This window comes from Polaribacter sp. ALD11 (assembly GCF_002831685.1).
Taxonomy (GTDB): domain Bacteria; phylum Bacteroidota; class Bacteroidia; order Flavobacteriales; family Flavobacteriaceae; genus Polaribacter.
The window spans coordinates 1,820,001-1,935,343 of record NZ_CP025119.1 but is presented as its reverse complement, the minus strand read 5'-3'; the positions used below and the strand labels follow the sequence as shown (position 1 = coordinate 1,935,343).

At 31.3% G+C, this 115,343-nt stretch carries 103 protein-coding genes, 2 tRNA genes, 1 rRNA gene and 1 riboswitch (2 of these 107 cut by a window edge); of the genes, 50 read left to right on the top strand and 56 right to left on the bottom strand.

Features of this window, described 5'->3' with window-relative positions:
• Together CW731_RS08640 and CW731_RS08635 are read left to right on the top strand one after the other, a co-directional pair.
• Positions 1–655 carry the 3' portion of a hypothetical protein gene (locus CW731_RS08640; RefSeq protein WP_100946341.1) on the top strand. Its footprint begins 626 nt before the window's first position, so only the last 655 of its 1,281 coding nucleotides appear in the window; its start codon lies beyond the left edge, outside the window; it ends in the stop codon at positions 653–655.
• Between the two features lie 25 nt (positions 656–680).
• Positions 681–1,517, top strand: a complete 837-nt coding sequence (locus tag CW731_RS08635; RefSeq protein ID WP_232734652.1) for a CPBP family intramembrane glutamic endopeptidase — start codon at positions 681–683, stop codon at positions 1,515–1,517.
• A gap of 113 nt (positions 1,518–1,630) precedes the next feature.
• On the opposite strand, the gene CW731_RS08630 is transcribed toward CW731_RS08635, so the two are convergent.
• Genes CW731_RS08630 through gpmI form a run of 5 tightly spaced genes read right to left on the bottom strand, consistent with a single transcriptional unit; the run spans position 1,631 to position 5,738 of the window.
• Positions 1,631–2,401 carry a class I SAM-dependent methyltransferase gene (locus CW731_RS08630; RefSeq protein ID WP_100946339.1) on the bottom strand — a complete coding sequence of 257 codons (771 nt, stop codon included), beginning with the start codon at positions 2,399–2,401 and terminating at the stop codon, positions 1,631–1,633.
• 10 nt (positions 2,402–2,411) lie between these two features.
• A complete protein-coding gene (gene map, locus CW731_RS08625; RefSeq protein WP_100946338.1) occupies positions 2,412–3,215 on the bottom strand; it encodes a type I methionyl aminopeptidase in 804 nt (267 codons plus the stop codon).
• A gap of 58 nt (positions 3,216–3,273) precedes the next feature.
• Positions 3,274–3,672 carry a BT0820 family HAD-type phosphatase gene (locus CW731_RS08620; RefSeq protein ID WP_100946337.1) on the bottom strand — a complete coding sequence of 133 codons (399 nt, stop codon included), beginning with the start codon at positions 3,670–3,672 and terminating at the stop codon, positions 3,274–3,276.
• On the bottom strand, positions 3,673–4,203 hold the full coding sequence (locus CW731_RS08615; RefSeq protein ID WP_100946336.1) for a thioredoxin family protein: 531 nt from the start codon (positions 4,201–4,203) through the stop codon (positions 3,673–3,675).
• 17 nt (positions 4,204–4,220) lie between these two features.
• The gene (gene gpmI / locus CW731_RS08610; protein WP_100946335.1) at positions 4,221–5,738 is read right to left on the bottom strand and encodes a 2,3-bisphosphoglycerate-independent phosphoglycerate mutase; all 1,518 of its coding nucleotides are present in this window, start codon (positions 5,736–5,738) and stop codon (positions 4,221–4,223) included.
• 499 nt (positions 5,739–6,237) lie between these two features.
• On the opposite strand from gpmI, the gene CW731_RS08605 reads away from it, so the two are divergent.
• Positions 6,238–7,998: an aromatic amino acid hydroxylase gene (locus CW731_RS08605; protein ID WP_198519798.1), complete on the top strand. Its 1,761-nt coding sequence runs from the start codon at positions 6,238–6,240 to the stop codon at positions 7,996–7,998.
• A 37-nt stretch (positions 7,999–8,035) separates the two neighbouring features.
• Positions 8,036–8,314 (top strand): rhodanese-like domain-containing protein, encoded by a 279-nt coding sequence (locus CW731_RS08600; protein WP_100947661.1) that lies wholly within the window; start codon positions 8,036–8,038, stop codon positions 8,312–8,314.
• Here CW731_RS08600 and CW731_RS08595 read toward each other — a convergent pair.
• The 3 genes from CW731_RS08595 to alaS all read right to left on the bottom strand — a co-directional run bounded on the left by CW731_RS08595 (position 8,311) and on the right by alaS (position 12,354).
• Positions 8,311–8,703, bottom strand: a complete 393-nt coding sequence (locus CW731_RS08595) for a hypothetical protein (RefSeq protein ID WP_100946334.1) — start codon at positions 8,701–8,703, stop codon at positions 8,311–8,313. The two genes, CW731_RS08600 and CW731_RS08595, sit on opposite strands and share 4 nt — an antisense overlap.
• Before the next feature lie 80 nt (positions 8,704–8,783).
• On the bottom strand, positions 8,784–9,734 hold the full coding sequence (locus CW731_RS08590; RefSeq protein WP_100946333.1) for a GSCFA domain-containing protein: 951 nt from the start codon (positions 9,732–9,734) through the stop codon (positions 8,784–8,786).
• Position 9,735: 1 nt separating this feature from the next.
• Positions 9,736–12,354 carry an alanine--tRNA ligase gene (alaS, locus tag CW731_RS08585; RefSeq protein WP_100947660.1) on the bottom strand — a complete coding sequence of 873 codons (2,619 nt, stop codon included), beginning with the start codon at positions 12,352–12,354 and terminating at the stop codon, positions 9,736–9,738.
• Between the two features lie 159 nt (positions 12,355–12,513).
• On the opposite strand from alaS, the gene CW731_RS08580 reads away from it, so the two are divergent.
• The 6 genes from CW731_RS08580 to CW731_RS08555 all read left to right on the top strand — a co-directional run bounded on the left by CW731_RS08580 (position 12,514) and on the right by CW731_RS08555 (position 16,805).
• On the top strand, positions 12,514–13,482 hold the full coding sequence (locus tag CW731_RS08580) for a M23 family metallopeptidase (protein ID WP_100946332.1): 969 nt from the start codon (positions 12,514–12,516) through the stop codon (positions 13,480–13,482).
• Between the two features lie 103 nt (positions 13,483–13,585).
• Complete coding sequence (locus CW731_RS08575; RefSeq protein WP_100946331.1) at positions 13,586–13,915, top strand: MerR family transcriptional regulator; 330 nt, start codon at positions 13,586–13,588, stop codon at positions 13,913–13,915.
• Positions 13,916–14,039: 124 nt separating this feature from the next.
• Positions 14,040–14,639, top strand: a complete 600-nt coding sequence (locus CW731_RS08570) for a LemA family protein (protein ID WP_100946330.1) — start codon at positions 14,040–14,042, stop codon at positions 14,637–14,639.
• Between the two features lie 3 nt (positions 14,640–14,642).
• Entirely contained in the window at positions 14,643–15,077 is a 435-nt protein-coding gene (locus CW731_RS08565) for a TPM domain-containing protein (RefSeq protein WP_100946329.1), read from the top strand.
• 17 nt (positions 15,078–15,094) lie between these two features.
• Positions 15,095–15,880, top strand: coding sequence for a YgcG family protein (locus tag CW731_RS08560; RefSeq protein ID WP_198519881.1), 786 nt, complete (start codon positions 15,095–15,097; stop codon positions 15,878–15,880).
• A 79-nt stretch (positions 15,881–15,959) separates the two neighbouring features.
• A complete protein-coding gene (locus CW731_RS08555) occupies positions 15,960–16,805 on the top strand; it encodes a hypothetical protein (RefSeq protein WP_100946327.1) in 846 nt (281 codons plus the stop codon).
• On the opposite strand, the gene CW731_RS08550 is transcribed toward CW731_RS08555, so the two are convergent.
• The 9 genes from CW731_RS08550 to msrB form a co-directional block, all read right to left on the bottom strand.
• Positions 16,798–17,187: a DUF423 domain-containing protein gene (locus tag CW731_RS08550; protein ID WP_100946326.1), complete on the bottom strand. Its 390-nt coding sequence runs from the start codon at positions 17,185–17,187 to the stop codon at positions 16,798–16,800. The genes CW731_RS08555 and CW731_RS08550 overlap by 8 nt on opposite strands.
• A gap of 4 nt (positions 17,188–17,191) precedes the next feature.
• Positions 17,192–20,890, bottom strand: a complete 3,699-nt coding sequence (locus tag CW731_RS08545) for a metallophosphoesterase (protein WP_100946325.1) — start codon at positions 20,888–20,890, stop codon at positions 17,192–17,194.
• Between the two features lie 13 nt (positions 20,891–20,903).
• The gene (locus CW731_RS08540) at positions 20,904–21,500 is read right to left on the bottom strand and encodes an NTP transferase domain-containing protein (RefSeq protein WP_100946324.1); all 597 of its coding nucleotides are present in this window, start codon (positions 21,498–21,500) and stop codon (positions 20,904–20,906) included.
• A 3-nt stretch (positions 21,501–21,503) separates the two neighbouring features.
• Complete coding sequence (locus tag CW731_RS08535; protein ID WP_100946323.1) at positions 21,504–22,523, bottom strand: XdhC family protein; 1,020 nt, start codon at positions 22,521–22,523, stop codon at positions 21,504–21,506.
• Between the two features lie 45 nt (positions 22,524–22,568).
• Entirely contained in the window at positions 22,569–23,066 is a 498-nt protein-coding gene (locus CW731_RS08530; RefSeq protein WP_100946322.1) for a peptide-methionine (S)-S-oxide reductase, read from the bottom strand.
• Positions 23,057–24,001: an aldo/keto reductase gene (locus tag CW731_RS08525; protein WP_100946321.1), complete on the bottom strand. Its 945-nt coding sequence runs from the start codon at positions 23,999–24,001 to the stop codon at positions 23,057–23,059. Before CW731_RS08525 ends, CW731_RS08530 begins: the two co-directional genes overlap by 10 nt.
• Positions 24,002–24,066: 65 nt before the next feature.
• Positions 24,067–25,623 (bottom strand): YdiU family protein, encoded by a 1,557-nt coding sequence (locus CW731_RS08520; protein ID WP_100946320.1) that lies wholly within the window; start codon positions 25,621–25,623, stop codon positions 24,067–24,069.
• A 65-nt stretch (positions 25,624–25,688) separates the two neighbouring features.
• A complete protein-coding gene (gene msrA, locus CW731_RS08515) occupies positions 25,689–26,225 on the bottom strand; it encodes a peptide-methionine (S)-S-oxide reductase MsrA (protein ID WP_100946319.1) in 537 nt (178 codons plus the stop codon).
• Position 26,226: 1 nt separating this feature from the next.
• A complete protein-coding gene (gene msrB / locus CW731_RS08510; protein ID WP_100947659.1) occupies positions 26,227–26,679 on the bottom strand; it encodes a peptide-methionine (R)-S-oxide reductase MsrB in 453 nt (150 codons plus the stop codon).
• A 173-nt stretch (positions 26,680–26,852) separates the two neighbouring features.
• On the opposite strand from msrB, the gene CW731_RS08505 reads away from it, so the two are divergent.
• Positions 26,853–28,055: a Pycsar system effector family protein gene (locus tag CW731_RS08505; RefSeq protein ID WP_100946318.1), complete on the top strand. Its 1,203-nt coding sequence runs from the start codon at positions 26,853–26,855 to the stop codon at positions 28,053–28,055.
• On the opposite strand, the gene CW731_RS08500 is transcribed toward CW731_RS08505, so the two are convergent.
• Together CW731_RS08500 and der are read right to left on the bottom strand one after the other, a co-directional pair.
• Positions 28,052–30,439 (bottom strand): GAF domain-containing protein, encoded by a 2,388-nt coding sequence (locus CW731_RS08500; protein ID WP_100946317.1) that lies wholly within the window; start codon positions 30,437–30,439, stop codon positions 28,052–28,054. The two genes, CW731_RS08505 and CW731_RS08500, sit on opposite strands and share 4 nt — an antisense overlap.
• Positions 30,440–30,574: 135 nt before the next feature.
• Positions 30,575–31,885, bottom strand: a complete 1,311-nt coding sequence (gene der / locus CW731_RS08495) for a ribosome biogenesis GTPase Der (RefSeq protein ID WP_100946316.1) — start codon at positions 31,883–31,885, stop codon at positions 30,575–30,577.
• A gap of 248 nt (positions 31,886–32,133) precedes the next feature.
• Here der and CW731_RS08490 point away from each other — a divergent pair, with 248 nt between their 5' ends.
• The gene (locus CW731_RS08490; RefSeq protein ID WP_100946315.1) at positions 32,134–32,637 is read left to right on the top strand and encodes a GTP-binding protein; all 504 of its coding nucleotides are present in this window, start codon (positions 32,134–32,136) and stop codon (positions 32,635–32,637) included.
• Positions 32,638–32,669: 32 nt separating this feature from the next.
• Here the strand turns inward: CW731_RS08490 and era are convergent, their stop codons facing one another.
• Positions 32,670–33,554: a GTPase Era gene (gene era, locus CW731_RS08485; RefSeq protein ID WP_100946314.1), complete on the bottom strand. Its 885-nt coding sequence runs from the start codon at positions 33,552–33,554 to the stop codon at positions 32,670–32,672.
• A 180-nt stretch (positions 33,555–33,734) separates the two neighbouring features.
• Between era and CW731_RS08480 the strand changes: the two genes are divergently transcribed.
• From CW731_RS08480 to CW731_RS08445, 8 genes are all read left to right on the top strand, one after another.
• Positions 33,735–33,807 (top strand) — tRNA-Met (locus CW731_RS08480).
• A 636-nt stretch (positions 33,808–34,443) separates the two neighbouring features.
• Entirely contained in the window at positions 34,444–36,294 is a 1,851-nt protein-coding gene (locus CW731_RS08475) for a tetratricopeptide repeat protein (RefSeq protein WP_100946313.1), read from the top strand.
• A complete protein-coding gene (locus tag CW731_RS08470) occupies positions 36,294–37,031 on the top strand; it encodes a LytTR family DNA-binding domain-containing protein (RefSeq protein WP_100946312.1) in 738 nt (245 codons plus the stop codon). The genes CW731_RS08475 and CW731_RS08470 overlap by 1 nt, the downstream gene beginning before the upstream one ends.
• 107 nt (positions 37,032–37,138) lie before the next feature.
• Positions 37,139–37,549 carry a hypothetical protein gene (locus tag CW731_RS08465; RefSeq protein WP_100946311.1) on the top strand — a complete coding sequence of 137 codons (411 nt, stop codon included), beginning with the start codon at positions 37,139–37,141 and terminating at the stop codon, positions 37,547–37,549.
• 42 nt (positions 37,550–37,591) lie between these two features.
• Complete coding sequence (locus tag CW731_RS08460) at positions 37,592–38,563, top strand: hypothetical protein (RefSeq protein WP_157812212.1); 972 nt, start codon at positions 37,592–37,594, stop codon at positions 38,561–38,563.
• A gap of 9 nt (positions 38,564–38,572) precedes the next feature.
• Positions 38,573–39,229, top strand: coding sequence for a hypothetical protein (locus CW731_RS08455; RefSeq protein WP_100946309.1), 657 nt, complete (start codon positions 38,573–38,575; stop codon positions 39,227–39,229).
• Positions 39,230–39,264: 35 nt separating this feature from the next.
• Positions 39,265–40,416, top strand: a complete 1,152-nt coding sequence (locus CW731_RS15670) for a DUF6882 domain-containing protein (protein ID WP_198519797.1) — start codon at positions 39,265–39,267, stop codon at positions 40,414–40,416.
• 13 nt (positions 40,417–40,429) lie between these two features.
• Complete coding sequence (locus CW731_RS08445) at positions 40,430–41,923, top strand: M48 family metallopeptidase (RefSeq protein WP_100946308.1); 1,494 nt, start codon at positions 40,430–40,432, stop codon at positions 41,921–41,923.
• Between the two features lie 84 nt (positions 41,924–42,007).
• Here the strand turns inward: CW731_RS08445 and CW731_RS08440 are convergent, their stop codons facing one another.
• Positions 42,008–42,616: a hypothetical protein gene (locus CW731_RS08440; protein ID WP_100946307.1), complete on the bottom strand. Its 609-nt coding sequence runs from the start codon at positions 42,614–42,616 to the stop codon at positions 42,008–42,010.
• A gap of 426 nt (positions 42,617–43,042) precedes the next feature.
• Positions 43,043–43,233: riboswitch (cobalamin riboswitch) on the top strand.
• A 116-nt stretch (positions 43,234–43,349) separates the two neighbouring features.
• Between CW731_RS08440 and CW731_RS08435 the strand changes: the two genes are divergently transcribed.
• The 3 genes from CW731_RS08435 to CW731_RS08425 are packed head-to-tail and all read left to right on the top strand — an operon-like array spanning position 43,350 to position 47,664.
• A complete protein-coding gene (locus tag CW731_RS08435; protein ID WP_100946306.1) occupies positions 43,350–45,359 on the top strand; it encodes a TonB-dependent siderophore receptor in 2,010 nt (669 codons plus the stop codon).
• Positions 45,356–46,495, top strand: coding sequence for a YncE family protein (locus CW731_RS08430; protein ID WP_100946305.1), 1,140 nt, complete (start codon positions 45,356–45,358; stop codon positions 46,493–46,495). Before CW731_RS08435 ends, CW731_RS08430 begins: the two co-directional genes overlap by 4 nt.
• 38 nt (positions 46,496–46,533) lie before the next feature.
• Positions 46,534–47,664 carry a PKD-like domain-containing protein gene (locus CW731_RS08425; protein ID WP_198519796.1) on the top strand — a complete coding sequence of 377 codons (1,131 nt, stop codon included), beginning with the start codon at positions 46,534–46,536 and terminating at the stop codon, positions 47,662–47,664.
• Between the two features lie 146 nt (positions 47,665–47,810).
• Here the strand turns inward: CW731_RS08425 and CW731_RS08420 are convergent, their stop codons facing one another.
• The 5 genes from CW731_RS08420 to CW731_RS08400 all read right to left on the bottom strand — a co-directional run bounded on the left by CW731_RS08420 (position 47,811) and on the right by CW731_RS08400 (position 56,967).
• Entirely contained in the window at positions 47,811–48,809 is a 999-nt protein-coding gene (locus tag CW731_RS08420; RefSeq protein ID WP_100946304.1) for a PorP/SprF family type IX secretion system membrane protein, read from the bottom strand.
• A 1-nt stretch (position 48,810) separates the two neighbouring features.
• Positions 48,811–54,939, bottom strand: coding sequence for a PKD domain-containing protein (locus tag CW731_RS08415; RefSeq protein ID WP_100946303.1), 6,129 nt, complete (start codon positions 54,937–54,939; stop codon positions 48,811–48,813).
• A 167-nt stretch (positions 54,940–55,106) separates the two neighbouring features.
• Positions 55,107–55,403, bottom strand: coding sequence for a TM2 domain-containing protein (locus tag CW731_RS08410; RefSeq protein ID WP_100946302.1), 297 nt, complete (start codon positions 55,401–55,403; stop codon positions 55,107–55,109).
• A gap of 332 nt (positions 55,404–55,735) precedes the next feature.
• Complete coding sequence (locus CW731_RS08405; RefSeq protein ID WP_100946301.1) at positions 55,736–56,305, bottom strand: TetR/AcrR family transcriptional regulator; 570 nt, start codon at positions 56,303–56,305, stop codon at positions 55,736–55,738.
• Positions 56,305–56,967 (bottom strand): transglutaminase family protein, encoded by a 663-nt coding sequence (locus CW731_RS08400; protein WP_100946300.1) that lies wholly within the window; start codon positions 56,965–56,967, stop codon positions 56,305–56,307. The genes CW731_RS08405 and CW731_RS08400 overlap by 1 nt, the downstream gene beginning before the upstream one ends.
• Positions 56,968–57,164: 197 nt before the next feature.
• Between CW731_RS08400 and CW731_RS08395 the strand changes: the two genes are divergently transcribed.
• The 5 genes from CW731_RS08395 (at position 57,165) to CW731_RS08375 (ending at position 64,663) form a co-directional block, all read left to right on the top strand.
• Positions 57,165–58,364 carry an acetyl-CoA C-acetyltransferase gene (locus tag CW731_RS08395; RefSeq protein ID WP_100946299.1) on the top strand — a complete coding sequence of 400 codons (1,200 nt, stop codon included), beginning with the start codon at positions 57,165–57,167 and terminating at the stop codon, positions 58,362–58,364.
• A 19-nt stretch (positions 58,365–58,383) separates the two neighbouring features.
• Positions 58,384–60,525 (top strand): 3-hydroxyacyl-CoA dehydrogenase NAD-binding domain-containing protein, encoded by a 2,142-nt coding sequence (locus CW731_RS08390; RefSeq protein WP_100946298.1) that lies wholly within the window; start codon positions 58,384–58,386, stop codon positions 60,523–60,525.
• Positions 60,526–60,554: 29 nt separating this feature from the next.
• Positions 60,555–61,760 (top strand): acyl-CoA dehydrogenase family protein, encoded by a 1,206-nt coding sequence (locus CW731_RS08385; protein WP_100946297.1) that lies wholly within the window; start codon positions 60,555–60,557, stop codon positions 61,758–61,760.
• Positions 61,761–61,833: 73 nt separating this feature from the next.
• Positions 61,834–62,892 carry a CaiB/BaiF CoA-transferase family protein gene (locus CW731_RS08380; RefSeq protein ID WP_100946296.1) on the top strand — a complete coding sequence of 353 codons (1,059 nt, stop codon included), beginning with the start codon at positions 61,834–61,836 and terminating at the stop codon, positions 62,890–62,892.
• Between the two features lie 16 nt (positions 62,893–62,908).
• Positions 62,909–64,663, top strand: coding sequence for a long-chain fatty acid--CoA ligase (locus CW731_RS08375; RefSeq protein ID WP_368356648.1), 1,755 nt, complete (start codon positions 62,909–62,911; stop codon positions 64,661–64,663).
• Between the two features lie 84 nt (positions 64,664–64,747).
• On the opposite strand, the gene mscL is transcribed toward CW731_RS08375, so the two are convergent.
• The 3 genes from mscL to CW731_RS08360 are packed head-to-tail and all read right to left on the bottom strand — an operon-like array spanning position 64,748 to position 66,961.
• On the bottom strand, positions 64,748–65,161 hold the full coding sequence (gene mscL, locus CW731_RS08370) for a large conductance mechanosensitive channel protein MscL (protein WP_100946295.1): 414 nt from the start codon (positions 65,159–65,161) through the stop codon (positions 64,748–64,750).
• A 49-nt stretch (positions 65,162–65,210) separates the two neighbouring features.
• The gene (alr, locus tag CW731_RS08365) at positions 65,211–66,311 is read right to left on the bottom strand and encodes an alanine racemase (RefSeq protein WP_100946294.1); all 1,101 of its coding nucleotides are present in this window, start codon (positions 66,309–66,311) and stop codon (positions 65,211–65,213) included.
• A 14-nt stretch (positions 66,312–66,325) separates the two neighbouring features.
• Positions 66,326–66,961 carry a thymidine kinase gene (locus CW731_RS08360; protein WP_100946293.1) on the bottom strand — a complete coding sequence of 212 codons (636 nt, stop codon included), beginning with the start codon at positions 66,959–66,961 and terminating at the stop codon, positions 66,326–66,328.
• A 100-nt stretch (positions 66,962–67,061) separates the two neighbouring features.
• Between CW731_RS08360 and CW731_RS08355 the strand changes: the two genes are divergently transcribed.
• Positions 67,062–67,958, top strand: a complete 897-nt coding sequence (locus CW731_RS08355; RefSeq protein WP_100946292.1) for a hypothetical protein — start codon at positions 67,062–67,064, stop codon at positions 67,956–67,958.
• Here CW731_RS08355 and CW731_RS08350 read toward each other — a convergent pair.
• Complete coding sequence (locus CW731_RS08350) at positions 67,955–68,926, bottom strand: glycosyltransferase family 9 protein (RefSeq protein WP_100946291.1); 972 nt, start codon at positions 68,924–68,926, stop codon at positions 67,955–67,957. The two genes, CW731_RS08355 and CW731_RS08350, sit on opposite strands and share 4 nt — an antisense overlap.
• A 51-nt stretch (positions 68,927–68,977) precedes the next feature.
• A complete protein-coding gene (locus CW731_RS08345) occupies positions 68,978–69,586 on the bottom strand; it encodes a DUF4254 domain-containing protein (protein WP_100946290.1) in 609 nt (202 codons plus the stop codon).
• A 224-nt stretch (positions 69,587–69,810) separates the two neighbouring features.
• Between CW731_RS08345 and CW731_RS08340 the strand changes: the two genes are divergently transcribed.
• A complete protein-coding gene (locus tag CW731_RS08340) occupies positions 69,811–70,287 on the top strand; it encodes a DUF4252 domain-containing protein (RefSeq protein WP_100946289.1) in 477 nt (158 codons plus the stop codon).
• Positions 70,288–70,306: 19 nt separating this feature from the next.
• On the opposite strand, the gene CW731_RS08335 is transcribed toward CW731_RS08340, so the two are convergent.
• Positions 70,307–70,654: an arsenate reductase family protein gene (locus tag CW731_RS08335; RefSeq protein WP_100946288.1), complete on the bottom strand. Its 348-nt coding sequence runs from the start codon at positions 70,652–70,654 to the stop codon at positions 70,307–70,309.
• A gap of 41 nt (positions 70,655–70,695) precedes the next feature.
• On the opposite strand from CW731_RS08335, the gene CW731_RS08330 reads away from it, so the two are divergent.
• From CW731_RS08330 to CW731_RS08320, 3 genes are read left to right on the top strand one after another with little or no spacing between them, the layout of a single operon-like run.
• On the top strand, positions 70,696–71,151 hold the full coding sequence (locus tag CW731_RS08330) for a DinB family protein (protein ID WP_100946287.1): 456 nt from the start codon (positions 70,696–70,698) through the stop codon (positions 71,149–71,151).
• Between the two features lie 6 nt (positions 71,152–71,157).
• Positions 71,158–72,393 (top strand): sodium:proton antiporter, encoded by a 1,236-nt coding sequence (locus CW731_RS08325; RefSeq protein ID WP_100946286.1) that lies wholly within the window; start codon positions 71,158–71,160, stop codon positions 72,391–72,393.
• 46 nt (positions 72,394–72,439) lie between these two features.
• Positions 72,440–73,588, top strand: coding sequence for a cystathionine gamma-synthase (locus tag CW731_RS08320; protein WP_100946285.1), 1,149 nt, complete (start codon positions 72,440–72,442; stop codon positions 73,586–73,588).
• Positions 73,589–73,747: 159 nt separating this feature from the next.
• Here the strand turns inward: CW731_RS08320 and CW731_RS08315 are convergent, their stop codons facing one another.
• Entirely contained in the window at positions 73,748–77,182 is a 3,435-nt protein-coding gene (locus CW731_RS08315; RefSeq protein ID WP_100946284.1) for a methylmalonyl-CoA mutase family protein, read from the bottom strand.
• Between the two features lie 74 nt (positions 77,183–77,256).
• Positions 77,257–78,051: a M15 family metallopeptidase gene (locus CW731_RS08310; RefSeq protein WP_157812211.1), complete on the bottom strand. Its 795-nt coding sequence runs from the start codon at positions 78,049–78,051 to the stop codon at positions 77,257–77,259.
• Positions 78,052–78,398: 347 nt separating this feature from the next.
• Between CW731_RS08310 and CW731_RS08305 the strand changes: the two genes are divergently transcribed.
• The 4 genes from CW731_RS08305 (at position 78,399) to CW731_RS08295 (ending at position 80,188) form a co-directional block, all read left to right on the top strand.
• Entirely contained in the window at positions 78,399–78,944 is a 546-nt protein-coding gene (locus CW731_RS08305) for a DUF4136 domain-containing protein (protein WP_100946282.1), read from the top strand.
• A 60-nt stretch (positions 78,945–79,004) separates the two neighbouring features.
• The gene (locus CW731_RS15665; RefSeq protein WP_198519795.1) at positions 79,005–79,169 is read left to right on the top strand and encodes a DUF5522 domain-containing protein; all 165 of its coding nucleotides are present in this window, start codon (positions 79,005–79,007) and stop codon (positions 79,167–79,169) included.
• Between the two features lie 52 nt (positions 79,170–79,221).
• On the top strand, positions 79,222–79,932 hold the full coding sequence (locus tag CW731_RS08300) for a DUF4197 domain-containing protein (RefSeq protein ID WP_100946281.1): 711 nt from the start codon (positions 79,222–79,224) through the stop codon (positions 79,930–79,932).
• 61 nt (positions 79,933–79,993) lie between these two features.
• A complete protein-coding gene (locus CW731_RS08295; protein WP_100946280.1) occupies positions 79,994–80,188 on the top strand; it encodes a Lacal_2735 family protein in 195 nt (64 codons plus the stop codon).
• Here the strand turns inward: CW731_RS08295 and CW731_RS08290 are convergent.
• Positions 80,171–80,920 (bottom strand): ABC transporter substrate-binding protein, encoded by a 750-nt coding sequence (locus CW731_RS08290; RefSeq protein ID WP_100946279.1) that lies wholly within the window; start codon positions 80,918–80,920, stop codon positions 80,171–80,173. The two genes, CW731_RS08295 and CW731_RS08290, sit on opposite strands and share 18 nt — an antisense overlap.
• A gap of 3 nt (positions 80,921–80,923) precedes the next feature.
• Entirely contained in the window at positions 80,924–81,733 is an 810-nt protein-coding gene (gene pyrF / locus CW731_RS08285) for an orotidine-5'-phosphate decarboxylase (RefSeq protein ID WP_100946278.1), read from the bottom strand.
• 99 nt (positions 81,734–81,832) lie between these two features.
• Between pyrF and CW731_RS08280 the strand changes: the two genes are divergently transcribed.
• The 5 genes from CW731_RS08280 (at position 81,833) to CW731_RS08260 (ending at position 84,688) form a co-directional block, all read left to right on the top strand.
• Positions 81,833–82,327, top strand: a complete 495-nt coding sequence (locus CW731_RS08280) for a TlpA disulfide reductase family protein (RefSeq protein WP_100946277.1) — start codon at positions 81,833–81,835, stop codon at positions 82,325–82,327.
• Between the two features lie 113 nt (positions 82,328–82,440).
• Entirely contained in the window at positions 82,441–83,199 is a 759-nt protein-coding gene (gene tpiA / locus CW731_RS08275; protein ID WP_100946276.1) for a triose-phosphate isomerase, read from the top strand.
• An 80-nt stretch (positions 83,200–83,279) separates the two neighbouring features.
• Positions 83,280–84,113: a 50S ribosomal protein L11 methyltransferase gene (prmA, locus tag CW731_RS08270; RefSeq protein ID WP_100946275.1), complete on the top strand. Its 834-nt coding sequence runs from the start codon at positions 83,280–83,282 to the stop codon at positions 84,111–84,113.
• A 24-nt stretch (positions 84,114–84,137) separates the two neighbouring features.
• Positions 84,138–84,413, top strand: a complete 276-nt coding sequence (locus CW731_RS08265; protein WP_100946274.1) for an ATP-dependent Clp protease adaptor ClpS — start codon at positions 84,138–84,140, stop codon at positions 84,411–84,413.
• Positions 84,414–84,415: 2 nt separating this feature from the next.
• Positions 84,416–84,688: a hypothetical protein gene (locus tag CW731_RS08260; protein WP_100946273.1), complete on the top strand. Its 273-nt coding sequence runs from the start codon at positions 84,416–84,418 to the stop codon at positions 84,686–84,688.
• A gap of 790 nt (positions 84,689–85,478) precedes the next feature.
• On the opposite strand, the gene CW731_RS08255 is transcribed toward CW731_RS08260, so the two are convergent.
• From CW731_RS08255 to CW731_RS08245, 3 genes are all read right to left on the bottom strand, one after another.
• Positions 85,479–85,552, bottom strand: a tRNA-Arg gene (locus CW731_RS08255).
• 58 nt (positions 85,553–85,610) lie between these two features.
• Positions 85,611–85,841: a DUF2007 domain-containing protein gene (locus tag CW731_RS08250; RefSeq protein ID WP_100946272.1), complete on the bottom strand. Its 231-nt coding sequence runs from the start codon at positions 85,839–85,841 to the stop codon at positions 85,611–85,613.
• Positions 85,842–85,853: 12 nt separating this feature from the next.
• A complete protein-coding gene (locus CW731_RS08245) occupies positions 85,854–86,006 on the bottom strand; it encodes an SsrA-binding protein (protein ID WP_198519794.1) in 153 nt (50 codons plus the stop codon).
• A 494-nt stretch (positions 86,007–86,500) separates the two neighbouring features.
• Here CW731_RS08245 and CW731_RS08240 point away from each other — a divergent pair, with 494 nt between their 5' ends.
• Positions 86,501–87,439 carry a calcium/sodium antiporter gene (locus CW731_RS08240; protein WP_100946270.1) on the top strand — a complete coding sequence of 313 codons (939 nt, stop codon included), beginning with the start codon at positions 86,501–86,503 and terminating at the stop codon, positions 87,437–87,439.
• A 77-nt stretch (positions 87,440–87,516) separates the two neighbouring features.
• On the opposite strand, the gene CW731_RS08235 is transcribed toward CW731_RS08240, so the two are convergent.
• The gene (locus tag CW731_RS08235; RefSeq protein ID WP_100946269.1) at positions 87,517–88,542 is read right to left on the bottom strand and encodes a glutamine synthetase beta-grasp domain-containing protein; all 1,026 of its coding nucleotides are present in this window, start codon (positions 88,540–88,542) and stop codon (positions 87,517–87,519) included.
• Positions 88,543–88,707: 165 nt separating this feature from the next.
• Here CW731_RS08235 and CW731_RS08230 point away from each other — a divergent pair, with 165 nt between their 5' ends.
• The gene (locus tag CW731_RS08230) at positions 88,708–90,891 is read left to right on the top strand and encodes a glutamine synthetase III (protein ID WP_100946268.1); all 2,184 of its coding nucleotides are present in this window, start codon (positions 88,708–88,710) and stop codon (positions 90,889–90,891) included.
• A gap of 303 nt (positions 90,892–91,194) precedes the next feature.
• Positions 91,195–92,373 (top strand): AIR synthase related protein, encoded by a 1,179-nt coding sequence (locus CW731_RS08225; protein WP_100946267.1) that lies wholly within the window; start codon positions 91,195–91,197, stop codon positions 92,371–92,373.
• 161 nt (positions 92,374–92,534) lie between these two features.
• Here CW731_RS08225 and CW731_RS08220 read toward each other — a convergent pair whose 3' ends face one another.
• The 3 genes from CW731_RS08220 to CW731_RS08215 all read right to left on the bottom strand — a co-directional run bounded on the left by CW731_RS08220 (position 92,535) and on the right by CW731_RS08215 (position 94,462).
• Positions 92,535–93,212, bottom strand: a complete 678-nt coding sequence (locus CW731_RS08220; protein ID WP_232734651.1) for a YiiX/YebB-like N1pC/P60 family cysteine hydrolase — start codon at positions 93,210–93,212, stop codon at positions 92,535–92,537.
• A 505-nt stretch (positions 93,213–93,717) separates the two neighbouring features.
• Positions 93,718–93,849: a hypothetical protein gene (locus tag CW731_RS15880; protein WP_302849625.1), complete on the bottom strand. Its 132-nt coding sequence runs from the start codon at positions 93,847–93,849 to the stop codon at positions 93,718–93,720.
• A 256-nt stretch (positions 93,850–94,105) separates the two neighbouring features.
• Positions 94,106–94,462 (bottom strand): DUF6567 family protein, encoded by a 357-nt coding sequence (locus tag CW731_RS08215; RefSeq protein ID WP_100946265.1) that lies wholly within the window; start codon positions 94,460–94,462, stop codon positions 94,106–94,108.
• A 587-nt stretch (positions 94,463–95,049) separates the two neighbouring features.
• Between CW731_RS08215 and CW731_RS08210 the strand changes: the two genes are divergently transcribed.
• The gene (locus CW731_RS08210; protein ID WP_100946264.1) at positions 95,050–97,599 is read left to right on the top strand and encodes an adenosylcobalamin-dependent ribonucleoside-diphosphate reductase; all 2,550 of its coding nucleotides are present in this window, start codon (positions 95,050–95,052) and stop codon (positions 97,597–97,599) included.
• Between the two features lie 141 nt (positions 97,600–97,740).
• On the opposite strand, the gene CW731_RS08205 is transcribed toward CW731_RS08210, so the two are convergent.
• The 3 genes from CW731_RS08205 to CW731_RS08195 form a co-directional block, all read right to left on the bottom strand.
• Entirely contained in the window at positions 97,741–98,127 is a 387-nt protein-coding gene (locus CW731_RS08205; RefSeq protein ID WP_100946263.1) for a carboxypeptidase-like regulatory domain-containing protein, read from the bottom strand.
• 230 nt (positions 98,128–98,357) lie between these two features.
• Positions 98,358–98,681: a phosphoribosylpyrophosphate synthetase gene (locus tag CW731_RS08200; RefSeq protein ID WP_100946262.1), complete on the bottom strand. Its 324-nt coding sequence runs from the start codon at positions 98,679–98,681 to the stop codon at positions 98,358–98,360.
• Positions 98,682–98,806: 125 nt separating this feature from the next.
• Positions 98,807–99,235 (bottom strand): Lrp/AsnC family transcriptional regulator, encoded by a 429-nt coding sequence (locus CW731_RS08195; protein ID WP_100946261.1) that lies wholly within the window; start codon positions 99,233–99,235, stop codon positions 98,807–98,809.
• Between the two features lie 131 nt (positions 99,236–99,366).
• On the opposite strand from CW731_RS08195, the gene CW731_RS08190 reads away from it, so the two are divergent.
• Complete coding sequence (locus CW731_RS08190) at positions 99,367–100,089, top strand: sulfite exporter TauE/SafE family protein (RefSeq protein ID WP_100946260.1); 723 nt, start codon at positions 99,367–99,369, stop codon at positions 100,087–100,089.
• A gap of 14 nt (positions 100,090–100,103) precedes the next feature.
• Here CW731_RS08190 and CW731_RS08185 read toward each other — a convergent pair whose 3' ends face one another.
• Complete coding sequence (locus tag CW731_RS08185; protein WP_100946259.1) at positions 100,104–100,538, bottom strand: hypothetical protein; 435 nt, start codon at positions 100,536–100,538, stop codon at positions 100,104–100,106.
• A 94-nt stretch (positions 100,539–100,632) separates the two neighbouring features.
• Between CW731_RS08185 and prfA the strand changes: the two genes are divergently transcribed.
• Both prfA and CW731_RS15580 read left to right on the top strand, forming a co-directional pair.
• Positions 100,633–101,709, top strand: coding sequence for a peptide chain release factor 1 (gene prfA / locus CW731_RS08180; protein WP_100946258.1), 1,077 nt, complete (start codon positions 100,633–100,635; stop codon positions 101,707–101,709).
• Between the two features lie 137 nt (positions 101,710–101,846).
• The gene (locus CW731_RS15580) at positions 101,847–102,005 is read left to right on the top strand and encodes a hypothetical protein (RefSeq protein ID WP_157812210.1); all 159 of its coding nucleotides are present in this window, start codon (positions 101,847–101,849) and stop codon (positions 102,003–102,005) included.
• 284 nt (positions 102,006–102,289) lie between these two features.
• Here the strand turns inward: CW731_RS15580 and CW731_RS08175 are convergent, their stop codons facing one another.
• The 9 genes from CW731_RS08175 to thrS form a co-directional block, all read right to left on the bottom strand.
• Complete coding sequence (locus CW731_RS08175) at positions 102,290–104,695, bottom strand: glycoside hydrolase family 31 protein (RefSeq protein WP_100946257.1); 2,406 nt, start codon at positions 104,693–104,695, stop codon at positions 102,290–102,292.
• Positions 104,696–104,970: 275 nt separating this feature from the next.
• Entirely contained in the window at positions 104,971–106,878 is a 1,908-nt protein-coding gene (gene glgB, locus CW731_RS08170) for a 1,4-alpha-glucan branching protein GlgB (RefSeq protein ID WP_100946256.1), read from the bottom strand.
• A gap of 32 nt (positions 106,879–106,910) precedes the next feature.
• Positions 106,911–108,173, bottom strand: a complete 1,263-nt coding sequence (locus CW731_RS08165) for a glucose-1-phosphate adenylyltransferase (protein ID WP_100946255.1) — start codon at positions 108,171–108,173, stop codon at positions 106,911–106,913.
• A 2-nt stretch (positions 108,174–108,175) separates the two neighbouring features.
• Positions 108,176–109,576 (bottom strand): glycogen synthase, encoded by a 1,401-nt coding sequence (locus CW731_RS08160; protein WP_100946254.1) that lies wholly within the window; start codon positions 109,574–109,576, stop codon positions 108,176–108,178.
• A gap of 145 nt (positions 109,577–109,721) precedes the next feature.
• A complete protein-coding gene (locus tag CW731_RS08155; protein WP_100946253.1) occupies positions 109,722–110,300 on the bottom strand; it encodes a hypothetical protein in 579 nt (192 codons plus the stop codon).
• Between the two features lie 85 nt (positions 110,301–110,385).
• Positions 110,386–110,730: a 50S ribosomal protein L20 gene (rplT, locus tag CW731_RS08150; protein WP_068450935.1), complete on the bottom strand. Its 345-nt coding sequence runs from the start codon at positions 110,728–110,730 to the stop codon at positions 110,386–110,388.
• 94 nt (positions 110,731–110,824) lie between these two features.
• The gene (gene rpmI, locus CW731_RS08145) at positions 110,825–111,022 is read right to left on the bottom strand and encodes a 50S ribosomal protein L35 (protein ID WP_100946252.1); all 198 of its coding nucleotides are present in this window, start codon (positions 111,020–111,022) and stop codon (positions 110,825–110,827) included.
• A 33-nt stretch (positions 111,023–111,055) separates the two neighbouring features.
• Complete coding sequence (gene infC / locus CW731_RS08140; RefSeq protein ID WP_100946251.1) at positions 111,056–111,574, bottom strand: translation initiation factor IF-3; 519 nt, start codon at positions 111,572–111,574, stop codon at positions 111,056–111,058.
• A 117-nt stretch (positions 111,575–111,691) separates the two neighbouring features.
• A complete protein-coding gene (gene thrS / locus CW731_RS08135; RefSeq protein WP_100946250.1) occupies positions 111,692–113,632 on the bottom strand; it encodes a threonine--tRNA ligase in 1,941 nt (646 codons plus the stop codon).
• 884 nt (positions 113,633–114,516) lie between these two features.
• Here thrS and CW731_RS08130 point away from each other — a divergent pair.
• Positions 114,517–115,343 (top strand): 16S ribosomal RNA (locus tag CW731_RS08130) (it continues 693 nt past the right edge of the window).

Here is a 115,343-nt window from a genome sequence, read left to right as displayed (position 1 = left end):
AAAGGAGCCTACAAAAGTTTATTATTTCAATACAAATAAAGGGGTTGGTGCTTTATTGCCAAATCCATCAGATTTTAATTCACTTTCTACAAATTACGGAAAGATATTGTTACCAAGATCAAATGGCAGATTGGTGACATATCCTAATAATTCGTACGAACCGATGGTTTATGATTTAAATCAAAATAAAATTGTAAAAGTTTCTAATAAGGAAGAAGTTCTTAAAGATTTAAAAAAGAACGATATTATTAGGAAATATAACAAAGATTTAGAAGTGAAAATAGAAAAAGAATGGTATGTCCTTGGAGGTCACTTAGGAGGAGGGATTCATCCTCTATATATTGAAAGTGACTATAAAGTATATGCCTTTTTATGTTCTATTGATGGTACACTGTTGTTTTCAAGTTCAAGTTATGATTATATAGGAGCTTTTCATGAAAATAAGGCACAAACTATCAAAGGAAATACCATTTCGTGGATAAATCAAAACGGAACAAAAGTTTCTGAAGCAAAGGATAAAATGGCAAAATATGCTGGAAATTCTAAAGTTATTAAATTAGAAGAAGGTGTTTATCAAATATCTAAAGATGGTGTTATTGTAAAAGGGAATGATATGTTAGAAAAGATGCCCGACTTTTTAAGAAAATTTCAATAAATAGATGTTCTGGTTAATTAATAAAATGAATACTATTGGTAGAATATTTTTATTCATAATTTCATATTTCATTATTGTTGGAATATTTCAATATGTTGGAGGTTTAATTGCTGGAGTTGATTTTACAGATTTAAAATTTAAAGAGACTTCAATTCAACAATTAATAATTAGTTGTTTTGATTTAGTTGGTACTTTTTTTGTAATATGGCTTTTTATGAAGTTTGTAGAAAAAAAGGACTTTATTAAACTTGGGTTTCAAACTGAAAATAGATTTAAAGAATTTATTTTCGGAATTATACTTGGCCTTATAATAATGGTAACAGGGTATTTATTCTTAATTTATTCTAAAGAAATATTTTTTTTAAAGGTAAATTTTAACTTTAGAGAATTGATAATGTCAATAATACTTTTTACAATTGTCGCAATTGTAGAGGAAACACTTTTACGTGGTTATATTTTAAGAACTCTAATGAGTTCATTTAATAAATATATTGCCCTGATTGTTTCTTCTATTTTATTTTCTTTAATGCACAGCTTTAACCCGAATGTTGACTTATTTTCGCTATTTAATTTATTTTTAGCTGGAATAGTCCTCGGTTTATCATATATACACACTAAAAACTTATGGTTTCCAATTGCTATGCATTTAAGCTGGAATTTATTTCAAACACTTCTTGGTTTTAATGTAAGTGGTCAAGACACTTATTCTATTATTGAATTTAAAATAAAAGAAATAAATTTAATTAATGGTGGAAATTTTGGGTTTGAAGGTTCTTATTTGTCAATTATTGCAGAAATTATAGCTATAATCGGAATTGGAATTTATTACAATAGAAAAATAACTAACCACAAGACCGTATAAGTTTTATTGTTGGTTTTTGCTCACTTTCGGAAGTTCCTAACAGGTTTTCTTGGGCGGTAATTATGTTTTGTAACTTACTGTAAAACCATCGTAAAAAAGCTTACACTAACACGCTATAATTTATAGCAAACAGGAAGAATTTCATTTTGCATTAAACAAAATCGTTCTCGTTTTTCTGAAGTAATTTTTTGTGTATAATCAACTTCATCAACTTTAAATCCGATAGCACGTAGCTTATCAAAATAATCTCGTCCATAAACTCTAACATGGTCGTATTGCCCGAATATTTTAGCGCGTTCTTTTCTGTCTACAATAGTGTCATCTTCAAAAGTTTTTTCTCTAGACAAGTCTTGCGGAATTTGAAAGATACCAAATCCGCCAGGTTTTAAAACTCTATATAATTCTAGCATTGCCTTTGTGTCATCTGTAATATGTTCTAAAACATGATTACAAAAAACTACATCAAATTCGTTTTCTTTAAAAGGTAAATCGCAAATGTCTGCTTTTACATCTGCAATAGGAGATTCTAAATCTGAAGTAATATAATCTAGATTTTTCTGTTTTCTAAAAATATCTAAGAAACATTGTTCTGGTGCAATGTGTAAAACTTTTAGTTTTTTTGTTGAAGTAAAAAAAATAGTTTCATCTTTTAAAAACAACCACATTAACCGGTGTCTTTCTAATGATAAAGTAGATGGAGAAAGTGCATTTTCTCTTTGATTACCATAACCATAAGGTAGAAATTTTTTAAAACTTCTACCATCTATGGGATCTGTAAAATTATCACCTTTTAAGTACCAAGAAATTGCTGGTTTAACCCAATAGCTTGCCTTAATTAATAAGGGTCTTGGTATGGTGTTTAATATGGTTTTAAATATAGACACGAATTATTAATTATTGTCTAAATTCATCTTCTTCATTCGTAACAATTCCTAAAGCCTCATGCACATATTTAAATGTAGAAAGCAATTCTGGTTTACCGTTTAATATAGCGATATCATGCTCAAAATGTGCAGAAGGTTTGTTATCTAACGTTGTAATTGTCCAACCGTCTGCATGTTGTTTTATTTTGTGAGTTCCTAGATTTGTCATTGGTTCTATAGCAACCACCATTCCCTCAACAAATTTCTTTCCTCTACCTCTTTTACCGTAATTTGGCATTTCAGGGTCTTCGTGCATTTCTCTACCCAAACCATGACCAACCAATTCTCTTACAACACCGTAACCACGATCTTCTGTAAATTTCTGAATTGCATAACCAACGTCTCCAACTCTATTACCTGCTTTAAATTCGCGAATACCAACGTATAAACTTTCTCTAGTTACGTCTAATAATTTTCTTGTTTCAATATCAATTTCACCAACAGCGAATGTGTAAGCATGATCGCCGTAAAAGCCGTTTTTCTTAGCACCACAATCTATAGAAATAATATCGCCTTCTTTTAAAGGTTCTTTATTCGGAATACCATGTACTACTTGAGCATTAGGGCTCATACATAACGTATTAGGGAAGTCGTACAAACCTAAGAAACCAGGAATTGCGCCTTCTGCTCTAATAAAATCTTCTGCTAATTTATCTAAATATAAAGTGGAAACTCCAGGTTTTACTTCTTTTGCAAGCATACCTAGTGTTTTAGAAACGATTAAAGCGCTTTCACGCATCAATTCTATTTCTTCTTTGGTCTTAATTTTGATCATGTTAAAAAAATTGAACCGCAAAGTTAGTATAATTTAAGGAAATAGTATGCTGAAATACTTATTTGAAGAAAGAGAAAAAGCCTTTCTTTTTTTTAGGCACAGCTTCGTAGTTAAAAATATGTTTGTAAACCTCTGTCCAGCCTATAAAACCACCAATGTTCCGATCGTCTATAAATAAATCTGCATTTATTTTCCTACTGTATTTTGGGTCAAATTTTTCTTCAGGGAAACTTTTGTTTACAGCATAAAATTCGACACCATTATCTTTACAAAAAGCAACAGCTTCATCTAGTCTAGAGCCACTTCTGTAGGTCCAAAGTATTAATCGATAACCTTCATTTTGAAGTTTCCTTAAAGTTTCGAAAGCAAAAATTTGTGTAGTACCAATTTTAGGATAACCATCTTCTACAATGGTACCATCAAAATCTACTGCTATAATTAAGTTGTTGGAATTCATTTATTTACTGCTGTCGTAAGAGTGTTTGTATGCTTTTCCAGAGACGATTTTTAACATATCTTTTTCTAGTGTTTCTCTAGCATACTCTACATAACGACCAATTTCTTTACCGCCTTTATAGAAAATAAATGTTGGTACTCTTTTAAGATCTAAACCTTCTTGTAAATTATCTGGAGTTTTCTTTGAACGATTTACAGTAACCATTTCTACATTTTTAAGGTTGAAATCTGCCAATTCTAAAACTTTATAAAAATGTGGAGTTTCTCTCTTACTGTCTCCGCACCAAGTACCCATAAATGCTTTAATTGTAACACCTTTAAGCTCTCTTTTTAGCGAAGAAATTGTTGTTGCATCTGGTTTGTAGGTGTCAAAATTTCTATGAAACCAAGAATTATATGGAGTTTGATCAAAAGATTCTTTATTCGCAAAACCAACTAGGTCTCCACTTTTATTTTTTGTAGCAGTTATTTCTTGCTGTGCGCTACAAGAAGCTATTGTAATTGTAAATATGAATAAAAAAAGGTGTCTCATTTTCTAATTTTTTGTTTTTATAATAGCGAATGTTGTGTCATTTCTTCTGGTTGCTCAACATTCATTAAATCTAGAATAGTTGGTGCAATATCGCCCAAGATACCACTTTTTATAGACTTTATTTTATTATCAATTAAAATGAACGGAACAGGGTTTGTGGTGTGGGCTGTATGAGGAGAACCATCTGGGTTCATCATTGTTTCGCAATTTCCATGATCTGCAATTAGTAAAGTAGAATATCCGTTTTTTAAACCCGTTTCAATTACCTTTTTAGCACAATTATCTACGGTTTCACATGCTTTAATAGCTGCTTCCATAATTCCTGTATGGCCAACCATATCTCCGTTTGCGAAATTTAAACAAACAAAATCGGCTTCTCCTTTTTCTAGATCTTCACACAAAGCGTCTGTTAATTCATAAGCACTCATTTCTGGTTGCAAATCATAAGTCGCCACTTTTGGTGAGTTTCTTAAAATTCTAGACTCTCCTTCAAACGGAGCCTCTTGTCCGCCAGAAAAGAAAAATGTAACATGTGGGTATTTTTCTGTTTCCGCAATTCTAATTTGCTTTTTACCCGCTTTAGAAAGCACTTCTCCTAAGGTGTTTTTAATATTATCGCTGTTGTAAATTACATTAATTCCTTTAAAACTTTCATCATACATGGTAATCGTTGTAAAGTATAAATCTAGTTTTTTCATTCCAAATTCTGGAAAATCATTTTGAGACAAGGCATTTGTTAATTCTCGTCCTCTATCTGTTCTATAATTGAAAAATAAAACAACATCTCCTTCTTTTATTTGTGCTTTAGGTGAACCATCTTCATTGGTTACAATCATCGATTTATGAAACTCATCTGTAATTCCTGCTTCATAATTTGCATTCATTTTTGCTAGTACATCCGTCGTTTTTGTACCAATACCATTTACAATACCATCATATGCTTCTTTTATGCGTTCCCATCTATTGTCTCGGTCCATTGCATAGTAACGCCCAGTAACAGAAGCCAATTCTCCTGTACTTTCTTTCATGTATTCTTGAATATCGTTGATGAAAAATGTTCCAGATTTAGGATCACAATCTCTACCATCTGTAAACGCGTGCAAGTACACGTTGTCTACTTCATTTTCTTTGGCAACATCTAAAATTCCTTTTATATGATTAATGTGAGCATGAATACCACCGTTAGAAACCAAACCTAATAAATGAACATCTTTGTTGTTTTCTTTGGCGTATTTTAAAGTATCTAACAATACTTTTTCTTTGCCTAAAGTTTTTCCTTTAACTGCTTTGTTAATTCTAGCTAAATTTTGATATACAATTCTACCAGCACCTAAATTCATGTGACCAACTTCCGAATTACCCATTTGACCTTCTGGCAAACCAACGTGTAAACCATCTGTTCTTAGTTCTGCATGAGGGTATTTGTCATACAAACCGTTTATAAAAGGTGTTTTTGCGTTGTAAATTGCAGATACTTTTGGGTCTTGCGTAATTCCCCAACCATCTAAAATCATTAAGATAACTTTCTTGTTCATTTTCTAAAATTGAACAGTAAAAATAAGAAAGTTTTTTGTCTTATTTTTAAATTTTCACGAAACCGATAGCGTAAAATTAAAAGATAAGCAGTTGTTACTTGTGGTTTTTTTAAATATTCTTATTTTAATAATTATCTATACTTATTATGTAGAATAGTAGTATTGTTAAGATGATAATAAGTCCAATGTTTTTTAAGAAACTACGATTGTTTTGTTTTTGAACTTTCTCAAGAACTTCTTTTAAATCGTTTTTTGTAGCTTTATTTGGGAAGAACAATTCACTTTTGTTACTTTTTTGGAAGAGAAATACGAGTTCTTTTATTCGCTTTTATACTTGCTATCATTGCCGCTACAGAACCACCAAAACTCATAATAATCCACTTTATAGTTAATTATTAGTAGCAGAAAACAACAAAATGTTACATCTGTTATTTAACAAATATAAAATGAATAATTATTGATTTAATACGTAATTTTGTAAGAATAATTCAATATTTAGATGAATATGCAGTTTCAATTGAATGATGTCACAAAAAAATTACCCAAACATTTACATAAGTTTGTTGTAAAACAGCCTTATGAAGAATATACAGCACAAAACCAAGCAGTTTGGCGTTATGTTATGAGAATTAATGTTGATTACCTAAGTAAGGTTGCACATAAATCTTACATAAAAGGACTCGCCAAAACGGGTATTTCAACAGAAGAAATTCCCTACATGGATGGGATGAATCGTATTTTGAAAGACATCGGTTGGGCAGCAGTTTCTGTAGATGGTTTTATTCCGCCAAATGCATTTATGGAGTTTCAAGCCTATAATGTTTTGGTAATTGCATCTGATATGAGAACTATAAATCATATAGAATATACGCCCGCGCCAGACATTATTCATGAAGCAGCGGGGCATGCGCCTATTATTGCAAACCCAGAATACGCAGAGTATTTAAGACGTTTTGGTGAGATTGGTTGTAAAGCTATTTCTTCTGCTAAAGATTATGAAATGTACGAAGCAATTCGTCTTTTATCAATCTTAAAAGAAGATCCAAACTCTTCAGACAAAGAAATAAATGCAGCACAAGAAGAAGTAGAATTTTTACAAGACAATATGGGCGAATTGTCTGAAATGGCACAAATAAGAAACTTGCACTGGTGGACTGTTGAATACGGTTTAATTGGTACTTTAGAAAACCCTAAAATTTACGGAGCAGGTTTGCTTTCTTCTATTGGTGAAAGTGCTTGGTGTATGAAAGATGAAGTTAAAAAAGCACCTTATTCTATTGAAACGGCAAATATAAATTTCGATATAACAAAACCACAACCACAATTATTTGTAACGCCAGATTTTGCACACTTAAGTTTGGTTCTAGAGCAATTCGCAAATAAAATGGCCATTAGAAAAGGTGGTTTAAAAGGAATACAGAAATTAATAAACTCTAAGAATTTAGGAACGATTGAATTGAGTACAGGAATACAAATTTCTGGAGTTTTTACCAACGTTATTGCAGATGAAAACAACAAACCAATTTATTTTCAAACTACTGGTTTAACAGCTTTGTCAAATAGAGATAAAGAATTAATTGGTCACGGTGTAGAGAATCATAAGGGTGGTTTTGGAAGTCCTGTTGGTAAGTTAAAAGGAATTAATATTCCTATCGAAAACATGAGCCCTAGAGATTTAGAAGCGTATCAAATTTATGAAGGAAAACGTATTTTTTTAGAATTTGAAGGCGGACTAAAAGTTGTTGGAGATGTAATTACAGGTACTAGAGATTTGCGCGGTAAAATATTAATAATTTCTTTTGAAAATTGTACGGTTACGCATAATGAAACAATCTTGTTTGAACCAGAATGGGGAACTTATGACATGGCAGTTGGTAAAGAAGTAATTTCTGCATATGGAGGCGCAGCAGATATCAATTCTTTTAAAGATGAAAGTGAAGTATCGAAAACAAAAACGCACAAAATAAAGTATTCAGAGAAAGAAAGGGCATTGTATTCTTTATATGAAGAAGTAAGGAGTATGCGTGAAGCAAACTCAGTTTCTGAAAAAAATCTAACAATTATTTTTAATCAGTTGAAAAAAGATTTTTCTAATGATTGGTTATTGAATTTAGAACTTTATGAAGTAGCTTTGCAGCATCATTTTTTGATACAAGAAGAAATACTTTCTTACTTGTTAGTTTTACAAAAAAATGAGACCTATAAGAAATTAATAGAAAACGGATTAAATTTATTAAACGTCGAGCAATCAGAAATATAGAATTATGGGGTTTTTTGACATTTTTAAAAGAAAAGATATGAGTACAGAAATAAAAGAATACATAGAAAAAGAGGCGGTAATTCTAGACGTTAGAACTTTAGCTGAATGGGATGAAGGACATATAGAAGGTTCTAAACATGTTGTTTTAAGTTTAATTCCATTAGAAATAGAACAAATTAAATCTTGGGGAAAACCTGTAATTGCAGTTTGTAAAAGTGGAGGTAGAAGCGGACAAGCAACTCAGTTTTTAGCTCAAAACGGCGTAGATGTTATCAATGGAGGGCCTTGGCAAAATGTTGCAAAAGAATTAAATTAACGGTAATTACCGAAACCTTTTCTTCTTCGTTTGTGCAGTCTAGTGTACACTTTGTAAGAATGTGTTGCTTTGCTAACAATAGCAAAAATACCACCTAACATTGCACCAACAAAAGCTCCCATAGTTAAGGCATCTAAATCTTGACCTGTTAATAGATATTTTATGTAGAAAATAATAATTCCTATAAGTATCGATATAAAAAACACTTGTAGTTTAGAATGTGACAATTTTGCGTAAATACCACATAGTATTCCTGTAATTACAGAGGTTGTTGTAATTTTTGTTAGTAACAACTCTAATAAGTTATGTGTTTTTGGCAGTACAATAGCTGTAACAAAGATGCCTACAAGTGTCCCAGAGATTATACCAATAAGAATTTTTTGAGCCATATTATTTAGTGAAATATTACTAAATTTAAAGGTACAAATAAAATTTTATGAGAAACTAATTTTCTTTTCTCACTTTTATTCTAAAAAGAAATAAAAGAATGTTTCTTTATTATTGCTTTCTTTTTAAGTGCTAAGGTTTCTAAAAATTGTTGATGTTGCGCAGAGTTTTCATTAAATGGTCTGTGAGAAATTCCTTTCTGAATTATTTCTATTTCTTGCATCGTAATTTGTGATGCTTCGGTAAACCAAGCTGCAACAAATTTTTCCCAAATGTAACTAATAGCTATTTTATTCGGGTGAATCATGTCTTCATTATAAAAACGATACTCTCTTAATTCATCCATTACAATTTCATAAGAAGGAAAATAATGTATGTTATCTTTTGGGTTTACAACGTTGTGGATTCCTGCAATTAGGTGTGCTTTGCTTCTTGTATTCTCTATAAAACCATCTTTTAAGTGACGAACAGGAGAAACTGTAAGTGTAACAGAAATATCTACGTTTAGCATTTTTAGAAGTGCAATACTGCGGTCTAAAATTTCTGAGACTTCATCAACAGATAATACTTCTTTCAAAAATTTTTTCTGCGGAACTTTATGACAGTTTGCTACAATTGCATCTGTTTCTATAAATCTATAGACCCAAGAAGTACCTAAAGTTATTATAATATGTGTTGCTTCTTCGAGTTGTTTTTTAGTTTGAATTAATGCTGCATTTAAATTAACTAAAAGTTCGTTTTTATCAACAGAACTTAAGTTAGAATGTGCATCAAAAGAATGCCAGCGTTCATTGTTAAAAATTAAATCTTTTTCGGTATACCTTTCTTCATTAATTGCTTTTATTATTAAGGTTTCTATTGCTTTGGGATGAAATAGAATTCCAAACGGATTCTGATTCGACTGAAACTTAAAATAAGAAAGCTGATTACCAATATTTTCTGAAAAACAAGAACCCAACAAAAGTATCTTAGAAGAATAATTGATTAGGTTCTTTGGTGTTTTTTTAATTGATATATTGGTTTGTAATTTCATTTTAAACTAAATAATCTACCGCTCTTTCTAAAGCTTTAGGAATTCCTCCAGGATTTTTTCCACCAGCAGTTGCAAAGAAATTTTGTCCACCACCACCACCGTGAATTAGTTTTCCAAGCTCTCTAACTACTTTACCAGCGTCATAACCACGGTCATTTGCCAATTCCTTAGAAATATAGCACGTTAACATTGCTTTGTCGTTAGAAGGTGCAGTCGCAAATAATAAGAATAAGTTTTTATAATCCTTTCCCAAACTGAAAGCTAAGTTTTTAATTCCGTTTGCGTCTAAATCTACTTTGGTTGCTAAAAACTGAACACCATTAATTTCTTGTAATTGATTTTTGATTTCGCCCGATAAATTCTGTGCTTTCTCTTTTAAAAGTTGTTCTATTTGTTTTTGTAAAGAGGTATTTTCATCTTGTAATTTCTGAACCGCTTTTACAGGTTCTTTAGCATTGTTTAATAAATCTTTAATTTCAAATAATGTTTTATTATTGTCATAATAAAAACCTTTCACTGCGTCATTTGTAATTGCTTCAATTCTTCTAATACCAGATGCTACTGCACCTTCAGATTTAATTTTGAAGTGCCAAATATCTCCAGTATTTTTCACGTGTGTTCCGCCACATAATTCTACAGATTCTCCAAATTTAATCGCACGAACGGTATCTCCATATTTTTCACCAAACAACGCCATTGCGCCATCGTCAATTGCTTGTTGCATTGGTATATTTCTTTTTTCTACTAAAGGAAGTTTTCCAGAAATACGCGCATTTACAAAGTCTTCTACGTCACGCAGTTCATCAACTGTTAATTTAGAAAAGTGAGAAAAATCGAAACGTAAATATTTAGAATGAACCGCAGAACCTTTTTGCTCTACATGCGTTCCTAAAACTTCTCTTAAAGCTTGATGCAATAAATGTGTTGCTGTATGGTTACATTCTGTTCTATAACGTTGTTTTTTATCTACAACAGCTTTAAAGCTCTCGTTTAAATGCTTCGGAAGGTTTTTTGTAAAGTGAATAATTACGTTGTTTTCTTTCTTAGTATCTAGAATATAAACAACATCTCCATGAGTATCTTCTAAATATCCTTTGTCACCAACTTGTCCACCACCTTCAGGATAAAACGGAGTTAAGTTGAAAACTAATTGATACATTTCTCCGTCTTTTTTAGACGTTACCTTTCTGTATCTAGTTAGTTTTACATTTGCGTCTAAGGCATCATAACCAATAAATTCTTCAATAAGATCATCAACTAAAACTGTCCAATCTTCGGTAGAACTTTCACTAGCAGCTCTCGATCTGTTTTTTTGTTTTTGAAGTTCTTCTTGAAATCCTTTTTCATCTAGAGTATAACCTTTTTCAGATAAAATTAACGCGGTTAAATCAACAGGAAAACCAAAAGTGTCATACAATTCGAATACTTTTTCACCAGAAATTTCTTTAGAATCAGCAGCCGAAATAATTCCGTCTAACAAAATTAAACCTTTGTCTAAAGTTCTTAAAAAGGAAGCTTCTTCCTCTCTAATAACATTTTCTATTAATTGTTTTTGTGCTTTCAATTCAGGGAAAGCATCGCCCATTTTTTTACTTAAAACATCTACCAATTGGTAAATGAATGGTTCTTTTTTATCTAGAAATGTAAAGCCATATCTTATTGCTCTTCGTAAAATTCTACGAATTACATAACCAGCACCTGTATTACTAGGTAACTGACCATCGGCAATAGAAAAAGCGACTGCCCTTACGTGATCTGAAATTACACGCGTTGCAATGTCTTGTTGCTTATTTGCGCCATATTTAGTGTTGGTTATGGTGCCAATTTCACTAATAATTGGTTTAAAAATATCGGTATCATAATTAGATTGTACGTTTTGTAAAACCATACACAAACGCTCAAAACCCATTCCTGTGTCTATGTGTTTGTTTGGTAACTCCTCTAAAGTCCCGTTTGCTTTTCTATTGAATTGCATAAAAACCAAGTTCCAGATTTCTACCACATGTGGATGATCTTCATTAATTAAAGTTCTACCATCTACTTTCGCTTTTTCTTCCGCAGAACGAATATCTACATGAATTTCAGAACATGGCCCACAAGGTCCTTGTTCGCCCATTTCCCAGAAATTATCCTTTTTATTTCCCTTTAAAATTCGGTCTTCAGCAATAAATTCTTTCCATAAATCATATGCTTCGGTATCCATTTTTAGGTTGTCTGCATCATCAGAACCTTCAAAAACGGTAACATATAATATGTCTTTGTCTATTTTGTAGACTTCGGTTAACAATTCCCAAGCCCAAGCAATTGCTTCTTTTTTAAAGTAATCTCCAAAAGACCAGTTACCTAACATTTCGAATAATGTATGATGATAGGTGTCATACCCAACTTCTTCTAAATCGTTATGTTTACCAGAAACACGCAAGCATTTTTGCGAATCTGAAATTCTGTTATTCTTTGGAGTTCCGTTTCCTAAAAAATATTCTTTAAAAGGTGCCATACCAGAATTTACAAACATTAAAGTTGGGTCATCTTTAGTAACCATTGGCGCAGAAGGCACAATTAAATGCGATTTTTCTTTAAAAAAGTTTAAAAACGTAGCACGAATATCTTGAGATTTCATAATAAAAGAAGTTTCCAACAAGTTGGATTATGTTAATATATCTTTAAAAAACTACTTTTAAAAAGTAGTTGTAAAACATTTTGTAAATTAGCGAGTTATTAAAAACGAGATTTATACAAAAATCGATTTTAAGAAAACAAAAATAGTACATTTAGAATTATGGCAAAAGTAAAATATTATTACGATGCAGATACACTTTCTTACAGAAAAATTGCTGTAAGAAAAAGTGATTATTATAAGAAAACTATTTTCGGTTTTTTGGCAGTTTTATTGATTGCATTTATAGGTTTTATCGTTTTTAGTCAGTTTATAATGTCGCCAAATGAAAGAGCATTAAATAGAGAAAACGAAAATTTACAATTAAATTTAAATTTATTATCTAAAAGAATAGAAGAAAGTTCTACTGTCTTAACACAATTACAAGAAAGAGATAATAATATTTATAGAATGTACTTTGAGGCAAACCCAATACCAAATGAGCAAAGAAAAGCTGGTTTTGGAGGTGTAAATAGGTATAAGAGTTTAGAAGGTTATGATAATTCTAAAATGATAAAACAGTTAACCAAAGATGTAGATATTTTGTCTAAACAATTGGTAATACAGTCTAAGTCTTTAGATGAAATTGTAATTTTAGCAAAAGAAAAGGAGAAGATGTTAGCGTCAATTCCTGCAATATTACCTGTAAAATTAGTCGATTTAACAAGAATGGCTTCTGGTTATAAATGGAGAATGCATCCTATTTTAAAAATTAGAAAGTTTCATAAAGGAATGGATTTTACTGCACCTATAGGAACGCCAATTTATGCTTCTGGAAACGGAGAAGTAATTCGTTCAGAAAGAAGTGCCACCTTTGGTAACGTAATTTATATAGATCATGGTTATGGTTATAAAACGATCTATGCACACATGAGTAAAATAAAAGCAAGAAGTGGGCAAAAAGTAAAACGAGGCGATTTAATAGGTTATGTAGGGAACACAGGTAGATCTGTTTCTGCACATTTACACTACGAAGTGCATAAGAATGACAGAGCTTTAAACCCTATTAATTTTTATTATGGAGATTTAACACCAGAAGAATTTGCCGCAATGCAGAAAGCTTCTGAAGAAGAAGGACAGTCTTATGACTAATTTTTGAGTATAGAAATAAGAATAAATAAAAGGTTATCTTTAAAAAGAACGAACCTACATTCAATAATATTTTTTCGATTACTGAACACAGAACACTAAAAAAATGCATGTAGATTTACCAGAGAAAAGGTATTATAAAATAGGTGAAGTTGCTAAGGCGTTTAATGTAAATACCTCTTTAGTCCGTTTTTGGGAGAAGGAATTTGACATTATCAAACCTAAAAAAAACGCAAAAGGAAACCGTCTTTTTACTGCGGATGACATTGTAAACTTCAAACTTATTTTTAATTTAGTAAAAGAAAGAGGTTTTACTTTAGAAGGTGCAAAACAAAAGCTAAAAAAGAATCCAGATTCTACAATTTATAACCACGAAATTATTAGTAGGTTAGAAGCTGTAAAAGCAGAATTGAATAAAATTAAGAATCAACTGTAACACATTTCACTTTTGTGTGTCTAATCTATAGATAAAGCAAGTAACTACTTCATATTCTAAAGAATATTAGGTAAATTTGTTGCAATCAAAAAATAAATCAACTAAAATTTAAAAAATAGAAATTATGAAAAAATGGTTAATTCCTGTAATAGTTATTCTTGTAGTTATATTCGGATTCTATAATTGGGGAAAAGGGTTTAATAATACTGCAGTAGAATTAAATGAAAGCGTTTCTGAATCTTGGGCAAACGTAGAAACATCTTACCAAAGAAGAAATGATCTGATTGGTAATTTAGTAAATACAGTACAAGGAGCAGCCGATTTTGAAAGAGGTACTCTGGTAGAAGTAATTGAAGCAAGAGCAAAAGCAACTTCTGTAAACATAGATCCTTCTAATATTACACCAGAACAATTAGCGCAGTTTAATAAAGTACAAGGAGGTTTAAGTGGCGCTTTAAAAAGTTTATTGGTAACAGTAGAGAGATATCCTGAATTAAAAGCGAATCAGAATTTCTTGAAATTACAAGACGAGTTAGCAAGTACAGAAAACCAAATTCTTACTGCTAGAACCCGTTTTAATGAACAAATAAAGCCTTACAACAATCACGTTAAAAAATTCCCGAATTCTATTTTAGCAGGTTGGTTTAATTTTGAAGGAAAACCTTATTTCCAATCAGAAGCAGGAGCCGAAAAACCAGTAAAAGTAGATTTCAGTAAAAAATAATATATGTCTAAAGTAGAAGAGTTTCTTACGGAAGCAGAAGAAAAAGAAATTATTTCTGCAATTAGAACAGCAGAGACAAATACTTCTGGCGAAATACGAGTTCATATTGAAGCTTCTTCAGAGAAGGAACATTATGAACGTGCGCTAGAAGTATTTCATTTGCTAAAAATGGATAATACCAAAGACTCAAACGGAGTCTTAATATATGTTGCTGTAAAAGACCATAAATTTGTTATTTGCGGCGATAAAGGTATTAATGATGTAGTGCCAAAAAACTTTTGGGATGCTACAAAAGATATCATTCAAAATCAGTTTAAAAAAGGGAATTTCAAACAAGGAATTGTAGATGGAATCTTAAAAGCTGGTTTAGAATTACAGAGTCATTTTCCTTGGCAAACGGATGATGAAAACGAACTATCTAATGAAATTTCTAAATAATTAATTTCTTGAAATCAATTAAAATTTTAATTCTTTTACTCGGTTTTCTATCTACTCAATTAGCTTTTGGGCAATTTACAATACCAGAAATACCGAAAGAGCAGACAAGTGTTTACGACTATGTAAACCTACTAACTGCTACTCAAAAAACAAATTTAGAGAATAAACTAGTTCGCTATTCAGATTCTACATCCACGCAAATTGTAGTAATTGTAATAGAAACTACAAAAAATGAAAGTATTGGTATTCTAACTCCAAGATGGGCGCAGAAATGGGGAATTGGACAAGCAAAAGAAGATAATGGTATTCTTATTCTTTTGGCAAAAAAAGATAGAAAAATTTGGATTGCTCCAGGTTACGGAATTGAGCCAATCTTAACAGCTGGTATTGTAGGAGAAATAACAAGAAACGTTATTATTCCAGAATTTAAAAAAGGAGATTTTTACGCTGGTTTAGACAAAGGTTCGGATACTATTTTTCAATTGCTTAATGGAGAATATAAAGGAACTCGTAAAAAAGAAGCCAAAGGTTTTGATCCTGGAATTATTTTCTTTGTGATTATAATTATAATTTTCATAATTATAATCTCTAGAGGAAATAAAAACAACAAAGGAGGTGGCAAAGGTTTTAGAAGTGGTTCACTTGCAGATACGCTATTTACTGCCATAATTTTAAGTAACGCTGGTAGAGGTGGAAGCGGTTTTGGAGGTTCTTCAGGAGGAGGAAGTTTTGGCGGAGGCGGCTTTGGTGGCGGTTTTGGCGGTGGAGGTTTTAGTGGAGGTGGAGCTGGCGGAAGTTGGTAAACTTAAACAGAGCTTCACTTATCTTGAAGTTTTTTCGTAAAAAACAGTCTTAAAATTGTAATTATAAATTTTAGTATTGATGAAGAAAATAGCAATATTATTTAGTGTTTTATTCTTTTTTAGTTGTCAGAATTTCGGACAGTTAAAGTTGATTACAGATTTACCTAAAGTTTTAGAGGAAGTTTCTGGTACAGAAATAGTGCCAAAATCAGATTTAATCTGGATGGTAAATGATGGGGGAAATAAATCAATTTTATATGGTTTAAATCACGAAGGAGAAATTATTAAAGAGATATACGTTAAAGCTAAAAATCATGATTGGGAAGATTTAACTTCAGACGAAAAAGGAAATATTTATATTGGTGATTTTGGAAACAATTACAGCAAAAGAAAAAATTTATCTATTATCATTGTAGAACAAAATGAGTTGGATGAAAAAAATGCTGAGGTAGCTGAAATTGAATTTGAATATCCGAATCAGAATAAATTTCCGCCTAAAAAGAAAGACAGGTATTTTGATGCTGAATCTTTTTTCTATTTTAATAGTTCACTTTATATTTTTAGTAAAAGTCGTGTAAAAGGAAATTACGGAAAAACCACACTGTATAAAATACCTGCAATAAAAGGAAACTACACTGCTGAAATTATAGGGGAATTTGAAAACTGTAAGGATGTTAAATGTTGGATAACTTCTGCAGACATTTCTCCAAACGGAAAAAAAGTGGCGTTACTTTCTCAAAAAAGTGTACTAATTTTCACTGATTTTAAAGGTGATAAATTCCTCTCTGGAAAAGTAACCGAAATAGAATTAGCACACCGTTCTCAAAAAGAAAGCATCACTTTTAAAGATAACAATACCTTATTAATTACTGATGAAAAATCTGGTGGCACTGGTGGTAATTTGTATGAGTTGAAAATTAAATAAAATATAAGAAACTATATTTATAAATAATCAACGCCCAACCTAATGCTAAAAATAAACCTCCTAAAGGTGTAATTGGGCCTAAAAATTTTAGCTTTCTGTTATTTGCTGATGAAATTACCAACCCATATATTGAAAAGGAAAATAGAATTACTCCAATTATAAAGGAGCTAATTATATAGCTGTCAATTGTTATTTCTCTGTTTAATTGAAAACCCAAAACGAGCAAAACAATTGCATGATACATTTGGTATTTCACTCCTGTTTCAAAACTTTGTAATTGCTCTTGTGTTAGTTTTTTCTTCAATAAATGTGCGCCAAAAGCACCTAAAAGAATTGCTAAAAAACCAAAAATGGCACCAAATATAATTGCTGAATAATTCATAATTTTAAAAATCGAAACCTAAGTTAAACGTAATTCTTGCTCCTTCGTTACCGTTAAAAACCCCCAAACTTGTGGTTAACATGTTTGCAGCATTTAAAAAGATTCCACCACCATAAGATGTATTTGGTAGTGATGATTGTCTTGGTAACACTGTTAATGTTGTTGGTGTTCCCCAGACTTTACCATAGTCAAAACCACTATAAATACCAATATTAATAGGCAAAATAGCAGTTCTTAAATTACTAATGTTATAACGAAGGTCTGTTGTATGATAAAAAGCATTCTTTCCTGTAAAACGTTCATTTCTATAAGCACGTAAACCTTCATTTCCTCCAATAGTTGCTCCTTGATAAAATTCAAAATTATTACCAAACGTAAAATGTCCATCAATTTTAGAGGCTAAAACTAATTTTCCGCTTGGAATTAATTTATGTGTTATTCCTAATGAAGAAGTTGCGTAAGAAAAACTACTAGCTTCCTCTAAATTATTCGTGTGGCCGATGAGAGCATTAAATTCTACTCCTAAAGTAGGAAAGGCAGGATTGTCTGAATGTTGATAATAATAGTTTGCCTCGGTGTTAAAAAAGTTCTGTGCATTAAATATTTTATTTCCTGCGGCATACTGTGTTTCTAAAAACCGACCAGCAGTTCTTTCTATATCAAAACTTTGAAAATTTGCAGCAATGGTAAATTTCGCACCTAAATCTCCTCTCCATTTTAAAAATGTACCTGCTTGTATTTTTCTTATTTTAACTCTATTATAATTTTTATGTACGGTTTCATCTGCTTCTAGGTTTATAGAATTATTTCCAAAGCCAAAGAAGTTTTTCGCATAATTAGGACTGTTAAATTGTGCATTTAAACCTAGGTTCCAGCGATCTATAATATTTGCGAATTCGCCATTATATTTTATTTCATACCCATTTGTAGCAAAGAAATAATAGCCTTCAATAACATGTTTTCTTGTGAAAGGGTTTCTCTCGAAACCATTTACTAAACGTGTGTTCTTAACTCCTACTTTAACACCATCATCTGGGTTGTACCCAAATGCAGGAGAAATTAAATTACTACTACTTCTTAATTTTTTGTAATTATAGGTGTTTGTTTTATAATCATCTGTAATTTTCTTATTGAAATTTTTAGTGATAAAAGTGTTCTTTTTAGACTTATAATCATACACTTTTATAAATTTCGGAGCATTTATTTCATAGATATCGTTATTTAAACCACCAATCAATTTTATTTTAATAGGTGTTTTTCCGGGTGATCCATTCACTACAAATTGGTCATCATCATCTAGACCATAAATCCAAATATTCTGGGTAATATCTTTCTTATAGCGTCTTTTATGTACAATTTCTGCTTTTTCACCACCTTTAATTCTGTACGCTGTAATTTCTGTATCTCCATTTACAAAACGATCAATTTCAAACCAATCATCTTTATGAGTTCCTGTAATTACTTGAAATTTGTTTAAGTAATTAAAGTATTTATCAGAAATCTTTTGAAGGTTTTTTCTACGTCCTTTTAATTTTCTTTTAATATCATCTATGGCATCACCTCGAACTTCTTCAGGGAGTTTAGAAAAAGCACTTTCTATAACCTCATTTGTAATTTGATTTTGAATAACTTGTACTTGCTTGTCCCAGTTTTCTTTGTTAGATTCTCTAATCAATCTCATATCTAAAGGATATGCAGACAAGCTAAAATGTTCAGGATGTTTAATGTCTTCGGTATAAGAACGCATCCCTTTTAAAGCAGGAATTATGCTAGTAATCGTATTCATTAAAAAACCATCACTAAATATAGAAAAAGCTTGATCTCGATCTCTTGGAACGGGTCTGTAAATAACTTTTTCACCCTCATTAAACGTAGCCCATCTCCATTGATCCTGGTGTCTATCCCAATCTCCAATTAACATATCAAACAATCGTGCTCTTATATATGAAGCTTCATCTAAAACGTATTTTTCGTCTTTAGCTAAGTTTTTTCTTAAATCATCTGTACTAATTATTTCATCAGAAAAGCCAAAATATTTTTTATCTCCATGACCATCTGCAGTTCTTGCTTCAATCATATACAATTCGTCTCCAAAACCAGCATTAAACTCTTTTAAACCTGCTTGTTTAGGAACATAAAATAGTATTGGTTTTGTGTGGTAAACGTCTATGGCTTCTGCTAATTTATCGATTGCAAAAGGTGCATAAGGATGCGAACCTGTAAAAACGTCTAACAATAAATCTTCGGTATATGTTTTATTGAATTGCCCTTCTACATATTGATCTTTAAAAGCAACTGCTTGTAGATATTGAACCGCATTTTTTCGCAACGCTCGCATTACATATTCTTTACCGTCTTTATCTTCTAAGCGTAAAGACTTAGATTGATGTCCGCCACCTTTTCTAACCGGTTTTAAACCACCATACAAAGTATCTAAATTTACAGTTGGAGCTACAATTTTCTGACCAAAGTATTTACGATACCTTTTCCCCCAAAGGAAACTATAAAATTTCCCTTTTTTGGTTTCATCTTTGGTGTAAATTCCAGCCTTTTTTTCTGTAAGGCTAGCATTCGGAAAATCATTAAAAGCGACAATGCTATCTTTTTTGTATATATTGGCTTCAAAAATTATTTTACGTTCTTTAGCTGTATAAAAATGTACGGTAGAAGCACCGTCTTCATAAACATCTAGTCTCGCAAAACCTTGTGTTCCGTAAGAGAAAATACCTCCGTTTACATTTTTAGTTGCTGTAACTTTAGAACCAGAACCACTTACAATTTGCGGAATATTGTCTTGCACAATATATTGTAGACTATGTTCGTGGCCAGAAACAAAAATCACTTTTTCATTCTGTTGTGCTAAACTTATAATACGTTTTCTTAAATGATTGTATTTTTCATTTTGTTGATCTGTGTTTGTAACGCCAGAAGTTTTTCTTAGAATATTTAAAGCAGAACCAAATAAAGGTAAGGGTTTCATATGGCTTTTAAATGAATAATAACCACCATGAGGACCGTTGGTAAACATCGGGTGGTGCAACGCAATTAATGTAGTTTTTCCTTGAGATTTTTTTAAAAGCCCTTCAAATTCTTCAAAGAATTTTTCTCTTGTTTTTATCTCACAGGCATCATTAATTCCAGGATGTTTGTCCCAGTCTGTAACATACCAATGCGTATCTACAACAATAATATTTATAGCATCATTTACCTCAACCTTTTCTAAAGGGCAACCCTTTTCAGGTAAAAAAGTATTTTTACCCAACGCTTTTTCCACTAATTTCTCTTGTCTTTTTAATCCTTTTAGGCCGCTATACCAATCATGATTTCCTGGTATAAAAAATGTTTTACCTGGAAATTTCTTGCCAATATCTGTCTGAACTTTTAACCTGTGTTTTGCTAGTTCGTAGGTTTTAGAGTTTTCCTCGGGAATTCCTTTTTGATATACATTGTCTCCCAAAAAAATTAAGGTAGAATTTTTTTTTGCAGCTTTAATTTCTTGTTCTAAATATGAAAGAGCAGAATCTTTTTTACTTAAATTGGAATTACCAGCATCACCAATTAAATAAAAAGAATGAATAATTTTTGAAGAATCTTTTCTGGGAATGTATGAATGGTTTTCTGAAACTTGCATTTTAATAGTTGCACAAGCAGAAATTAGAATTAAAATAACAAGAATAGAGAGTGTTTTTTTTATGAAATTCATATTGTAAAAATAACTATTTTAAAATAGATTTTTTAAAGTCTTCTAAGTCTTTTTCTGTATCAATATCTATAAAATTTGTTTGTTCATTTAGAGCAATCACATCTTTATTTTCGTTTAAAATAGCTTTTGCTCCAAAATCTCCTAACATTTTCTTTAGTGTTGAAAAGTAACTTTTAGGAAAAATTGCCGGAACGCCTAATTTTTCACCATAATTAGAGGCTATTATTTTTGATTTATCTTTAGAAAACAAATCGACCATCGCATTCAAATATTCTTTCGCTATTGCTGGTTGATCTCCTAAAAGAATAAGAACTGCATCAAATTTTTTATTTTTCAATTCAAATTCAGTAATTCCTGCAACAATGCTAGCACTTAGGCCTTCGTTAAAATTAGAATTGTAAATAAAGTGAATATCGGGACATGAAATTTCTTTCCGAATTAAGGTGGCATTTGCTCCTAAAACACAATAAACAGAATGATGATTAATAGATTTTGCTTTTGATAGTACGGTTTCTAGCAAAAAGTTAGTTCCAATTTTAACCAATTGTTTGGGTGTCTTCATTCTAGAAGATGTACCTGCAGCTAAAACTAAAATAGCAATATTTTTCATCTTTTAATTATGAATTTTTCCTTGTAGATCTCTCAACGGGAATGATTTTTTTTCTCTAATTACAGATAAAATTTCTGCAATAATAGAAATTGCAATTTCTTCTGGTGTTTTTGCGCCAATATTTAAACCCGCAGGTGTGTAAATACAATCTAAAAATTCTTCTGTAGTTTCTGGTGAAAACTCAAAAAGTTCATCAAATAGCTTTTCTCTTCTGTTTGGCGCGCCTAAAATTCCGATATATTTTGGTTGATATTTAGATAGTTGTACCAAGTATTTTAAGTCTTGCACATAACTATGATTCATCAATACAATGGCAGTATTTTCTTCAATATCAGAAAATTGAATTGTTTCTGGAGTTTCACCAATTACAGCATGTGCTCCTGGGAAATTAGAGAGTGTTTTAGCGTCTTTTGCAGCTGTTATAACTTCTATTTGCCAACCTAAATTAGCTGCTATTTTAGATAATTTAACAGCATCGTGTTCGCCCCCAATAATTAATAATTTAAATAAAGGTTGTAAGTGCTGAGTAAAAATAGTTTCAGTTGTAGCTTTTTTCAAACTGAAAGAATCTGATACCGTAAATTGTTCGGTTTTTTTAAATGTAAGAGCAGAACCATAATTACCAATAGCTTCATCTTGTTTCTTGTAATAAGAATCAATTTTTATAGTTTCTCTATTTTCTAAAGCTAATAAAAATACTGCTAAAAATGCATCGGAAATAATAAAGGGTTCAATTAAAATATATAAGATGCCTTCGCAGCCTAATCGATATCTGCCATCATAAGTAATAATTTTAGCTTTTTTATCAGCAAAAACAGCTTGTGCACGCTTCATAATTTCTTTTTCAACGCAACCACCACTTACAGCACCTGTATAAGAATCATCATTAGAAATTAACATTCTAACACCTGGTTTTCTGTAAGAAGATCCATTTAAATCGACCACAGTTACCAAGACGTTTTTAAGGCCTTTTTTTTGATTGATAATTGCTTGCTGAATAATTTCTTTAAGTTCGTGCAACATTTAATAAAGTTCAATTTCTATTTATCCGACTAAGATAAAACTTTATCAGGAATTTGTTTGTTTAGAATATTCAGAAAAATTAGACAAAATAAATTTTAATTTTGGATCAATATATTTTTTACAAAAAGGTTTGCTAGGGTTCGATTGATAATACTTCTGAAATTCCTTTGTAGAAGGTTTAAAATCTTTAAACTCTAATACTTTTGTAATAATTTTATCTTTAAAATTTGGCTGTAATTTTTCAACTATCTTTAAGCTTTCTTCTTTTTGTTGATGCGTAAAATAATATACCGCAGAACGATATTTTGTTCTCATAGAATGATTACTTGTGCTTTTATGTGTTAATAAGTGGATTTGAATAAGTGTTTTTAAATCAATTTTTTCGAGATTAAAAAGAACAACAACCGCTTCAGAAAATGTATGATTTTTTTCTGTGGACGAAACCCAACCTTGTTCCACTTTTTCTACACCAATTAAAGATTGAAAAACAGCTTCTGTACACCAATGACAACCACCACCAAAAGCGATTTTAATCAATTCCATGCTAACCGTTTTCTTTCTGTCCAGTATGATTCTGGAGAAACTTTTAAAGAATTTAAGGTTTCAATTTCATCCGTAGACAACGTAAAAGAATTTATTTTTAAATTCTCTTTCAATTGTTTAGCAGTACTTGCTCCGCTTAAAACAATACTATTCGGAATTGTTTGCTCGCAATATTTTAGAGAAATTGCATCTACACCAACGATGTGTTTTTTTGCTAAGGTTTCTAATGTTGCATACATTTCTTTATAATGAGGATAGTTTTCGTTCTTAAAAACTCTTCCATTTGCCAAAGCTTCTTTAACTATAATCGATTTGTTTTGACGAATTAATTCCGCTGAAATTTCTAATAAACTTTGATCTAAAAAATTATAGGTCACCTGAAACAAATCAAAAACCGACTCTCCATCGACCAAAATATTTAAAGCTTTTTTAATCACTTCAACTTGGTTTGTGCCTGTTGTGGTCAATCCTATTTTTAGATTGTGTTCTTTTTTTAAAAAGACTAATTGTTCTAAAACTTCGGTGTTTTCTAAAACTCCCGTTTCTAAAGTTGCAGAATGAATCTGATATACTTTTAAATAGGGCAGAAGTTGTTTAGAAAAATTCCATTGTTCCTTTAATTTAGAGAAACTATGCTCTTTTACTTCGTGAACCGTGGCGTTTGCATTAAAATTTGCCGTGTATGTATATCCCCATTTTGTAGCGATTTCAATAGAACTGTCATTTTTAGTTTGCAACCATTCTAAAACTAATGCTTCTGCCAAACCATAACCAGGAGCAGTATCAAAATAACGAACACCTAAATTATACGCTTCTTCTAAAACAGTAAAACTTTGTTTTCTAAATTTAGCCAAATTTGAGTTATCACAATCTTCTTGACGAACATTAATGTATTGTGGTCTTCCTAAAGCTGCTGTTCCTAATCCTAATTTCATTTTTGTATTACTTTAAGAGACCTCACAGGTTTTTAAAACCTGTGAGGTCTTAATTGTAAATAGTTTTAAGAACTACAACTTAACATAGAACAACCTACTTTGTTCCTTGCCCACTCTGGTCTTCTTGCAAACCATTTTTCGTTTTCTGGTTGTTCTGAATATGGTTTTTTTAAGAGCTGAAATAATTCATCAATTAAAGTATAATTTCCTTTATCTGCTTCGTCAATTGCTAGTTGAGACATGTAGTTTCTAAGCACATATTTAGGATTCACTACATCCATTTTTTCTTTTCTTTCTTTGGATGAAACTCTCTCTATTTGAAGTCTTTCATCGTATTTTTTGAACCACAAATTCCAACTATTTAGAACTTCATCAGAAATGTTTTCAAAGTCATAAAAAGCTTCTTCTATCAATTTAAAAGCGGTTGTTGCATTAGAAAAACGACTTAAATTTCTAAAGAAAATAGTCATATCTGTTTCTACTAATTGTAAATTGTCTTCTAATTCTTGCATCAGTTTTACATCTTCTTCATCTGAAGTATATAATCCTAACTTACTTTTCATCATCTGTAAAGATTGCTTTTCAAAATCGATTTTGTATTGCTCTAAAATAGCATTTAAAGGTTCCACTTCTTCAATTATTGGATACAACGCATTCGCCAGCTGATACAAATTCCACAAACCAATATTTGGTTGATTTCCATATCTGTAACGTTTATGTTGACTGTCGGTTGTATTTGGTGTCCAACCAAAATCGAACCCTTCTAACCAACCATAAGGTCCGAAATCTATGGTTAAACCAAGAATTGACATATTATCGGTATTCATCACTCCGTGCACAAAACCAACACGTTGCCAATCGATAATCATCTTTAAAGTGCGTTCTGAAACCTCCTTAAAAAAGTGGATATAATTTTCTTTTGACGGCGCTCCTATCTGTGGGAAATGATGTTTGATGGTATAATCAACCAAATTCTTTAAATTTGTATAATCTTTTCTTGCTGCAAAAATTTCGAAACTACCAAAACGTAAGAACGAAGGAGAAACTCGAGAAACAATAGCGCCTTTTTCATAAGCAGCATTTCCGTCATATAAAACATCTCGCATTACAGCATCACCAGACAAACTTAAAGACAAAGCTCTGGTTGTTGGAACGCCTAAATGAAACATGGCTTCGCTGCACAAATACTCTCTAACAGATGAACGTAAAACCGCCAAACCATCTGCGGTTCTAGAATACGGAGTTTCGCCAGCACCTTTTAATTGTACTTTCCAATTTTTATTTTGATGCTCAACTTCGAATAAATTAATCGCTCTTCCGTCACCTAATTGTCCTGCCCAATTGCCAAATTGATGCCCCGCATAACACATGGCATACGGTTTTGTATTCGGATAAATTTCATTTCCGGTAACTACATTCTTAAACAATTCTGATTGTGTTTCTTCCTCAGAAATATCCAACTCAGCAGCCATTTCTTGTGAAACGTGTACTACTGTTGGTTTTGCTGTTTTCTTCGGATTCGCAAAAGAAAAAGCAGCGTTTTCCACTTGTCTTCTCGAATTTTCTAAATTAGAATCGGCAGGTAGTTCTGTAGTGAAAGTATTTTTTATGTTTAGATTCAAATTGTTTTATTTCTTTAACAAGTAGATTGATTTACTTGTCTAGTTTAGCAAAGAACGTTCGTTCTTTATTTCAGTTTATCAGCATGTAATTGTCTCAATTTTGCCAACTTGGGTTCTATTACAAAAGTACAATACCCTTGCCCGTTATTGTTTTTATAAAAATCTTGATGCTCTTGAGTCGCTATATAAAAAGTAGGCAGCCCACTTAATTCAGTAACAATCTTATCATCATAATACGCTTGAATTTGTTTTAAAACTTCTTCTGCTATTTTTTGCTGATTTTCATTATGGTAATAAATTACCGATCTGTATTGTGTTCCTCTATCTGCACCTTGTTGGTTTAATGTTGTAGGATCATGTGTAGTCATAAAAATAACTACAATGTCTTCATAAGAAATAATGTTTTCATCAAAATAAATTTGAATTACTTCTGCATGACCTGTTAAACCCGAGCAAATTTCTCTATAAGTTGGTGCACCAGGAACGTTGCCACCAGCATAACCAGAAATTACTTTTTCTACGCCTTTTACTTCTTGAAATACAGCTTCTGTACACCAAAAACATCCACCTCCTAAAGTGGCAATTTGTAAATTGTTATTCATTTTAAGAATTTTCTTTCTCTAACTGCATAGATTCAGAATTAATACAATAACGCAGTCCACTAGGTTCTGGTCCATCAGGAAAAATATGACCTAAATGTGCGTCGCAAGTGTTACACATAACTTCAACTCTAACCATGCCAAAAGAAACATCTTTATGATATTTAATAGCATTTTCTTTAATAGGTTGTGTAAAACTTGGCCATCCAGAGCTCGAATCGAATTTTATTGTCGAATCAAATAGAGGCGTATTGCAACAAATACAGTTGTATTGTCCTTCATCATAAATACTACACAAAGCACCAGAGTTTGGTCTTTCTGTACCTTTTTGTCTTGCAATTCTAAACTGTTCTGGTGTTAAAAGGTTTTTCCATTCATTCTCAGATTTTTCAACTCTTTTATCTGGTATTGGGTTTCCTTTTGCTGTAAAACTGATAATTTCTTTCCAAGTAAGCATATTAATTTCTTGTCTTTTTTTAATTGTTAACGATCTTTTATTAGACGAAAAACGTACCTTCAACTTACAAAAAAATAAATTTTGCAATTGCTGAAAGCAATACTTAAATTTACGACAAAATTCATACAAAAAGAAACCATTATTAATTGTTTATTTTTGTTTAAAATTATACTATGAGCGCACTAATTATTGAAGTAGAAAAATTTGTTTTTAGCTTTTTAAGTAAAAACATACATTCAAACTTTGTATACCACAATCTTGCGCACACGCAAAGGGTTGTAGAAAAAGCTAAGGAAATAGCAGAAAGTTTAGGGCTAGATGCAGCAGTTTTAGAAGATTTAGAAATAGCAGCATGGTTTCATGATACTGGTTACATTGATGGTTCTAAAAACCATGAAGAAAAAAGTGTGCAAATTGCTACAGAGTTTTTAGAAGCTAAAAAGATATCAAAAGAAAGAATTAAAATAATTACTGCTATAATTAAAGCAACAGAGGTAAATTATGTGCCAAAAAATATTTTAGAAGAAATTATTAGAGATGCAGATTGTGCACACTTAGCTTCTAAAAATTTTTTAGATTTTGCTTCTTTACTAAGAAAAGAGTGGGAGTTGTCTTTAGATAAAAGATATACGCAGTCTGAATGGATCGAGTTAAACTTGTCTTTCCTAACGCAGAAACATAGATATTATACAGATTTTGCTTTAAGAAATTGGAGCAAAGGGAAAGAGAAAAATTTAGCAAAACTTTTAAAAAATCAGAAGAAAATTAAAAATGAAGCTAAGAAATTCAATCAGAAAGAGGTTGCTTTAGATTTAAAGAAAAATAAAAGTGAAGTTCCAGAACGTGGTGTAGAAACAATGTTTAGAGTTGCACTTAGAAACCACATGACTTTAAGTGATATTGCAGATACTAAAGCAAATATTTTACTTTCTGTAAATGCAATTATTGTTTCTTTAGCGTTGTCTAATTTGTTGCCTAAATTAGACAATCCTTCAAATGCTCACTTATTAGTACCAACTATTATTTTTGTAGCCTTTACTGTTGCATCTATTGTTTTATCTATTTTAGCAACAAGACCTAATGTTACAGAGGGTAAGTTTACCAAAGAAGATGTTGCTAATAAAAAGGTGAATTTATTATTCTTCGGAAATTTTCATCAAATGAATTTAGATGATTTTGAATGGGGAATTACAGAAATGATGACAGATAGAGACTATTTATACGGTTCTCTAACGAAAGATTTATACTTTTTAGGGCTGGTTTTAAATAGAAAATACAAAATTTTAAGACTTACCTATACCGTTTTTATGATTGGTATTATTGTTAGTGTTTTAGCTTTTGCAGTTTCTTTTAACTATAAAGTTATGCCACTTTAAGCTTCAATTTGTTTTATTAAATCCTTTAAAGTAATTGTTTTCTTTTCGTCAAAATCTTTTTGATAAATAACTTCTACTCTTAATGCTTTTAAGCCAGAAACACCTTGTAAATCTTCTAATTCTAAGAACTCAATTTTACCTAATTGTTTTCTAGATTGTAAGAAGTTTATGTACTTTATGTATTCTAAAGCATCTTTGTCTTGAGAATAAATAATAGCAATTTTACCAGGTTGTGTTATTCTTTCTTGAGTTCCTTTAATATGTGCTTTGTCTATTCTTTTTTTAATTATTTCATAACGAATATTATAAGCTCCATCTACATCAAACTGTTTTTCATCCATTCTAAATTTAATAGCCATTGGGTTGCTATGTACTAAAATTAGAGAAGCAACTCTTAAGTTATCTGGCATTGTATCAACTAATGTATAGGCAATATTCTCCATTTCACACATGGTTTGTAATTGCCATAAGCGTAAATTATAAAGGTAAATATTATCAAAAGAATCTTTCTTTGTAATCGATTCACCTATGTACATATTAAACTCGACGCCATCCGTTTTATAGCGTTCAAAATAATGCGGGTACATTTTTTGGGCATCTTTTTGTTTATTATCTATATATTTAGAAAGTTTATCATTGATAAGATTCACACTTTCTTCATAATCTCTTCTTTTCTCATAAACTACGTTTAAATCTTTGTCTAAACGATTCATGTATATTTTTACCTTTTTAGAAAGGGTTGTATTAATGTCTTTAATGTGATTAAAAACAGGATAAATTTCTCGCTGTAAAAAGTCGACAATGTTAATTTCGTCTCCCGCATTTAAATCTTCTTTAACTTCTTTTAAATAGGTTGCAACACGATACATTAATTCATTGTAAATGGGTAATTCTTCTGTTTCACAAGCATCTTTTAAGACTGAAATAGCTAAATTTAACTGCGTTATCAAGTCTTCTTTTATAGCATTATTTCTAGCTTCCGAAGATCCTTTTATATCACTTTGACCAAATAAAGGATACACATCTTTAAATACAATTTCATCTAATTTTGCATTTTCATTGGTTTGAGATTCTGTAAAATATTTTTCTGCTGCTTCGTAAAAACGCCATTTTACAGAATTATGAATAGAAGTGTAGTTTTCTTGAATGGTTGCTTCTAAAACATTTTGTCTTTCTTCGGATGTTCTTTTAACAGCCGCTTCAAAAACAGGAATAATGTCTTTTAATTTGTTGATGTTAACAGAGTTTAAATCATACGCATTCGGAGACGCAATTTCTAACAGTGCCAAGTCTCCATTCTTAGAAGCCTTTATTGGTATTAAAATGATACTTTGAATTCCGCTATTATACAAGTTATGGTAAAAAAGATTCTTATCTGTTCTTTTACCATATTCCTCTAAGTCTGAAATAATAAAAGTCTGGTGGTCTTTAAAAACCTTTTGAATAATCTCTTCACAAAAATAATTTGAAGAACAATTTATTTCTTCTTTATTATTTAAAATGATACTATTAGATTTGTTTACGATAGTTTCGCAAAGTTTTTCATTAAGATTGTCAAAAATAGAATACCCTAATCTTAAGTTTTTAATCGCGTAAAAATCTCTTAAATTATTTTGAAGCTTAAATATTAAATTATCATCACTGGCTAATAAGTTCGCTTTTATAGAAGACAGCATTTCTTCTGAAGTAACATCGAATAGATTAATAATCCCAAATCCTTTAAAAATGTAACTATTTGGTGGAAATTTTTCTTTCCAAAGATCGATATTGTCGAAATTATTTAATAATTCTCTAAAATCTTCTTTTGTAATTTTAGGAGCATTTTCTGTTGGAATAATTTCAGAGAAATCAGCATTAAAAGCAGCTCTATAGTACTTCATTGTTCCTGTAGATTTATCTGGAATATCGAAGTAAAAAGGTCTTTTTATATCAATATTATAACCATAAACAAAATCTAAAATAAAAGTACATGCCATAATATACATACTTTCGTCTTCAAAATTTCTTACCATAAATTCATAATCATCGCCTGCATTATTTAAAATGTTTAGAAAACGATCTGTAAATTTAAAAGAAGTAAAAGAAAAAGGAACACTCGCTGCTTTTATCTCGTTTAGCTGCAACGGTTCTGGAAATAAAGGGCCTAATAGTAAGTTTATTTCTTCTTTGTATTTTTCAAGTAAAGAATAGTCTGAAAAACCATCATTCAATTCTGGATGTTGCTGAAACAACTTTACCATTTCTAAAGCAGAACTATGAAATGGATGTTGTTTGTATTCTTTTTGAGTGTACTTTTCAAAAAGATCAAAAACCTTTCGAAAAGAAATATTTAGTTGCAGCGGTAGCTCAACTTCGTTTACTAAACTCGATTCTAGAATTTTCATCTTTTTAACAATTATTTTACAAAATTACAAAATTGTAATTTGATAGTCGTTTTTAAGAATCGTTACTTTCATTTTTACACTTAAAAAAGTATAAAAATGAAAGTTTTCGAGTTTTATAAAAGAAGAAATTAATTCTTATTTCTGTCTAAAATAGATGGTAATTGGTACACCAGAAAAATCGTACATGTCTCTTAGTTTATTTTCTAAGAAACGTTTGTAAGGGTCTCTAACATACTGAGGTAAATTACAGAAGAACGCAAACTGAGGTGTTAGCGTAGGTAATTGCATACAGTATTTTATTTTTACAAATTTCCCTTTTGTAGCTGGTGGCGGGTAACTTTTTACGATGTCTAGCATTACATCATTTAATTTACTTGTAGATATTTTAAATTTTCTTCTTTCAAAAACTTCTACAGCAGTTTCAATAGCTTTATATAAACGTTGCTTTGTTAATACAGAAGTAAATACAATTGGCACATCTGTAAAAGGCTCAATTTGTTTTCTAACCATGGCTTCAAAATCGCGCATCGTATTGGTTTCTTTCTCTACTAAATCCCACTTATTTATTAAGATAACAACTCCTTTTCTGTTTTTTTCTGCCAACCAAAAGATACTTTGATCTTGGCCTTCAAAACCACGAGTTGCATCTACTACTAAAATAATAACATCTGCATATTCTATAGAACGTACAGCACGCATTACAGAATAAAATTCTAAATCTTCTTTTACTTTCGATTTTTTTCTTATTCCGGCAGTATCTACCAAATTAAAATCAAAACCAAAACGGTTGTATTTTGTGTCGATAGAATCTCTTGTTGTACCAGCAATATCGGTTACAATATTTCTATCTTTACCTATTAAAGCGTTTATAAAAGAAGATTTTCCTGCGTTTGGTCGTCCAACAACGGCAAACCTTGGTAAATCTACTTTCTCTAAATCTACTTCTTCTGGCGCAGGCATTTTTGCTACAATTACATCTAACAAGTCTCCAGTTCCACTTCCATTAATAGAAGAAATTGTATGGTAACCTCCTAAACCTAAATTATAAAATTCAACAGCATCTGCGTCTCGCATTGCATTGTCAACTTTATTAACGGTAACAAAAATTGGTTTTTTAACTTTGCGTAAAATTTTTGCAACTTCAGCATCCATCGGTGTAATACCTTCTTCAACATCTACAACAAATACAATAATATCTGCCTCTTCAATAGCTAAAGCAACTTGTTTTCTAATCTCTTCTTCAAAAATATCATCAGAACCAATACTATAACCACCTGTATCTATCACAGAAAATTCTTTTCCATTCCAGTCAGATTTCCCATAATGTCTATCTCTTGTAACTCCACTTACAGAGTCTACAATAGCGTCTCTTCTCTGTACCAGTCTATTAAAAAGCGTTGACTTTCCTACATTTGGTCTTCCTACAATGGCAACAATACTATTCATTTGAATTCAAATTTTTTGCAAAGATACAATTTAAGCTTGTAAGAAAGAGGCTAAAAATGAAGTCTTTAAAAAACAAAAACTAGCAATACTATTTACTAGTTTTAATTCTAAAAAAGTAGTTGTTTTTTTAGTGAATTTTAAAGCTATTATCTTTGCTTTTAAAAAGAAGAAAGAGCAATAATTTGCATCCTTTTTCTACATATCTAAAAAATTAAAGGACGTTTCTATTTTTTTAGTATATTTAAAATATGATTGTAAAAGAAAAAAGAAATAGCAAAATCTTTCTAAGACCAAGATTTTCTATTGATTTAGAAGAGAGCTCAGATATTATTTTAAGTCGTTTTTCTGAAGCATTTGTAAAAGAAGAAATACCTTTTAGAGGTAGTATTGTAGATGGGCATATTTTTATTTCGGTTTCTAAGGAAAAAGAACATTTTTGGTCGCCTCAATTACATTTAGAGATTATAGAAAAATCCGACAATAAATCTGAATTGAAAGGTCTTTTTGGTCCGAAACCTCAAGTTTGGACACTCTTTATGTTTGTCCATTTTGTAATAGGAGTTTCATTTTTAGGATTCTTTGTGTTATTGTACACCAGAGTCTCTTTAAAAGAACCTTTTGTTTTTCCATTAATAATGATGATCCTCTTACCTTTCATTTGGGTTTTGTTGTATTTTATTGGAAAAATAGGGAAAGACACAGGGAAATCTCAAATGCAAGATTTACATGATTTTATGACACAAAATATTTAAAATTCTTGTTTACGAGAATGAAATTTTTTAAATTATTTCTGATTATACCCAAAACGCTTTAATTGAATTCTATCACTACGCCAGTTTTTATTCACTTTTACATATAATTCTATAAAAACTTTTTTCTCGAAGAATTTTTCTAAATCTTTTCTAGCCTCTGCGCCAACTCTTTTAAGAGCAGCACCCTTATGACCAATAATAATTCCCTTTTGAGTTTCTCTTTCTACCATAATAATAGAACGAATTCTAACAATAGTTTCTTCTTCTGTAAACTCTTCTGTTTCTACTTCTACAGAATACGGAATTTCTTTTTTATAATGAATTAGAATTTTTTCTCTAATTTTTTCATTCACAAAAAAACGTTCTGGTTTGTCTGTTAATTGATCTTTCGGATAAAAGGCAGGCCCTTCTGGTAATAATTCTTTTATTTTATCTGAAACAGCAGCTACATTAAAACCTTCTAAAGCAGAAATTACAAACACTTCTGCATTAGGTACTTTTTCTCTCCAATATTCAATTTTTTCTTCAACTTCATCTTGAGTAGACTTGTCTATTTTATTTAAAAGTAGAAAAACAGGGATTTCACTATGGATTATCCTTTGGAAGAATGCCTCGTTTTTTAATTCTTTTTCGCCAACTTCTACCATATAGATTAGAATATCGGCATCTTCAAAGGCAGATTTTACAAAATCCATCATAGAAGATTGCAATTCATAAGCGGGTTTTATAATACCTGGCGTATCAGAAAATACAATTTGATAATCATCTTCGTTTACAATTCCTAAGATACGATGTCTGGTAGTCTGTGCTTTAGCTGTGATAATAGATAGCTTTTCACCTACTAATGCATTCATTAATGTTGATTTACCAACATTAGGATTTCCTATAATATTTACAAAACCTGCTTTATGTGTCATGTTGCAAAGGTAATTCCTTTTTATATTTGATTAGAATTTAGATGATTAAAAAATAATTAAAAAATAATTAAAAAAAGTTTGGTCAGTTGTTTAGTTTAGATGTATCTTTGCAGTCGGAAATAACGGATCGAGTTTATGAGTCGAAAGTTAAAAGCTAAGTCATTGTTTTCGAAATTACAACGCGGGATAGAGCAGTAGGTAGCTCGTCGGGCTCATAACCCGAAGGTCACTGGTTCGAGTCCAGTTCCCGCTACTAAGAAAGAGTAATCAGAAATGGTTACTCTTTTTTTTTTGTGCTAAATTCAGATATGCTTCACTTCAGTAAAAATGAGATTAAGTCAAAAAAATATGGAATAGAATTCTATAAATAAAAGGAAGTAGCTTAAATGGGTTTAGTTATAATTGGGAATGCAATGATAGGAAAATTCACAATTGATATAATAAAGAACTTTTTTACAAAAGAATAAAAGAAATCTTTAATCCTAGCGGATTAGAGCTGCAATGAAATTTTAATGAAGACAGATATTTATTTCCAATTTTGCAAGGTGAAATAAATAAAAATGAATGTTTTTTTTCAAAATATAAGGTATTGATATAAAAGAGGGATGCAATTGGTAAGGAATGATAATATTTTAAGTTAGTCTATGCAATTAAATATTTCTTGATTTCATTTTAAGAACAGCCAGTTATATGCGATATTATAAGGCTTTCTTTTAGGTTGTTTTTATTTAATAAAAGTGGAAGATACTCGTAATTTACACCTACACTACTGGCCTCAACTTTTAGTTATAAGCTGCTCGCTATTTATAGAGAATAATACTAAATTGTTTTATTAGACATTGATGATTGTCTATTTTAGCGCATTCAAATAATACCCAGTATTACTTTTATGATTTCAAAAAACAAAAGCTTGCCGCAATTGAGTTTTGCTATTTCTTTATTACTCCTATTTTTTGCTTGCTCGAAACAAGATGTTATCCGTCCAGATATAGAAAAAAGACTAGCTAGGTTAGATAGTCTAACTCAAACCCAACCAAAACAATCGCTTTTAGAATTAGACAGCGTATTACAAAATAGTAAAGATTTAACTTCTTTAGAACGGGGCATGTTGTTATTTAATAAAGGGGAAGCTTTATATTTAAACTTTAAATATGAAGAAGCACTTAACACGCATTTAAAAAGCTATCAATTATTTATTAAATTAAAAGACAAATATAATGAAGGTCGTTGTTTAATTACATTAAGCGGAGCGTCTCTGCACATGGGAGATGTAGAAGCAGCGCAAATTTATGCTTTAAAAGCTTTGCACTTAGGGCAGTTAATAGGAGATGAACGTATAGAAAGCAAAGCTTACAATGAATTATTTAAACTGCACTTTAAATTAAAAGATTACGATAAAGCATTGTCTTATATAAAAGCAACCGACAGTTTACATTCTAAAGGGACAGACACAATATCTATTATTGCTGTAAAAAGCAATAAAGCAAGTGTTTATTTACGCCTTAAGCAATACAATAAGGCACTAGCAAGTTATGCTGAGGCGATGACGTTAAGTCAGTCTAAACGAGATCCAAAAACATTGGTTAGTGTTCTAAACAATATAGGATATACCTATATAGAAGTCGGTGAATACGAAAGTGCAGAGAAGTTTCTTAGAGGTGCTGTTACTTTAAATAAAAATATAAAAGCTATAAATGCAGCACCATATAAAGGTTTAGGGAACCTGTTTTTATTGAGTTCAAAAAAGGACTCGGCAGAAGTTAATTATAATAAAGCATTAGATATCTATGTAGCTAATAATAGTGTAAAAGATGAAATAGAAGTAAGAGACAAGCTCGTAGCAATAGCTATTATGTCTGAAGATTATGTAAAAGCCCTAAATAACCAGATTATTAGAGATAGTTTACAGCTAGATGTAAGTCGTTTAGAAAAAAATAGGCTTTTAAATTTTGCGAATGTTAATTATGAAGTAAAACAAAAAGAAACAGAAATTAAGCATCAAAAAGAAATTAATACTAGAAACCAATGGCTTTTAATAAGTATTGTTCTATTATTTGTTTTGCTATCTGTTGTAGCAGCTTTTTACTTATATAACACGAAACTAAGAGCTGCCAATAAGGCATCAAAATTAGAGCAAAGTTTGCTACGTGTACAAATGAATCCTCATTTTATATTTAACACGTTGGCTGCTATTCAAAATATAACTTTAGAAGGAAACCCGATAAAATCGTCTAATTATATTGCGAAATTTTCTAAATTAATTCGACAAAATTTCGATTATGTTAGAAAAGAATCTATTCCACTAGATAAAGAAATTGCCATGATTTCTAACTATATAGAAACGCAACAATTACGCTTTAATAATGTCTTTAGGTATTCCGTAAAAATAGAAGACGCTATAGATGTTTCAAAAATACAAGTGCCACCAATGTTATTGCAACCTTTTGTAGAGAATGCGATAGAATATGGGTTAAAAGAGAAAAAAGAAGGCGGCGAACTTCAACTTCAAGTAAAAAAAGAACCAGAAGGTTTGTTATTTGTTATTTTAGATAATGGTGTAGGAAGATCTTCAAAAGCAAAGCAAGAAGAATTAACGGAAAATTTACATGCAACATCTATTTTTATAGAACGTTTAAAAATGAGAAAAAAGGGGGAAGAGAAATCATTTTCTATTGAAGATTTATTTGATGAAAACAAGAGTCCTTCCGGAACAAAAGTATCTTTTAAATTAAAAATTTAATGATAAAAGCAGTTATAATAGAAGACGAGTTTAATGCATTAAACACATTAGATAAATTGATTAGATATACTCAAAATGACATTGAGGTTATTGCTAAAATAGATAACGTTACAGATGCCATTTCGTTTTTAAAAGAGGAAACTCCAGATCTTGTTTTTTTGGATATTGAATTGATTGGCGGCAATGCCTTTCAAATTTTAGAAGCTTTAGATAGTATTGCTTTCAAAATAATTTTTACAACTGCTTACGACGAGTTTGCAATAAAAGCAATAAAGTTCGATACAATAGATTATTTACTAAAACCGATAGATTCCGAAGAATTATCGGAATGTATAGACCGATTTAGAATCGGTTTTAAGAAAGAACAAGTGTATAAAAATGCAATGGATACGGTTTCTGAAATTAATAAAAAGGAAATTCAGAAAACCTTATTAATTAAAACTGCAGATGCACAATATTTTCTTCAAACAAAAGATATTGTACGTTGTCAGTCAGATGGAGCTTATACTATTTTTCATACTGTTGATAAAAAAATTATGAGTGCCCGCAATCTAAAATACTACGAGAACATTTTAAGCGAACACACCTTTGTACGCGTACATCAATCGCATTTGGTAAATATAAAATACATAAAAACAATTAATGCAAACAATACCGTTTGCTTAACAAATGATGAAAAGATACCAGTTGCGACTCGTAAAAAATCGTACTTAAAACAGATTTTAGAGACCCTATAAACGCAAATACAAAACAAAAAACGGCAAATATAAAACGGTTTTAAAAACATCCTATTCAAATCTTAGTTTTGAGGTATATAAACATATAACCTTTAAATTAAGAGATCATGGGATTAAAAGAAAACAGATTTACAAAAACATTTCAAGAAGCACAATTTCCACAATTAAAAGCACAAATACTTGAAGCTGCGGGTTTCGATGTTGTTTTAAATATTGAGTGGAGTACTTTATTCGAAGATCGTTTTTTACACCTTTACAACGATTCGTACCCAAAAATTTACTTTTTACCACTTGTAGAAGCATTTAAGTCTATTGCTGCAGACGAAATGGGAAAAGAAGCTTTAGCAGAAAGCTTAAAAGAAATACACATTACAAATACCAAAGACCACCACAATCCTAAAAATGCATATGCATTTTCTAATGGAGTTTTAACAGTAGATCATAGCCCGATATTAAATGCAGATGATATTGAAGGTAGGACTAAAGTGCTTGTTAATTTATTAGAAAATAATTTATAAGTAAGCGTTTAATATTTAGTGTAATTGGTAAAAATTATTGGTATGTATAGAGTCATTTTTTATAGTGTTTTAATAGGGATTCTGTTGTTGTTTGTTGGTTGTGGAGTTTCTAATGCGAAAGCAAAAAAGGGATTTGTGACGTATTTAAAAATGCATCATAATAACAAATATAAGATTCTAACTTTTAAAAGAAACTTTAATGCAGCGAACATGAATCCTAATTTATTTTGGGTGGAATTAGAACTTAAAAGCAACCCAGATATTGTTATAAATTTTGAATGGAATGCTGAACATAAAGCCTTGTATGTTCCGTATCAATATAGTGAAAATCGAAGTATAGAAGCATTAACACATTATCAAGAACAAGAAATTGTACTAAGAGAAGCACTGTACGAAGCGCTAGATACTGATGTTTTAAGTATGGATGTAAATGTGTTTAATCTTACAATTAGTATTCATTTAGAAACGGAACCTACATTTAATGATTTTCAATATTTTTCAAAAAAAATTAGTGCAATTTTAGATGATTATCCAGATACTTGGACAAGAGAAGCACGTGTCGATTTTAAAATCAAAAAAGAAAAAAAGGGTTTTTACGAATTGATAGTAAAACCGACTACTTATAATGATTGTGACGAATCGTTTAGATACAAACCGAATGCTATTGTTGCAAATAATTATGGATCTGAAAAAGCGGAGAATATAGATCGCATTGTACAACAAAAATTTTCTAAACCAGATGCTCCTGTTTTTTTAAGCAATATATGGGTAAATCAAAAAGATTTAAATTCATTTTACATTGCTTTTGAAAAACATGAACCATTAAAAAGACCTGAAGGAAATCGCAATTTAACAGAAGGAGTAGGTATGTATTTAATAGAAATGAATTATCCTAATCTAGCGCTTAAGACCTTAACATATTACAATTACAAAACGACATCTCGAGACGGTATTTTTCTTTTCCTTATCGATCAATTACCAGAAGACTACCAATACCTTATAGAACATTTATAACAGCACATCATGGAAAAAACATCTTATTATAAAGCGTTTGTAGCCCAAACGCCAGAGGAAATATTACGGGCTGTTTTAAAAAAAAAGGAAGCCATTTTAATAGCTATTTCATTAAAAAATGGAGTTTATATAGAAGGCACCATTTTAGACCTTACAGAAGAGAGCAATCATCAGAAATCGGTTTGTATGCTTTCACAGGATGAGCAAGTATCTTTTTTTAACACACATAATATAGCACTTATAACGGTAAAACAACCCAAAAAAATGGTTGTAGAATTATCTAAAGGAGCAGTTAGCAGATCAATAACATCTGCAAACCAAGAGCTAACTGTTTTACAATTGAAACGTTGGTTGAATACTGAAAAAAGGTTATTTGGAAGTCAATTAAAAGAATTCAGCATAGATGGTATTCCTTTAGATCAATTAAATAATAGGTTGAATGTTCAAGATGTTTTTGCAGCATTAAAAAGTGCTGTAGATCAGATTACAAAAGACGCATTAGGTAAAGAAGTTTGGCAAGGTATAGAAACAATTGTCTTACAACAAGCAGATAAATTACAACTTAATCATCAGGCAAAAACACTAACAATAGCAATAACTATTGATAAAGCTTTACCTGAAAAATTATCTAATATTTTAGAAGAAAAATTACTTCAAATATTATAACACAAATAAAAAATCATTTTTAAAATTATAAAATTATGGGCCTTAAAGAAAAAAGAATTATTCAAGCATTTCAAAACGATTTATTTCCAGCATTAGAAACAGAAATTAATACTGCTGCAGGTTATACTGTTCCTTTAAGTATTTCTTGGAACACCTTAATGGAAGATCGTTTTTCTCATTTATATAATGATACATTTCCTAAAATATATTTTCTACCATTAGTAGAAGCTTTTAAAGCTATTTGTGTAGATGATATGGGGGTTCAACTTTTAAAAGCCGGATTAAAAAATGTAATTATTGTTAACGAAAATAACGAGCATAATTTAGAACGTGCAATTACTTTTGAAGAAGGCGTTTTAAAAATAGACCACAGTCCTATAATGAATGCTGATAATGTAGAAGGCAAAACAGCACGCATTACCTCTTTATTAGAAGATAAATTAGAAGAGTTTGCAGAAGGAACGGAAGAAGTTGCAACTTCTCAAACAGAAAACAAACAACAAGAAGCAAAAGAAACTACGAAAGTAGACATAGAAGAATTGTATAATCAATCGTTTGTAATCTCTAACGAAAAACAAGAAATTTTCAGCGAGATGGTAGAAGGTTTAGACTGGAGTTGCGATATGCTTGAAGGTAAATTAACGTACGGAGAAGACAAAGTTTTTGACATTCAGGTTCTTGGTACCTATTCTCAAAATGAAAAAAGTTGGTTATGGGCTTGGGCAAATACACAAAGTGGTATTCCAGAAAAATTTTTACAGACGGCTTTAGCTGTAAAAGCAATAGGAGAAGCTTACCAAATAGAAGATTTTACAACACCAAAGAAAGAGTTAGATTCAGATCCAGGGGTTTATTTTTCGACCATTGCTTCTGCAATGGCAAAAGAGAGCTGTTATGTTCCTTTAGTTTTTAAAGGTTTAGTTGTTTATGTTACTATTACTTCAGAAGAAGCAGACAGTAAAGCGAGAACTTCACCAGCATTAATATGTTCTCATTTTACTATGGTTGCAGCAAATTATACATTCCCTCATAAGTACAGTTTGTATTTTTATTTAAAAGGAAAAGGATATGAAGTAGAGTTACCAGGAAACAATATTGTGGCTAAAAAAGGAGATGATCAAATTCTAGGAATTTTCGATTTAAAGGGGAGATTAATGAAAATTTCTAATTCAAAAATAACAGTTTAAGCTTAAAAATATTATGTCATATACATCAGAAACACTTTTAGAATTAGAAAAAGAACATCAAGCAGCTTTAAATACAGCGCAAGAAAAGATGTTAACCGATTTAAATGATGCGCAAGCATCAGGAAATTTTGAAAAAATACAAGAAGCAAGTATTGTATTTCAAAATATAACAACAGAATTAGCAGAAAAATACACCAAACGCATTGAAGAATTAAATGCCCTAAACCATAAAGCAATAGTTGATAAAGAGCCCGAAATCTACACAAATAATAGAGCCGATATCGATTTAAATTTATTAGTGTATGATGGTGATAGGGATTATGTTATTGCTTTTCAACAAGACGATCTTATACAAAAGACTTTAGAAAAGATAAACAAAAATAGTGGCAAGTTTAAGTCTAGAAAACATTTATTAAAATCTAGTTTAAGGCTAACAAAAACCTTAGCACCAATGCTTCATGAAATAGGAGAGCATTGTAAAAATACCTTAAAACTTAAAGCAGATATTGAGTTTTTTGTGTACCAAGGAGATATGTTTAATGCTTCGTGCTATCCACCAGATGAAAACAAATTGTATATTATTTTATCTTCCGGAATCTTAGAACGTTTCTCTAAAGAAGAATTAACCTTTGTAGTTGGTCATGAAATAGGGCATGTACTTTTTGAGCACTTTGATTATCCTGTAAGACAAATTTTAGATACAGGCGAAAATGATTTAGCGCCAATTCATGCCATGAAGTTGTATGCTTGGAATAGAAATGCAGAAATAAGTGCCGATAGAGCTGGGTTGTTATGTTGCCAAAACTTTGAAGCTGTAGGGCGCACGTTCTTTAAATTATCGTCTGGGGTAACTACAGATTCTTTAGATTTTCAACTGAATGCTTACATCGAACAATTTGTAGATTTAGAAGAAGTTTTAAACGATTCTAATCTAGATCCTTCAGATTGGTATAGTAGCCATCCATTTAGTCCATTAAGAATTAAAGCTTTAGAACTTTTTAATAAAAGTGAAACCTATGCAGCTTTTAATGAAACCATTTCAGGTGAAATTACAGAGGAAGCTATGGAGGTTGAAATTAAGCGTATTATGTCTTTAATGGAGCCTGAAAATTTAGATGAAGAAGGAGAGCATTCAGAAAAGATACAACGTTTAATGTTTTTAGGCGGGTATCTAATTTCCAATGCAGATGGTGTTGTAGATGATTCTGAAATACAAGCATTAAGTAGTATTGTTGCTCCTAAAGTTTTTGCTAATTGTATGATGACAATTAAAGGGCTTACAGAATCTGAAATGATTAGCGAAGTACAACAACTTACCAAAGATTTAGACATTGTATTGTCTGTAATGCAAAAGCTAAATATATTAAGAGATTTATCTATTATATCTTATGCTGACGGAGAAATAGATGATAGTGAAGTGAACGTTTTATATAACTTAGCAAAGCTTTTATATATTAATACAGATTTTATAGATCGTGTTATTGGTGATGCACAAGGAATAGAATAAATAATTTACAAGTACTGTTTAAAGAATTGGGGGATTCTTATTGCAGTTAACGAGAAGGGTAGTAATTTTAAATTGCTACCTTTTTTAAAATCCTAATGCTTCTAAAACCTCTAGTTTTGGTAATTCTTTAGTCAATATACTATCAATAAAAATACCAGATTTATAAGTCCCATTTCGAAAATAGAGGATTCCATATCCGCTCCAGACACCATTTTTATACTCTCCAATATATTTTATAACATTTTTATAATTGTTATTATTAAATGGTTTATAATTAGACCATTTTGTAATTCCAAAACCATTTTTAGCTTTATTCTTATAAGTTCCCATAAAACTATAATCTGGACTTTGAGATAGCGTCATTCCATTGGGCTGTGTCTTTTTCCAGTTACTAAAAATGTAACTGTTCGTTTTTAATTTATACTGAATTCCATATCCCGTATAATTATCATTTTTTCCTAGGCCAGCATACCAACCACCCTCTTCTAATTCCCATGCTACCCTATTATTTACATCATTCGTAGCGCTACTATTTGAAGGGCCAAATAACCAATACCAAGTGTTGCTATATCTTTTTTCTGGTTGTTGATTTTGGTAATAGGCTTCAGCTTTTTGTTGTTGACTTACTGTTTGTGCTGATAGTGAATGCGTTGTTGTAAATATTAAGATAAGTACTAATAATTGATTATTCATTTTGATAATAGTAAAGAATTAAAATATAAAATTACGGTTTTAAAACCGTAATTTTTATGTTCTAGAATCAGTTTTTTTATATAAAAGCAATAAATAAGATACGTCTTAAGCTTGTCTTTTAAGATGCTTTGCATATAATAAGAAAGATTAAAAAGAGAGCAGTAAGGTTACTTTCTGTGGTGAAACATCTACTTGTCGATAACAATCATAATCCTTTCTCTCTTTTCTGCTAAAAATCATGTTCAGTTCTGTAGTACCTAGATTTCGTTTTCAGGTTGTTGTGAATAAAAGTAGCCTGTTCTTTCATAAAATATTTCTTATAAATAAATATACAGAAACTTTTGAGATCTACATTCGTATAAAATTGCTTAAAATAAACAATAGAAAGAGTATTGTTATTAAATAAATTGTAAATAGATTTGTACTTTATTTTTAACTAAAAATGGTTGTCGAATTTAATAATTTGACATTAAAATGGGAATTTAGTGTAACTCTAGAACTGTCCCGCAGCTGTAAGCTCAAAAACTGAAACTCAAAAGAGGTCACTTTTTCGAAAGAATGGGAAGACCGAGTGGAAGGAGCAAGTCAGAAGACCTGCCATTTTTTAATAATTCATTAAGCTTTCGAGGATTGAAGCTGGAATTAGGAACCTACCTATCTTACAATTTTTTAATTGTAATAGGATATGTGGTACTTTCTATTATTCTGTCCTCTTGTGCTATAAAAAATAAGTATGAGGACTTCTTCTTTACATTTTTTTTGGGCTATTTTTCTAATTTTTGGGCTTCACAGTTCTTATTCTTTGTATGCGCAGGAAAAAGACACAACAAAAACGGTTCAACTAAAAGAAATATTTTTAATAAGTAATAAAGAGAAGCTAAAAAAACATTCTTCACCGACACCTTTACAGTCTTTAACAGGTAAAGCATTAAGTCGCTTAGGTAATTATAGTGTGGCAGATGCTATTCGTTTTTTTAGTGGCGTTCAGCTAAAAGATTATGGAGGCATTGGTGGTATAAAAACCATTAATGTAAGAGGAATGGGCTCGCAACATACAGGCGTTTTTTATGATGGTGTACAATTAGGAAATGCTCAAAATGGTCAAATAGATTTGGGTAAATATTCTGTACAAAACATGGAGGCGGTGTCACTTTATCAAGGGCAGCGATCAGATTTAAATCAATCAGCCAAATCGTATGCCTCTTCCAATAGTATTTATTTAAAAAGTAAAACACCTCAATTTTCTCATGGAAAGAAGATCAATACAAATGCAAGTGTAAAAACGGGTTCGTTTGGGTTGATAAATCCATCTGTAAATTTAGATTTTAAAATTAATAAGTACTTAAGTGCTCGCCTTAGTACAGAATACCTTACCGCCCATGGAAGGTATAAATTTAGATATACCAACGGAAGTTATGATACCATAGCAACACGGAACAATGCAGATATAGTAGCCTTTAGAGTAGAAGCATCATTACATAGTAGACAAGGAAAAAATAATGATTTTAACATAAAACTGTATCACTACGATTCTGAACGAGGATTACCAGGCGCAATTGTTGCCAACCGTTTTAAACGTCCACAGCGTCTGTGGGATCGGAATAATTTTGTTCAAGGAGCATACACAAATCATGTAAATGACTATTATTTTTTTGTATTAAGAGGTAAATATGCCCATAATTATTCGCGCTATGTAGATCCAGAAATTATAAAAGTTGATGGCGAATTAGACAATAGATATACACAGGAAGAATATTATTTATCGATGGTACATACGTTTCAGGTTTTCCCCTTTTGGAAACTATCTTTAGCTACTGACGTACAAAAAAATACAATGGATGCTAATCTGTACCGGTTTTCATATCCTAAAAGAATTACGCTATTATCCGCTTTAGCTGCCGAATTTAGTTTTAATAAAATAAAAATACAAGCTAGTTTATTAAGTACAACAGTAGATGAAACGGTAGAGTATTATGAGGCTGCGGAAGATTTACAAAAATACACACCATCTCTAATGCTGAATTGGCAGCCTTTTAATTCTAATAAATTTAGAGTAAGAAGTTTTTATAAGAGGATTTTTAGAATGCCCACTTTTAATGATTTGTATTACACGTTTATTGGCAATACTTTTTTAGATCCAGAAGATGCTTCTCAAGTAAATTTTGGGTTTTCTTATCAACCAACATTCAAAAAAACAACATTTGATATACAAGCAGATGTTTATAAAATTTGGATAGGTAACAAAATTGTTGCAGTTCCTGGAGCTAATTTATTTCGCTGGTCTATGCTAAACTTAGGCAAAGTAGAAACTACCGGAATAGAAACAAATATGAAAGCTTCCGGAAGTTTAGGTGCAAAATTTCATTACACAACAAACCTTAGTTATACCTATCAAGAATCTATAGATGTTACTGCTAATGCTAGTAATTATGGAGATCAAATTCCGTATATACCACGTCATAGTGGTAGTGTAAGTGCAATGATAGATTATAAGAAATTAGAATTCAATTACAGTTTTATCTATACAGGAGAAAGGTATAGCCAGAAAGCAAATATTAATTCTAACTATTTGCAACCATGGTACACACACGATTTAAGTTTAGGGAAGACAATTTTTTTAAATGAAAATAAATTAAAAATTTTGGTAGAAGTAAACAACGTATTTAATCAACAATATGCGGTAGTAAAAAACTTTCCGATGCCGGGGAGGTCCTATCGTTTCACTTTAAATTTTATATTATGAAAAAAAGAAAATTAGGTTTACAGGTTGTATTAGCTTTAGCTGTAGTATTTTTTTTAAATGGATGTAGAACTGATGATGCTTTTGAAGACCCTACGGAACTAGAAATACCAATAGAACCTTCTTCGAAAATTGAAGGTTTTTACTTATTGAATGAAGGAAACATGTCGATGAATAAAGCAGCTTTGGATTATATGGATTTTGAGACAGGAATTTATGAAAAAGAAGTTTTTAGAACTGCAAACCCCGACGAAGTAGGAGGTTTGGGAGATGTTGGAAATGACATGGGAATCTATGGATCTAAATTATATGTAGTTGTAAATGCTTCTAATAAAGTAGAGGTTTTAGATGTGAAAACTCGAAAAAAAATCAAACAAATAAATATAGATAACTGTCGGTATATTACTTTTTACAAAGGGAAAGCATATTTAAGCACCTATTTAGGAAGTATTGGAGATCCTGATGCTGCAAAAGGAAAAATCATGGAAATTGATACGACAAGTCTTAGTGTTACTCGTTCTGTAAATGTGGGCAGACAACCCGAAGAATTAATTGCTTATAAAGATAAAATATATGTAGCCAATTCTGGTGGTTATAGTCCGCCAAATTATGAATCTACTGTTTCTGTAGTCGATATTAATAGTTTTGAAGAAACAAAACGTATAGAAGTAGCCATAAACCTTCATCGCATGCAAATTGATAGCGAAGGAGACTTATATGTTTCTTCTAGAGGAGATTATTATGAAACGCCTTCTAAACTTTTTGTTGTTGATACAGACATAGACGAGGTTAAAACATCGTTTGATTTGGCTGTGAGTAATATGACTATTTTTAATGATATTATTTATATCTACAGCACAGAGTTTAGTTATTTAACAGGAGAAAACACCATTTCTTATGATAGGCTAGATACTAAAACAGAAACCATTCTTGAAGATTCTTTTATTATGGATGAAGGTAAAGACCTTATAAAAATTCCGTATGGCATCAAGATCAATCCAGAAACAAAAGACATTTTAATTACGGATGCTAAAGATTATGTAACTCCAGGAACACTTTACTGTTTTTCATCTGAAGGAGTTTTAAAATGGTCTGTAGAAACAGGAGACATTCCGAACAAAGTAGTATTTAAATATTAACAATTATCATCTAATAATCAACTTTTAAATTAAAAATTATGAACAAATTTATTCAACTTTTAAAACCACGTGTAGTTTTTATTATTCCCTGTTTTTTAGCAATTATGGCTACTTCTTGTACTCCGGAAATAGACCTTTATAGTGTTTTCCCAGAAATTGAATTATCGCAAGAAGAAAATGACCTTCAAATTATAATGGGAGAAACCATTCATTTTTCTGCAACGACAATTAATGAAGCAGTGTATACCGAAGAATGGTATTTAGGTGATAAACTTGTGTCTTCTGAAGCGGCTTATGCTTTTATTCCTGAAAAATCTGGAACGTATGTTTTGTCTTATGCAGCTACTAATAACGCAGGAGCGTTTACAAATAAATATACTATTTTAGTGGATGCTAAAATTCGTCCAATTACAACTGAAAGTAATCTGTATGTTACCAGTTTAATCGATTATTTACCTGCTCCAGGTCAATTTATTAATACAACACTAGGTAGTGAAGAAGGAGCTAAAACTGTTGAAGGTAAAAAAGGGATGGTAAGTTTAGGTGGCTGGGGAGGCTCAGTTTCTTATGCTTTTGATCATACTGTAATTAATACAGCAGACAGCAATGATTTAATTGTTTATGGAAATGCGATGTCTAATTTTGCTGAACCTGGTATTGTTTGGGTAATGCAAGACGAAAATGCGAATGGTATTGCAGATGATACTTGGTATGAAATTAAAGGGAGTGCAGATGAGTTAGATGGAACTATAAAAAACTATAGTGTAACCTATACAAAACCAGAGCCTATTACTGCAGATGTACCATGGACAGATAGTGAAGGAAATAGTGGTGTTGTAGCAACCAATGTGTTTCATAAACAGGCATATTATCCAGCATCTGTTACAGAAGATTCTTACACAATAACAGGAACTATTTTGTCTAGTAGTAATATTGATATGAGCAATCCTAGGTTTATTACAAGTGCACCTTTTGATGCTGGTTATGCAGACAATACACCTGGTGGAGATAAAATAGATATTGCTATGGCAATAGATGAAGATGGAAATATGGTGAATTTAACAGGAATCGATTTTATTAAAGTTCAAACAGCTATTCAAGCAAACATGGGTTGGTTAGGAGAACTTTCTACAGAAGTTACAGGTATTGCAGATTTAAGTTTACTTTAATAAGTAAAAGCATTCCTTCTTATCTGTACAATAAAATATAAAAACCTCTTCTTAATTATTAAGAAGAGGTTTTTATATTTTCTATAAATAGTAAGTGTACTTTTTATCAACTTTAATTTTAGAGAGCATTTATTCTTGTTTTTAAATTAGAAAAAAGGGACACATTTATACCTGTCTAATGCTCTAATGTTAATGTCAAAATCGTAAGAAACAGAAAATTCGTGAATACCGCCTGTGTTTAAAAGTTCTGTTGTGTTAAAATCATAGGAATATCCAAAACGAAACCCTTGCCATCTAACGCCAGCAAAAGTACTAATCGAATTTATAAAGGAAGTATTAGCATTATTTTTTATTGGTGACGTAGCTACTGTAACTCCGAAAGAGAATGTATCATCAAAAACATATTGTGTACCTACATCTAATCTATTAAACTTGCCTTGCATCATAAAATTAGATAGTAGATACAATTTACTTTTGTTCGTAAACCATGTTCTATAATTTTCTAAAAAAGGCAAATAATACTTTGTATGAACAGACCAAAACACATCTAAAGGCACATTGCCATTTTCAGTTAAAGAAATATTGGGTTTATTTAAATGCTTTACTGTTAAACCAATCCAAGAATCTTCATTATTAAATAAGATTGATGAACTAAAATCAAAGAAATTCCGTTGTTCACTTAATAATAAAGGATCTATTGTCGCTGTATTTATAGTACTGTTATTTAGATTGATTTGATCTTCTAACAATAGATTTTGAAATCCGTAATTTTTCATTCCAAAACCCGCAGAAATACTGGGTCTAAAATACCAAGTATCACTAATTTGAAATGCCATCGCATAATTGAAGTTCACTTGATTAAAAGTATAGTTTGAAGCACTTTCTGTCTGATTTAAGAAACTAACACCAATTCCTGTTTTAAAGCCTTCGAACCAAGTATCAAAAAAAGCGAAATTAGAGTTGGTTTTAAAAGCAGTATTTCTCCATTGAGATCTATATACAGCACCAACCTTGGTGCTTCTAATTGCACCTGTAAACGATGTATTTAATGTTTCTGGAACCAGAAAGTTTTGCGAAAATATAACGTCTTGTGTATAGCCTTGTACGCTAGCCAAAACTAAAAATAGGAGTGTAATTTTCTTCATCTTATTTTAGCAGTGTTAAAGGTGTAGATGTTCTAATTTCTTTCTTGTAAAAGGTAATGCCTCTTACAACCATTACGTAGTTTCCACTCTCTGCAGGTTGCCCTTTTATAGTACCATTCCAGCCATTTAGATTTGTGTTCTTTTCAGAATAAATAGCTGTTCCCCAAGTATTATAAATTGTCATTTCTAACTCTATAAAGCCTCTATGAGAAGGTCTTATTGTTTCATTATAACCATCTCCATTTGGCGTAAAAGCTGTTGGGTTTACTAAAGAGTAACCTAAAGTTATATTAACAGTTCTTTCAAATTTGTAAATACAACCTGCATCATACTCTACCGTTAATATTATTTTAAAAGTTCCGGTTGTGTCGTATATATGAATCGGGTTTTCCTCGGATATAATTGGGCTGCCATCTCCGAAATTCCAAGTAACATTTGAATAATTTCCTGTAGAGAGGTTTGTAAATTGAATAGGATCTTTTATAGAAAGTAGATCATACTTTTCAATTGCAAAAGCATTGTATCTAAAATCTGTATCTCCAATTTTAGGCACATCAATTAAAAAAGAGTTACTTTTTGTACAACCTTTAGCGTCTGTAATTGTTAATGTATAAGAACCGTTTTGAGAGGTTGTCATAATACTGCTATCCAAAACAGAAACTGTTCCTGCAGACCAACTATACGTGTAAGGTAAAAAACCACCTGTTACTTTAGCTTCTGTTTTTCGATTCACAATTTTTAAATCACAGTCTGTTATTATTGTTTCTTTAAAATCTATTTGTATAGGTTTTTGTCTAAAGATGTTAAATTGTTTTGTTACCATACAATTATTTGCATCTTTAATTTCTACAGAATATTCTCCAGCAGAAATATTTATTAAATCTTGAGTTACTTCGCCATTACTCCAACTATAAGAATAAGGAGCAGTTCCTCCCAAAACAACTAAATCTATATTTCCGCTATTAACAATACTACAATCTATTGCATCTGTAACTGTACTAGAAACAGCTATTGCTGGTGGATTTGTTAAGACAAATGTTTGTTCTATGGGACATTGATACGTGTCGCTATCTAAAACAATAACAGTATACGTGCCAGCAGCAAGGTTATTTCTTTGTACGCCAGCACTAGCATCATCACTCCAAGTAACAGAAATAGGGGCTATTCCACCAGTTAAATTTAAGTCTATAGCTCCATTATTTTCTCCGTTACAAGAAATTGGTGTTACAACCGGATCTATAAAGAAGATAGGTTGCTCAATAGTTATAGATACTTGTTCAATACAATTATTAGCATCTGTAATTGTAGTAATATAGGTGTCTGCAGATAAATTAGATAATGAGAATCCATTTGCTAGATTGCTCCAAGATATTTTATAAGGTGCTTTACCACCAGTTACGGTTACATCAATAGAACCATCCGTTTTTCCGTAACAAGTAACATCTGTTTTTGTGTATTTTATTTCAATTTTTGAAGATTGATTTATAACAATAGAAGCATTCGTTGTACATCCTAAATTATCTGTAACAGCTACGGTGTAAGTCCCTGCAATTAATGTGTTGATATTTTTTAAGGAACTTGTAAACCCATTAGGACCAGACCAACTGTATAAGTAATCAAAAACACCAGGAGATATTTCTATAAGTGTTCCGCCAGAAAGATTAATTTCAATAGCACCAGTTGCATCACCAAAGCACAAAATATCTTGTTTAGAAACTGATTCTATTTTTAGACCGTCTGGTTCTGTAAGTATAAAGTTGGCAGCCTTTGTACAGTTGTTTTTATCAGTAATTTCTAATGTGTAATTTCCAGCTGTTAATGTATTTTGATTTTTTGTATTAAGAATAATTCCGCTACCATTTGTAGTTGTCCAATTGTAAGTATAGGGCAATGTTCCTCCAGAAATTGTGACTTCGATTGCTCCATCATTCCCTTCAAAACAAGAAATATTTTTCTCTATATCTTTAGAGATTGCTAAAACAGCAGGTTCTGTTACTGTTAACTCTTCGGTAATAGAAAATCCGTCTTTATCTTCAATTTTTAATATATATAAGCCAGCTTCTAAATTTGTAATAGTTGTATTTGTTGATGTAAATCCGTTAGGTCCAGTCCAATAAATTAAATAAGGATTTCCTGTTTCGAAAGGAATTCCTCCTGCAATAGTTGTTGAAATAGCACCATTATTAGATTGAAAGCATGTATTATTTACAATAATAGCATTAGAGTTTATGTTTGGGTTTACAGTAACTTGTAACGTAAAAGGAGTTCCTGTACATTTTGTAGTTGCAGGGGTAATGTTATAAATAACTTTTATAGGTGATGTTCCTGTGTTTTCTAAAGTTTGACTTATTTGATCTTGTGGCGTTATTTCTGCGGAAGCACCTAAAATTGAACCAATAGGATTAAAATTAGGGGCAGACCAAGTATATTTTGTTCCCATAGGAACCGTGTTTCCTAAAATAGAATTCGGATCAAAATTAAAAGTGTCTTCACTATAAACAGTAATTTCTGTAGCGTTAATTACAGGTATTTCATTTATAATAATACTAGCAGAATTAGATGTAATTTTATTACAACCACCACTAGAAAATAAAATTTCGGCATAATAGAAAATACTACCAACAGTATTTGTTGGCGGATTGTAAGTATCAGTAGTTTCATCTGTAATTTTAGTTCCTCCAGAATTTATATTTGTAGTATTCGAAAACCATTGATAGGTTGGCGTTCCTGTTCCGTTTGTGTATGCCACTTTTAAAGGAGTTGCAGTTCCACCCAAACAAATTTCAGAAGAAGTTGGTTGTGTGATAAATATTGGTGATTCATTTACTTTTAATTGTGAAATAGCACTTGTAACACTACAATCAGATTCCGTTTGCGAAACAATTGCATAATAATAAAAAGTTCCCCCAGTTAAAGTTGATGGTGTATAGGTACCTGATGTTTCACCTGAAATTGGAGTTGCATCAGCAATAGAATTTGTGCTAGTTTCATACCATTGATATGCTTTATCAGAAGTAGTTCCCCCAGAAACAGTTACGTTTAAATCTACTGGTGTTGCACTCTGACACAATTCTTGACTTGCAATTGGTTGCGTGTCAATAATTGGATCTGTCAGCACATTAATTTCAAAAACACCACTTGTGGCAGTATTACAACCATTTCCATTTAGAGAAATATCTGCATAATAATAGAAAGTACCATCTGTAGAAAAAGAATTTGGTGTAAATGTTGAATTTGTTGCGCTATCGATTTTACTTCCACCTGTATTTGAATTCGTAGTATTCGAAAACCACTGATACGTTGCGTTTCCATTTCCACCAGAAAAAGTAACCTCTAATTCATTTGCAGTTCCACCCACACAAATTGTTTGTGGAGTAGTAACAGGATCTACAGCTATTTGCGGAACAACATTTACGTTAGCTGTGTTTGATATAATTTTATCACAACCACCAGAAGCGAAAGAAAGTTCTACATAATAAAAGATTTCTCCAACAGTATTTGCTGGCGGAGTATAATTAGAATCTGTTTTACCAGTAATCTTAGTTCCAGTAGTATTATCATCATCAATATTTGAAAACCATTGATACTTTGGTGTTCCTGTTCCGTTTTCATAAGTTACTTTTAAAGGAGTTGCAGTTCCACCCAAACAAATTTCAGAAGAAATTGGTTGTGTAGTAAATATTGGAGCAGGATTTACTGTTACTATAAATTTTACTGAATCACCTTCACAAGTTCCCAATTTAGGAATAGCAGTATAGGTAACTGTACCTACGCTATTTTCTGAGTTGGTTAATATCTGAGCAGGTATGGTATTTGAGTTTCCGCTTGTTAGAAAACCTGATATACCAGAAGTAGCAATTGCAGTCCAAGAAAATGTTGTACTTGTATTATTTGTATTTAGAATGATTTCGGAAGTGCTTTCAGTTGAGCAAATTTCTTGTGTTGAGGCTGTATTTGTCATCACAGGTTTTTCAAACACTTCAAACACTTCGGTTGCTGTATTAGAAACACCACAATCATTAGTTACTTCTAGAGTTATTTTATAAACTCCTGGTGTATTATATTCAACATCTCCAGGGTTTAAATCAGTAGAATTTTCAGGTGTTCCTCCAGTAAAAGTCCAATTATAGCTTAATGAAGCTGTGTTAGTAGTACAGTTTTCTATAATTGCTTTTGGGTTAATTGTTGTATTCCCACAAGCATCAATAATTTTTTGAATATTAACTGTTGGTGGTTTTTTTACATCAATTATTTTTGTGGTAGATTTTATTCCGCATTCTGTAGTTATTTTTTGCTTTAGTGTGTATTTCCCTGGATTATTAAATATGAATTCTGGATTTTCTGAATTTTTATTTGTACCATTTGTAAAATCCCAATTTGAAATTGTTCCACAATTATCAGCAGTATATAAAACAGACCATTCATAAGTAGGGTCATTACATTTACCTGCTTCAGTTGTATTGTTCATAGTTAAAATAGAGAGAGGAATACAACCTTCTTCTTTATCGACAGAAAAAACAGGTGTGATTTCTGGTTCTATGCAGATTTCTTTTGTAATTGTTTTTTTATCTGGAGAACAAAAGCTTTGAATTGTTAAACTCACTGTATATGTACCAGATGATGTGTAGGTGTGGTTTTCATCTAATGCAGAGTCTACAGAAAATCTTTTCACAATTGTACCATCACCAAAATCCCATATAAAATCTACATTTTTGACACAATTAACTCCATCAGTAACAATCGTTTTGTTGTCAAAAAAAATACTTTTTTTGATACAACTTTTATTTACTACATCAAAATCAACTTCGGGTTTTTCTAAAACTATAATATTGTCTATTGTTATTTTTGTACTATCACAAGCATTTCTGATTGTTAATGTAGCGATAAACTCTCCATTAGTTTCTAGACAACTTCCAATACTATATGAGTGTGGTGTAGGAAATGTTGTTGAATTTTTAGGGTCTGAAGCATTATAATAAGTAGAAGCTACCAATTGAGATTGAGTATAAGTTTTTGTTATACCATCACCATAATCTACAATATATTCTGTTCCTATTGAATTTTCACCCCAACTTGTAATTCCAAAATTTAATTCATTTGTTTTTAATTCATTTTCGGGGATGCATAAATTACTTGTATTACCTGGACTTGCAAAACCTCCACCAGGATTTGTGACATTTTTTACTTGATAAGAAACTTTATTTTTACATCCATTAGTTCCATCTGCAGAGATTGTCATTGTAAAAACACCAATAGTTGCATAAGTATGATTTGCAGGGAAACTTGCAGAAGTTGTTGTTGTGCCATCTCCCCAATCTATAAATAAGGAGTCTATACAAGTATTACTAGAAATATTTTCTACTATTACATTATAATTTGGGTCTGTTGATGAAGCATTATCACAATTACTAAATTCATCTAAACCAGTAATTTGGTCTCTAAACCTAATACCGGGCTTTTCTTTTACAGTAATAGATTTAGATTCTGAAGAAAAGCATCCATTTTCATCAGTTACTGTTAATGTAACATTAAATGTTTTGGTTCCGCAACCAAGTGCATCAAAAACATGAGTAGGGTTTTCTTTTGTAGATATGGCAGTTCCATCACCAAAATTCCAGCTATAAGATAAAGAGCCTATTTCAGAGTTGTTATTATTGAATTGTATTGTTTCTCCCGAACAAGCATTATCATTATTAAAAGAGAATTTTGCAACTGGCGGTGCGTTTACTTTTATGGTTTTTTCTATGTTTAGACTTAGTTCAGTAGATGTAGCATCTTTAACTTTTATTAATTTATATTTATAATTTGCTAAAGAAGTACCAACTAAAGTTATGGTTTTAGAGTTTACATTATCTGATCTAACAGGAGTTTGCTCAATATCATTTAATTTGTAAGTAAAAGTATATGGAGCTGTGCCTCCAGAACCTTCAAAAGTAATAGAAACAGATTCATCTAAGCAAATATTGGTTTTACTTACAGAAGTAGTTGCAGATAAACCTTCCGAAAAATCAAATAATCTTGAATTACTTAAATCTGCGTAGGTGTTTAATAGAATGCCACAGATAAGAAAGAAAGTAATATAAGACGTCTTATTCTTAAAGTAGTCGGAGAAAGCTTTTTTAATTTTCATGCTTGTTTTGGAAGCTACTTTTACATCAAAATTTATAAATTTTGATACATAAAATAGATTAGATCTATTTCAAGCAGGTTTTAACTTTTTAGATTATTTTTTTTTCTTATTTCAAAAATAAATATAATAAATATAATTGTAAATCATTGGTTTATAGCTTTTTTACTTTAATTTCCTTTCACAGCAGAAATCATCGCTAATTGTCTTGCTTGATCGTCTTCTCTTTCTCTCTTCTCAATTTTCTCTATCTGTCTATATATTTCCGCATTATGTCTTTCAACTTTTCCTGAAATTGTAAAAAGATCTATGAATGCCCAAAACCCAAGGCCACCCAACGTAACCCAAAATAAAAATTGAACACCCCACTTTCCGAGATAAGCATAATGAGTACCAAAAAGAAATAGAAACAATAAATAAGCGGTTCCGGTTGATTTAATTTGAGATTGTAGTACGTGTTTATTCATGGTTTTTAAGTTTGATTGCAATTAATTTCAAAGTTACTTTCTATTCATAAAAAAAACCTACGGGTTTCCGTAAGGTTTCTGAATTGTCAAAATCAACTTGCGTTATTTTTTATAGCAAACTAAAGATTTTTATGTAAGAAAAGTTTTACCAATTTGAGATAAAATATTATATTTTATAGCTCATGGACGATAACATTATCAGATTTATGCGATTTTATCTTACTTCATTCTAACTGGTGACTTTATAATATGTTTTATTTTTTCAGGAAATCTGTTGCAATGCAGTTTACTTATGTTTTTCAATAAAAAAAAATATGAGCGACTCTTACAAATTATTTATTAAATAAATCAATTGTTTTTTCGATGGCTTTATCGAAGTTCTCCCAAGATTCCGGAGAAGTTAAATCTGTAGTAATAAAAGTTTTATTAAATTTAGACAAGAGCGTAAAATAAACATAACCACCAATCATTAATTGAAACGCATGGTTAAGAGAACTGTCTTTATTAGAAATTGAAAACACTTTATCTATTTGTTGATTGCTAAATTTAAATAAATCGTGTGTTGCCTCATTGTTCTCTAACAATTGCCAGCGTAAAATTTCTTGCGTTAGTTTATTTTCACGAAGTTCTTTTGTTCCCGCTTTTGCAAACTCTTTAACACCTTCAACTGTTTCTAAATCTTTATTTTGAAGAGATAACATCGATTTAAAAAAATCTCCTTTTTTTGCAAGTTGAAGTAGTAATCCTTGTAAGCCTCCAAAATAACGATAGATTAGTTCTTTAGAAACACCAGCTTTTTTAGCGATGGCATTAATACCAACTGCTTGCGGTCCTTTTTCTTCCAAAAGGCTCAAAAAACTCTCATATATTTTCGCTTCAGTAGCAGCTCTGTCTTTTTTCATTATAATTTAGCTAGGTTTAATACCATTCCTAATTCAAACTTGTTTTCTCTTAATGCAGGATAAGTTTCCTTCATTAAAGCTAACATATAAGGTAGTGGAACGTGGTCAAAGGTACCATAATCTTCTAAATATTCCATAAAGTCTCTTGTACCAGAATTATCATAAGATTGAAATAAAGAATCGTTTATTCCATCAAAATCTAACGGAGTTACCTGCAGTTTTTTACATAATGTTTTATTGAAAGCCGGAGTAGCCTTTACCCATTTATTGTTTAAGAATAATTCGACATAACCATGTGGTACCAAAACATCGTTACCAAATTTTTCTAAAATATCTTCAACAGCAATATGATTTTTTACTTTTGATAAACCTAAACGAGCAGGTATATTTTTTGCACGTAAAACAGTTATTAAAAGTATTGCTTTATCCAAACAATGACCTGAGGTGCGTTTGTAAATTTCAGATGCTTTCCAATCTTTTTCAATAAAACTAATGCGATATGGATTATATGGCCAAGTATCTCTAATATAATAATACGCTTTTAACGTAAAATCTAAAGGAGTGGCATCAGAATTACCATCATCTATTTTTTCAATTAAATTTTTAATGCCTTCAGAGGTATAATCAAAATTACTGTTTTCTTCTAAATAAGTAGGTTTCATAAATTTATTTTAGTAATATTATGCTGGTTATTAAAGTTTTAAATATGTTGTTTTTCTAGTGAAATTTATTGTTAATTATTTTTTAAATTATTTTATTTGACAAATATAAAACTTTAGTGTAAGTTTGTAACCATACGGTCACATATTTTTTTTATCTATTATGTTACCACTTAGTAACCTTAAAATAATTTGATAGAATGGATGCATACATTTATGATTCTGTAAGAACACCAAGAGGAATCGGAAAAAAAACAGGAGGCTTATCTCAAGTAAGTCCAGTACAATTAGTAACAACATTGCTTTCTGCAATAAAAGAGCGTAATAACCTAGATACTTCTTATGTAGAAGATTTGGTTTTGGGTTGTGTAACACAAGCAGGTGAGCAAGGTGGTAATATTGCCAAAGTAGCGGCACAAGTTGCTAATTACGGAGATCATTTAGCCGCAGTTTCTTTAAATAGATATTGTGCTTCTGGCTTAGAAGCTGTAAATCAAGCGGCAGCTCGTGTAAGATCTGGTTGGTCAGATTTAATTATTGCAGGTGGCGTAGAATCGATGTCTAGAGTACCAATGGGTATTGACGGTTCTGCTTGGGTTATGGAACCAGATGCTGCTTTTGGTAAGTTTGTACCACAAGGAATTTCTGCAGATTTAATTGCCACTAAATATGGGTATTCACGAAACGATGTGGATAATTTTGCGCTAGAATCTCAAAAAAGAGCAACAGCAGCTTGGTCTAAAAATGCATTCCATAAATCGATTATTCCGGTTAAAGATATCAACGGATTAACACATTTAGCAAAAGACGAATACATTCGTTCGAACACCACTTTAGAAGGTTTGGGTAAATTAAATCCTGCTTTCGAAAAAATGGGCGAGATGTTATTTAGCCAAACAGCGTTAGATAAATATGTAGAAATAGAACGTTTAAATCATGTACATCACGCAGGTAATTCTTCTGGTTTGGTAGATGGTGCTTCATTAATGCTAATTGGAACTAAAGAAATTGGAGAGAAATTAGGATTAACACCAAGAGCGAAAATTAAAATGGGAAGTATTATCGGTACAGAACCTTTAATTATGCTTGAAGGTCCAACTCCAGCGACTAAAAAAGCATTACGAAAAGCAGGAATGACAGCTTCAGATATTGATGTATGGGAAGTAAACGAGGCTTTTGCAGTAGTGCCTTTACGTTTAATGGAAAACATGAAAATAGACCATTCCATTATAAATGTAAATGGAGGTGCAATTGCAATGGGACATCCTTTAGGTGCAACAGGTTGTATGATTCTAGGAACCGCTTTAGATGAATTAGAACAGCAAGATAAAACTACTGCTTTAGCAACACTTTGCGTTGGTGGGGGAATGGGAATCGCTACAATAATCGAACGTGTATAATCGCTAAAAAAAAGATAAAATGGAACATATAAAATATTCAATAGACACAGACGGAATTGCTTTTATTACTTGGGATGTAGCTGATTCTCCTGTAAACATAATGAACGAAGCTACCATTGTAGAGTTCTTTTCTGCAGTAGATAAAGCAATTACAGATAACGCTGTTAAAGGAATTGTTATCAATTCAGCAAAAAGAGATTTTATTGCTGGTGGAGATTTAAAATGGTTTTTAAACTACGATAAATCGAAACAAGATTGCTTTGAGATGCTAATGAAAACGCATCACGCCATGCGGCAATTAGAAATTTCACCAAAACCAGTAGTAGCTGCAATGAGCGGATTAGCTTTAGGTGGTGGTTTAGAAATTGCATTGGCGTGTAATTATAGAATCATGACCAATCACCCAAAAAATAAAATAGGATTGGTAGAATGTTCTGTTGGTTTATTCCCTGGAGCGGGAGGAACGCAACGTTTTTTAAGAATGTTAGGTGCTAGAAAAACCATAGAATACATTACACAATCTAGAAAATTATCTGCAACACAAGCCTTAAAAGACAAATTAGTCAATCAGATTTGTAGCCCAGAAGAAGATATTAATGCTTTGGCAAAAGAATGGATTCTTAACAATCCGGAAGTAAAACAACCTTGGGACGACAAGCATTTTGTAGTTCCTGGAACGCCAAATGGTATCGGACAAGTATCTGGTATTACAGAATTTTACTCAGTTTCTAATGCAATGGCATACAAAACTACGCATGGTAATATGCCACATATTAAAAATGTGTTAAGTGCAATATATCATGGTGGTTCTACAGAAATTGATAATGCGTTAGAAGTAGAAGCGCGTTATTTTGTTGATACGTTATTTAGCAAAGAGACAAAAAATATTATAAGAGCATCTTTCATTTTTATTGGTGATGCAGCAAAAGGAAAGGCAAAACCCAAAGGCTTTGAGCCTGCAACATTCAAAAAAGTGGGTGTTTTAGGAGCAGGAATGATGGGCGCAGGAATTGCGTATGTTTCTGCGAAAGCAGGATTAGATGTGGTTCTAAAAGATGTTTCTATGGAAGGAGCCCAAAGAGGAAAAGGATATGCCGCAAGCATAGAGCAACATAAAATAGCGAAAGGAAGAACTACAGAAGAAAAATCTGCTGTAATTTTAGATCATATTATTCCTTCGGATACTGTTTCCGATTTAAAAGAATGTGATTTAATTATTGAAGCTGTTTTCGAAAATGAACAACTAAAAAATCGCGTTACAAAAGAAACAGAAGCAGTTATAAATCCTGCTGTTGTGTATGCAAGTAATACATCCACAATTCCTATTTCAACCTTAGCAAAAGCATCGTCTAGATCAGATAAATTTATAGGGTTGCATTTCTTTTCTCCGGTGGATAAAATGCCTTTAGTGGAGGTAATTGTAGGTAAAGAAACGTCTGATGAAACTTTAGCTGCAGCGATAGATTATGTAACTAAAATAAGAAAAGTACCAATTGTTGTGAATGATGGACGAGGATTTTTTACTTCGCGTGTCTTCGGAAAATTTGTAAACGAAGGTATTGCTATGTTAACAGAAGGAATTCCGCCAGCAGTTATAGAAAATGTAGCAAAGAAAATAGGAATGCCAGTTGGTCCTTTAGCAATTTCAGATGAAGTAAATCTGAAGTTAATGTTAGATATTATGGGAGAAGATCCTACGTTATCAGTCTTCGAGAAAGAGTTAGAAAAAACAATTGAAACAATTGTAACAACACATCAACGAACAGGAAAAAAAGAAGGCAAAGGATTTTATGAATACCCAAAAGGAGCCAAAAAATACCTTTGGAAAGAATGGAGTACTATTTATCCTGTTAAAGCAGCATATGACGAAGAAGAGGTAGGTAAACGTTTGTTATTCGCAATGGTAATCGATTCGTATAAATGTTTAGATAGTGGCGTTTTAACAGCGCCTAAAGATGCAGATATTGGCTCTATATTAGGCCTCGGTTTTCCAATTTATACAGGAGGCGTAATGTCTTACATAGATTATATAGGCGCGCAACAATTTAAAGAATACGCTGCTGGTTTAGCTGAAAAGCATGGAGAGCGTTTTCAATTGCCAGAATCACTTTTAGAGCGTATTAAAGAAGCAGGAACAGGTCGTGTATTTTATAAAAACTAAATGAGTCTTAATAACAAAATAAAGAAACCATGTTACAAAACGTATTATTAGAACGAAAAATATACGCATCAGAAGAACATAAAATGATGCAAGGAATGATTCAAGATTTTATTAAAAATGAGTTAGCACCTCAAATGGAAGCTTGGGAAAAAGAAGGAATGGTAAGCAGAGAAATCTGGAAAAGAGCTGGAGAACTAGGCTTACTTTGTATGGATATGCCAGAAGCTTATGGAGGTTCTGGATTAGATTTTAGCTTTAGCGCTTTGTTTATTGAAGAAATGGCTAAAAAAGGAATTAGTGGACCTGGTTTTTCATTGCATTCAGACATTGTTGCACCTTATATTTTAAAATGGGGAACAGCTGCTCAAAAAGAGCAATATTTACCAATTATGGCAACTGGAGAAATAATTACAGCTATTGGAATGACAGAACCTAATTGCGGATCCGATTTGCAAGCATTACGTACAACAGCGGTAGATAAAGGAGATCATTATTTGGTAAACGGGCAAAAAACATTTATTACAAATGGCTATTTATGTGATATGGCAATTATTGCTGTAAAAACAAATGTTGGTACGCCAGAAGAAGGTGTTTCATTATTAATCATGGAAAGCAAATGGGACGGTTTCGAAAAAGGTATTCCTTTTCAAAAAATAGGAATGAAAGCCCAAGATACTTGTGAGTTATTTTTTGACAATGTAAAAGTGCCTAAAGAAAATTTATTAGGTAAAGAAGGTCAGGGTTTTGTAATCATGATGACCGAGTTGGCTCGCGAGCGTTTGTCTGTAGCATTAGCATCAATTGGTGGAGCAGAAGGAGCAATTGAAGAAACAATTAATTACACCTCTACAAGAACTGCTTTTAAACAACCTATTGCAGGTTTTCAAAATACCCAGTTTAAGTTGGCCGAAGTTGCAGCACAATTACAAATTCACCAAGCATTTGTAGACCGTTGCACCGAAGATTTATCAGCACATACATTATCCGCAGAAAGCGCTTCTATGGCAAAGTTTTCGGCAACAGATATGCACGGAAAAGTGGTAGATGAATGTTTACAATTATTTGGAGGTTACGGTTATATGTGGGAATATCCTATAGCAAAAATGTATGCCGATAATCGGGTTGCAAGAATTTATGCAGGAACCAATGAAATTATGAAATTAGTGGTTGCTAGAGGTTTGTATAAAGAGTTGTTTGCTCAAATGAAGGCAATGCGTAAGCAAAAAAAGAAATAGTTAAGCAAGTGCAATAATCAAAAATAACAATGCCTCAAGAAATTATAGATTTTATACATCAAATAGAAAATTAATGCAAGAAACAAAACCACTACAAGGTGTTACCGTTGTTGATTTTACACGATTACTTCCAGGACCTTTAGGAACACATCTTTTAAGTCAGTTAGGTGCTAAAGTTATTAAAATTGAAAGTCCGAAACGATTAGATTACACTCGATTTTATGATCCTAAAATAGATGATAATTCTACTATTTTTCACACGCTGAATCATTCTAAAGAACAAGTTATTGTAGACTATGAAACAGAAGAAGGGTATCAAAAAGTATTGGATTTAATTGCATCTTCGGATGTTTTAATAGAACAGTTTCGTCCAGGAGCAATGACTAGTTTTAAGTTAGATTTTGAAACGATAAAGAAGATAAATCCCAATATTGTCTATGTCTCAGTAACTGGTTATGGACAAAATGGAGGCTTACATACAAAAGCGGGTCATGATATTAATTATTTAGCAACTGCAGGATTATTAGATTTAAACAGAGATGAAAAAGGGAAACCTGTTATTCCTGGTTTTCAGATTGCAGACATAGCAGGAGGTTCTTATATGTTACTTTCGGCATGTACTTCTGGCTTGTTAGCTCAGAAAACTCAGAAAAAACCTCAGTATATAGATCTTAGTTTATTGGATGCAACAATTCCTTTAAATGCTATTGCACACGGAATGTTACAAGGTGGAGCATCGTATAAAAAAGCACCTATGTTAAGCGGAATGCTTGTAAATTATAATGTGTATGAATGTTTAGATAAAAAGTGGATTGCTCTAGGTGCTCTAGAACTTAAATTTTGGAATGCCTTCTGTGAAATGGTTGAAAAACCAGCATGGAAAGCAAAAACAGAGAGAGAACTTATGAGTGGCATCTTTCCTCAGAAAGAGTTAGAGCAGCTTTTTAAATCTAAAACAAGAGACGAATGGGCTTGTTTAAGTAAAAATTATGATACCTGCTTATCACCAATTTTAGAAATAGAAGAAGTAAGCAACAATAAACACTTACAAGAACGTGCAGTTTTTAAAGAAACTACAATAAAAAACAAAACGATAAAAACGTATAATTCTCCCTTCAAAACCTTCAGTTAATTCCTAAACCTACTGTATGATGCCTAAAAACTTAACGCGCTTATTCGATTTACCAGCATATCAATTAAAACATACTCCGCAAGACAACGCATTTAATACAAAAATAGGAGGAAAGTGGGTTGCTTTGAGTACGCAAGAATATTGTAATCAAATTGCAATAATTAGCAATGCTTTAATAGAATTAGGAATTAAGCCAGATGATAAAATTGCCGTTGTAACGGAAAAAAATTGTGTAGAATGGCATATTTTAGACATGGCTATTTTTCAAGTAGGCGCTATTAGCGTGCCTTTATATGCTACATTGTCTTTAAGTGATTACGAATTTATATTGAATCATTCCGATTCCAAATTATGTTTTGTTTCCAATAAAGATTTATTTGATAAAGTAGCATCTGTTCAAGAAAAGACACAAGTAACTACTATTTTTAGTTTTGATACTTCCGTTTGCGATACAAATTGGGAAGCTTTATTAGCATCAGGAAAAAAGAATACTCATCAATTAGAAGTTGTCGAAAGAAAATCAAAAATAACAGCAAAAAATCTAGCAACTATTATTTATACTTCTGGTACAACAGGAGTGCCAAAGGGTGTTATGATAACGCACCAAGAGTTGGTGCACGCGGTTATAACTTGTAAGGAACTATTAGATTTAGACGAGCCATATCAGTCTGTTGTAAGTTATTTGCCTGTAAGTCATGTTTTTGAGCGCTTGGTTATGTATTACTATCATTATATGGGGTTTCAAGTTTATTTTGCGGAATCCCTAGATAAATTAGTCGATAATTTACAAGAAGTAAAACCCGTTTTTTTACCCATTGTACCGCGATTATTAGAAAAAATATTTGATAAAATTATAGCGAAAGGAAACGAACTTTCAGGTATAAAAAAGGGATTGTTCTTTTGGGCTGTTCGTGTAGCAGAAAACACAGAAATAGATCAAAAAAGAGGTTTGAAACATAAAATAGCAGATACATTCATCTTTAGTAAATGGCGCGCAATTTTTGGCGGAAATATAAAATTCTTAGTTTCAGGATCTGCACCATTACAAGATCGATTGATAAAAATATTTACAGCGGCAGGTTTGCCAATTTATGAAGGGTACGGAATGACCGAATCTTCGGGAGTAATCTCCTTAAACGGATATAAAAAAGGAGAAACGCGTTTAAAATCCGTAGGAAAGCCAATGCCAGGTTTAGAAGTCAAAATTGCTATAGATGGAGAAATTCTAATAAAAGGAAAAAATGTTTTAAAAGGATATTACAAAAATGAGGTAAAAACGACGGAAGCTATAAATGACGGATTTTTTCACACAGGAGATATTGGTGAAATCTGTAAAGACGGTTTTTTAACGATTACAGATCGTAAAAAAGAAATGTTTAAGACTTCTGGAGGTAAATATATTGCGCCCTCCATCATTGAGAATAAAATGAAACAGTCTAGTTTTATAGAACAGATTATGGTTATTGGGGAAGGTTATAAAATGCCTGCTGCACTAATCCAAATCAACTATGAGTTTGTTAAAGATTGGGCATTACAAAATAAGCATACAATTATAGATGTAACTTCAGATTTAAAACTTAGAACAAGAATTCAAGAAGATATCGATCTAAATAATGAAGGCTTAGGAAAGTGGGAAAGAATCAAGAAATTTGAGATTACACCAGACGAATGGACTATTGAAGCGGGACATTTAACACCTACATTAAAGCCTAAACGAAAAATTATCAAGGAAAAATACAAAGCCCTTTTTGAAAAAATTTATGCAGATTAAGCTTATTTCTATATTTCTTAAATATTGAAAAAGAAAAATCCTGAGTAATTACCCAGGATTTTAAATATTTTATAAAAAGGTCTTTTACTTTTTAGCCAACAAATCTCTAATTTGTGCTAACAATTCTTCTTGACTTGGTCCTGCAGGAGCTGCTGCTGGAGCTGGTTCTTCTTTTTTCTTCATGTTGTTTAAACCTTTTACAATCATAAACATTACAAAAGCCACAATAATAAAGTCGATTACGTTTGTTAAGAAATCTCCATATAAAATGGCAACTTCACCAACAACTTTTCCCGCTTCATCTACAACGCCTTCTTTAGCAATGTATTTTAAATCTTTAAGATCAGCATTAAATATTAAGCCAATTAACGGAGAAACAATTCCTCCTGTAAAAGAAGTAACAACTTGTTTAAAAGCTGCACCCATAACAAAACCTACTGCAATATCAACAAGGTTTCCCTTCATTGCAAAGTCTTTAAATTCTTTAAGCATTCCCATTCTAGTGTATTTTAATTAGTTAATTATGTTACAAAAGTAATAAAAAAATCTATTCCTTTAACATTTTGTTAACACGTGGAGAAATTGCCGTTAAAGTTTCATACACAATAGTTTCAGAAATATCTGCAATGTTTTGTATCATTTCCTGGTTGTTAAAGATAATCACTTCATCACCTTCTTTACAAGAAATCTTCGTTACATTCACCATAATCATATCCATACAAACATTACCAATAATTGGTGCTTTTTGATTGTTGATAAGCACAAAACCTTTCTTGTTGCCTAATTTTCTAGATAAACCATCTGCATGACCAATAGGTATTGTCGCTGTTTTTGTAATTCTTTTGGCTACAAATGCCCTGTTGTAACCAACTGTTTCTCCTGGTTTAATCACGTGAATTTGAGAAATAATTGATTTTAAATTATGGGTGTTTTTTAATTGATCCGTTTCTTTTTCATCATTCCCAAAACCATACAAACCAATACCAATTCGAACCATATCAAATTGTGCTTTTGGGTAATTAACAACACCAGAAGTATTTAAAATATGCAACATTGGTTCATATCCTAAATGTTTATAGAATTGCTGAACAATGTATGCGAAATTATTAATTTGATTGATGGTAAAGTCTTTCTCTTCTAAATCTTCACTTGCAGCCAAATGAGAAAACAGCGATTGTACTTTTATATGATTGGTTTCTTTTAATTCAGATAAAATTTTAGGAACATCTGTGTGCCAGAAACCCAACCTATTTAAACCTGTATTAAATTTTATATGAACAGGGTAATTCATTAACGGAGCTTCATCTGCTAGTTTTAAAAAAGCATTAAAAATATTAAAATTATATAAGCTTGGTTCTAGTCTATAATCGATTAGAGATTGTAAATTTTGAAGGTGAGGATGTAGAACTAAAATAGGCGTTTTTACACCAGCTTCACGTAAAGCGATCCCTTCATGTGTGTATGCAACAGCAAAATAAGCTACTTTGTCTTCTAAGAATTTTGCAATTTGAACGGCATCACTACCATAACCAAAAGCTTTTACAACAGCTAAAATTTTTGTTTCTGGTTGTAATTTTTGCTTGAAATAATTTAGATTGTGTATTAACGCATTTCCATCAATCTCTAAAACAGTAACGTGATTATTCATTGTTATGTTAATTGTTATTCAGTATCATTTAAATTAGGTTCAATATCTTTTACAGATAAAATAATTTCTTTTTGTTTTTGTAAAGCTTTGTAATATGCAGCCCTACTTAACGGCTCATATTCTTGCATTTCACCCAACATTACAATATTATCGTTTTTGGCTTTTCTAAAGCTATAATGTGCTAAATTACCAGTGTGTGTGCAAACAGCATGTACTTTGGTAACATATTCTGCAGTAGCCATTAAGGCTGGCATTGGCCCAAAAGGGTTTCCTTTAAAATCCATATCTAAACCAGCTACAATTACGCGAATACCTCTATTTGCTAAGTCATTGCAAACGGCTATAATTTCATCATCAAAAAATTGAGCTTCATCAATACCAACAACATCAATATTGTTTGCTAAAAGACGAATATTTGCAGCTGCAGGAACAGGTGTAGAGCGTATTCTATTGTCATTATGAGAAACAACTTCATCATTGTCATAACGAGTATCTACAGAAGGCTTAAAAATTTCTACACTTTGTTTTGCAAATTGTGCACGTTTTAAACGTCTAATAAGTTCTTCTGTTTTACCAGAAAACATCGAGCCGCAGATCACTTCAATCCAACCAAATTGTTCTGTATGATTTACTGTATTTTCAAGAAACATTTTGTAATTTTAGGCTTTAGAAATTTAAATTATTTGTTACTTTGGTGTTCAACAAATTTATGAATATTTACGAGTAAAACTCAACTTCAACTTACAACTTATGCACAAAAAATTAGAAGCCGATTTAATAAGTTTAGCGCACAGCATCTTACAGATGAAAAATAAAGAAAACGTGTTCTTATTAAAACAGAAATCGAAGGAGATTTACGAGAAATTATCTGTCCTAGCATTCGTTGAAGAGTATGTGAACTCCACTCCAAATTCAAAACAAACAAAAGAAGAACTAACTTCTATTGTTGAAAAAGGATACGAGAAGAAAAATTTAATTTCTAATGAAGTAGAAGATGTTAAAAAACCAGAACCTGTTAAGCGAACTTTAGTTACTGAATATTTAGATGTTGAAAATGAACATTTAGCCGCAGAAATAGGAGATGATTTTTCTGGTGAAGACTTTGCTGATGAGGATTTTAATACCGTAAAAATTGAGCAAAAGAAAGAAGAAACTGGAAAAGAAATTGAAGCAGAAGCAGAAGAAGAAACGAACGAATATTTAGAAGTTGAAAAAGAAGACGAAATAGAACAGCCTTTTGATGGTTTAGAAGGCCTTATTTTTGGAGATACAAAACCAACTAATTTTAAGGATGACCCTAAAGATGTTGGTGGTTTTAAAGCATTAACTTTAGAGGAAGAATTACAAGATACAATTCCTGTAGATGTAATGGCGAACCTGTTTGAACCTCTAAAACCAACTTCTTTAAATGATAAATTGCAAACCAATATTCAGATTGGGTTGAATGATAGAATTGCTTTTGTAAAGAATTTATTTGAAGGGAGTCAAGAAGATTTTAATAGAGTAATTTCTCAATTAAATACTTTTAAAACAGAAAAAGAGGCGAAAAAATTTATTACTAAAATGGTGAAACCAGATTATAATTGGTCTGAACAAGAAGAATTAGAAAATCGTTTAACAGCTATTATAGAACGTAGATTTGCTTAAAGCACGCTTTTAATTTTTTTAATTATTTTTTCTGGAGAAATACTATCTGCTGCTAATAAATAGTCATCAGGATATTTGTTTCCATAAATTGAAGTAGGAATTTTTGAGAATTTTTCTAAATCGGGAAGAATTGCATAATCTCTGGGTTGATTAAATGGAGCAAAACCAGCAAAAGGATGCGTTACGCCCCAAATAGTAATTACTTTTACGCCATACATTGCCGCCAAATGTGCATTTCCAGAATCCATAGAAAGCATGCAGTCTAAGTTAGAAATAGTGTCTAATTCTTCAGAAAAAGTTAGTTTTCCTGCAACAGATAAAACGTTGTTGTTACTTGCTAAATTATCTAGACTTTCAATATCATTTTTACCACCAAATAGTAGAATTAAATATTCTTTAGAAAGCTGTTCTACAACAGTTTTCATTTTTTTTAAACTGTACATTTTGCTTTTATGCGCTGCAAAAGGAGCAATACCAATAATTTTTTTATGCTGTGAAACTTCTATGTAGTCTTTAATTTTAGAAGGTAAAATTCCTTTTTCAGGAAATGTTGGGTGCGTTAAATCAATCTTAAAACCAAGTTTTCTAAAAACATCTGCATAACGTTCATGAGAAGTCTTCAGTTGTTTGAAATTTTTCTTAGAGATCAATTCTTTTTTTTCTTTTCTCCCTTTGTCTATTTGGATGAAATTCTTTCCAAAGAAAAAAAGTTTTAAAACACGACTTCGTAAAACATTGTGTACATCTGCTATTGCAGTATAATGATGTTTTTTAAGCTCTTTATATAATTTAAACAAACCTAAAAAACCTTTGTGTTTTCCTTTTTTTTCTACAGGAAATACAACTACGTTTTTTAGATTCTTAAAAATTGGCGTAAAAAAGGGCTGTGTTAAAACGGTGATTTTAAGAGAAGGGTTTTGTTTTAGTAAAGCCTCTAATACAGGAACCAAAATGGCGACATCTCCCATTGCAGAGAGACGAATAACCAGTATATGAGTTTTAATATCAGTCAAAAAAAACTATTTAGAAGCTCTTAAAACAGGATTTAATTCAGCATCATTATACATTTTCATTTGTTTGTAAACTTTCATGTATTTTTTTCCTTTTGAGATATCTACTAATAAGTCGTCTATAGCCGTAGATAAATCGTTACGTTGATCTAATAAAACATTTAATTTTTTAGTACAGTTTTGTTTGTGTACTTCAGAAGCGTCTTCTCTAACAGTTTCTAAATGCATGTGATAAATTTTTAACGCTAAAATAGACAATCTATCAATTGCCCAAGCCGGACTTTCAGAATTAATAGTCGCATCTTTTTCTAAAGCAATTGTTGCATACTTATCTAAAAAATAGCTATCAATATATTCTACCGTATCGGTTCTTACTTGATTAGAAGCATCAATTTTTCTCTTTAAAACTAAAGCATCTTCGGCGTTAATATTAGGGTCTCTAATAATGTCTTCATAAGCCCATTGTATCGCATCTATCCAACATTTTTCAAACAATAGAAAATCGATTAAATCTGTGTTTTTATCAAATGGATTTACACATTTTTGCTCTAACTCATTTTTACTTTTGTAAGTTTCAATAGCATCAATAAAAATAGCATTCGCTTTTTTAGAAAACATAAAATTATTATTTAGTTTGCGAAAATACAAAATTTAGATATTATTTTATAGAATTTGTGCAATTATCCTATCGATATAAATCGATTGAAAGTAATGTTTTTTATAGGTTTGAAAGCACCAAAGGAAACAGAAAACTTAATAGGAGTATACCTATCAAATTAATCATTAAAATAAGATTTGTAACAAACGTTGTTGGTAGTCGTCTTAAATTAAAACCGACTATTATGAAACAATTAGCAATAATTTTCTTTACACTTCTTATGACAACAATTTCTGCACAAGAGGTAGCGTTTGAGAAATTCTATAAAATAAATAAAGAGCAATCTACATTTTCAATCAATTTATCAGCATCATTGGCAGGTTCTTTTTTAGATGATGAAAATGACGGAGATTTAATGAATATCATTAAAAAATCGAGTGATTTTAAATTAATGATTTTTGATAATGAAGACAATACTATTTCAAAAGACTTTAGAAAATTCAGTAGAAAAAACAATTTTAAAACACTTGCTCGCGTAAAAGAAAATGGGAGTAAAGCAGCATTGTTTTTTATTGAAAAGACTAACTACATCAGAGAAATTATTATAAAAGCAAATAGTAATACTGATAAACTTGTTTTGTTTGGTTTGAAAACCAAAATTACAAAAGATGAATTAGCAGCGATGATTGCTTCTTCAGATATTAACGTTTCATCAAAATAAAAAAATTAACAGAGAAGGTTTAACCAATCTTCTCTTTTAATTCTGCGACAACTTTTTTACTATTTCCAATAAATATTTCTTTATCAACAATAAAAACCGGACGTTTTAAAAAAGTATACTCATTTAATAGGTATTGTCTGTAATCTGCCTCAGAAATATCTTGGTTTTTCAAATCCATCGCTTTATATAGTTTTGCTCGTTTGTTAAATAATGCTTCATAACTAGCAGAAAGTTGATGCATTTCTTCTAATTGAGCAACATTTATAGGATTACCTTTTATTTCTTGTTTCTCAAAACCATCTGTATTTACTTCTTTTAAGATGCGTTTGCAAGTATCACATGTTTGTAAAAAATAGACTTTCTTCATATTAATCAATTATATTTGTTCATTCAAAAATAAACATAAAAATGAAGACACAATTCGATGTTTTAAGAAAATCTCGCGATTTAGTTATAAAAGAATTAGAAGGTTTAACTTTAGACCAAATTCACACAATTCCAGCAGGTTTTAAGAATAATATTGCTTGGAATGTAGCGCATTTAGTCGTTACACAACAAGTTTTACAATACAAACTTTCTGGTTTGAATTGTCTATGTCCAGATGAGTTAATCGAAGAGTATAAAAAAGGAACTTTTCCAACAAAGAACTTTACAGAAGAAGAGTTTGAGGAAGTAAAAGAATTACTGTTAGGATTGCCAGATACGTTGCAAGAAGATTTTGAAGCAGGAATTTTTGAGAATTACACAGAATACCCAACAAGTACAGGTTTTGTTTTAAATTCTATAGAGAGTGCGATTGCGTTTAACAACTTTCACGAAGGTATTCATTATGGAGTGATACGATCTATAAAAAAATTTTTATAAATTAAGATGAATTATTTTTTAATTGCAACCGTTTTAATAGTGCTTTCAGCTGGGTTTGGCTATATAAACACAAGGTTTTTAAAATTGCCAAATTCTATTGGTTTAATGTTGATAACCATACTGTTTACGTTGGCTGTTTTTGTACTAAGTTATTTTGATGATACCTTGCTACTTAAAGAAAGAGAACTCATTACAAGTATCGATTTTAAAACGGTACTTTTAGATGTAATGTTAAGTTTTCTACTGTTTGCAGGCGCATTACATACGAACTTTCAGCAATTAAAAATTCAACGAAAACCAGTATTAATTTTTGCAACTCTTGGAACGCTAATTTCAACATTTTTGGTTGGAGTACTCGTTTTTTATGCACTTAAGGTATTAAATCTCGATGTAGATTTTATCTATTGCCTGCTTTTTGGAGCATTAATATCTCCAACAGATCCTATTGCAGTTTTAGGAATTATGAAAAAAGTAGGAGCTCCAAAAAACCTAGAAACAAAGATTGTTGGAGAATCTTTATTTAATGATGGAGTAGGTGTTGTCATTTTTCTAACAATATATCAAATTGCAAGTGGTGGTGCTGAAATCTCTTTTGGTAATATTGCTGAATTATTTTTAGTAGAGGTTGTTGGTGGAATTATTCTTGGATTGATTATAGGTTGGATTACCTACCGATTATTAAAAAGTATTGATGATTATGAAACGGAAGTAATTATAACGCTTGCTGCTGTTATGGGTGGAACTTTGTTTGCGCAACATTTTCATTTATCTGCACCTTTAGCAATGGTTACCGCAGGTTTAATTGTAGGTACAGATACTGTTAGAAGGTCTTCTATGGGTGAAATTACAGAAGCTTATGTAGATAAGTTTTGGGAACTTATAGACGTGCTTTTAAATACCATTCTTTTTGTTATGATTGGAATGGAGATTTTAGTCTTAACCTTTGAAGCGACTTATGTTTTAGCAGGGTTTATAATAATTCCGTTATTATTAATTGCAAGATACATTTCGCTGTTATTACCCATAAAAATTTATGCAAAGAAGTTAGAGTTTGTACCAAAAACAAACTTAATTATGACTTGGGGTGGTCTGCGTGGTGGAATTTCTATTGCCTTGGCTTTGAGTTTAACTCAGAACATGGAACGCGATTTGTTTCTAGTAATTACCTATATCGTTGTTGTTTTCTCTATTCTTGTGCAAGGATTAACTGTCGGAAAATTGATAAAGAAATTCACTAAATAAGCTACAGACTGTTTGTATCGTTTGTAAATAATTCTTGAAGAAAAAAATGAAATTCAATACCAAAACAATTCACGGAGGTCAAAAAGTAGAGAAATCAACCGGCGCAATTGTGCCACCAATTTTTCAAACTTCTACCTATGCACAAGCGGGTGCAGGTGTTGCTCAAGAATATAATTATTCAAGAGGAGCAAACCCAACCAGAACCGCGTTAGAAAACAGTCTAGCTTCCATAGAAAACGGAACACATGGTTTTGCATTTTCTTCTGGTTTGGCTGCAATAGATTGTGTCTTAAGAACGCTAAAACCTGGTGATGAAATTATTGCAGGAAACGATTTGTACGGAGGAACGTATAGAATGTTTACTAGATTGTTTGAAAAATACGGATTGGAATTTATATACGTAGATATTAATTCATCAGAAAATGTAGCGAAAGCAATTACAGAAAAAACGAAATTAGTTTGGTTAGAAACGCCAACAAATCCCTTAATGAAAATTGCAGATATTGAAGCAATTTGTACTGCAGTAAAAGAAGTGAATTCAGAAATTTTGATTGGAGTAGATAATACATTTGCAACACCATATTTACAACAACCTTTAGATTTAGGCGCAGACATTGTAATGCATTCTGTAACAAAATATTTAGCAGGACATTCAGATGTGTTAATGGGTGCTTTAATTGTAAAAGATGAAAAATTAGCTGAAGAAATCCATTTTATTCAGTTTGCTGCTGGCGCAGTTGCAGGTCCAATGGATTCTTTTTTAGCATTAAGAGGTATAAAAACATTGCATATTAGAATGCAACGTCATTGTGAAAACGGACGAGCAGTTGCTAATTTTTTAAATAAGCATCCAAAAGTTGGTGCGGTTTATTATCCTGGTTTAGAGGAACACCCTAATCATGAAATTGCCAAAAAACAAATGAAGGATTTTGGTGGGGTGGTTTCTTTCAGTTTAAAAGATGAAAGTAAAGAAGCAACGTTTAAATTTTTAGATAATATCGAGTTTTTTACGCTAGCAGAATCTTTGGGTGGTGTAGAAAGTATGGTAAATCATTCTGCAACCATGTCTCATGCATCCATGCCAGAAGAAGAACGTTTAAAAACAGGAATTACAGATAGCATAATTCGTTTGAGTGTTGGTATCGAAGATGAAGACGATTTGTTAGCAGATTTAGAGCGTGCTTTAAAATTATAGAAACCCTTTTGAGAAATACATAATTAAAAAATCCGCACAACTTGTGCGGATTTTTTTTTAGTTATAATTGAGACGAATGTCTTCTGATATTTTGAGATACCGCCCAAAAGCGGCATAAGCGATTCATTCAAAATTTTCAATAAAAAACTGGTTCTCTGCTTACATGTTTCTACGATATTGTCCACCAACTTTAAACAACGCTTCTGTAATTTGTCCTAAAGAACAAACTTTGGTTGCTTCCATTAATTTATCAAATAAATTTTCATTTTGAACAGCAGCTTCTTGTAAAATTGCAACTTGTTCTTTCACCTTTTTAAGGTTTGCGGTGTTTAATAAATCTTTCGTTTGAATTTGGAATTGCTTCTCTTCTTCGGTTGCACGAATCACTTCTTCGGGCACAACTGTAGGCGATCCTTTAGAGCTTAAGAAGGTATTTACACCAATAATAGGGAATTCTCCATTATGTTTTAATGTTTCATAATACATGCTTTCTTCCTGTATTTTAGAACGTTGATACATGGTTTCCATCGCCCCTAAAACGCCTCCACGTTCTGTAATTCTATCGAATTCTAATAAGACAGCTTCTTCTACCAAATCGGTTAATTCTTCAATAATAAAAGCGCCTTGAATCGGGTTTTCATTTTTAGTTAAACCTAATTCTTTGTTGATGATTAACTGAATCGCCATCGCTCTTCTTACAGATTCTTCCGTTGGTGTTGTAATTGCTTCATCATAGGCATTTGTATGTAAAGAATTACAGTTATCGTTAATTGCATACAACGCTTGCAATGTTGTTCTAATATCATTAAAATCGATTTCTTGCGCGTGTAAAGAACGACCAGAAGTCTGAATATGATATTTTAACATTTGTGCTCTCGGGTTTGCACCGTATTTAATTTTCATGGCTTTTGCCCAAATTTTACGAGCAACTCTACCAATTACTGAATATTCAGGGTCAATTCCGTTAGAGAAAAAGAAAGATAAGTTTGGTCCGAATTTATTAATGTCCATTCCGCGACTTAAATAATACTCAACGTATGTAAACCCGTTAGACAAGGTCAAAGCCAATTGTGTAATAGGATTTGCACCAGCTTCTGCTATATGATACCCAGAAATAGAAACAGAATAAAAGTTTCTCACCTGTTTTTCAATGAAATATTCTTGTACATCTCCCATTAAACGAAGTGCAAATTCCGTAGAAAAAATACAGGTATTCTGTGCCTGATCTTCTTTTAAAATATCTGCTTGTACTGTTCCTCTAACTTGTGCTAATGTGTCTTTTTTTATTTGTTGATAGACTTCCGAAGGTAAAATTAAATCTCCCGTTAAACCTAACAACATTAAACCTAAACCATTATTTCCTTCAGGTAATTTCCCTTGATATGTTGGTCTTTCTAATCCTTTAGACTCATAAATGTCATTGAATTTAGCGTCAACTTGTTTTTCTAATTTATTTTCTACAATATATTTCTCACAATTCTGATCAATGGCAGCATTCATAAAGAAACCTAACAACATGGGTGCGGGTCCATTTATGGTCATAGAAACAGAAGTCATGTGGTGACTTAAATCGAAACCAGAATATAATTTCTTAGCATCGTCTAAACAACAAATTGAAACCCCTGCGTTTCCAATTTTCCCATAAATATCTGGTCTTTTACCAGGATCATTTCCATATAAAGTAACAGAATCGAAAGCAGTAGAAAGGCGTTTTGCATCCATACCTAAACTCACATAATGAAAACGTCTGTTGGTTCTTTCTGGTCCACCTTCACCAGCAAACATTCTTGTTGGGTCTTCACCAGTTCTTTTAAACGGATACAAACCTGCTGTGTAAGGAAATTCTCCAGGAACATTTTCTTGCAAGTTCCAACGTAATAAATCTCCCCAAGCTTGGTATTTTGGTAAGGCTATTTTTGGTATCTGTGTATGAGAAAGCGATTCTGAGTGTGTTTCTATTTTAATTTCTTTGTCACGAACTTTAAACGTATAAATTGGATCTTTATATTTCTGAACCTTTTCTTGCCAGTTTAAAATGATTTCCCAGTTTAGTGGATCGAAGTTTAGTTTTACTTTTTCGAATTGCGCTATTAATAATTTTAAAAAGGCTTTATCGTCTTCAGAAATTTCAAGAGAAATAATTTCATCTTCATTTAAACCCGTTTTAATAATTTCTACGGATGAATTTGTGATAGACTCAATGGTTTGATGAATTCCGTATAATTTTTGAGCAACCACAACTTGGTCGTCAACTTTTTTGTCATAAGATCTATTGCTTTCTGCAATTTCAGACAAATAACGAACTCTTGCTGGCGGAATTACAAAGATTTTCTCAGACATTTCTTTGGTAATTTCCATTTTCGATTTTAAATCTACACCTGTTTTCTCCACCAACTTGTCCATAATACTTTTGTACAAAGTATTCATTCCTGGGTCATTAAACTGTGAGGCTATAGTACCATAAACAGGTAAATCATCTTGGTGAATGTGCCACAAATTATTGTTGCGCATGTATTGTTTTTTTACATCTCTAACAGCATCTAAAGCTCCACGTTTATCAAACTTATTAATGGCAACTAAATCTGCAAAATCTAGCATGTCAATTTTTTCTAACTGTGTTGCTGCACCAAATTCTGGTGTCATTACATACAATGAAGTATCTGAATGTTCTATAATTTCTGTATCCGATTGTCCAATACCCGAAGTTTCTAAAATAATTAAATCAAATTCAGCAGCCTTTAAAACTTGCACCGCTTCATTTACATATTTAGACAATGCTAAATTAGATTGTCTTGTTGCTAAAGAACGCATGTAAACACGAGAATTGTTAATAGAATTCATACGAATTCGATCTCCTAAAAGTGCGCCACCTGTTTTTCTTTTTGAAGGATCTACAGAAATTAAACCTACTGTTTTTTCTGGAAAATCAATTAAAAATCTTCGAACCAACTCGTCTACTAAAGAAGATTTTCCAGAACCACCGGTTCCTGTAATTCCTAAAACCGGAGTTTTAGAATCTTTATTTTTTATATGAATTTTATCTAGAGTTTCTTTTGCAACTTCAGGGAAGTTTTCTGCTGAAGAAATTACTCTCGCAATTTTTCTAGCTTCTTTATTCGATAAATCATTTACATCAACATCTAAATGATTACCAATAGCAAAATCAGAAGTTTTAACCAAGTCATTAATCATTCCTTGCAAACCTAATGCTCGTCCATCATCTGGTGAGTATATTCTGGTAATTCCATACTCCATCAATTCTTTAATTTCTTCAGGAAGAATTACGCCGCCTCCGCCGCCAAATATTTTAATATGTCCTGCACCTTTTTCTTGCAATAAATCGTGCATGTATTTAAAATACTCGTTGTGGCCTCCTTGGTAAGAGGTTATTGCAATTGCATTTACGTCTTCTTGAATGGCACAATTAACTACTTCTTCCACAGATCTGTCGTGGCCTAAGTGAATTACTTCAACGCCTGTAGACTGAATAATTCTACGCATAATATTTATGGCAGCATCATGACCATCAAACAGCGCAGCAGCAGTTACAATTCGTACTTTATAGGTAGGTTTATAGGTTGTAATTTGTTCCATTCGTAATAAATGTTTGATTTTAGACTTGCAATTTACGGAATTTTCAAAAAAGAAAGAATAATTTTATGAAAGTCTTAAGGTTTTAGTTTTAAGATTTTTTCATTAATTCCATTTACGTAATTTTTTATAATATTCAGTTTTGTAAAGAATTCCTGTCCTTCAAAATTAGTAATATCTTTCTGTGTAATGTGTGTATTGTAGTAGTTTAAATATATAGAAGAGAGTGGAAGGTAAGACCAATGCCATTTTTCTTCATTATACCCTTTTCTTCCTGTTTTTTTAGAGGTGTAAACTTGATAGAAGCCAAACTTTGATGCATTTTCTTGAAGCCAATTATAGGTTGCTTTACCTTTTCCGTTTAAAAAATAGGCATTATTTAAACTATTCAAATCTAAATCGGTGCCCCAATGGTGTCTAGAGGTGGATGGCATAGCACTATATTCTAGAATTTTTATAACTCGGTTTAACGGAGTAAGATAATTGTATTTTTCATTCCATTTATAATTCCAAATTCTTTTTTGATGCTTGAAGTTTCGAGTTCCAGAAATTATTTTCAGGACAATTTCATCTTTTGCAGCAGCATCTTTCATCAATAGGAAATTGACTAAAACTTCTTTTCTTAGATATATTTTTTTGGTTGAATTTTGTTTGGGTACGACTTTAAATCCTAAATTTTTTGTATAATCAAACTTACCTAAAACATATTCTTTTGTAAGGTAATTTGGATATTTTGGAATTGTATCTTTCTCTTCTTTAGAAGTAAAGATTAATTCGGATGATCTGTTTTTTTGTTTCGGTTTACAACTGGTGAAATTTCCGAAGAACAATGTGCTAAAAACAAATATTATAAATATTTTATAAATGCTCAAAATTTTATGTTGCAATAGAGTTGTTGTTTTATTTAAGTGTATCTTTCTTTTATAATAGGCAATATAACTTTTTTTATTTTTTAAAAGTTTATCGAATTATTTCAACTTGTAAAAAATATAATATTACTCTAGTTGAACTTTCAAGATAACATAAGTCTTGGTTTTCTTTTAAAGATAGGATTATTTTTGTAAAACCTTTTTAATGAGTAACTTTCGAAACTGAAAAGAGGATGTTGTTTAGGTTTTGGCATGTTTTTTGATAATTATTTAGTAAGCGTATCAATATAAATCGGTACCAGTTTAATTGAAAAGTATTATTGAATTCAGTAATTTTAAAATATAAACTTATGAAACTATTAAAACCCTTTATGTTGTTTTTAGCGATTGCGTTATCTTCTTGCAGTTCTGTTAAAGTAGCTACAGATTATGATACCAAAGTAGACTTCAATAAGTATAAAACGTATGCTTTTTATAAAACAGGTATTGATAAAGCTAAAATTTCTGATCTAGATAAAAAAAGAATTTTAAGAGCTATTGAAGCTGAACTTTCTATTTTGGGAATGACAAAATCTACTAATCCTGATATGTTAGTGAGCATTTTTACAAAATCAAGAGAAAAAGTAAACGTGAATCAGAATAATAATTTTGGTTACGGTTTTGGTTGGGGTTGGAACCCTTGGATGAATAATGGAATGAATAGAAATGTAAATGTTTCCCAATACACAGAAGGAACATTGTTCATAGATTTTATAGATAAAGAGAGAAAAGAGTTGGTTTGGCAAGGTGTTGGTACTGGTGCTTTAAAAACTCAGAATAGAGAAAAGAAGGAAGCTAGAATTAAAGAGTTTGTAAAAGAAATTGTTTCTAGATTTCCTCCTGGAAAAAATAAATAAATAAAAAATTAGCGTTCTTCTGAACGCTTTTTTTATGCCCTAATTTCTTATTTTTGCAAGATGTATAATAAGAGAGTACCTTTAGAGGAAGGAGATTACTATGTAAACGAGCAAGGTTATAAGGTTTTTACAGCCCAATTTCATTTAAAAAGAGGGTCTTGTTGTAAAAGTGGTTGTAAACATTGCCCTTATGGTTATGATAAAAAAACAGATACTTTTAAATAAATAGTGACTTTCAGAAGAAAAAAGTTTCATAAGAGTAGATAAATTTAGAAAAATGATAAAAAGAATTTTAGTTTTAGTAATTGCAATTCAGTTTGCAGGATGTGCAGAATTACAAAATGTAGTAAAGAATTTACCAACTGGTGGAGGCTTATCTCAAGATCAAATAGGTAATGGATTAAGGCAAGCATTAGATAATGGAATTAAAAATCAGGTTTCTAAGTTAACATCTAAAGATGGTTTTTATAAAAACCAACTAGTAAAAATTATTTTACCAGAAGAATTACAGGCAGTAGACAAAGGTTTGCGTAGTATTGGTTTAGGTAATTTAGCCGACGAAGGTATTAAGGTTTTAAATAGAGCTGCAGAGGATGCTGTAAAAACGGCGACGCCAATTTTTGTAAATGCTGTAAAAGAAATTACATTTAATGATGCTAAAAATATCCTTTTAGGAGAAAAAAATGCTGCAACAAGCTTTCTTCAAACAAAAACAGAGCAAAATTTATACGAAAGTTTTACACCAGTAATAGATAAATCTTTTGCTAAAGTAGGCGCAGATAAAGTTTGGAATAACTTAATCTCGAGGTATAATTCGATTCCCTTTGTGAAAAAAGTGAATCCAGATTTAACAAATTATGTTACAACAGAAGCTTTAAAAGGTGTTTTTACAATGATTGCTGTTGAAGAAAAAGGAATACGTGAAAAGGCAGGTTTAAGAAATACAGCTTTGTTAAAGCAAGTTTTTGCTTTACAAGATAATAAATAATTGAATTATAGTGGATTAGTCTTTAAATATTTATTATATTTAAAGACTAATCTATGATACTATGTCACGACTAAACCAACTTAAAACTTACAGACAACATTTAGAAGATAGGTATTGTCGTTTATTAGAAAAATCTAGTGACTACCGTTTTATAGATGAAAATAAAAGTGATTCAGCTGCATTTAAAGCGATGAAGATTCTAGGAAAAATTAATAGAGTTAGTTACTTAGATAGAGAATTACATTCTATTTCTTAGTTCCTTAAAATAATCAAACGCTTTTAGCAATCTGCTGCCATACCAAGAAAAGTACTCTCCATCTACCAGCACTATATTTGTGTTCTCTGTGTAATTATTGAAGTCTAAACTGTTTTTCTCCTTAAAAGGAAACGGTTCTGATGATAAAAAAACAGCATCAACCTCTTTCGTTTTTAAATCTTCTAAAGTTATTTCTGGGTATCGATTTAAGTTTTCATAACAATTTTCAAATTTGTTAAGTGTTAACAAATGATTTATAAACGTGTTATTGGCAGCAATCATCCATGGATTTTTCCAAATAAAATAAACGACTTTTAAAGTTGGTTTGTCTTTAATGAAAAGTTTAAAGTCTTTAAGCTTCATATTTAATTCATCAATAATTAGAATTGCTTTTTTTTCACAAGAAAAAATACGACCATAATATTGTATTAGTGCTATAACGTCTTCAATTGTAAAAAGGTCTGAAACATGCGTTGTTGCTATTTTTCTACAGTTTTCTACAATTTCTTTCGTGTTTTCCTCTTTATTACAAAGAATAAAATCAGGTTCTAGGGCTTTAACTTTTTCTAGGTGAATGGTTTTCGTTCCGCCAACAACAACCTTGTCTTTTATTAAGTTCTTAGGGTGAATGCAAAACTTAGTAATACCTACAATATTTTCCTCTAAACCTAAAGCTACCAATAACTCGGTTAAACTTGGTACTAACGATATTATTTTTAGCTTTTTTATCAAATTTTATAGGAATTTTGCCATTTTTAATTGCAACTCTTTTGCTTGTTCCTTTGCTTTTTCTGCGAAATCTTTACCATTAGAAGCATAAATAATTCCTCTAGAAGAATTAATTAGAAGGCCGATGTTTTTAGACAAACCATATTTACAAACATCCTCTAAGCTTCCGCCTTGTGCGCCAACACCAGGAACCAATAAGAAAGAATTAGGCACTATTTTTCTAATTTCTTTAAAGTATTCAGCCTTAGTGGCACCAACAACATACATTAAGTTTTCTGAGTTTTCCCAGTTCTTAGAAGTCTCTAAAACATGTTTATAAACTTCTTTCTCGTCAATTTTCTTCGTCTGAAAATCAAAAGCACCTTCATTAGAAGTTAAAGCTAACATAATGGTGTGTTTGTTTTTAAAAGCTAAAAAAGGTTCTACAGAATCTTTTCCCATATATGGGGCAACAGTAACAGAATCGAATGCTAAATCTTCAAAGAAAGCTTTGGCATACATGGTTGAGGTATTTCCAATATCGCCACGTTTTGCATCTGCAATGGTAAAAATTTCAGGATAGTTTTTATTTAGATATGTAATGGTTTTCTCTAAAGATTTCCATCCTTTTAAACCATACGCTTCATAAAAAGCGGTGTTTGGTTTGTAGGCAACACAAAGATGATGTGTTGCATCTATAATAGCTTTGTTAAATGCAAAAATAGGATCTTCTTCCTCTAATAAATGCGAAGGAATTTTGTCTAAATCGACATCCAATCCTATGCATAAAAACGATTTTTTCTTCTTAATTTGTGCTACTAATTGCTGTGTTGTCATAATCTTTATAAAGTTGTACAAAAATACTTAATTTAGAAGTTATTTTGTAAGTTTTAAGAAGTAAAGAAGACCTAAATTTGAAAGTATTCTAAATCAACAATGAAAAAAATAGTCCTAATCTTTATAATCGTATGCACAAGTTGCAATTTTGAGAAACCTACAGAATTCTCTGAATTGGCTTTAAATGAAAGTGTTTACAGTCTAAATGGTACCCAGTTTTCCATAAAAGAAGTTCTAAATACACATAAAGGAAATAAAATTTTGATTGATGTTTGGGCCTCTTGGTGTGGAGATTGTATCAAAGGTTTGGCAAGTGTTCGAAATCTTCAAAAAGACTATCTCGATGTTGTGTTTTTATTTTTATCTGTTGATAAAAGCAAAAATGCATGGAAAAAGGGAATCAATAGATTTCAAATTGAAGGAGAACATTACAATTTACCTAAAGGAATGAAAGATGGCGATTTTGTAGATTTTATAAATTTAGGATGGATTCCGAGATATATGGTGATTGATGAGCAAGGAAAAATCACGCTTTTCAAAGCCACTAGCGCTTCAGATTCTTCGATTGAAGATGCATTGAAGGTGGTTATATAAATCGTTTTAGTAACTATTTTTATTTCCAACTATAAATTACCATTCAATTTCTTAAATTTACATCAGAATTTAATGTTGAAAATATAGCTATAAAAAGCGCTAAAATTATAATTATGAGAACTAAGATTGTTGCAGGTAACTGGAAGTTGAATAACGATAAAGAAGAAAGCAAAAAGTTAATTAAGAGCTTAAAAAAAGCAATTAAAGAGAACAAATTAAAAAATACGCGTGTAATTGTTGCACCAACATTTGTTAATTTATCATCTTCTGTAAAAGCAGCAAAAAAATCTAAGATAGAGGTAGTTGCACAAAATATGCACCAAGCTTCAAATGGCGCTTTTACAGGTGAGGTTTCTGCAGATATGTTAAAAGCTGTTGGAGTTGAAACTGTAATTTTAGGACACTCAGAAAGAAGAACTTATTTTAATGAAACGGATGCGGCTTTAGCGGAAAAAGTAAACACTGTTTTAGAAAAAGGAATGGAGACAATTTTCTGTTTTGGAGAATTGTTAGAAGATAGAAAATCTGAGAACCATTTTACGGTTGTAGAAAGTCAATTAAAAAATGCCTTATTTCATTTAGAAGCAAAAGATTGGAAAAGTATTATTTTGGCTTATGAGCCAGTTTGGGCAATAGGTACAGGAGAAACTGCGAGCCCAGAACAAGCACAAGAAATGCATGCTTTTATTAGAGGTATTATAGAGAAGAAATACGATAAAAAAGTAGCTGATAAAGTTTCAATTTTATATGGAGGAAGTGTAAAACCCGCAAATGCAGAAGAAATTTTTTCTAAACCAGATGTAGATGGTGGCTTAATTGGTGGTGCAGCTTTAAACGTAAAAGATTTTACAGGAATTATTAATGCGATCTAATTAACGTACTTTCAAAGAAAACCAATAAATTTGCATCGAGATACTTTAATCTCGATGCATTTTTTTTTGATTTAATAATTATGGACAATATTTATATAGAATACAATTTTACAGTTTCACCAAAAGAACCAACAGTAGAAATTCTTATTGCAGAATTAGGAAATGTTGGCTTTGAAAGTTTTGTTGAAAACGAAAACGGAGTAACCGCATATATTCAGAAAACAGCTTGGAACGAATCGATCTTAGAAGGTATTTTTGTGTTAAATTCAGACGAGTTTTCTATTGAGTACAATAAAAATGAAGTTCCGCAAACAAATTGGAATGCAGAATGGGAAAAGAATTTTGAAGCAATTCAGGTAGACGATTTGGTAAGCATTCGTGCACCATTTCATGAGAATCCGAATTTAAAATACGAAATTGTAATCGAGCCAAAAATGAGTTTTGGAACAGGACATCATGAAACAACACACATGATGGTACAACATTTGCTACAATTAGATTTAGAAGATAAAAAAGTATTGGATATGGGGTGTGGAACTGGAATTTTAGCAATTTTTGCTGAAATGAAAGGCGCAAAACCATTAGACGCTATAGATATTGATAATTGGTGTTATGAAAATTCTTTAGAGAATGTAGAACGCAATAATTGTAAAAACATTTCCGTTTATGAAGGAGATGCATCACTTTTAATAGATAAAAAGTATGATGTTATTATTGCTAATATCAATAGAAATATACTTTTGATGGATATGAAAGTCTATGCAAACTGTTTGAATGAAAATGGCGTTTTATTATTAAGTGGTTTTTATGAACAAGACATTCCAGTAATAGATGCAGAAGTTTCTAAACATGGCTTAAAATTAGAGAAATTTATTCAAAGAAATAACTGGGTAGCATTAAAGTACAATAAATAAGAAATAATATTTTATTTTTAGAATATGAGCACAAAAGAGAAAATTCAAGAAGAGGTAGATGTATTAGAAAAAGAAGTTTTTCAGCATGAGATTGTTTTACATAATGATGATGTAAATACATTTGATCATGTAATTGGTTCTTTAATTGATGTTTGTGAGCATACATTAGAGCAGGCGGAACAATGTGCTACTTTAGTTCATTATAAAGGGAAGTGTACCGTAAAGTCTGGTGAGTATAAAGATTTAGAGCCTAAATGTTCTAAATTGTTACAATTAGGTTTATCTGCAGAATTAGTATAATTATGGAAAACGTATTTAAGTACTTTGAGTTTTCAGATTTTTTTAAAGATGAATCTGATGCTTTTTCAGGAAATGACATTTGTTTTACTGAATTAAATGAAACTCATTTTTTAATTTTTGAAACCAATAAGTTGAAATATAATTTGTTTGTTTCAAAATATCTTCATAAAAAAGACATAGGTATTAAACCTCCAGAAATATTAGAGCTGGTGGTTGAAGATTACGATAAAAGTCTTCCAGCGCATAGAATTGCATTAAGACAATATTTAGGCTAAACTTGAGAGAATTCTCAAGTTTTTTTTATTTTGTTAAAACTGTGTGACTTTTTTTTTCGTATGTGTCTTATTAAGTAGAAATAAGATAAATTAGAGTAAGAAAAGCAGTAATAATAGCAATCGTTTTGGTGTTACTTTTATTTGGTTACGTACAAATAGTTCCCCCATTAATACCACATCATAGGTTGCCATTAGATAGTTTTACAGTTTTATATTAATAATGTTATATCGGTCTAAAAAGATCTTTTAAAGATAGTAGTAGTTAGTATTATATTAAGTTTGGTTAGGTGAAAAGGCCTTAAACGAAAGTTTAAGGTCTTTTTTTATTTAATAAAAATAAAAAATACGACTCTAAGAGATGGGCACGCTTTAGCGTAGGAAAGGGTGGTGTTTTTTTAGGTAGAGTTTGTTTTTTTATAAATTAGGGAATCATAACTGATCGAAATGTTTTTATAAAAATAAAATTACTTCTTATTTTTTCTTCCAATAAACAATAATGTCTCTTGTCGAGGTTTAAAACTCGGGCATAGATAGGTGCATTATTGTTTGTTAGTTTAGGTGTTTTTTTAGGTTAAACCTTTTTGATTTCTGTTGTCTAACTAAATTAATTTTATGTTAAGTTGTAATAGAGATTTTAGTAAGTGGTTGTTTATAAGTTTTTTAAGGATACGTAAAAATGAAATAATCCCTTTTTAAGTATAATATAAAGGGGTGTTTTAGAGTGAAATTATAATCAATCTAAATTATAAGTATAAAAAAAGCTTCCAAGTTATTGGAAGCTTTTTTCTTGTGACCATGGCTGGATTCAAACCAGCAACCTCTTGAGCCGTAATCAAGTGCGCTATTCAGTTGCGCCACATGGCCGTTAAGCGGGTGCAAATATAATATTGTTTTTTCAAAAAAAGAAATCTTAATTGCTTTTTTATGAATTAATTTCTTCTTTGTAAATATCTACAATAGGTTGTGCTTTTTCTACATCAGATTTTAAGATCAATAATTCAACTGCATTTCTATCTGAGCCAAAGCCTGCGAGTCTTGCAGACTCTACTCTGTCTTTTGTTATAGAGCCAATGTTGTGGTCGTCTAATCTGTTTTGAAGTCCTTTTACTATAATAGAAGATCCTGAAAATACTGTTATGTGTTCTGTTTCCATAATATATTGTTTTTAGTTTAATGAGTTTTGAGTTACAAAAGCTCTCCAGCCAATAACTGCTAATTGAATTTTAGAAGCTTTAGAGATATCTAATCCTTTTTTTGTAAAAGAAGGTAGCATAAATTTATTCACTTTTGCAAGAAATTTAAAAACTTGTTTTTTCATTCGTATTTAATTCTAAATCAAATTTAATGAAAATAAACAACTCTTAATACTAAGAGTTGCTTTATATCTTGTGGTTAGAAGATAATTGAAAAAATAATGTCAGCAATATCTTTTACGGTTTTGGTAATAATAAGTATCATAATAATAGTTTTAAAGGTTAGTAAAATGGGGTAATTTCGAAATTGTTTTATCAATATATGTAGATTGAATCGTTATTACCAAAGGCTTTTATTACTATTATTTAGTTTGATTTTACTTATATAACTAAAAAGATATTATTTGTTTTAAAATGAAACATACATTCCTTTATATTAGTTACATATTGAAATAATATTTTATAAATATGTTTTAATATGATATAAACTAAAGGCTAAAAACTATTGTTTTTTCTTTCGCAAAGGAAAACTCGTTTTTTAAAATTTGTTTTTTTTGCTTTTCATCTTTTCTTTTTTTCTTAAAGTGATAAAAATGTATCTTCGTCGAAAATAATATTTATGAGTATTTTTTATGTAATTATAGGACTATTACTATTAGTTCTTGGGGGTGAGTTTTTGGTGAGATCTTCTATAGGCTTATCTTTTAAACTAAATATTTCTAAAATGGTTATTGGTATGACGGTAGTTTCTTTTGCTACTTCTGCACCAGAATTATTAGTTAGTTTACAGGCTGCGTTAGATGGTTCTCCTGCAATAGCAATAAACAATGTTATTGGTTCTAATATTGCGAATATTGGTTTGGTTTTAGGAATTACAGCTATAATAGGCCCAATTGTAGTAAATAAGGATTTTTATAAACTGAATTGGCCGGTAATGATGTTGTTTTCATTGGTGTTGTATTATTTCTTATGGAATGATAATGTTTTAACACAAATAGAAGGTATTATACTTTTGGTGGGGTTAGTAGTTTTTCTTTTTGTATTAATTAGAAATGCAAGAAAAGAAGAAGTTTCTTTAGATGAAGTAGATGATGCTTTGGCTTCAATTGGTTACGGAAAAATAGTTGTTTGGTTATTAATTGGTGGTATTGCATTGTATTTTGGTTCAGAACTTCTGGTTGACGGAGCAAAAGACATTGCAAATAATATGGGAGTTAGTGAAGGTGTTATCTCTATAACGATGATTGCGATTGGAACAAGTGTGCCAGAATTAGCAGCTTCTGTAATTGCAGCAATGAAAGGAGAAAAAGCGATTTCTTTAGGGAACCTAATAGGCTCTAATATATTTAATATAGCATCTGTATTAGGTTTAACATCATTAATTAAAGAGATTCCTGTTACTGAAGCTCAAATTTTGTCTAGAGATATTTTTTGGATGCTTGGTTTTGCAGCTATTTTACTACCGTTAGTGTTTATACCTAATAAGTTTGTGTTAAGTAGGTTTAAAGGTGTTTTCTTGTTTTTAGGATACGCCCTTTTTATCTATTTAGTTTTATAACATTGGCATATAGAAAAAATGACATAAAAAAAGCTCGCAAATATAATTTGCGAGCTTTTTATTTTAGTATATATGTTCTAGCTAATATTTGCAGACTTTACAGTCTTAATAATTCTACCAGCAATTTTGTAAGGATCTCCGTTTGAAGCAGGTCTTCTGTCTTCTAGCCAACCTTTCCAGCCTTTCTCTACAACGATAATCGGAATTCTAATAGAAGCGCCTCTATCTGAAACACCATAGCTAAAGTCATGCATAGCTGCTGTTTCATGATCGCCAGTTAAACGTTGGTCGTTAAACTCACCGTAAACTGCCATGTGCTCTTTTACTACAGGTCTAAACGCTTCACAAATTTTCTCATACGTTTCTTTAGAACCACAGGTTCTTAAAACAGTGTTAGAGAAGTTTGCATGCATACCAGAACCATTCCAGTCCATATCTTTTCCTAATGGTTTTGGATGGTACTCTATATAGTAACCATGTTGTTCTGTTAATCTATCTAATAAATAACGAGAAATCCAAATTTCATCACCAGCTTTCTTAGCTCCTTTTGCGAATAATTGATATTCCCATTGGCCAGAGGCAACTTCTTGATTTATTCCTTCAAAATTTAAGCCAGCATCAATACATAAATCAGCATGCTTTTCAACAATAAGTCTACCGTGTGTGTTTTTACCACCAACAGAACAGTAATACATTCCTTGCGGAGCAGGGTAACCACCAATAGGGAATCCTAAAGGCAATTGTGTTTTATTGTCCATAATAAAGTATTCTTGCTCAAAACCAAACCAGAAATCATTATCATCATCATCTATTGTTGCTCTTCCATTAGAAATATGTGGCGTTCCATCTGCATTTAAAACTTCAGTCATTACTAAATAACCATTAATCCTTGTAGGATCTTTATAAATTGCAACAGGTTTCAATAAGCAGTCAGATGAGCCACCAGAGGCTTGTTTAGTAGATGAGCCATCAAAAGACCACATATCTAGTTCTTCAACAGTACCTTTAAAGTTCTCGTGTTCTTCTACTTTGGTTTTACTTCTCATGTTCTGAGTTGGAAAATAACCATCTAACCAAATGTATTCTAACTTAATTTTTGCCATAATAATTGTTTGTGTGATGTTAACACTGCAAAAATGAAATAATTTAGCTACATATCAAAAAAAATGGGGGTAATTTTTTTTAAAATTGATAAGAATAATTTTATCCCTAATTTTTAAGGGGTATATTTGTTTTTAAAATAAAATACAGTAGCTAAAATTAATATTATGTCAATAGTTAGATTTAATGCATTACAAGAAACACTAAATAGAAGAACAATAAAGGTAGAAGAGAATGAAAAGAGGTCTGTTCTGTTTGGTAAAAATGTTTTTAACAAACATGCAATGCAGCAATATTTAACAAGGTCTGCTTACGAAAGTGTCATGAATGCGATCGAAAAAGGAACCAAAATAGATCGAAAGATAGCAGATCAGGTTGCCGTAAGTATGAAAGATTGGGCAATTGCGAAAGGGGCAACACATTATACACATTGGTTTCAACCATTAACAGGTGCAACAGCAGAAAAGCACGATGCTTTTTTCGAATCTATTAATGGTAGTTTGGCTATGGAAAAATTTGATGGAGAGCAATTGGTTCAGCAAGAGCCAGATGCCTCTAGTTTTCCGAATGGCGGAATTAGAAACACGTTTGAAGCAAGAGGTTTCACCGCCTGGGATCCAACATCACCAGCATTTGTATATGAAACTACTTTGTGTATTCCAACAATCTTTGTTGCCTATACAGGTGAGGCTTTAGATAATAAAACGCCATTATTAAGAGCTTTACAAGCAATTGATACACATGCAACTGCAGTTTGTAAATATTTTGATAAGAACGCATCTAGAGTAAATGCAACTTTAGGTTGGGAACAAGAATATTTTCTAATTGATGACGCTTTGGCATTATCTAGACCAGATATTTTATTAACGGGTAGAACGTTATTAGGGCATTCTTCAGCAAAAGGACAACAATTAGACGATCATTATTTTGGAAGCATTCCTGCAAGAGCCATGAGTTTTATGCAAGACTTAGAGCAAGAATGCATGTTGTTAGGTATTCCATTAAAAACAAGACATAATGAAGTTGCTCCGAATCAGTTTGAATTAGCACCAATTTTTGAAGAAGCGAATTTAGCGGTAGATCATAATTCTTTATTGATGGATGTTATGGAGAAAATTTCTCGTCGCCATCACTTTAAAGTATTATTTCACGAAAAACCTTTTTCAGGAATAAATGGTTCCGGTAAACATAACAACTGGTCTTTATCAACGTTTGATGGAACCAATTTGTTAAGCCCTGGAAAAACACCTATGAAAAATTTACAATTCTTAACCTTTTTTATAAATACTATAAAAGCAGTTTACGAAAACGAAGAATTGTTAAGAGCATCTATTGCATCTGCAAGTAATGACCATCGTTTAGGTGCAAATGAAGCACCGCCTGCAATTATTTCTGTGTTTATTGGTAGTCAGTTATCTAAAGTTTTAGACGAATTAGAAAATGTAACCAAAGGAAAATTATCTCCAGAAGAAAAAACAGATTTAAAGCTGAACATTATTGGTAAAATTCCAGCCATTTTATTAGACAATACAGATAGAAATAGAACCTCTCCATTTGCATTTACAGGGAACAAATTTGAGTTTAGAGCGGTAGGTTCTTCTGCTAATTGTGCATTACCAATGACGGTTTTAAACACTATTGTTGCCAAACAATTAAAGGAATTTAAAATAGAAGTAGATGCTTTAATAGAAAGTAAAAGCTTAAAGAAAGACGAAGCTGTTTTTAATGTTTTAAGAGAGTACATTAAATCGTGTAAAGATATTCGTTTTGAAGGCGATGGTTATGGAGAAGCGTGGGAAAAAGAAGCTAAAAAACGCGGATTAAGTAATAATAAAACAACGCCAGAGGCATTAAAAATTCAGATTTCTAAACAAGTTATCGATTTGTATGAAGAAATGGACGTGATGAATAGAGTAGAAGTAGAAGCACGTTATGAAATAGCTTTAGAAGAATACACCAAACATTTGCAAATTGAAAGTAGAGTTTTAGGCGATATTGCTAGAAATCACGTAATTCCAACAACTATTATTTATCAAAATACATTGTTAGAAAACACGAAGAATTTAAAAGAAATTTTCGGAGAAGAATATCAAAACATTGCAAAAGAGCAGATAGAATTGATTATGACAATCTCTAATCATATTACAGAAATAAACGCACTAACCATTAAAATGACAGAAGAGCGTAAGAAAGCAAATAAGTTTGTAGGCTTAAAATCTGCTGAAGCCTATTGTAAAAAAGTAAAACCATTTTTCGAACAAATTAGATATCATTGCGACAAGTTAGAAACCATGGTAGATGACAATCTTTGGCCATTAACTAAATATAGAGAACTGTTGTTTACTCGATAATTTTTGGGCGTTTTAACAGGCTTTCACTACTCGCTTTTTTGGTTTTCATTGCAATCAAACCAAAAAGAGCTCAAACAAGTCGTTCAATCCCTAACGCGTAAAGCAAGTCTAAAAAGGAAATTAATAAAAGCCATAAATAGAATTTTCAGAACCTTCAGGTTTCAAAACCCTGAAGGTTTTTTGTAAATAATTCTATGTTTTCTAACGTCTCTAAGTGGTTCGTAGTATTATCTGAAATTCATTTTATTTTCTATCGTTTTTTTTTAATCAAAAGACTAAATTTGCAGTTCACAACACAACAACATGAGTCAAGAAGTTTCTAAAAGATACGCGCAAAGAGGCGTTTCAGCATCAAAAGAAGATGTACACAATGCAATTAAGAATATAGACAAAGGTTTATTTCCGAAGGCATTCTGTAAAATTGTACCAGATTATTTAACAAATGATGCAGATTATTGTTTAATAATGCATGCAGATGGTGCAGGAACAAAGTCTTCTTTAGCATACATGTATTGGAAAGAAACAGGCGACATTTCTGTTTGGAAAGGCATTGCACAAGATGCGTTAATCATGAATATTGATGATCTTTTGTGTGTTGGTGCAACCGATAATATTATGTTATCTTCTACTATTGGTAGAAACAAAAGCAAAATTCCTGGTGAAGTTTTATCAGCAATTATAAATGGTACAGAAGAATTAATTGAAGACTTAAAAGGTTTTGGTGTAACCATTCATTCCACGGGAGGAGAAACTGCCGATGTTGGCGATTTAGTTAGAACCATAATTGTAGATTCTACTGTTACTGCAAGAATGAAACGTACAGATGTTATAGACAATGCAAATATAAAAGCTGGTGATGTAATTGTTGGTTTAGAGTCTTTCGGACAAGCAAGTTATGAAACTGAATATAATGGAGGAATGGGGTCTAACGGATTAACTTCTGCAAGACACGATGTTTTTCATAAATATTTAGCAGAAAAATATCCAGAAAGTTTTGATGCTGCTGTACCTGAAGATTTAGTGTATTCTGGTAATATAAAACTGACGGACAAAGTAGAGAACTCTCCTATAGATGCTGGTAAATTAGTGCTGTCTCCAACTAGAACGTATGCACCAATAATTAAGAAAATAGTATCTGAATTTAATTCAGAAACTGTGCACGGAATGATTCATTGTTCTGGTGGCGCGCAAACAAAAATTTTACATTTTATAGATAATTTACATATTGTAAAAGACAATATGTTCGAAGTTCCACCATTGTTTAAATTGATACAAGAACAATCGAATACAGATTGGAAAGAAATGTATCAGGTATTTAACTGTGGGCATAGAATGGAAATTTATGTTTCTCCAGAAATTGCAGAGGATATCATTGCTATTTCTAAATCTTTTAACGTGGATGCGAAAATTGTAGGCCGCGTAGAAGCTTCAGATACGAAGAAACTTACTATTAAAAGTGGGTTTGGTGTTTTTGAGTATTAAAATAGAATAGACTTCATTAAATAGAACGATTATAAGACTAAAAACTCCAAATGCTTTTAAAAGTATTTGGAGTTTTTTTATGTCTAATTTTGGTTTTTTTAAACTTCTTGACTATGGTTAGTACAGGATTAAATTAGCGAATTTTGTCAGTAGTTTGCCTTTTATTCATTTTCATAATCATGCACAAATTTAATATGAGGACTGCTGGCCATTAAGTTAGGATTTGTTCCTTCAATTCCCTCAGGAATTGGCTGGTTGCGTGTTTCGTAATAAGTTACCCAACTAGGCATTGGGTTTCCTGTGCTGTCGTTAAATGTCATTGGGTGCGTAAGAAAAGGAATAGAATCTGTAGGTAAATCTTGAGAAGAAAACATTTTATAAACTAATTCGGAGCAATAATAAGAAGCGTCATCCCATAAAAAAATATCATCATAAGGCGTATTTATTCTTTCGATTCCATACGCTATTGCTTTAGAAATATAAGGTTGGTAATAGCTATCTAATCTTGCAACCGTGGTTTGAGATTTGTTGAATTTATTCTTATTTCTGTTCAGAAACTCTATTAAAGGTGTTTGGCAAATTCCTTTTTTCGGAATCGCCTCTACTACAAACCATTTTCCATCTTTTTGCATTGCCATTCCAACATGCGAATAGTTTTTAGAAAATGAAGTTGCGGTTACATCTTTAATCGCATTATCTATTTCGCCTGTTCCAGTATTTTGAAACAGTAAATCTCCTTGTTTTATTTCAAAATCAGTATTCTTTTGATTACTATCACAACTGAATAGAACAAAGGAGAGTATAAGGAGGCTACAAGTTTTCTTTAGGGTTTTATTCATGATCTTTTTGTTGTTAATTTTAGGACGGGGCAGTCATTCATAAGAATAAGAAATCTATTTTTCAGGCTCACTTAGGTGTTTTTACCAACGTTATTGTGTATTGATAGTTGCGATTTTTATGATCGGCTATTTTCCGTAGGAAAAGTGAAGTGAGAAAAAATGCAACTGCTTTTCGTTAAGCACTAATTTAGCAATTTTTAATACACGATGTTGGCTTTTAGTGCTTTTCTGGTTGTTCCATTTTCCTTTTTTGTTGAATTATTAATTCAGAAATTATGTTTAATATTCTAATTTATTTGTAAAAGGAAATAATATTCCTGTTATGAAAGATGAACCAACTTCTGCAATGACAAGAATTAATGTTGTAATTATAAAGAATTTTTTCTTTGTTTGATTATTTTTAAATTCGGCGATATTTTTTAAATTCAGATTTTGAGTGAGCAATTCCGAAACTTGTTAAATTCAACTTTTAGTTCAATTCATTTATTTGAATTCAGAATTGTTCTTATTTTATTGCATTCGTTTTTTTATTGTAACGTTTTGCAATTAGAAAAGTTATAAATATAATTGCTATTCCTAACAATGCTCCAAGTATTAACATTGTTCTGTTTGATAATGTAATTTCTAAAAAGTTCATATTTTATTGTTTTTATGTTTCTGTTTTTCAAGCTTTATTTTTCTGGTTTAAAACTACGATTTTTTTTGTGCATTAAATACAATGTGTATGATTATTGGCGTATTTAAGCACCTAATTAAGCAAATAAAAACTGAATAGAAAATCCGCGAGGATTTTCGTAAGTAGGCAAGAACCAGCCATTAATTATACACGGTGTTAGCTTTTAGTGCTTGCTTATTTTATAAACAGGGTGATTTTAAAACCACCCTGCTATTTTTTACTTAAATTCAATTATTTCTGCTGTCATAGTTGCTGAAATTCTTTTTTTAGTTTCTATCAAATCAACAGATACATTAACAAGGGCTCTACTTCCAATTAATTCTATCCCAGCCGATTTTGCATTTTCAAGCATTTTTGCTTTAGCTTGAGAGATGATACCTTCTTTATTTGTTATGTTTCCAGTCAATATTTTTTCAGTAGCCGTCCCAGTAAAACTACCTAATACGTTAAAATTTGAACTTGATAAAACTGTTTGAGTTTGGTTTTGTTGTTGATAACCACCGCTATACAAGCTTGATGTTTTACAAGATGTGAATGCCGTAGCAACTAACATAACTAAAATAATTTTCTTCATTTATAAATATTGTAAAATTTTGCCTACTTCATTTTTATGTCTTTTTTCGGCTTGTTCAGACGTAATTTAAATTATTATATTTCTTATAATAAGTTGAAAATTTGTACAGAGATTGACTCTTTTTTATTTTTAAATAACTAATTCCGTAAACTTGCTCTTGCATTAAAGCACAACACCATATATCAGAATAAAAACTTTTCTTATCCTAATTCATATATCCTATAAAAATACAAAACAAAAAGCAATTATTATTACGGCTTCCCGCAGTTTAAAAGATGGTTTTGTGCAGTCTCATAGATAAGGTATTATTTACCTATGTTTTCTTAATTTAATGAGCTATTTAATTCGACTATAAACCTCATGAAATCAATTTTAAAATGCTGATAATAAGTAGTCTTATTTAATGGTTTATAATTCAAAAAAAAATAAATTATTTGTTAACTTCTCCGTGTTCATAAGTTTTAAGTAGTTGTAATTCAGTAGTTAAGTTGTTTTTGGGGAAAACTTAATGACAATTATCATTCTTTAGTTTGTATCTTTGTAGGATATTTATTTCTTCATAAATCATCTTAAATTACCTACATATAATGAAATTGCAAACAGGAAATATTCCCCGTAAAACATATTCTAGAGACGAGGCTTTAAAAGCTGCACTTAACTACTTTAAAGGTGATGAATTAGCCGCTAGTGTGTGGTTAAATAAATATGCTTTAAAAGATTCTAACGATACTATTTACGAAAGCACACCTGATGAAATGCATCAAAGAATTGCTTCCGAAATTGCAAGAGTAGAGCAGGTATATGAGAATCCTTTAACGGAGTCAGAAGTTTTTGAGGCTATTAAAGATTTCAAATATATTGTTCCCCAAGGAAGTCCGATGGCGGGAATTGGAAACCCTTTTCAAATTGCGTCTTTGTCTAATTGTTTTGTAATTGGTAATGATGGCGAATCGGATTCTTACGGAGGCATCATGAAAATTGACCAAGAACAAGTACAATTAATGAAACGTAGAGGAGGTGTTGGTCATGATTTATCCCACATTCGTCCAAAAGGTTCTCCTGTTAAAAATTCAGCATTAACATCTACAGGAATTGTTCCTTTTATGGAACGTTATTCAAATTCAACCAGAGAAGTTGCACAAGACGGAAGAAGAGGAGCGTTGATGTTGTCTGTTGCTATTAATCACCCAGATGCAGAAGATTTTATTGATGCAAAATTAGAACAAGGAAAAGTGACGGGAGCAAATGTTTCTGTGAGAATAGATGATGATTTTATGAAAGCTGTAAAAGCTGATGGAAAGTATACACAGAAATATCCTATTAATAGTGAAAACCCAGTATATACCAAAGAAATAGCAGCAACTAAAATTTGGGATAAAATTGTACACAACGCATGGAAATCTGCAGAACCAGGAATTTTATTCTGGGACACTATTATCAATGAATCAGTACCAGATTGTTACGCAGATTTAGGCTATAAAACAGTTTCTACAAATCCTTGTGGCGAGATTCCTTTATGTCCGTATGATTCTTGTCGCTTATTAGCCATAAACTTATTTTCTTATGTAGAAAATCCGTTTACAGACAAAGCAATATTCAATTTCGATTTGTTCAAAAAACACATTGTTATTGCACAAAGAATGATGGATGACATTATCGATTTAGAACTAGAAAAAATTGATGGAATTTTAGCAAAAATAGAAGCAGATCCAGAAGGAGAGGATGTAAAAGCTACAGAGAAAAATCTTTGGTTAAACATTAAACAAAAGGCTTTTGAAGGAAGAAGAACAGGAATAGGAATTACTGCGGAAGGAGATATGTTGGCTGCTTTAGGTATTCGTTACGGAAGCGAAGAAGGAAATACTTTTTCTACGGAAGTACATAAAGTTTTAGGAATAGAAACCTATAGAGCTTCGGTGAATTTGGCAAAAGAAAGAGGTGCATTTGCTATTTTTGATGCAGATAGAGAAAAAGACAATCCGTTTATTTTAAGAATTAAAGAAGCAGACAGCAAATTGTATGCTGAAATGTTAAAATATGGACGTAGAAATATAGCTTTGCTAACGATTGCGCCTACAGGAACAACTAGTTTAATGACACAAACGTCATCGGGAATTGAGCCCGTTTTTATGCCGGTGTACAAGCGTAGGAAAAAGGTGAACCCTAATGATAAAAATACCCGAGTAGATTTTGTAGATGAGGTAGGAGATTCTTGGGAGGAATATGTTGTTTTTCACCATCGTTTTAAACAATGGATGGATGTAAATAACATCGACTCTTCAAAGAATTTTACACAAGAAGAAATCAACGAATTAGTAAAAAAATCGCCATACTATAAAGCGACTTCTAATGATATTGATTGGGACAGTAAAGTAAGAATGCAGGGCGCAATTCAGAAATGGGTAGATCATTCTATTAGTGTTACCGTTAATTTACCGAATGATGCTACAGAAGAATTGGTAGGGAAATTGTATTTAAAAGCCTGGGAAGTTGGTTGTAAAGGCGTTACTGTTTATAGAGATGGTTCGCGTTCTGGCGTCTTAATTTCTGCGGAAGACAAGAAAGAAGAGAAAACAAAAGAGAATAGTTTTTCACAAAAACGTCCGCAATCGATAGCAGCAGATGTGGTTCGTTTTCAGAATCAGAAAGAAAAATGGATTGCTTTTGTAGGTTTGGTTGATGACAGGCCCTATGAAATTTTCACGGGATTGTTAGATGATGAAGATGGAATTTTAATTCCGCGTTGGGTAGAAAAAGGATTGATTATTAAAAATAGAAATGAAGACGGGTCTTCGCGTTACGATTTTCAATATAAAAATAAAAGAGGTTATAAAACAACGATAGAAGGATTGTCTCACAAGTTTAATCCTGAATTCTGGAATTATGCCAAACTAATTTCAGGAACCATACGTCATGGAATGCCAATTGATAAAATTGTAGAGTTGATACAAAGTTTACAATTTGATTCAGAATCTATAAGTACGTGGAAAAACGGAGTGCAACGTGCATTAAAACGTTATGTGGAAGATGGTACGGAAGTAAAAGGACATAGTTGTGAAAACTGCGATTCTACAAATTTAATTTATCAAGAAGGCTGTTTAACGTGTAAAGATTGTGGTTCTTCTAAATGTGGATAAACTTTTAATAGAGAAGTTAAAAATGCCAAAAGTTTTAAAAGTTTTTGGCATTTTTTTTGAAATTTTAATTATTGTGTTTTTGTATGGGAAGTTTGGTGTTTATTTAAGAAATAATTTTTTAGATACACTGCCATAGCAAGTTTATTTTCCCGTAGGACACTCAATCACTATGTTATTTTCTTTAAGTCGAATGTTTATTTCAAGCATATTATTCATCTTGAATAATTCTTTGTTAACCTTTCTTTTTTCAGTCTTGTATCCTAAAAAAGAAAACTTAAGGATTAATTCATTTTTTTTATTGAAAAGTTCAGTTACATTTATTTCATAGCTTCCTTTTTTACTTACTTTTATTTTCTGCTTTGAACTCTGAATTTCAACCTTTGCATATTTAAATGAATCACTAACATTATCTTTAATTTTTCCGTAAATTATTAAAGAATCTTTTTTTTGTTTTAAATCAACAAAATTTGGTTCAGACTTAATTTTATTATTTAAAGTATAAAATAGAAATAAAGAAGATAAAATCAATAAGTATATTTTTCATTTTGTATTCAGTTTTAATATGCTACATTTTTTACAATATGGCGATTTTTAACTAATTATGTCAGATGAAAACGAAGTTAATTACTTTTAGGTTTAGAAACAATCTTAACTAATTTACGCTATCAAAAGAAAATGAATACTAGAATCATCATTAGAACAATCAATATTTAATAAGTCATTTTTTACATAATGTCCCATTTTATACTGAAACTAACTTATTGTTTCGGATGCATATTTAACCTTTTTACGATTGCTGAAGATGCACTGTCTTCGTAAATTCCGTATGCGTTTACAACAATTCCCTTCAAATTATTTTTAATGGAAGAAATTGCGTAAACAATCATTTCATCTCCAGGATCGCTGTCTCCTTCAAACCTGTAAAAATGATCTATTTCAAAATCCTCTGGCGACAATTCAGTTGCTGTGAAACTACAAACAAGACATTCCTTGTCTGGTAAAATAGAAAAATCAATAGTATAACCAAGTTTTTTAAGATCAGACATTGCTTCAGTAACGGTATCGTAGCTTTTTGTTTTCATAATGGTAGGTTTTAAATTACAGAGTACTTTGTTGATATAGTGTATTTTAATTCATCTTATCAGACAATAACGAAGTTAACGTTTTCAAACTTAGAACGTTCAATTTTCAATTAATTTTAAATCCATCAAAGACTTTTGTCTTTTTTTATTTCTGATAAAATAAGATGTGTCATTGTGTCTCCGTAATTAATCAACGTATCTATAAATTGTTGCAAGTGAAGTTGATCTTTTAAAACGGCACGGATATGTATATTTTGAGAACCGGTAATTCTGTAAGCCTCTTTTATTTCTGAAAACTGATTCACATCTGCAATAAATAATTTTATTTTTCCGCTAAATAATTTGAGAATAATAATCACCTCTAATCCGAAACCTAGTTTAGAGTAATCTACATGTAATGAATATGCTTTAATAACTTGGGCATCTTCTAATTTTTGAACACGCTCTCTTACAGAAGAGGGTGAAAGGTGTATTTTTCTACCAATATCGGCAAAAGAAGTTCTAGAATTTAGTTTTAATTCATTGATTATTTTGTTGTCAATACTATCTATCATCGATTCAATTGTTTTATATGTAAAAATACATTTTATTATCAAAATGAATGTATTTTATTAGTTGAATCAATTTTACATATTGTGTATATATAGATAATTTTGAGCCTTTAATAATACAAATATTTTAAAGAATGAGTATTTCAATTTTACTGGTTGTTGGTTTAGGTATTTTTCTTGGTTTCTTTTTTCAAACATTAACAGGTTTTGCAGGAGCTTTAATTGCATTGCCTATTTTATTGCTGGTTCTTGGTTTGCAGGATGCCATTGCTTACATTTCTATATTTTATCTTTTTTCGAGTATTTATTTAATTTCTCAAGAGTGGAGAAATATCGATAGAAAAATTATTCTAAAGCTTAGTATTGCCACTATTTTAGGAGTTGGTCTAGGTGTCTGGGTTTTAACACAAGGAAAACCTTTTTTTCTAAAAAAGGCTTTAGGTATTTTTATCTTACTGTATGTGGTGTATACCATTTACGCAAAAGATAAAGTCTTTAAAAAACCAAAACTAGAATTTTTATTGGGACTTGCAGGTGGTTTTTTTTCCGGATTATTTTCAACAGGCGGTCCTTTATATGTTATTGTTGTTAAGAATTCATCTGTAACAATGAAAACTTTTAGAGCTACCATGTTTGGTGTTTTAGGTTTAATTACAGCCATTAGAATACCTACACTTTACACAACAGGTATTTTAAAAATGGAACAAGTGCATTATTCATTGTATTTAATGCCTTTTTTTATACTAGCAATCTACCTAGGGAAAAAGGCGTACGCTAAAATAAACGAAGTAGTGTTAAAGAACGGAGTTTTAGGGTTGTTGTTTTTATCGGGTATTATGTTGTTATTTAATTCTTAGTAGATAATATTTACTTAATTTAATCTCTCAAAAACAAAATCAATTTTAAAATCTGAATTAGAAACAATTGCTTTTAATTTTTCATCCTCTAAAAAGTATGTTATTTTTTTGGGGAATTCATTTTTAGCGTTTTCACAAACAAAAGAAGTGTCTGTTTGTTGGGTAAATTTAAATAAGGTAGGCGTTTCGTTTGCACCTTCAACCTTCAAGTTTAATGTGTCGTTTATAGAAATAATACTTAGTCTTTCTTTAAAGATGGTATCCTTTTCTTTTAATGTAATTCCTAAACCAGTAAAACTATTGTTCCAAGTTTCATACGTTTTATTACCTGGTTTGTCATTTGTTCTAATCCATTTTCCTAGTATAAAAGAAGGTTTTTGAGGTTTTGTATCTATTGGATTACAAGATATTATCAATAAAAAGCAAAAAATACTTATAAAAGGTTTCATAGGTTTCAGTTTGTTTTCTTCAAATATACTCAAAACGAAACATTTAACTTTCCGATAAATATTGTAAATTCGCAATCCAAGAAAAGAGTAGAAGATGTTAGATAAATTAAGAATTGTTAAACAACGTTATGATGAGGTCTCAGATTTAATTATTCAGCCAGAGATTATCATGGATCAAAAGCGTTATGCGCAATTGATGAAAGAATATAAAGATTTAGGTAGTGTTGTTGAAAAAGGTGATGAATATCAAGCCTTAATGGACAACATCGAAGAAGCGAAAGAAATTATTTCTGATGGTTCTGATGCGGAAATGACAGAAATGGCGAAGATGGAGATAGATGAAGCCAATACTAGAATTCCTCAATTAGAAGATGAAATAAAGTTTTTATTAATACCGAAAGATCCAGAAGATTCTAAGAATGCTGTAGTAGAATTACGTGCAGGAGCAGGAGGAGATGAAGCAAGTATTTTTGCTGGAGATTTGTTTAGAATGTATTCTAAATATTGTGAAAGCAAAGGATGGAAAGTTTCTACAGTAGATTATTCTGAAGGTACAAATGGTGGTTTTAAAGAAATTCAGTTTGAAGTAAATGGTGCAGACGTTTACGGAATCTTAAAGTTTGAAGCTGGTGTGCATCGTGTACAAAGAGTTCCGCAAACAGAAACTCAAGGTCGTGTGCATACTTCTGCAGCAACTTGTATGGTTTTTCCGGAAGCGGAAGAATTTGATGTAGAGATTAATCCCAAAGAAGTAAGAATCGATTTTTTCTGTTCTTCTGGTCCTGGAGGTCAATCTGTAAATACAACCTATTCAGCTGTTCGTTTAACGCATTTACCTACTGGTTTGGTTGCGCAGTGTCAAGATCAAAAATCTCAGCATAAGAATAAGGAAAAAGCATTTAAAGTTTTACGTTCTCGTTTATATGACATGGAACTAGCAAAGAAAAATGCAGAAGATGCTTTAAAGCGTGGCTCTATGGTTTCTTCTGGTGATAGAAGTGCAAAGATTAGAACCTATAATTATGCACAAGGACGTGTTACAGATCATAGAATAGGGTTGTCATTATATGACTTACCTAATATTATGAATGGGGATATTCAGAAAATTATAGATGAATTAATGTTGGCAGAAAATACAGAAAAATTAAAAAGTTTGAACGACGGTATATAGCAGTTGTCATTTTTAAGTATATAAAAAGCTTCAGAATTTTTCTGAGGCTTTTTTTATTTGAGTTCTTTTTTAAATGAAATGAATTAATACAAGTTGTGTTGTGAAAGTATCTTTGAATCAATAAAAAACACACAATTATGATAGCAACAAAATTATTAGGAATAACATCTGCTTTAATAAAAAGTAAAAAAGCCAAAATAGCTTTGCTTCTTTTAGAAATTGCTGTTATCGCAATTGCATATAAAAATACAAGTAAAGAAAAAGAATTTGAAACACTGCAAGAGAAAGGAAAATAGAAATGAAAATAGAAATGAAAAAGAAAAAATTTTAAAATTGAATTGATTACAGTTTTAAAAATAAGAAAAGCGATTAAAGTTTTAGGGAACTTTTAATCGCTTTTTTGTTAAATAAATTTTTGTTAGTAAATCTTAATTAAATTATACAATTTGGGGGAAATCAGATTTACTAACACTACAAATATATAGTAGATAAAAGTATCTCACAATCCCTGAAAACAGTATAATTTTGGTATCCCTGAATTCAGGGATAGGTATCCCTGAATTCAGGGATACTACCTAAATTATTTTCCGAATAAATGCAATTCTGTAAACTCTTTATCGATAGTGATAGCTTGTGTTTTAGAAGAATTTACATTCTCTAACTCGATGGCTACATTATCTATCTGAATTGAGGTGATTTTGAACGGTAAATTATGAAATACAATAATGAACTTACTGTAATTTGCGCTAAAGTCTCCGCGTTTGTGTTGTTGTAAAATTAATTCTTCTTTTTTTCCTGTTACTTTGAAGGTTCGTAAACTAAATCTTCCTTTCTTATAATCATAACCATCATGAGCGTCATCATATAATTTTGAAGATTCTTTACCTTCTTTATAATAAACATCTAAAGTAATCTTATCAAAGTTCTTTTCATCAACATATTGTTGAACAGGATATTTCGGAATTACAGCACCTTCTTTAATAAATAGCGGAATGCTGTCTATTTCTGCATCGACCCACATTTCTTTTCCACCTTCAACTACTTCATCTGTCCAGAAATTGTACCATTTACCTTTAGGAATATACATTCTTCTTCCTTTTGCATTTGGTTCTATTATTGGGCAAACTAAAATTTGTTCTCCGTATACAAATTCATCACTTCTATAATGTGTTGCAGTATCTTCTTGATCATATAAAACCAACGATTTTAAAATTGGAGTTCCTTCATTTATATATTGCCAAAATGCAGTATATAAATAAGGTAAAAGTTGATATCTTAATTCAACAAACTTTCTTACGATATCTGTAATTTCTTCACCAAAAACCCAAGGTTCTTGATTGCCATGATCACCAGAAGAATGTACTCTACAAAAAGCATGGAAGATTCCTAATTGAATCCAACGGGCAAATAATTCTCCTTGTGGTTGTTCTGCAAAACCACCAATATCAGATCCTGCAAAAGAAAAACCAGACATAGACATTCTCTGTGCTTGGTTATTAGCTATTGCCAAATGTTCCCAAGTTGCAACGTTGTCTCCCATCCAGGTAGAGGTATAGCGTTGTGCACCAGAATAAGCAGATCTTGTAATTACAAAAGGTCTTTTCGGATATGCATATTTCTTTAAACCATGATAGGTTGCACGTGCCATTTGTGTTCCATAAATATTGTGTGCTTTTCTGTGAGAACAAGGATTACCATCATAATCATGACGCACATCATCTGGAAAAGACTTGTTAGGAACGTCCATTACTGCTGGTTCGTTCATGTCATTCCACACACCTTTTACACCAATATCTTCAATTAGTTCTTTAAATAAGCCAGCCCACCATTCTCTAACTTCTGGTTTTGTGTAATCTGGAAAATAACATTCTCCAGGCCAAACCTTACCTTTCATATAAGGCCCATCTGCACGTTTACAGAAGTAATCTTTGTCTAGGGCCTCTTTAAAAACATCGTATTCTAAATCTATTTTAATTCCTGGATCTATAATTACTACAGTTTTAAAACCATCATCTTCCAGTTCTTTCACCATTCTTTTCGGGTCGGGAAAGTGTTTTTTATCCCAAGTAAAACAACGAAAACCATCCATATAGTCAATATCTAAATAGATCGCATCACAAGGAATTTTTAAATCTCTAAATGTTTTTGTAATTTCTTTTACGTTACTCTCTGGGTAATAACTCCATTTACATTGATGAAAACCTAAAGCCCATAATGGAGGTAAAGTATGAGGTTTACCTGTTAAATCAGTATAGTTCTTAACTACATCTTCCATTTGTGGTCCGTAAATAAAATAATAATTCATTTCACCTCCTTGTGCCCAAAAACTAGCTACATTTCTTCTTTCATGTGCAAAATCGAAATGAGATTTAAAGGTATTGTCAAAGAAAATACCATACGCTTTATTGTTTTGTATAGCAGTATAAAAAGGAATTGCCTTATAAATAGGGTCTGTGTTTTTACCAAAAGCATATGAATCTGTTGCCCAATTCTCGAAACGCTTTCCTTTTAAGTTTACGTCTACAGGTTTGTCTCCTAAGCCATAAAAACTTTCTGCTTTCTGGCAAGCTTTACTCATTTTTACAATGTCACCACCATACTCATAACTTTCTTCCCAATGAAAACCAATTTCGTCTTCATTAATCAATTTTAAGTCAATAGCATCAAATAAACTTACTTGTAAGCTTCGCTTTTCTACCTTGCAAATTAATTTAGAAGTAGTAATTATATAGTGAATTTCATCTTCAGATATATCTAAAAAACTATATCCTCTGCTTGCATGTTTGGTAATTCCATAAGAAAAATCATTTTCAAATTTACCTGTTGTACTATATCTAAAACGGATAACACTATCTCTTACAACCGTTATTTGTAATACAACTCCGTTTTTTGTAAAAAAATGTAGTGTATCTACATCTTTATTATATTCTATAATTTCTGAAGGAAATAAATTTCCTTTCTGTTCTAATTCTGTATTAACAATCATAATTTTGGTTGTTTATTTTGACTTACAAAAAACGTGAAAGTTCGTTTGACAATTATATTTAATATTATTTTTTTACGACAACGTTTTAGCTCTTTTTAGAGTCTAAAATATTACTTATTTATTAAAAAATTAAAGAAATATGATTTATTTTAAGAGGTCCATTAAAGGTTTTCTATAATCTTAAAAAAGATCTTTTTTTGTAAAATTTTAAAGAATAGTCCTCTTCTTTTATTAGAATTGCAGTAAAAATAAAAAAGAGGACCTCTTATTAAATATTATTTATACTTATAAGCAAGCATACCCAACGGAGGTAGGTTTAATTCTATAGAATTTTCTCTATTATTCCATTTTTTGTCTTCAGAGTTTAGTTTTTTATTTTTAAAATTACCTGTTCCATTGTACTTGGAGGCATCACTATTAAAAACTTCTTTTAAAACACCAGTTTTTGGTAAACCTATTCTATAATTTTCTCTAGGGACAGGAGTTAAATTTAAAACAATTACTAGATTGTCTTTTTCATTATTTCCTTTTCTAATATACGTCATTATAGAATTTTCATGGTCTCCATGATCTATCCACTCAAAACCTTCATGAGAAAACTGCTTTTGATATAATGCACTTTCTTTTTTATAAAATTTGTTTAAATCTCTTACTAAGTTTTGAGCGCCTTTATGAACATCATATTCTAGCAAATGCCAATCTAAACTTTGCTGAAAATTCCATTCACTTGTTTGTCCAAACTCATTTCCTTGAAATAATAATTTTGTTCCAGGATGCGTGTACATAAAACTATATAACAATCTTAAATTTGCGAATTTTTGCCATTCATCTCCAGGCATTTTTTCTACGATTGCTTTTTTACCATACACTACTTCATCATGAGATAAAGGCAGCATAAAGTTTTCTGTAAAAGCATAATTTAAACTAAATGTTAATTCATTTTGATGGTGTTTTCTATAAATAGTTTCTTTAGCAAAATAGTCTAGCGTATCGTGCATCCAACCCATCATCCATTTCATTCCAAACCCTAATCCGCCAGAAAAAACAGGACTAGATACTTGCGGAAAAGAAGTAGATTCTTCTGCAATGGTTTGTACATCTGGAAAGTTTTTGTAAACAGCTTCATTCATTTCTTTAATAAAAGAAATTGCTTCTAAATTTTCTCTTCCTCCAAATTCATTTGGTTCCCATTCGCCTTCTTTTCTAGAATAATCTAAAAATAACATAGACGCTACAGCATCTACACGCAAACCATCTGCATGGTATTGTTCTAACCAGAAAATAGCGTTACTTATTAAAAACGATTTCACTTCGTTTCTACCATAATTAAAAATAAGACTTTTCCAATCTTGATGATATCCTTTTCTAGGATCTGGGTGTTCATACAAACTAGAACCATCAAAATTACCTAAACCATGAGCGTCTGATGGAAAATGAGATGGAACCCAATCTAAAAGAACGCCAATTCCTTTCTCGTGGAATTTATCAACTAAAAACTTAAACTCATCTGGGTAACCGAAACGTGAAGTAGGAGCAAAGTAGCCCGTTAATTGATACCCCCAACTCGGGTCGTAAGGAAATTCCATTATTGGCATGAACTCTACGTGCGTAAAATTCATTTCTGCAACATAATTTACAAGTTCATCAGCTAATTCTGTGTAGCTCATAAACCTATTTTCTTCTACTTTTTGTTTCCAAGAACCTAAATGGACTTCATAAACGGAGTAAGGTGCATCTAAAGCATTGTGCTTTTTGCGCTCTTTCATCCATTTTTTATCTTTCCAAGAATAATTATCTTCCCAAATTATAGAAGCTGTTTTTGGAGGGTGCTCACATCTTCGCGCATAAGGATCTGCTTTTTCTGTGATAATACCATCACTACTGCTTTCTATTTTATACTTGTAAGTGTTGCCTTTTCCTGCATAAGGAATAAAACCTTCCCAAATTCCGCTAGAATCCCACCTTACATTTAATTGATGTTCTTTATCATTCCAATAATTAAAATCTCCAATTACAGAAACTTTTCTAGCATTGGGTGCCCAAACAGCAAAATAAGTACCCTCTATACCTTTTTTTGTTGTAATATGAGCCCCAAATTTATCATATAATTTGTAATGTTTACCAGCTTTAAATAAGCTAATATCGAAATCTGTAAATAAACTATGCGCTATAACCTTAGACATGTATTGGTTTTTAATTGAAAATTAAATAGATTCTAAATGATAGTTCCTTTAGGAATTATGGCTCCTTTTTTTAGAACTACAATACCATCTTTTACTAGATATGTATCTGTTTCAATATCTTTTAAATGTAAACCTCCGTTAATTCTGGTATCGTCTCCAATTCTACAATTTTTATCAATAATACAATTGTTGATAAAGCATCGATCTCCAATACCAAGTTGATTTTCTATTTTTTTACTCTTAATATCTTCTAAAGATTCATAAAAGTCGTTACCCATCATGTAAGTTTTAGTTACAATAGTTTCTTTACCAATTCTAGAACGAATACCTATGACAGATCTCTCTATTTTTTCTGCATTTATAATACAACCGTCTGCAATAATGGTTTTATTTAGAATCGTATTAGAAATTTTTGATGTTGGTAGAATACGAGCTCTTGTGTACACTCTGTTTTTATCATACAAATTAAACTTAGGTAAATCATCTGTTAGCCCTAAGTTAGCTTCAAAGAAAGAATCGATGTTTCCAATATCTGTCCAATAACCTTCATATGGGTAGCTCATTGTTTTGTGTTCTCCTATAGCTTGCGGAATGATTTCTTTACCAAAATCAATGGTATCAGGGTTTGCCATTAATTCAACCAGTAAGTCTCGGTTAAAAATGTAAATTCCCATAGAAGCTAAATAATTTCTTCCTTCACTTTTCATCTCGTCACTCACATCTGAAGTCCAATCTGGTAATAAATCTGCTGCAGGTTTTTCAATAAAAGATGTAATTATATTATTATCATCTGTTTTTAATAAACCAAATGAAGTTGCATCTTTTGCATTTACAGGATAGGTAGCTATAGAAATTTTAGCGCCACTTTTCTTGTGTTTTTTAATCATATCTTTAAAGTCCATGTTGTACAACTGGTCTCCAGATAAAATTAAAGCATACTCAAAATCGTGTTGCAAAAAGTGATGCATACTCTGTCTTACAGCATCTGCAGTTCCTTGAAACCATTTGTCGCTTTGTATGGTTTGTTCTGCTGCCAATACATCTACAAAAGCAGAACTAAAAAAACTAAAATGATAAGTGTTTTTGATATGAGCATTTAAAGAAGCGGAATTAAACTGAGTTAATACATACATTCTTTTAATGCCTGAATTAATACAATTAGAAATAGGGATATCTACCAATCTATACTTTCCTGCAATTGGAACTGCTGGTTTAGATCTATCTTTTGTTAACGGATACAACCGAGACCCTTGTCCACCACCTAAAATAATACCAAGCACTTTGTCATTTATCATAATTAATTTTTTAGAGATTTATATAAGTTTACATATTCTTGCGCAGAATTATTCCAAGAATGGTCAATTTTCATTATGTTTTTAAGGTTTTTATTGAATGCTTTTTCGTCGGAATAATATTCAGTAGCTCTTGTTATAGCTTTTGTTACTTTTTCGACAGTAACTCCGTTATGAACAATACCAAAACCATCTTCTTTATCAATATCTATAACGGTGTCCTTTAAACCTCCAATAGCATTTACAACGGGTACTGTACCGTAACGCAAAGAATACATTTGATTTAAGCCACAAGGTTCTACTCGAGAAGGCATTAATAGAAAATCTGCACCAGCATAAATAATATGTGCTAGTTTTTCATTATACCCAATAAATGTATTAAAGTTTTCTTTTGGTATAGCCGTTAGTGCTTCTTCAGTTTCTTTGTGCCCAGAACCTAACAAAAGGATGGAAATAGTATTTTCCGCAAGTGCTTCCTTAAAAATTTTAGGGAATAAATCTGCGCCTTTTTCACCAACTAGTCTTCCAATGAAAACAAAAAGAGGTTTTTTAATATCTAGTTTAAATTCTTTACATAACCATTTCTTGTTCGCTGTCTTACCTGAAATAACGTTAGATGTTGTGTAGTTTTTTATTAGTTTCTCATCTGTTTCAGTATTCCAAACGGTCCAATCTATCCCATTTAAAATTCCAATACATTTTGCACTTTCATGGTTTAGTAAATTTTCCAATCCATTAGCTTGTAACTTTAATTCTTCCATATAAGAAGGAGAAACTGTTGTTACTTTCCAAGCACACTTTATAGCAGCTGCTAATGAGTTTATATTACTGTCCCAATCTAATAACCCTACCTTTTCAAAGTTAAAAGGAGGAATTAGGTGTGTTTTTTCATGAGAAAACCACCCTTGATATTGTGCATTATGGATAGTTAAGACTGTAGGGATATCTTTTAAAGTTTCATATTTAAAACTATGAGACATCATAAAAGGAATTAAACCTGTATGATGATCATGTGTATGAATGATATCTGGTTTTTCTTCAAAAGTTAACAACCAATCTAAAGTTGCAATTTGAAAAGCTAAAAAACGTGCTGTATCATCATTAGAATAAACATAGTCTTTAAATAGTAAATCTGGCACATCAATACAGAAAAGATCAAAACCTAATTGGTTGCTTGTTAGTTTGAGTACTTTAAAATGAAAGTACTCATGGCCAAGTGCTATATAGTTTTCATAAATTTTTTCAAAGCTATTACTTTCTGTAAATTTATTATCATAGTAAGGCATTACCACGTTACTAGTAGTGCCTAATTTTTTTTGGTATTTAGGAAGTGCTCCAACAACATCTGCAAGTCCACCAATTTTGGCTATGGGAAAACATTCCGCACTTATATGTAGTATATTCAATATTTGTAATTAGATAGTTAGTTTATAAAACTACAAAATATTTTTTGACTAAAGGAAACGATGTAAATTATTAATATAAGTTTAATAGAACGTGATAAAAGTTAAATAAAATTTACCTTTTCATAAGAAATAGGTCTATTGTTTATTAATTTCTTTGTTTATTAATTTCATCTTGCAATTCTCTTCTTAGTTTCTGCTCTCTTTCTATCGTTTTTTTTCTATGTTGCTCATATTCGTATTCAACATCTTGTAAATTATTTTGAGCTTTTTTTGTTAGGATGTTATTTCTAGAAAATTTAAAAATAAAATAAAGCAATGCTAATAATAAGAATAGAACTATAGTCCATAAGATAAGATTATAAATTGTTTTACTTATTTGTAGACCAAATAAAGAAATTGAATCTTCTTTTTGAATTGCAGCTTCTAAATCTAATTTCGTTTTATTAAGGATGACTTCCGTTTTCTTAATATTCTCTCTTTCTGCTTTTAGAATATTATTTTTTTCTGTTAACAAGCTTTTAGAAGTTTTTAAAGAGTCTAAAACTTGTTGTTTTAGGTTTAAAAACTTTTCTTTCCCAATTACTTTATATTTTTGATAGCTAGTTGATGTTCTATATATTTTATCAAATTGTCCACTAAGAGAGGCATCTTCAATTACTGTTTCTTGGGCAAAAGAAATTGATACTAGTAAAAATGTTGCAAAAGTTAATATATGTAATCTCATTTTATAAATTTTTTAATAGAATAAAAGTAATAAAAAAACCCAAACGTATTTGTTTGGGTTTTTATTATAAGCAAGTAATTTATATTTATTTAATTTTTTCTACAACTGCCTTAAAAGCGTCTGGGTTGTTAACAGCTAAATCAGCTAAAACCTTACGGTTTAATTCGATTTGGTTAGCTTTCACTTTTCCCATAAACTGAGAGTAAGACATTCCGTGTAAACGAGCTGCAGCGTTAATACGCACAATCCATAAAGAACGAAAGTTTCTCTTATTGTTTTTACGGTCACGGTATGCATAAAGCATTCCTTTTTCAACCGCATTTTTTGCTACTGTGTAAACGTTTTTTCTACGTCCAAAGTAACCTTTTGCTGCCTTCAAGATTTTTTTTCTTCTTTTTCTTGAGGCTACTGAATTTACTGATCTTGGCATAATTTCAATGTGTTTTGTAGTAGGCGATTCAATTAAGAATACTTTTTATTTTTGGCCTAACTCCATGGTTAATAATTAAATTCCCTTATTAAACTTATTTCAAGTTTAATTGTTGCATAATGTTAGACTTGTCCGATTTATGTACTAAACCATCGTGAGTTAACCTTAATTTACGTTTTTTAGACTTCTTTGTTAAGATGTGACTTTTAAACGCGTGCTTTCTTTTGATTTTTCCAGTACCAGTAACTTTAAATCGTTTTTTGGCGCTAGATTTGGTTTTCATTTTAGGCATCTCTCCTTCGTTTTTATCTTGCTTATAAGATTGTTATTTCACTTTTTTAGGAGCAATAAACATAATCATACGTTTACCCTCTAATTTTGGTAGCTGTTCTACCTTACCGTATTCTTCTAGTTCTTGGGCTAACTTTAATAATAAAATTTGTCCTTGTTCTTTAAAAATAATAGAACGCCCTTTAAAGAATACAAATGCTTTTAACTTAGCTCCTTCTTGTAAAAACTTAAGAGCATGTTTCTTCTTAAATTCATAATCATGCTCATCTGTCTGAGGCCCAAAACGTATTTCTTTAACAGTAACTTTCGTTGCCTTAGATTTTAAAGATTTTTCACGCTTCTTTTGCTCATACAAGAATTTCTTGTAATCAATAATTTTACAAACAGGTGGTTTCGCTTTGGGTGAAATCTCTACCAAATCTAATTCCTGCTCAGTGGCTAACTCTTTAGCTTTGTCTAATTTGTATACCCCTACTTCTACATTATCGCCCACAAGACGAACTTCGTCAACATATTTTATTTTTTCATTAATCCTATGTTGATCTTCTTTGATTACTCTTAACGGTCTTCTCGACCTGCTTCTACGTATTGCTATGACCTATATATTTTAAGTTTGACTTATGGTTGTTTTTCAACCTTTTTATCTTTTCTTTTAGAAATTCAAAATTAATTAAAATTTCTTCAATGTTTTGCTTTCTTCGGTTTTAATTAAAGAAATAAATTCTTCAATTGTAAATGTGCCAATATCTCCTTCACCATGTCTTCTTACAGAAACTGTGCCATCTTGTTCTTCTTTCTCACCAACAATAACCATAAATGGTGTTTTACTAACTTCTGCATCTCTAATCTTACGACCAGTTTTCTCACTTCGGTTGTCTACGAGGGCGCGAATTTCGGAATTTTCTAACGATTCTAAAACTTTTTCTGAATATTTTTGATATTTATCACTGATTGGCAACAAGATAACTTGGTCTGGTGTTAGCCAAAGTGGGAAGTTACCTCCCGTGTGTTCTAGTAATACCGCAATAAAGCGCTCCATAGAACCAAATGGTGCTCTATGAATCATTACTGGTCTGTGTAATTGATTATCTGCTCCTTTATAGGTTAAATCGAATCTTTTAGGTAAATTATAGTCAACTTGTATCGTTCCAAGTTGCCAACTTCTGCCTAAAGCGTCTTTTACCATGAAGTCTAATTTCGGTCCATAAAAGGCAGCTTCACCTTCTTCAATCACAAAATCTAAACCTTTATCTGTAGCAGCATTTATAATTGCATTTTCAGCAATTTCCCAAGTCTCAGTATCACCTATATACTTGTCTGGGGTGTTTTTATCTCTAACAGAAACCTGTGCCGTAAAATCTTCAAAGCCTAAAGAACTAAAAACATATAAAACTAAATCGATTACGTCTTTAAATTCCTGATCTAATTGTTCTGGAGTACAGAAAATATGAGCATCATCTTGTGTAAAACCTCTAACACGTGTTAAACCGTGCAGTTCTCCACTTTGTTCATATCTATAAACAGTACCAAATTCTGCAAAACGTTTTGGTAAATCTTTGTAAGAATAAGGTTTAAAATTGTAAACTTCACAGTGATGTGGGCAGTTCATAGGTTTCAATAAAAACTCTTCATCCATCTTAGGTGTTTTTATCGACTGAAAACTGTCTGCACCATATTTTTCATAATGTCCAGAAGTAACATATAATTCTTTCTGACCAATATGTGGTGTCATTACCATTTCGTAACCCGCTTTTTTTTGAGCTTTCTTCAAGAAATCTTCTAAACGTCCTCTTAAAGCAGCACCTTTTGGCAACCATAAAGGTAAACCAGCACCTACTTTCTGAGAAAAAGTAAATAACTCTAACTCTTTTCCAAGTTTTCTATGATCACGTTTTTTTGCTTCTTCTAGTAACTCTAAATATTCAGTTAGCAACTTTTGTTTCGGGAAACTAATACCGTAAACACGTGTTAATTGATTATTCTTCTCATCACCGCGCCAATAAGCACCAGCAACACTCATTATTTTAATCGCTTTTATAATTCCTGTGTTAGGAACGTGTCCTCCTCTACATAAATCAGTAAAGTCACTGTGGTCACAAAAAGTAATTTCTCCATCCGTCAAGTTTTCAATCAACTCAACCTTGTATTCATTGTTTTCCCCTTTATATAAAGATAAAGCATCAGCCTTAGAAACAGATCTAATTGAAAACTCATGTTTTCCACGAGCAATTTCTAAAAATTTCTTTTCAATAGCCGGAAAATCTTTGTCAGAAATAACGTCTTCACCTAAATCTACATCATAATAGAAACCATTATCAATAGCAGGTCCAATCGTTAACTTTGCTTTCGGATAAAAACTTAAAATAGCTTCCGCTAAAACATGTGCAGAAGAATGCCAGAATGCTTTCTTTCCGGCATCATCATTAAACGTATATAAAATTAACGAACCATCTGTTGTTAATGGAGTGGTGGTTTCAACAGTTACGTCGTTAAAATTTGCAGATATTACGTTTCTAGCAAATCCTTCACTAATGCTTTTTGCAACATCCATTGGAGTACTGTTTATAGCAAACTCCTTAATAGTTCCGTCAGGTAAAGTAATTTTAATCATTTAATGTCTAATATTTGAGTATGCAAAGATATTGGAAAACAATTTTTCACACAATATATATATGTACTTATTATAAGGAAGTGTTTTTTTCGTGTGTTTCCTTTTTTTTAAATAGTCATAGGTTACATCTAAAAACTTTATTAATAAAAAAAGGTCGGGCTTTACACTATATCTTTTATTCATAACTTCATAAAAGGATGCCGTTTCAATCCCTAACACGTATTTTTGCCAGAGAAATTATATTTTAGAGTTTTAATTAATACAAGTTAAGTGTGCTTCATCTATTACTAGGTTTCCTTTTTAGATTTAAAAAACATTTTTTCAATTAGATTTTAAGAGAATCAATGATAAAGGCAAGTAATAAATAATTAAAATAGTATTTAAATAACTCAATACAATACTCTTATCTATTTATTGTAAAATAAACAAGAAATAAGTGTTAATAAATGGTTGAGATATTAAAAATGTATTGTAAGTTTGCACCCGCTAACAGCAATAGTGTTTTGTTAGTTTCGTTCATTGATAGGTTGTTTGGAGATTCTTTAATTACTGATTAAAAAGGTGTTAAAGAGTTGTTTTAGTTAAGAGAAAAAAACATTTATTTTTTCTTGTCAGGTTTAAATTAAGTTTTATATTTGCAGCCGCTAAGCGAAACAGTAAAAGATCAAAGAGATTTTGGTAATGGCATTGACTTGTCAGTTAGTTCGATTCTAACGTTTCTACAAATTAGGATTTACAACGAGTGTTTTTATGCATGAGTGCGATACCCTAAAGAAGTTCATTGAAAATATTGAAATTGACAGCGTAAACAAAGAGTAGAATAACCACATTAGTTAAATAATGTAAATTCTTTTGAAACTTATTCATTAACATATTTAAAATATACAATGAAGAGTTTGATCCTGGCTCAGGATGAACGCTAGCGGCAGGCTTAACACATGCAAGTCGAGGGGTAACATTGTAGCTTGCTACAGATGACGACCGGCGCACGGGTGCGTAACGCGTATAGAACCTACCTTTTACAGGGGAATAGCCTTTAGAAATGAAGATTAATGCCCCATAGTATTGAGAGATCGCATGATTTTTTAATTAAAGATTTATCGGTAAAAGATGGCTATGCGTCCTATTAGTTAGTTGGTAAGGTAACGGCTTACCAAGACATCGATAGGTAGGGGTCCTGAGAGGGAGATCCCCCACACTGGTACTGAGACACGGACCAGACTCCTACGGGAGGCAGCAGTGAGGAATATTGGACAATGGAGGAGACTCTGATCCAGCCATGCCGCGTGTAGGAAGAATGCCCTATGGGTTGTAAACTACTTTTATACAGGAAGAAACACTAGTATGTATACTAGCTTGACGGTACTGTAAGAATAAGGACCGGCTAACTCCGTGCCAGCAGCCGCGGTAATACGGAGGGTCCAAGCGTTATCCGGAATCATTGGGTTTAAAGGGTCCGCAGGCGGTCAATTAAGTCAGAGGTGAAATCCCATAGCTTAACTATGGAACTGCCTTTGATACTGGTTGACTTGAGTCATATGGAAGTAGATAGAATGTGTAGTGTAGCGGTGAAATGCATAGATATTACACAGAATACCGATTGCGAAGGCAGTCTACTACGTATGTACTGACGCTGAGGGACGAAAGCGTGGGGAGCGAACAGGATTAGATACCCTGGTAGTCCACGCCGTAAACGATGGATACTAGTTGT

Excerpts from the sequence above, each read along its gene's own strand:
- CW731_RS08605 (WP_198519798.1), top strand. The coding sequence starts at position 6,238 with ATGAATATGCAGTTTCAATTGAATGATGTCACAAAAAAATTACCCAAA.
- CW731_RS08300 (WP_100946281.1), top strand. The coding sequence starts at position 79,222 with ATGATAAAAAGAATTTTAGTTTTAGTAATTGCAATTCAGTTTGCAGGA.
- CW731_RS08635 (WP_232734652.1), top strand. The coding sequence starts at position 681 with ATGAATACTATTGGTAGAATATTTTTATTCATAATTTCATATTTCATT.
- CW731_RS08220 (WP_232734651.1), bottom strand. The coding sequence starts at position 93,212 with ATGAATAAAACCCTAAAGAAAACTTGTAGCCTCCTTATACTCTCCTTT.
- CW731_RS08210 (WP_100946264.1), top strand. The coding sequence starts at position 95,050 with ATGAAATTGCAAACAGGAAATATTCCCCGTAAAACATATTCTAGAGAC.
- CW731_RS08500 (WP_100946317.1), bottom strand. The coding sequence starts at position 30,439 with ATGAAAATTCTAGAATCGAGTTTAGTAAACGAAGTTGAGCTACCGCTG.
- alr (WP_100946294.1), bottom strand. The coding sequence starts at position 66,311 with ATGAATAATCACGTTACTGTTTTAGAGATTGATGGAAATGCGTTAATA.
- CW731_RS08165 (WP_100946255.1), bottom strand. The coding sequence starts at position 108,173 with ATGATAAATGACAAAGTGCTTGGTATTATTTTAGGTGGTGGACAAGGG.
- gpmI (WP_100946335.1), bottom strand. The coding sequence starts at position 5,738 with ATGAACAAGAAAGTTATCTTAATGATTTTAGATGGTTGGGGAATTACG.
- CW731_RS08410 (WP_100946302.1), bottom strand. The coding sequence starts at position 55,403 with ATGAATAAACACGTACTACAATCTCAAATTAAATCAACCGGAACCGCT.
- CW731_RS08590 (WP_100946333.1), bottom strand. The coding sequence starts at position 9,734 with ATGAAATTACAAACCAATATATCAATTAAAAAAACACCAAAGAACCTA.
- CW731_RS08580 (WP_100946332.1), top strand. The coding sequence starts at position 12,514 with ATGGCAAAAGTAAAATATTATTACGATGCAGATACACTTTCTTACAGA.
- CW731_RS08345 (WP_100946290.1), bottom strand. The coding sequence starts at position 69,586 with ATGTTTTCTAAAAAAGCGAATGCTATTTTTATTGATGCTATTGAAACT.
- CW731_RS08380 (WP_100946296.1), top strand. The coding sequence starts at position 61,834 with ATGCAAGAAACAAAACCACTACAAGGTGTTACCGTTGTTGATTTTACA.
- CW731_RS08460 (WP_157812212.1), top strand. The coding sequence starts at position 37,592 with ATGTATAGAGTCATTTTTTATAGTGTTTTAATAGGGATTCTGTTGTTG.
- CW731_RS15670 (WP_198519797.1), top strand. The coding sequence starts at position 39,265 with ATGGGCCTTAAAGAAAAAAGAATTATTCAAGCATTTCAAAACGATTTA.
- CW731_RS08155 (WP_100946253.1), bottom strand. The coding sequence starts at position 110,300 with ATGAGATTACATATATTAACTTTTGCAACATTTTTACTAGTATCAATT.
- CW731_RS08540 (WP_100946324.1), bottom strand. The coding sequence starts at position 21,500 with ATGAAAAATATTGCTATTTTAGTTTTAGCTGCAGGTACATCTTCTAGA.
- CW731_RS15880 (WP_302849625.1), bottom strand. The coding sequence starts at position 93,849 with ATGAACTTTTTAGAAATTACATTATCAAACAGAACAATGTTAATACTT.
- CW731_RS08350 (WP_100946291.1), bottom strand. The coding sequence starts at position 68,926 with ATGGGAGATGTCGCCATTTTGGTTCCTGTATTAGAGGCTTTACTAAAA.
- CW731_RS08185 (WP_100946259.1), bottom strand. The coding sequence starts at position 100,538 with ATGAAACCTTTTATAAGTATTTTTTGCTTTTTATTGATAATATCTTGT.
- mscL (WP_100946295.1), bottom strand. The coding sequence starts at position 65,161 with ATGGGAATGCTTAAAGAATTTAAAGACTTTGCAATGAAGGGAAACCTT.
- CW731_RS08395 (WP_100946299.1), top strand. The coding sequence starts at position 57,165 with ATGGATGCATACATTTATGATTCTGTAAGAACACCAAGAGGAATCGGA.
- CW731_RS08600 (WP_100947661.1), top strand. The coding sequence starts at position 8,036 with ATGAGTACAGAAATAAAAGAATACATAGAAAAAGAGGCGGTAATTCTA.
- CW731_RS08615 (WP_100946336.1), bottom strand. The coding sequence starts at position 4,203 with ATGAGACACCTTTTTTTATTCATATTTACAATTACAATAGCTTCTTGT.
- CW731_RS08490 (WP_100946315.1), top strand. The coding sequence starts at position 32,134 with ATGATTGTAAAAGAAAAAAGAAATAGCAAAATCTTTCTAAGACCAAGA.
- map (WP_100946338.1), bottom strand. The coding sequence starts at position 3,215 with ATGATCAAAATTAAGACCAAAGAAGAAATAGAATTGATGCGTGAAAGC.
- CW731_RS08280 (WP_100946277.1), top strand. The coding sequence starts at position 81,833 with ATGAAAAAAATAGTCCTAATCTTTATAATCGTATGCACAAGTTGCAAT.
- CW731_RS08435 (WP_100946306.1), top strand. The coding sequence starts at position 43,350 with ATGAGGACTTCTTCTTTACATTTTTTTTGGGCTATTTTTCTAATTTTT.
- CW731_RS08425 (WP_198519796.1), top strand. The coding sequence starts at position 46,534 with ATGAACAAATTTATTCAACTTTTAAAACCACGTGTAGTTTTTATTATT.
- CW731_RS08175 (WP_100946257.1), bottom strand. The coding sequence starts at position 104,695 with ATGATTGTTAATACAGAATTAGAACAGAAAGGAAATTTATTTCCTTCA.
- CW731_RS08465 (WP_100946311.1), top strand. The coding sequence starts at position 37,139 with ATGGGATTAAAAGAAAACAGATTTACAAAAACATTTCAAGAAGCACAA.
- CW731_RS08320 (WP_100946285.1), top strand. The coding sequence starts at position 72,440 with ATGAAATTCAATACCAAAACAATTCACGGAGGTCAAAAAGTAGAGAAA.
- CW731_RS08335 (WP_100946288.1), bottom strand. The coding sequence starts at position 70,654 with ATGAAGAAAGTCTATTTTTTACAAACATGTGATACTTGCAAACGCATC.
- CW731_RS08470 (WP_100946312.1), top strand. The coding sequence starts at position 36,294 with ATGATAAAAGCAGTTATAATAGAAGACGAGTTTAATGCATTAAACACA.
- CW731_RS08250 (WP_100946272.1), bottom strand. The coding sequence starts at position 85,841 with ATGGAAACAGAACACATAACAGTATTTTCAGGATCTTCTATTATAGTA.
- msrA (WP_100946319.1), bottom strand. The coding sequence starts at position 26,225 with ATGAATAACAATTTACAAATTGCCACTTTAGGAGGTGGATGTTTTTGG.
- CW731_RS08475 (WP_100946313.1), top strand. The coding sequence starts at position 34,444 with ATGATTTCAAAAAACAAAAGCTTGCCGCAATTGAGTTTTGCTATTTCT.
- CW731_RS08325 (WP_100946286.1), top strand. The coding sequence starts at position 71,158 with ATGAATTATTTTTTAATTGCAACCGTTTTAATAGTGCTTTCAGCTGGG.
- CW731_RS08555 (WP_100946327.1), top strand. The coding sequence starts at position 15,960 with ATGAAGAAAATAGCAATATTATTTAGTGTTTTATTCTTTTTTAGTTGT.
- CW731_RS08565 (WP_100946329.1), top strand. The coding sequence starts at position 14,643 with ATGTCTAAAGTAGAAGAGTTTCTTACGGAAGCAGAAGAAAAAGAAATT.
- pyrF (WP_100946278.1), bottom strand. The coding sequence starts at position 81,733 with ATGACAACACAGCAATTAGTAGCACAAATTAAGAAGAAAAAATCGTTT.
- CW731_RS08415 (WP_100946303.1), bottom strand. The coding sequence starts at position 54,939 with ATGAAAATTAAAAAAGCTTTCTCCGACTACTTTAAGAATAAGACGTCT.
- CW731_RS08295 (WP_100946280.1), top strand. The coding sequence starts at position 79,994 with ATGTCACGACTAAACCAACTTAAAACTTACAGACAACATTTAGAAGAT.
- CW731_RS08195 (WP_100946261.1), bottom strand. The coding sequence starts at position 99,235 with ATGATAGATAGTATTGACAACAAAATAATCAATGAATTAAAACTAAAT.
- CW731_RS08355 (WP_100946292.1), top strand. The coding sequence starts at position 67,062 with ATGCACAAAAAATTAGAAGCCGATTTAATAAGTTTAGCGCACAGCATC.
- prmA (WP_100946275.1), top strand. The coding sequence starts at position 83,280 with ATGGACAATATTTATATAGAATACAATTTTACAGTTTCACCAAAAGAA.
- CW731_RS08525 (WP_100946321.1), bottom strand. The coding sequence starts at position 24,001 with ATGAAATTAGGATTAGGAACAGCAGCTTTAGGAAGACCACAATACATT.
- thrS (WP_100946250.1), bottom strand. The coding sequence starts at position 113,632 with ATGATTAAAATTACTTTACCTGACGGAACTATTAAGGAGTTTGCTATA.
- CW731_RS08200 (WP_100946262.1), bottom strand. The coding sequence starts at position 98,681 with ATGAAAACAAAAAGCTACGATACCGTTACTGAAGCAATGTCTGATCTT.
- msrB (WP_100947659.1), bottom strand. The coding sequence starts at position 26,679 with ATGCTTACTTGGAAAGAAATTATCAGTTTTACAGCAAAAGGAAACCCA.
- CW731_RS08215 (WP_100946265.1), bottom strand. The coding sequence starts at position 94,462 with ATGAAGAAAATTATTTTAGTTATGTTAGTTGCTACGGCATTCACATCT.
- alaS (WP_100947660.1), bottom strand. The coding sequence starts at position 12,354 with ATGAAATCTCAAGATATTCGTGCTACGTTTTTAAACTTTTTTAAAGAA.
- CW731_RS08440 (WP_100946307.1), bottom strand. The coding sequence starts at position 42,616 with ATGAATAATCAATTATTAGTACTTATCTTAATATTTACAACAACGCAT.
- CW731_RS08550 (WP_100946326.1), bottom strand. The coding sequence starts at position 17,187 with ATGAATTATTCAGCAATTATATTTGGTGCCATTTTTGGTTTTTTAGCA.
- era (WP_100946314.1), bottom strand. The coding sequence starts at position 33,554 with ATGACACATAAAGCAGGTTTTGTAAATATTATAGGAAATCCTAATGTT.
- CW731_RS08570 (WP_100946330.1), top strand. The coding sequence starts at position 14,040 with ATGAAAAAATGGTTAATTCCTGTAATAGTTATTCTTGTAGTTATATTC.
- CW731_RS15580 (WP_157812210.1), top strand. The coding sequence starts at position 101,847 with ATGATAGCAACAAAATTATTAGGAATAACATCTGCTTTAATAAAAAGT.
- CW731_RS15665 (WP_198519795.1), top strand. The coding sequence starts at position 79,005 with ATGTATAATAAGAGAGTACCTTTAGAGGAAGGAGATTACTATGTAAAC.
- CW731_RS08240 (WP_100946270.1), top strand. The coding sequence starts at position 86,501 with ATGAGTATTTTTTATGTAATTATAGGACTATTACTATTAGTTCTTGGG.
- CW731_RS08230 (WP_100946268.1), top strand. The coding sequence starts at position 88,708 with ATGTCAATAGTTAGATTTAATGCATTACAAGAAACACTAAATAGAAGA.
- CW731_RS08315 (WP_100946284.1), bottom strand. The coding sequence starts at position 77,182 with ATGGAACAAATTACAACCTATAAACCTACCTATAAAGTACGAATTGTA.
- CW731_RS08330 (WP_100946287.1), top strand. The coding sequence starts at position 70,696 with ATGAAGACACAATTCGATGTTTTAAGAAAATCTCGCGATTTAGTTATA.
- CW731_RS08575 (WP_100946331.1), top strand. The coding sequence starts at position 13,586 with ATGCATGTAGATTTACCAGAGAAAAGGTATTATAAAATAGGTGAAGTT.
- CW731_RS08375 (WP_368356648.1), top strand. The coding sequence starts at position 62,909 with ATGATGCCTAAAAACTTAACGCGCTTATTCGATTTACCAGCATATCAA.
- rpmI (WP_100946252.1), bottom strand. The coding sequence starts at position 111,022 with ATGCCTAAAATGAAAACCAAATCTAGCGCCAAAAAACGATTTAAAGTT.
- CW731_RS08340 (WP_100946289.1), top strand. The coding sequence starts at position 69,811 with ATGAAACAATTAGCAATAATTTTCTTTACACTTCTTATGACAACAATT.
- CW731_RS08455 (WP_100946309.1), top strand. The coding sequence starts at position 38,573 with ATGGAAAAAACATCTTATTATAAAGCGTTTGTAGCCCAAACGCCAGAG.
- CW731_RS08305 (WP_100946282.1), top strand. The coding sequence starts at position 78,399 with ATGAAACTATTAAAACCCTTTATGTTGTTTTTAGCGATTGCGTTATCT.
- rplT (WP_068450935.1), bottom strand. The coding sequence starts at position 110,730 with ATGCCAAGATCAGTAAATTCAGTAGCCTCAAGAAAAAGAAGAAAAAAA.
- CW731_RS08445 (WP_100946308.1), top strand. The coding sequence starts at position 40,430 with ATGTCATATACATCAGAAACACTTTTAGAATTAGAAAAAGAACATCAA.
- prfA (WP_100946258.1), top strand. The coding sequence starts at position 100,633 with ATGTTAGATAAATTAAGAATTGTTAAACAACGTTATGATGAGGTCTCA.
- CW731_RS08225 (WP_100946267.1), top strand. The coding sequence starts at position 91,195 with ATGAGTCAAGAAGTTTCTAAAAGATACGCGCAAAGAGGCGTTTCAGCA.
- CW731_RS08400 (WP_100946300.1), bottom strand. The coding sequence starts at position 56,967 with ATGAAACCTACTTATTTAGAAGAAAACAGTAATTTTGATTATACCTCT.
- CW731_RS08620 (WP_100946337.1), bottom strand. The coding sequence starts at position 3,672 with ATGAATTCCAACAACTTAATTATAGCAGTAGATTTTGATGGTACCATT.
- tpiA (WP_100946276.1), top strand. The coding sequence starts at position 82,441 with ATGAGAACTAAGATTGTTGCAGGTAACTGGAAGTTGAATAACGATAAA.
- CW731_RS08420 (WP_100946304.1), bottom strand. The coding sequence starts at position 48,809 with ATGAAGAAAATTACACTCCTATTTTTAGTTTTGGCTAGCGTACAAGGC.
- CW731_RS08385 (WP_100946297.1), top strand. The coding sequence starts at position 60,555 with ATGTTACAAAACGTATTATTAGAACGAAAAATATACGCATCAGAAGAA.
- CW731_RS08390 (WP_100946298.1), top strand. The coding sequence starts at position 58,384 with ATGGAACATATAAAATATTCAATAGACACAGACGGAATTGCTTTTATT.
- der (WP_100946316.1), bottom strand. The coding sequence starts at position 31,885 with ATGAATAGTATTGTTGCCATTGTAGGAAGACCAAATGTAGGAAAGTCA.
- glgB (WP_100946256.1), bottom strand. The coding sequence starts at position 106,878 with ATGTCTAAGGTTATAGCGCATAGTTTATTTACAGATTTCGATATTAGC.
- CW731_RS08260 (WP_100946273.1), top strand. The coding sequence starts at position 84,416 with ATGGAAAACGTATTTAAGTACTTTGAGTTTTCAGATTTTTTTAAAGAT.
- CW731_RS08595 (WP_100946334.1), bottom strand. The coding sequence starts at position 8,703 with ATGGCTCAAAAAATTCTTATTGGTATAATCTCTGGGACACTTGTAGGC.
- CW731_RS08430 (WP_100946305.1), top strand. The coding sequence starts at position 45,356 with ATGAAAAAAAGAAAATTAGGTTTACAGGTTGTATTAGCTTTAGCTGTA.
- CW731_RS08530 (WP_100946322.1), bottom strand. The coding sequence starts at position 23,066 with ATGGAATTGATTAAAATCGCTTTTGGTGGTGGTTGTCATTGGTGTACA.
- CW731_RS08265 (WP_100946274.1), top strand. The coding sequence starts at position 84,138 with ATGAGCACAAAAGAGAAAATTCAAGAAGAGGTAGATGTATTAGAAAAA.
- CW731_RS08190 (WP_100946260.1), top strand. The coding sequence starts at position 99,367 with ATGAGTATTTCAATTTTACTGGTTGTTGGTTTAGGTATTTTTCTTGGT.
- CW731_RS08535 (WP_100946323.1), bottom strand. The coding sequence starts at position 22,523 with ATGTTGCACGAACTTAAAGAAATTATTCAGCAAGCAATTATCAATCAA.
- CW731_RS08360 (WP_100946293.1), bottom strand. The coding sequence starts at position 66,961 with ATGTTTCTTGAAAATACAGTAAATCATACAGAACAATTTGGTTGGATT.
- CW731_RS08235 (WP_100946269.1), bottom strand. The coding sequence starts at position 88,542 with ATGGCAAAAATTAAGTTAGAATACATTTGGTTAGATGGTTATTTTCCA.
- CW731_RS08405 (WP_100946301.1), bottom strand. The coding sequence starts at position 56,305 with ATGAAAAAAGACAGAGCTGCTACTGAAGCGAAAATATATGAGAGTTTT.
- CW731_RS08545 (WP_100946325.1), bottom strand. The coding sequence starts at position 20,890 with ATGAATTTCATAAAAAAAACACTCTCTATTCTTGTTATTTTAATTCTA.
- CW731_RS08505 (WP_100946318.1), top strand. The coding sequence starts at position 26,853 with ATGAGCGCACTAATTATTGAAGTAGAAAAATTTGTTTTTAGCTTTTTA.
- CW731_RS08245 (WP_198519794.1), bottom strand. The coding sequence starts at position 86,006 with ATGAAAAAACAAGTTTTTAAATTTCTTGCAAAAGTGAATAAATTTATG.